Origin of the sequence: Streptomyces sp. NPDC001634 (assembly GCF_040298185.1) — a bacterium.
GTDB lineage: Bacteria > Actinomycetota > Actinomycetes > Streptomycetales > Streptomycetaceae > Streptomyces.
This window is the reverse complement of sequence record NZ_JBEOZU010000039.1, coordinates 1-84,519: the sequence shown is the minus strand read 5'-3', so window position 1 is coordinate 84,519 and position 84,519 is coordinate 1. Positions and strand designations below refer to the sequence as shown.

At 71.3% G+C, this 84,519-nt stretch carries 80 protein-coding genes, 1 tRNA gene, 2 pseudogenes and 1 riboswitch; of the genes and pseudogenes, 36 read left to right on the top strand and 47 right to left on the bottom strand.

Annotation, left to right across the window (positions count from 1 at the left end):
* Positions 1-2,208, top strand: a 2,208-nt coding sequence (locus tag ABT186_RS25535; RefSeq protein WP_351926975.1) for a colicin E3/pyocin S6 family cytotoxin, incomplete at its 5' end; no start/stop codon positions are given.
* The gene (locus ABT186_RS25530) at positions 2,205-2,435 is read left to right on the top strand and encodes a DUF7683 domain-containing protein (RefSeq protein ID WP_351222509.1); all 231 of its coding nucleotides are present in this window, start codon (positions 2,205-2,207) and stop codon (positions 2,433-2,435) included. The genes ABT186_RS25535 and ABT186_RS25530, both read left to right, overlap by 4 nt.
* Before the next feature lie 139 nt (positions 2,436-2,574).
* Here ABT186_RS25530 and ABT186_RS25525 read toward each other — a convergent pair whose 3' ends face one another.
* From ABT186_RS25525 to ABT186_RS25515, 3 genes are all read right to left on the bottom strand, one after another.
* The gene (locus tag ABT186_RS25525; protein WP_351222507.1) at positions 2,575-2,730 is read right to left on the bottom strand and encodes a hypothetical protein; all 156 of its coding nucleotides are present in this window, start codon (positions 2,728-2,730) and stop codon (positions 2,575-2,577) included.
* 68 nt (positions 2,731-2,798) lie between these two features.
* On the bottom strand, positions 2,799-5,924 hold the full coding sequence (locus ABT186_RS25520) for a sacsin N-terminal ATP-binding-like domain-containing protein (protein WP_351926973.1): 3,126 nt from the start codon (positions 5,922-5,924) through the stop codon (positions 2,799-2,801).
* A gap of 170 nt (positions 5,925-6,094) precedes the next feature.
* Positions 6,095-7,021 carry a DUF3027 domain-containing protein gene (locus ABT186_RS25515; RefSeq protein ID WP_351222504.1) on the bottom strand — a complete coding sequence of 309 codons (927 nt, stop codon included), beginning with the start codon at positions 7,019-7,021 and terminating at the stop codon, positions 6,095-6,097.
* Between the two features lie 351 nt (positions 7,022-7,372).
* On the opposite strand from ABT186_RS25515, the gene ABT186_RS25510 reads away from it, so the two are divergent.
* From ABT186_RS25510 to ABT186_RS25495, 4 genes are all read left to right on the top strand, one after another.
* A complete protein-coding gene (locus ABT186_RS25510; RefSeq protein WP_351222502.1) occupies positions 7,373-8,800 on the top strand; it encodes an MFS transporter in 1,428 nt (475 codons plus the stop codon).
* Positions 8,801-9,108: 308 nt separating this feature from the next.
* Complete coding sequence (locus ABT186_RS25505; protein WP_351222500.1) at positions 9,109-9,570, top strand: DUF2771 domain-containing protein; 462 nt, start codon at positions 9,109-9,111, stop codon at positions 9,568-9,570.
* Positions 9,540-10,289, top strand: coding sequence for a futalosine hydrolase (locus tag ABT186_RS25500; protein ID WP_351926971.1), 750 nt, complete (start codon positions 9,540-9,542; stop codon positions 10,287-10,289). Before ABT186_RS25505 ends, ABT186_RS25500 begins: the two co-directional genes overlap by 31 nt.
* Entirely contained in the window at positions 10,273-11,136 is an 864-nt protein-coding gene (locus tag ABT186_RS25495; RefSeq protein WP_351222496.1) for a 1,4-dihydroxy-6-naphtoate synthase, read from the top strand. Before ABT186_RS25500 ends, ABT186_RS25495 begins: the two co-directional genes overlap by 17 nt.
* 10 nt (positions 11,137-11,146) lie before the next feature.
* Here ABT186_RS25495 and ABT186_RS25490 read toward each other — a convergent pair whose 3' ends face one another.
* A complete protein-coding gene (locus ABT186_RS25490) occupies positions 11,147-11,530 on the bottom strand; it encodes a cold-shock protein (protein WP_055490491.1) in 384 nt (127 codons plus the stop codon).
* A gap of 175 nt (positions 11,531-11,705) precedes the next feature.
* Here ABT186_RS25490 and ABT186_RS25485 point away from each other — a divergent pair, with 175 nt between their 5' ends.
* Positions 11,706-11,957 carry a hypothetical protein gene (locus ABT186_RS25485; RefSeq protein ID WP_351222493.1) on the top strand — a complete coding sequence of 84 codons (252 nt, stop codon included), beginning with the start codon at positions 11,706-11,708 and terminating at the stop codon, positions 11,955-11,957.
* A gap of 44 nt (positions 11,958-12,001) precedes the next feature.
* Here the strand turns inward: ABT186_RS25485 and ABT186_RS25480 are convergent, their stop codons facing one another.
* Both ABT186_RS25480 and ABT186_RS25475 read right to left on the bottom strand, forming a co-directional pair.
* Positions 12,002-12,628 carry an HAD family hydrolase gene (locus tag ABT186_RS25480; RefSeq protein ID WP_351222491.1) on the bottom strand — a complete coding sequence of 209 codons (627 nt, stop codon included), beginning with the start codon at positions 12,626-12,628 and terminating at the stop codon, positions 12,002-12,004.
* Between the two features lie 18 nt (positions 12,629-12,646).
* Positions 12,647-13,651, bottom strand: coding sequence for an HAAS signaling domain-containing protein (locus ABT186_RS25475; protein ID WP_351926969.1), 1,005 nt, complete (start codon positions 13,649-13,651; stop codon positions 12,647-12,649).
* 299 nt (positions 13,652-13,950) lie between these two features.
* Here ABT186_RS25475 and ABT186_RS25470 point away from each other — a divergent pair, with 299 nt between their 5' ends.
* Complete coding sequence (locus ABT186_RS25470) at positions 13,951-16,533, top strand: helicase-associated domain-containing protein (protein WP_351222487.1); 2,583 nt, start codon at positions 13,951-13,953, stop codon at positions 16,531-16,533.
* A 64-nt stretch (positions 16,534-16,597) separates the two neighbouring features.
* Positions 16,598-18,244 (top strand): DNA repair helicase XPB, encoded by a 1,647-nt coding sequence (locus ABT186_RS25465; protein WP_351222485.1) that lies wholly within the window; start codon positions 16,598-16,600, stop codon positions 18,242-18,244.
* A 59-nt stretch (positions 18,245-18,303) separates the two neighbouring features.
* Here the strand turns inward: ABT186_RS25465 and ABT186_RS25460 are convergent, their stop codons facing one another.
* Positions 18,304-18,492 (bottom strand): hypothetical protein, encoded by a 189-nt coding sequence (locus tag ABT186_RS25460; RefSeq protein WP_351222483.1) that lies wholly within the window; start codon positions 18,490-18,492, stop codon positions 18,304-18,306.
* 334 nt (positions 18,493-18,826) lie between these two features.
* Between ABT186_RS25460 and ABT186_RS25455 the strand changes: the two genes are divergently transcribed.
* Positions 18,827-20,869, top strand: a complete 2,043-nt coding sequence (locus tag ABT186_RS25455; RefSeq protein ID WP_502973320.1) for a HelD family protein — start codon at positions 18,827-18,829, stop codon at positions 20,867-20,869.
* 248 nt (positions 20,870-21,117) lie between these two features.
* A complete protein-coding gene (locus ABT186_RS25450) occupies positions 21,118-21,876 on the top strand; it encodes a class I SAM-dependent methyltransferase (protein ID WP_351222481.1) in 759 nt (252 codons plus the stop codon).
* Here ABT186_RS25450 and ABT186_RS25445 read toward each other — a convergent pair.
* Positions 21,857-22,186 carry an ArsR/SmtB family transcription factor gene (locus ABT186_RS25445; RefSeq protein WP_351222479.1) on the bottom strand — a complete coding sequence of 110 codons (330 nt, stop codon included), beginning with the start codon at positions 22,184-22,186 and terminating at the stop codon, positions 21,857-21,859. The genes ABT186_RS25450 and ABT186_RS25445 overlap by 20 nt on opposite strands.
* Before the next feature lie 77 nt (positions 22,187-22,263).
* Here ABT186_RS25445 and ABT186_RS25440 point away from each other — a divergent pair, with 77 nt between their 5' ends.
* Complete coding sequence (locus ABT186_RS25440) at positions 22,264-23,484, top strand: MFS transporter (RefSeq protein ID WP_351926967.1); 1,221 nt, start codon at positions 22,264-22,266, stop codon at positions 23,482-23,484.
* A 12-nt stretch (positions 23,485-23,496) separates the two neighbouring features.
* Here the strand turns inward: ABT186_RS25440 and ABT186_RS25435 are convergent, their stop codons facing one another.
* The 3 genes from ABT186_RS25435 to ABT186_RS25425 all read right to left on the bottom strand — a co-directional run bounded on the left by ABT186_RS25435 (position 23,497) and on the right by ABT186_RS25425 (position 26,278).
* Complete coding sequence (locus ABT186_RS25435; RefSeq protein ID WP_351926965.1) at positions 23,497-24,732, bottom strand: trypsin-like serine peptidase; 1,236 nt, start codon at positions 24,730-24,732, stop codon at positions 23,497-23,499.
* Between the two features lie 172 nt (positions 24,733-24,904).
* On the bottom strand, positions 24,905-25,597 hold the full coding sequence (locus ABT186_RS25430) for a copper homeostasis protein CutC (RefSeq protein ID WP_351926963.1): 693 nt from the start codon (positions 25,595-25,597) through the stop codon (positions 24,905-24,907).
* 111 nt (positions 25,598-25,708) lie between these two features.
* On the bottom strand, positions 25,709-26,278 hold the full coding sequence (locus tag ABT186_RS25425) for a maleylpyruvate isomerase mycothiol-dependent enzyme family protein (protein ID WP_351926979.1): 570 nt from the start codon (positions 26,276-26,278) through the stop codon (positions 25,709-25,711).
* Positions 26,279-26,357: 79 nt separating this feature from the next.
* Between ABT186_RS25425 and ABT186_RS25420 the strand changes: the two genes are divergently transcribed.
* On the top strand, positions 26,358-26,999 hold the full coding sequence (locus tag ABT186_RS25420) for an HD domain-containing protein (RefSeq protein WP_351226508.1): 642 nt from the start codon (positions 26,358-26,360) through the stop codon (positions 26,997-26,999).
* Positions 27,000-27,027: 28 nt separating this feature from the next.
* A complete protein-coding gene (locus tag ABT186_RS25415) occupies positions 27,028-28,095 on the top strand; it encodes a GNAT family N-acetyltransferase (RefSeq protein WP_351226506.1) in 1,068 nt (355 codons plus the stop codon).
* Here ABT186_RS25415 and ABT186_RS25410 read toward each other — a convergent pair.
* Both ABT186_RS25410 and ABT186_RS25405 read right to left on the bottom strand, forming a co-directional pair.
* The gene (locus ABT186_RS25410) at positions 28,084-28,371 is read right to left on the bottom strand and encodes a DUF4031 domain-containing protein (RefSeq protein ID WP_351226504.1); all 288 of its coding nucleotides are present in this window, start codon (positions 28,369-28,371) and stop codon (positions 28,084-28,086) included. The genes ABT186_RS25415 and ABT186_RS25410 overlap by 12 nt on opposite strands.
* Positions 28,368-28,751 carry a DUF8819 family protein gene (locus ABT186_RS25405; RefSeq protein WP_351926961.1) on the bottom strand — a complete coding sequence of 128 codons (384 nt, stop codon included), beginning with the start codon at positions 28,749-28,751 and terminating at the stop codon, positions 28,368-28,370. Before ABT186_RS25405 ends, ABT186_RS25410 begins: the two co-directional genes overlap by 4 nt.
* Before the next feature lie 57 nt (positions 28,752-28,808).
* Between ABT186_RS25405 and ABT186_RS25400 the strand changes: the two genes are divergently transcribed.
* From ABT186_RS25400 to ABT186_RS25390, 3 genes are all read left to right on the top strand, one after another.
* Entirely contained in the window at positions 28,809-29,744 is a 936-nt protein-coding gene (locus ABT186_RS25400) for a MurR/RpiR family transcriptional regulator (protein ID WP_351226500.1), read from the top strand.
* A gap of 53 nt (positions 29,745-29,797) precedes the next feature.
* Positions 29,798-30,733: an N-acetylmuramic acid 6-phosphate etherase gene (gene murQ, locus ABT186_RS25395; RefSeq protein WP_351226498.1), complete on the top strand. Its 936-nt coding sequence runs from the start codon at positions 29,798-29,800 to the stop codon at positions 30,731-30,733.
* A gap of 87 nt (positions 30,734-30,820) precedes the next feature.
* The gene (locus ABT186_RS25390) at positions 30,821-32,230 is read left to right on the top strand and encodes a PTS transporter subunit EIIC (protein WP_351226496.1); all 1,410 of its coding nucleotides are present in this window, start codon (positions 30,821-30,823) and stop codon (positions 32,228-32,230) included.
* Between the two features lie 18 nt (positions 32,231-32,248).
* On the opposite strand, the gene ABT186_RS25385 is transcribed toward ABT186_RS25390, so the two are convergent.
* The 4 genes from ABT186_RS25385 to ABT186_RS25370 all read right to left on the bottom strand — a co-directional run bounded on the left by ABT186_RS25385 (position 32,249) and on the right by ABT186_RS25370 (position 34,658).
* Positions 32,249-32,674: a hypothetical protein gene (locus ABT186_RS25385; protein ID WP_351926959.1), complete on the bottom strand. Its 426-nt coding sequence runs from the start codon at positions 32,672-32,674 to the stop codon at positions 32,249-32,251.
* Positions 32,671-33,099 (bottom strand): ATP-binding protein, encoded by a 429-nt coding sequence (locus tag ABT186_RS25380; protein ID WP_351226492.1) that lies wholly within the window; start codon positions 33,097-33,099, stop codon positions 32,671-32,673. The genes ABT186_RS25385 and ABT186_RS25380 overlap by 4 nt, the downstream gene beginning before the upstream one ends.
* Before the next feature lie 142 nt (positions 33,100-33,241).
* Positions 33,242-34,030, bottom strand: coding sequence for an anti-sigma factor family protein (locus ABT186_RS25375; protein WP_351226490.1), 789 nt, complete (start codon positions 34,028-34,030; stop codon positions 33,242-33,244).
* Between the two features lie 25 nt (positions 34,031-34,055).
* Positions 34,056-34,658 (bottom strand): sigma-70 family RNA polymerase sigma factor, encoded by a 603-nt coding sequence (locus ABT186_RS25370; protein WP_351926957.1) that lies wholly within the window; start codon positions 34,656-34,658, stop codon positions 34,056-34,058.
* Between the two features lie 427 nt (positions 34,659-35,085).
* Between ABT186_RS25370 and ABT186_RS25365 the strand changes: the two genes are divergently transcribed.
* The 3 genes from ABT186_RS25365 to ABT186_RS25355 are packed head-to-tail and all read left to right on the top strand — an operon-like array spanning position 35,086 to position 36,718.
* A complete protein-coding gene (locus tag ABT186_RS25365; protein ID WP_351226486.1) occupies positions 35,086-35,382 on the top strand; it encodes a cupredoxin domain-containing protein in 297 nt (98 codons plus the stop codon).
* Positions 35,379-36,320, top strand: coding sequence for a metallophosphoesterase family protein (locus ABT186_RS25360; RefSeq protein ID WP_351926955.1), 942 nt, complete (start codon positions 35,379-35,381; stop codon positions 36,318-36,320). Before ABT186_RS25365 ends, ABT186_RS25360 begins: the two co-directional genes overlap by 4 nt.
* A complete protein-coding gene (locus ABT186_RS25355) occupies positions 36,317-36,718 on the top strand; it encodes a hypothetical protein (RefSeq protein ID WP_351226482.1) in 402 nt (133 codons plus the stop codon). The genes ABT186_RS25360 and ABT186_RS25355 overlap by 4 nt, the downstream gene beginning before the upstream one ends.
* Positions 36,719-36,743: 25 nt before the next feature.
* Here ABT186_RS25355 and ABT186_RS25350 read toward each other — a convergent pair whose 3' ends face one another.
* The 6 genes from ABT186_RS25350 to thrC form a co-directional block, all read right to left on the bottom strand.
* A complete protein-coding gene (locus tag ABT186_RS25350) occupies positions 36,744-36,989 on the bottom strand; it encodes a hypothetical protein (protein ID WP_351226480.1) in 246 nt (81 codons plus the stop codon).
* 291 nt (positions 36,990-37,280) lie between these two features.
* Positions 37,281-38,411 (bottom strand): NADH:flavin oxidoreductase, encoded by a 1,131-nt coding sequence (locus ABT186_RS25345; RefSeq protein WP_351226478.1) that lies wholly within the window; start codon positions 38,409-38,411, stop codon positions 37,281-37,283.
* Between the two features lie 211 nt (positions 38,412-38,622).
* The gene (gene groL / locus ABT186_RS25340) at positions 38,623-40,245 is read right to left on the bottom strand and encodes a chaperonin GroEL (RefSeq protein WP_351226476.1); all 1,623 of its coding nucleotides are present in this window, start codon (positions 40,243-40,245) and stop codon (positions 38,623-38,625) included.
* 417 nt (positions 40,246-40,662) lie between these two features.
* Entirely contained in the window at positions 40,663-40,866 is a 204-nt protein-coding gene (locus ABT186_RS25335) for a cold-shock protein (RefSeq protein WP_009339379.1), read from the bottom strand.
* A 449-nt stretch (positions 40,867-41,315) separates the two neighbouring features.
* Positions 41,316-41,591 (bottom strand): MoaD/ThiS family protein, encoded by a 276-nt coding sequence (locus ABT186_RS25330; protein WP_351226474.1) that lies wholly within the window; start codon positions 41,589-41,591, stop codon positions 41,316-41,318.
* A gap of 132 nt (positions 41,592-41,723) precedes the next feature.
* On the bottom strand, positions 41,724-43,004 hold the full coding sequence (gene thrC / locus ABT186_RS25325; RefSeq protein ID WP_351226472.1) for a threonine synthase: 1,281 nt from the start codon (positions 43,002-43,004) through the stop codon (positions 41,724-41,726).
* A gap of 18 nt (positions 43,005-43,022) precedes the next feature.
* Positions 43,023-43,179, bottom strand: a riboswitch (SAM riboswitch).
* 147 nt (positions 43,180-43,326) lie between these two features.
* On the opposite strand from thrC, the gene ABT186_RS25320 reads away from it, so the two are divergent.
* Positions 43,327-44,271 (top strand): glucosyl-3-phosphoglycerate synthase, encoded by a 945-nt coding sequence (locus ABT186_RS25320; protein WP_351226470.1) that lies wholly within the window; start codon positions 43,327-43,329, stop codon positions 44,269-44,271.
* A 104-nt stretch (positions 44,272-44,375) separates the two neighbouring features.
* Positions 44,376-45,818, top strand: coding sequence for an alpha,alpha-trehalose-phosphate synthase (UDP-forming) (locus ABT186_RS25315; RefSeq protein ID WP_351226468.1), 1,443 nt, complete (start codon positions 44,376-44,378; stop codon positions 45,816-45,818).
* Between the two features lie 132 nt (positions 45,819-45,950).
* On the opposite strand, the gene otsB is transcribed toward ABT186_RS25315, so the two are convergent.
* The 3 genes from otsB to ABT186_RS25300 all read right to left on the bottom strand — a co-directional run bounded on the left by otsB (position 45,951) and on the right by ABT186_RS25300 (position 48,755).
* Positions 45,951-46,796 (bottom strand): trehalose-phosphatase, encoded by an 846-nt coding sequence (gene otsB / locus ABT186_RS25310; RefSeq protein WP_351226466.1) that lies wholly within the window; start codon positions 46,794-46,796, stop codon positions 45,951-45,953.
* A 452-nt stretch (positions 46,797-47,248) separates the two neighbouring features.
* The gene (locus ABT186_RS25305) at positions 47,249-47,476 is read right to left on the bottom strand and encodes a DUF3263 domain-containing protein (protein ID WP_351226464.1); all 228 of its coding nucleotides are present in this window, start codon (positions 47,474-47,476) and stop codon (positions 47,249-47,251) included.
* 58 nt (positions 47,477-47,534) lie between these two features.
* On the bottom strand, positions 47,535-48,755 hold the full coding sequence (locus ABT186_RS25300) for an extracellular solute-binding protein (protein WP_351226462.1): 1,221 nt from the start codon (positions 48,753-48,755) through the stop codon (positions 47,535-47,537).
* 185 nt (positions 48,756-48,940) lie between these two features.
* On the opposite strand from ABT186_RS25300, the gene ABT186_RS25295 reads away from it, so the two are divergent.
* The 3 genes from ABT186_RS25295 (at position 48,941) to ABT186_RS25285 (ending at position 52,152) form a co-directional block, all read left to right on the top strand.
* Entirely contained in the window at positions 48,941-49,885 is a 945-nt protein-coding gene (locus ABT186_RS25295; protein ID WP_351226460.1) for an ROK family protein, read from the top strand.
* A complete protein-coding gene (gene nagA / locus ABT186_RS25290; RefSeq protein WP_351226458.1) occupies positions 49,885-51,066 on the top strand; it encodes an N-acetylglucosamine-6-phosphate deacetylase in 1,182 nt (393 codons plus the stop codon). Before ABT186_RS25295 ends, nagA begins: the two co-directional genes overlap by 1 nt.
* A 156-nt stretch (positions 51,067-51,222) precedes the next feature.
* Complete coding sequence (locus tag ABT186_RS25285) at positions 51,223-52,152, top strand: 1-phosphofructokinase family hexose kinase (protein WP_351926953.1); 930 nt, start codon at positions 51,223-51,225, stop codon at positions 52,150-52,152.
* A 16-nt stretch (positions 52,153-52,168) separates the two neighbouring features.
* Here ABT186_RS25285 and ABT186_RS25280 read toward each other — a convergent pair whose 3' ends face one another.
* The gene (locus ABT186_RS25280; protein WP_351226454.1) at positions 52,169-53,128 is read right to left on the bottom strand and encodes a CBM35 domain-containing protein; all 960 of its coding nucleotides are present in this window, start codon (positions 53,126-53,128) and stop codon (positions 52,169-52,171) included.
* Between the two features lie 118 nt (positions 53,129-53,246).
* The gene (cdgB, locus tag ABT186_RS25275) at positions 53,247-54,923 is read right to left on the bottom strand and encodes a diguanylate cyclase CdgB (protein ID WP_351226452.1); all 1,677 of its coding nucleotides are present in this window, start codon (positions 54,921-54,923) and stop codon (positions 53,247-53,249) included.
* 377 nt (positions 54,924-55,300) lie between these two features.
* Between cdgB and ABT186_RS25270 the strand changes: the two genes are divergently transcribed.
* Positions 55,301-55,876: a flavin reductase family protein gene (locus tag ABT186_RS25270; protein ID WP_351226450.1), complete on the top strand. Its 576-nt coding sequence runs from the start codon at positions 55,301-55,303 to the stop codon at positions 55,874-55,876.
* 257 nt (positions 55,877-56,133) lie between these two features.
* On the opposite strand, the gene arfB is transcribed toward ABT186_RS25270, so the two are convergent.
* Entirely contained in the window at positions 56,134-56,562 is a 429-nt protein-coding gene (gene arfB, locus ABT186_RS25265) for an alternative ribosome rescue aminoacyl-tRNA hydrolase ArfB (protein WP_351226448.1), read from the bottom strand.
* A 207-nt stretch (positions 56,563-56,769) separates the two neighbouring features.
* Between arfB and ABT186_RS25260 the strand changes: the two genes are divergently transcribed.
* Both ABT186_RS25260 and ABT186_RS25255 read left to right on the top strand, forming a co-directional pair.
* Complete coding sequence (locus tag ABT186_RS25260; RefSeq protein ID WP_351226446.1) at positions 56,770-57,345, top strand: TerD family protein; 576 nt, start codon at positions 56,770-56,772, stop codon at positions 57,343-57,345.
* A 103-nt stretch (positions 57,346-57,448) separates the two neighbouring features.
* Positions 57,449-57,964 carry a GNAT family N-acetyltransferase gene (locus ABT186_RS25255; RefSeq protein ID WP_351226444.1) on the top strand — a complete coding sequence of 172 codons (516 nt, stop codon included), beginning with the start codon at positions 57,449-57,451 and terminating at the stop codon, positions 57,962-57,964.
* Between the two features lie 17 nt (positions 57,965-57,981).
* On the opposite strand, the gene ABT186_RS25250 is transcribed toward ABT186_RS25255, so the two are convergent.
* Entirely contained in the window at positions 57,982-59,400 is a 1,419-nt protein-coding gene (locus tag ABT186_RS25250; protein WP_351926951.1) for a M1 family metallopeptidase, read from the bottom strand.
* Positions 59,401-59,453: 53 nt separating this feature from the next.
* Here ABT186_RS25250 and ABT186_RS25245 point away from each other — a divergent pair, with 53 nt between their 5' ends.
* Together ABT186_RS25245 and ABT186_RS25240 are read left to right on the top strand one after the other, a co-directional pair.
* A complete protein-coding gene (locus tag ABT186_RS25245; protein ID WP_351226440.1) occupies positions 59,454-59,954 on the top strand; it encodes a hypothetical protein in 501 nt (166 codons plus the stop codon).
* A gap of 35 nt (positions 59,955-59,989) precedes the next feature.
* Entirely contained in the window at positions 59,990-60,490 is a 501-nt protein-coding gene (locus ABT186_RS25240; RefSeq protein WP_351926949.1) for a hypothetical protein, read from the top strand.
* On the opposite strand, the gene ABT186_RS25235 is transcribed toward ABT186_RS25240, so the two are convergent.
* On the bottom strand, positions 60,487-61,992 hold the full coding sequence (locus ABT186_RS25235; protein WP_351926947.1) for an MFS transporter: 1,506 nt from the start codon (positions 61,990-61,992) through the stop codon (positions 60,487-60,489). The two genes, ABT186_RS25240 and ABT186_RS25235, sit on opposite strands and share 4 nt — an antisense overlap.
* 417 nt (positions 61,993-62,409) lie before the next feature.
* The gene (locus ABT186_RS25230; RefSeq protein WP_351926945.1) at positions 62,410-63,384 is read right to left on the bottom strand and encodes a zinc-binding dehydrogenase; all 975 of its coding nucleotides are present in this window, start codon (positions 63,382-63,384) and stop codon (positions 62,410-62,412) included.
* Between the two features lie 125 nt (positions 63,385-63,509).
* Between ABT186_RS25230 and ABT186_RS25225 the strand changes: the two genes are divergently transcribed.
* Positions 63,510-64,184 carry a pentapeptide repeat-containing protein gene (locus tag ABT186_RS25225; RefSeq protein ID WP_351226434.1) on the top strand — a complete coding sequence of 225 codons (675 nt, stop codon included), beginning with the start codon at positions 63,510-63,512 and terminating at the stop codon, positions 64,182-64,184.
* A gap of 101 nt (positions 64,185-64,285) precedes the next feature.
* On the opposite strand, the gene ABT186_RS25220 is transcribed toward ABT186_RS25225, so the two are convergent.
* The 5 genes from ABT186_RS25220 to ABT186_RS25200 form a co-directional block, all read right to left on the bottom strand.
* Positions 64,286-66,424 (bottom strand): SAM-dependent methyltransferase, encoded by a 2,139-nt coding sequence (locus tag ABT186_RS25220; protein WP_351926943.1) that lies wholly within the window; start codon positions 66,422-66,424, stop codon positions 64,286-64,288.
* A gap of 178 nt (positions 66,425-66,602) precedes the next feature.
* Positions 66,603-67,079 carry a GNAT family N-acetyltransferase gene (locus ABT186_RS25215; protein ID WP_351226431.1) on the bottom strand — a complete coding sequence of 159 codons (477 nt, stop codon included), beginning with the start codon at positions 67,077-67,079 and terminating at the stop codon, positions 66,603-66,605.
* Positions 67,080-67,147: 68 nt separating this feature from the next.
* On the bottom strand, positions 67,148-69,784 hold the full coding sequence (locus ABT186_RS25210; RefSeq protein WP_351926941.1) for a beta propeller repeat protein: 2,637 nt from the start codon (positions 69,782-69,784) through the stop codon (positions 67,148-67,150).
* Positions 69,785-69,897: 113 nt separating this feature from the next.
* On the bottom strand, positions 69,898-71,304 hold the full coding sequence (locus ABT186_RS25205) for an NAD(P)/FAD-dependent oxidoreductase (RefSeq protein ID WP_351226429.1): 1,407 nt from the start codon (positions 71,302-71,304) through the stop codon (positions 69,898-69,900).
* A gap of 10 nt (positions 71,305-71,314) precedes the next feature.
* The gene (locus tag ABT186_RS25200) at positions 71,315-71,968 is read right to left on the bottom strand and encodes a rhomboid-like protein (RefSeq protein WP_351926977.1); all 654 of its coding nucleotides are present in this window, start codon (positions 71,966-71,968) and stop codon (positions 71,315-71,317) included.
* A 171-nt stretch (positions 71,969-72,139) separates the two neighbouring features.
* On the opposite strand from ABT186_RS25200, the gene ABT186_RS25195 reads away from it, so the two are divergent.
* Both ABT186_RS25195 and ABT186_RS25190 read left to right on the top strand, forming a co-directional pair.
* Positions 72,140-73,201: a right-handed parallel beta-helix repeat-containing protein gene (locus ABT186_RS25195; RefSeq protein WP_351926939.1), complete on the top strand. Its 1,062-nt coding sequence runs from the start codon at positions 72,140-72,142 to the stop codon at positions 73,199-73,201.
* A 41-nt stretch (positions 73,202-73,242) separates the two neighbouring features.
* Positions 73,243-74,271: a methyltransferase gene (locus tag ABT186_RS25190; protein ID WP_351226425.1), complete on the top strand. Its 1,029-nt coding sequence runs from the start codon at positions 73,243-73,245 to the stop codon at positions 74,269-74,271.
* Positions 74,272-74,369: 98 nt separating this feature from the next.
* Here the strand turns inward: ABT186_RS25190 and ABT186_RS25185 are convergent, their stop codons facing one another.
* The 7 genes from ABT186_RS25185 to ABT186_RS25155 form a co-directional block, all read right to left on the bottom strand.
* Positions 74,370-74,702, bottom strand: coding sequence for a TcmI family type II polyketide cyclase (locus tag ABT186_RS25185; RefSeq protein WP_351223511.1), 333 nt, complete (start codon positions 74,700-74,702; stop codon positions 74,370-74,372).
* Positions 74,703-74,722: 20 nt separating this feature from the next.
* Positions 74,723-75,202 carry an SRPBCC family protein gene (locus tag ABT186_RS25180; RefSeq protein WP_351223513.1) on the bottom strand — a complete coding sequence of 160 codons (480 nt, stop codon included), beginning with the start codon at positions 75,200-75,202 and terminating at the stop codon, positions 74,723-74,725.
* A 1-nt stretch (position 75,203) separates the two neighbouring features.
* Positions 75,204-75,461 carry an acyl carrier protein gene (locus ABT186_RS25175; RefSeq protein ID WP_351223515.1) on the bottom strand — a complete coding sequence of 86 codons (258 nt, stop codon included), beginning with the start codon at positions 75,459-75,461 and terminating at the stop codon, positions 75,204-75,206.
* A 102-nt stretch (positions 75,462-75,563) separates the two neighbouring features.
* On the bottom strand, positions 75,564-76,808 hold the full coding sequence (locus ABT186_RS25170) for a ketosynthase chain-length factor (RefSeq protein WP_351223517.1): 1,245 nt from the start codon (positions 76,806-76,808) through the stop codon (positions 75,564-75,566).
* On the bottom strand, positions 76,805-78,073 hold the full coding sequence (locus ABT186_RS25165; protein ID WP_351223519.1) for a beta-ketoacyl-[acyl-carrier-protein] synthase family protein: 1,269 nt from the start codon (positions 78,071-78,073) through the stop codon (positions 76,805-76,807). Before ABT186_RS25165 ends, ABT186_RS25170 begins: the two co-directional genes overlap by 4 nt.
* A complete protein-coding gene (locus ABT186_RS25160) occupies positions 78,070-78,531 on the bottom strand; it encodes a cupin domain-containing protein (protein WP_351223521.1) in 462 nt (153 codons plus the stop codon). Before ABT186_RS25160 ends, ABT186_RS25165 begins: the two co-directional genes overlap by 4 nt.
* Positions 78,532-78,592: 61 nt before the next feature.
* Positions 78,593-79,756: a SchA/CurD-like domain-containing protein gene (locus tag ABT186_RS25155; RefSeq protein ID WP_351223523.1), complete on the bottom strand. Its 1,164-nt coding sequence runs from the start codon at positions 79,754-79,756 to the stop codon at positions 78,593-78,595.
* A gap of 199 nt (positions 79,757-79,955) precedes the next feature.
* Between ABT186_RS25155 and ABT186_RS25150 the strand changes: the two genes are divergently transcribed.
* On the top strand, positions 79,956-81,620 hold the full coding sequence (locus tag ABT186_RS25150) for an FAD-dependent oxidoreductase (RefSeq protein WP_351926937.1): 1,665 nt from the start codon (positions 79,956-79,958) through the stop codon (positions 81,618-81,620).
* Positions 81,621-81,721: 101 nt separating this feature from the next.
* Here ABT186_RS25150 and ABT186_RS25145 read toward each other — a convergent pair.
* From ABT186_RS25145 to ABT186_RS25135, 3 genes and pseudogenes are all read right to left on the bottom strand, one after another.
* Positions 81,722-81,949: pseudogene (locus ABT186_RS25145) on the bottom strand (enolase C-terminal domain-like protein); the annotation flags it as partial.
* Between the two features lies 1 nt (position 81,950).
* Positions 81,951-82,220: pseudogene (locus ABT186_RS25140) on the bottom strand (hypothetical protein); the annotation flags it as partial.
* Between the two features lie 122 nt (positions 82,221-82,342).
* Positions 82,343-82,416 (bottom strand) — tRNA-Thr (locus ABT186_RS25135).
* Between the two features lie 228 nt (positions 82,417-82,644).
* Between ABT186_RS25135 and ABT186_RS25130 the strand changes: the two genes are divergently transcribed.
* Both ABT186_RS25130 and ABT186_RS25125 read left to right on the top strand, forming a co-directional pair.
* Positions 82,645-83,781, top strand: coding sequence for an ABC transporter ATP-binding protein (locus ABT186_RS25130; protein WP_351223527.1), 1,137 nt, complete (start codon positions 82,645-82,647; stop codon positions 83,779-83,781).
* Positions 83,782-84,003: 222 nt separating this feature from the next.
* Complete coding sequence (locus ABT186_RS25125; protein ID WP_351926935.1) at positions 84,004-84,459, top strand: hypothetical protein; 456 nt, start codon at positions 84,004-84,006, stop codon at positions 84,457-84,459.
* Positions 84,460-84,519: the final 60 nt, after the last annotated feature.

Genomic DNA, 84,519 nt, shown 5'->3' with positions numbered 1-84,519 from the left:
GAAGCTGACGCGGCCGCCGCGGCGGCACGTGCCCAGGCCGCGGAGGCCACGCGGGCCGCCAATGCAGCGGAAGGCCTGGCCCGCAAGGCGGCGACGGCTGCCCGCGAGGCGCGCGACGCGGCCAACTCGGCAGCCACACACGCGGACAACGCGGCGAAGGCGGCCGACGAGGCAGCGGACCACGCCGGGGAGGCCGCCAAGGCGGCGGCCCAGTCCACCGCACACGCGAAGGCCGCCAAGGATGCGGCAGACGCCGCGAGCGCGGCCGTGGCCAAGGCCAAGTCCGTCCACGACCTCGCCCGTCAGATCGAGGCGGAGGAGCTGACCGCCCGCACGAACGAGGGCGTCGAAAGGGCCAAGGAGCTCAAGGCTCAGGAAGACCGGCGCGCAGCGGAACGGGCCCGGGTCGACCAGGCGTCCAAGGATCTCGAGAACGACGCCCGGCAACTGGCCTCGGCGGCCGCCCGCCCCGGCGCCGACACCAGGAGCGTGGCCGCCGAGGGCCGTGACATCGCGCTGCGCACCATGAAGACGCGGGGCCCCTGGAGCCGTGCGGCGGCCGAGGACGCCCTCGGCGGCACGGACACCGACGTGAGCGACTACGCACGCTCCGGCCGCGAGGAGGCCGCCCAGCAGGACGACCGCTCCCGGGTGGAGTCGCTGGCCCTGGAATCACCGTCGCCCGGCATCCGGAGCAAGGCCGAGGAGGCCCTGAACGGTGATGCGGCAGCGATCGGCACATTCCTGCAGGACGGCCAGTACCAGGCGGTCGCTGAGGACTTCCGCGTCTACATCACGCAGGTGATCTCCCGCGGTGGGCCCAACGTCCAGGACTCCGGACGTGCGGCGCTGAACTCCGGGTCCGTCGCCAGGTACCGCGCGTTCATCACCTCGGGGCAGTACGACGCCCGCAGCGAGGACGAGCGGGTACGCGCGGCCCAGCTCATCGACAGCGGCGGCCCCGAGGTCAAGGCGGCGGCCCGTATCGCGCTGGAGGGCCCGGCGGCGCTGCTGCACGCCTTCATCCAGCGGGGTCAGTACCAGGCGCAGCGCAAGGACCAGCTGGCCGCGAGCCATGTCGCCTTGGTGCAGCAGATGATCTCCGAGGCCGCCTCCGTCGCGGCCACGGCGCAGAAGAACGCCGCCGAGGCGGGCAAGGTCGCCGCCACGGCACGCAAGGCCGCGGCCGAGGCCACCGAGTACGCCAAGCAGGCGCAGGCATCGGCGACGGCCGCCAAGGGATACGCCGACGACGCCGCGAAGTCCGCGAAACAGGCCGAGACGTCCGCCGCGAACGCCGCTGCTTCGGCCAGGACGGCCCGCGCCGCGGAGGCGGACGCCCATGCGGCGGCGGCCCGCGCGGTCGATTCGGCCACTCAGGCGCAGAGTTCGGCCAACTGGGCCCGGGGGTCGGCCGACGAGGCATGGAGCGCCGCCAGGGACGCCCGCGCATCGGCCGTCGCCGCGGGGAAGGACTCGGCGGCCGCCGGCAAGGCGGCGCAGGACGCCTTTCACACGGCCGTCGTCAAGCAGGAACAGGAAGAGGCCGAGTACCGCAGGACGGAGGAGGCCTGGCGGAAGGCGCAGAGCGAGGAAGCCCCGGACGACTCCGGCGACGACTGGATTCCGGACTGGCTGTCGGACACGGCGGACACGGTCGTCACCTACGGCGAAGCGATCCTGACCAACAAGGACGTCTGGGTGGGGCTCGCCGAAACGGGCACCGGCGTCGTGATGATGGGCGTGGGCGGGTCCGGCGACATCGCGGGCGGCGCCCTGTGCATCACCGGCATCGGCTGCCTGGCGGGCGCACCGGCCATCGCGGCCAGCACGACCCTCGCGGTCTCCGGTGCCTTCACCAGCGCCGACGGACTGGGCCGGTTCAACGACGGCCTGGGCCAGGCGCTGCGCGAGGCGCAGAGCAAGAGCAACGTCACCAAGGTCGTACAGCCCGGCCCGAAGCCGGCGCCGAGCAACCTCCCGGCGTTCCCCAAGGCGGCCAGGGCCAAGCCCAAGACGCCGGTGCAGGGAGGCGGCGGCCTGCGCAAGCGCTGGAAGGATCCCGGCACCGGAGACATCTACGAGTGGGACTCCCAGCACGGAACGGTCGAGAAGTACAACAAGCGGGGTAAGCACCTCGGGGAGTTCGACCCGAATACTGGAGACCAGACCAAGCCCGCGGACGGATCCCGGAGAGTGACGCCATGAGATTCCTTGTCGCCCGCTATGCGAAGGACGAGGACTCGCCCGACTCGGTCACGGACGTCTCGTCCGCCGGTGTCGACGCCTTCTCGGCCCTCCTTGGCATCCCGCCGTCCGGACTCACCGATGTGTATCCGCTGGGGCAGGAGCACGCGGAGGCGTTCCGCCGTCTCACCGGCATGGGACTCGATCTGGACCACTACGAGTACTTCCTCGAAGTGGAAGCGGACTGAGAAGCCGTAGCCGGCCGGGCGCATGAAGCACTCCGGGGCTGCCCCACGGGGCAGCCCCGGATCGCTCGGTGAGGCGAAGAGGGTTACTTCACGTCCTTGTCGGTCTCCCAGTTGGCGCGGGACAGCTTGCCGGTGACCGTCAGGGTCCTTTCGGCCGGGAGAAGCTGACGTTCAGCGTGTACGGCGTGCCGGCCGTCGCGGTGAGCGCCGCCTTGCCTCCGGCGGGACCGCCGGCCTGCGCGGCCGGCACGGCAAGGGCGGTCAGGGCCAGGGCGCCGGAGACGGCGGCGCGCATTCGTTCCCCAACGGGACAATGGGGCCCACGGGCCGGCTACACGTGGGGCCCGAGTGCAAGCCCGGGGCTCAGTCGAACCACCGGTCCCGCGCCAGCTCCTCCGTACGGGACGGGTCCTCCAGCAGGGCGGCCACCTCGAAGCGGCGCGGCCACTGGCCCGCAGCCCAGGCGAGTCCCGCGGCGACACCCTCCAGGGTGGCGGCGTGCAGCACTCCGTCCGATGTGAGACGCCAGTCGATCTCCACGCCGTCGACGACGAGTTCCTCGTGCTCGACGTACGACACCGGGGTGGCCGGTCCGAGCAGGACCCGTACGGACTCCGGTACGTCGTGCTCGGCTCCCTCGGAGGTCACCAGGCCCGTCACCGACTCGCTCAGCCGCCGCACCTGGAACAGCTCGGCGAGGTCCGCGGCCCGGGCCGGGCGGACGGGCAGCAGCGGGACGCCCTCCGTGAAGGGCAGCAGGTCGGGCGAGTCGACGACCACGGCGTCGGCGGCGTCCACGACGGTCACCCGGCCGTCGACGACCGCGCGCAGCTCGTCCGGCAGGGTCACCTGCTCCGGGTCCAGTTCGGCCAGCGCGCCGTACAGGGCGTGGAGCTGGGCGGCGGAGACGGGGCGGTCCGGGTCGGCGAGCCGGTCGAGGAGCTCGGCGGCACCGCCGGGCTCGTCCAGCAGCGCGGTCACGGAGGTGCGCACGCCCAGCGCCCGCAACACCTGCTCGTCCTCGAAGCCGGTCGCGTCGGCCTCCTCGTACAGGCCGTGCAGCAGCGGGTCGCCACCGGCGGCGCGCAGGCCGGCGGGGCGGCGGCCGTCGAGGACGGGGTGGCCACGGAGCCACCAGGCCGAGTACGGGCGTACGACCTCGTGGGTGCCGTCCGGCAGCAGGATCCGAACGGGCTGGGTGAGCGCGTCCCGCAGCGGGGGCTGCGAGAGGAGGGCGAGGGCCTGCGACCAGCGGTCGTCGTCGACGAGGTCGAGGTCGCGTACGGCGACGATCTCGGTCGCCACCGGCGGTACGGGTGTGTCGGGCAGCCGGTCGAGAATGTCCTCGCACCACACGTCGACGGCGTCGAGGAGCCCGGCATCGTCCGGTTCGGCGAAGTCGGAGTCGCGGGGCTCCAGTTCGTCAGGGTCGAGGACGACGTCGGTGGCGCGGACGAGGGCGAAATTCGCGAGCACGCCGCAGGCGGCCAGCGGCTGTTCACCCCAGCGCTCGGCCAGCTCGGCGTCCACGAGGGCCAGTTCGCCCTCCCGCATGACGCGCGCGAAGGGGCTGCCGGGGAGGACGAGTTCCCCGGCGGGCGCGAGTTCGCCGTCCTCGTCGGGCAGGGCGAGGGCACCGAGCCAGGGCTCGTCACCGGGTTCGAGCCCCGCCTCGCGCACCAGGGCGAGCACGTTGTCGGCCAACTCCTCGGCGTCCAGGCCCTCCTGGTCCCAGGCCGGCCCCTCGTCCTCCAGGGAGGCGGCGACGGCCGCCCGCACCTGCGGGGTGGTGAGGACGGCGCGCGGGGTGGCCGGGAGGGCGCCCAGCTTCTCCAGGAGAGGGTGGGCGGCATCCCGGTGGGCGACCTTCAGACCCAGCCGGGCGAGGGTCTCGGCCGTCACCGGCGGCCCGTCGACGGTCGGCAGCAGAACCTGCCGGGGTCCAATGGTCGTACGGCCGTCGGCGAGCGGCACCGGCAGCCCGGACAGCCGGTCCGGGTCGACCCCGGCCAGACTGTCGTACAGCCGCCACCACCAGCCCGGCTCCTTCTCCAGACCCGCGAGCCGGTCGATCGCCTCGGACAGCGGCACCCGGGAGACACCCAGCGTGCGCAGCTCCACGCGGCGTTCCAGCCCCGCGGGCAGCAGGCTGGGCAGCACCTCGGCAAGGACACGTACGGTCTCGGCACCGGCGCCCTCGATGATCTCGGCGTCGCGGGGACGCAGCACCTGCGGGAGCTCGGAGTCGTCGCCGGGGTCGTTCGCGGGCGGCAGGAAGGCCGTGCGCGGCAGCCGGTCAAGGACGGCCTGGCGCAGGGCGCCGTCCAGCTCGCCCTTGCCGAGCGGGCCAGGGACCAGGTCGATGATGCCGGGGGTCACCGGGCGCCAGGCGGCGAGGAGTTCGGCGTATGCGTCGGCGGCGCGCTCGACCAGGAAGTCGGTGAGCGGGCCGGGCGCGGCGTGACGGCGGGTCGTGTCCAGCGGGAACGAGGCGATGAGCAGCGCGGGCACCCCGAGCGCCTCGTCGCTGGGGGTGGGCGCGTGCACGACCGGTGCGGTACGGGGGCGGGCCGGGGTGCCGTCGGTGTCGACGGGCACGGCCCAGGTGACGGACCAGTGGGGACGCAGCCGCTCCTCGACGGGGCGGTCGGCGAGAAGGTCCGGGGTGAGGGGGCCGTGCTGGGAGACGGTACGCCAGCGGGTGGTGCCGATGGGGGTCCGGGAGTCCTCGACGATCGTGTCGGTGCCCTCGGTGCGTCGGCGGAGGGTGCGGATCTCCTGATCACCGATCTCGACGACGGCTTCCTCCAGCCCGGGCAGGGCGAGGAGGAGGGCGTCGTCGACGGAGTGCAGAAGCCGCTCGGCGAGGTCGGCGGCGGCCGCGTCGCGCAGCGGGAGGATGACGACGGTGTCGTACGGGTCCGGGGCGGTGCCCTCGGCGGCGAACGGCAGCCGCAGCAGCGGGACGTGCCCGTCGCGGCGGCGGATCTCGTCGCCGAGGCCGGGGCTGTGCCGGGCGGTCTCGGTGGCCAGCTCGCGGGCCTCGGCCAGCGACCAGCGGACACCGCCGTGCCGGCCGACGACCGCGGGTTCGTCGCTGACGGCGAGGACGGCCGCGAAGCCGACGCCGAAGCGGCCGACGGCGCTTTCGTGGGTGTCGCGCTTCGCGGAGGCCCGGAGGGTGGACAGCGACTCGACGCCGGCCGCGTCGAGCGGGGCACCGGTGTTGGCGGCGACGAGCACACCGTCGCGGAGGGTGAGCCGGAGCCGGCCGCGGACATTGGCCCGGGCCGCCGCGTCGGCGGCGTTCTGCGCGAGCTCGACGACCAGCCGGTCGCGGTATCCGCCGAGGACGAGGTCCTCCTCGGCGTTGGCGTCCTCGCGGAACCGGGCCGGACTGGTGGCCCAGGCGTCCAGCACCCCGCGCCGCAGTCGGGCCGTGCCGAAGGGATCCGCGCCCTCGGCTGCCGGCTGCACGAATTTGCTCACGCTTCATCCTCCAGGTTCAGCTTGGCTGGATGAAGGTACCGTGCGCCGAGGTGACCGTCCTGGGGGCTCCCGCCCCAGACCCCCGTATCGGCCTTGACGGCCCCGTCCTCAAACTCCCCCGAGCTCTTCGAGCAGGGGTGCTCCCGGACGGGCTTTTCGGTACTCCCCGGTTACGAATGACCAAGTTCCGCCGACGACTCGTCCGCCACCGGCGGAACCGACCCCGAGTCCGGGGACGGCCGCAGCGGGAACGGTTCCACCTTCGTCTCGTCGACCACCGGCGGGGCCGGCCGCGGTGGCTTCGGCATGACCGCCGCCTCCGAGTGGCCGCCGCAGCCGTACGTCAGGGAGACCACGCGGCCGTCCGCCGGGGAGAACTCGTTGGCACACACGCCGAAGGCCTGCCCCAGCGAGCCACCGATCGGGACCAGGAAGGCGCAGCTGACACAGGTCGCGGGCGCCGCCTGTGCCATCGGCGTCTTCGCGCCGAACGCCTCTTCCCAGCGGTCCGCCGCGATATGCAGGCCGTAGCGGGACAGAACCCGGGCGCGGCGCAGGCCCAGTTCCTCCGCCACCGCCGCGATCGAGCCGCGCGACGGCGCGATCGGCAGGTTCGCCGGGGCTCCGGCGGTCACCTCCGCGTCCTCCGCCTCGACCAGCTCCGCCATCTCCCCGGAGACAGCCGCGCTCGGCAGCGGCTCGTCCTCACCCGAGAAACCGGGCTCCAGACGCAGGTCCTCGGCGTCCGTCGGCAGCAGGTCGCCGGGGCCCAGATCACCGGGGCGCAGGCGCTCGCTCCACGGCACCCACTGCGGCGCGAGCAGCGCGTCGGGGCCGGGCAGCAGCACCGTCTCGTCCAGCGTGACCACCTTCGCGCGCGACGCGCGCGCGACCGTCACCGCCCAGCGCCAGCCGCGGTAGCCCAGCTCCTTGCACTCAAAAAAGTGCGTGACAACACGGTCACCCTCGGACACCATCCCGACGTGCTCGCCGACGACGCCGGGCGCGGCGGCCTCCTCGGCGGCGGCGCGGGCGAGGTCGACGGCCTCGGCGCACAGGCGGTCGGGGGTGCGGCTTCGCGTTGTCGCTGCGCTCACAGGTATCGCTTCTCTCCTACGCCGTCTCACGGGTGCGCCCTTCCTCGGCTTGAGGAGCGGACGGAGCGGACCGGAGGGCCGCGTCGACGTCCGCGCCCGATCGCGCTCGGGCGCACCTACACCATCCATTCTGCGGGATGAATGAGAGGCGCGCGGCCGAGAACAATCGCCACGGCGCGCTACGCACGCTACCCTCTCCCGGCTCCGGGGCCCACACCGAGTCCATGAGGGTTTGCCGGAGCCCGGTCCTCGACGCCCCGGGCCCCGCCGCGCGCTTCCCGTTCGACATCACTCGATCCAATACGCGCGGCAACAGCACTACCCCCGCCCTTCTCGGGGCACTATGGCGGGGTGGCAGCCGCGAGGTCGTCCCAGGGCGCCGCCGGGGTCGGCGGGGTCAAGGGGAGCACCCGGAGTGGCGGTTCGGGCCGGTTCGGCGGTTCCGTCCGCTCGCTCGGCCGTGCCCTGCACTTCCCCTTCACCGGTGCCGCCCGCGGCATCCGCAAGGCCACGCACGCGCACGGCGCCGGGGAGTCCGGCCTCGGAAAGCTGATCGAACTGCACGCCGTGAACGGTGCCGGCGACGTCATGATCACCGTCGCCCTCGCCTCCACCGTCTTCTTCTCCGTGCCGACCGACGAGGCCCGCGGGCGCGTCGCGCTGTATCTCGCCATCACCATGGCGCCGTTCACGGTCCTCGCGCCCGTGATCGGCCCGCTCCTCGACCGCCTCCCGCACGGCCGCCGGGCCGCGATGGCGGGCGCGATGCTCGCCCGCGCCCTGCTCGCGCTGATCATCTCGGGGGCGGTCGCCGGCGGAGGCCTGGAGCTGTATCCGGCCGCGCTGGGGGTCCTGGTGGCGTCCAAGGCCTACGGCGTCGTCCGCAGCGCCGTGGTGCCACGGCTCCTGCCGCCCCGCTTCTCCCTGGTGAAGGCCAACTCCCGGGTCACCCTCAGCGGCCTCCTCGCGACCGGCGTGGCCGCGCCCATCGGCGCCGGACTGCACGCCATCGGCCCGAGCTGGCCGTTGTACGGCGCCTTCGTGATCTTCATCGCGGGTACGTTCCTGTCGTTCTCGCTGCCACCGAAGGTCGACTCCGCCAAGGGCGAGGACGTCGCGCTGCTCGCCGCGGACGCCGAGCATCTGCACGGACCCCACCGCAAGACGACCCTGCGCCGCCCCGGACTGCGCACGGTGGGCCCCGCCGTCACCCACGCCCTGGGCGCCAACGCCGCCCTGCGCTGCCTGTCCGGCTTCCTGATCTTCTTCCTCGCCTTCCTGCTGCGCGAGCACCCGCTCACCGGCGAGAGCGCGGCGGTGTCGCTGGGCATCGTGGGCGTCTCGGCGGGCGCGGGCAACGCGCTCGGCACGGCCGTCGGCGCCTGGCTGAAATCACGCGCACCGGAAGTGATCATCGTGACGGTCGTGGCGATCGTGCTGGGCGCCGCGATCGCTGCGGCGGTCTTCTTCGGCGCACCCCTGGTGGCATGCCTGGCGGCGATCGCCGGGTTCGCGCAGGCGCTCGCCAAGCTGTCCTTGGACGCGCTGATCCAGCGGGACGTGCCGGAGCTGGTCCGTACGTCCGCGTTCGCGCGCTCCGAGACACTGCTGCAGATGGCGTGGGTGCTGGGCGGCGCGATCGGCATCGTGCTGCCGTTGAACGGGGTGCTGGGGCTCGCGGTGGGCGCCGCGATCGTCGCGGCGGGCTGGCTGACGACGGCACGGGGGCTGCTGGCCTCGGCCCGCCACGGGGGCGCTACCCGGCCACGGGTGGCATGACGGCGACGGAGCTGCGGGCAGTCGTGCCGCTGGGGCGGCACGGGTGGGCGATGGGGGTCCCCCTGCTCGAGCGAAGCCGAGAGCTTGGGGGAGGCACCCTGCCGGCGCCGGGCAGCGAAACCCACCCCCGGCCGACCTCACCACCGGTGCCTCGCAAACCGTGGGGCTCGCCCCAGGCCCACGAAGCCGCACCGATCATGTACCGGTTGCTTCGCCGGCGAGGCGCTCGGCACCTGATCGCACGAGCGCGCGGCACGTCGTACACCCCACGTGGGGAGCGCGCCGGACGTGCCCGATAGCCTTCGGCCATGACCGCACTGCGTTCCCGACGCGCCGTAGCCGCCTTCGGCGCCGTTTCCGCCGGGCTTCTCCTGTTGTCCGCCTGTAACAAGCCGACGCCGCTGGCGACCATCACGGTCGGCACGAACACGGTGAGCTCCCAGACCGACTGCTACAACGACGGCAAGACGGTGTCGGCCGCGGATCTGGCGAAGTGCCTGAAGTCGAAGGACATCAAGTCGATCACGGTCGACCCCGATGCGACGGTCCGCTTCGGCGTGGACCCGAGCATCGCGGACAAGGGCTGGACGATCCTGATGAACGGCCAGCCGCTGACCGACTCCAGCAAGAAGACCTACCGCACGATCCCGGGCAGCGTGTTCTTCAACGCCCAGTACGGGGCGAGCGGCAACTCCACGCTCGTCTCCGTCAAGGAGGGCGAGAACACGGTGACGGGCCTGTGGACCTTCAAGCTCAAGAAGGCTTCCTGACCACGTCCGTACGTGTCCTGGTGGCCACCGCGGTCCCTGTGGAACGGGACGCGGTGGCCAGGGCGTTCGCGGGGCCGGGTGACCAGGTGGCGCTGCCCGGGGCCACCCTGCACCGGATCGGCGCCCTCGATCTCGTCGCCGTCGGCGTGGGCCCCGCTCTCGCTGCCGCCACCACCGCCTCCGTACTCACCGCCGCCGCTCTGCGGGGCACCCCCTACGACCTCGTCGTCTCCGCCGGCATCGCGGGCGGGTTCGCGCCGCACGCGCCCGTCGGCTCGCTCGTCGTCGCCGACGACATCGTGGCCGCCGATCTCGGGGCCGAGACCCCGGACGGTTTCGTGCCCGTCACCGAACTCGGCTTCGGGACCGTCAACCACCGACCGCCGCAATCACTCGTACAAGACCTCGCCGCCGCCATCGGTGCGCCCACCGGGGCGGTACTCACCGTCTCCACGGTGACCGGGAGCGCCGCACGCGCCGCCGAGCTGCGCGCCCGGCATCCACACGCGCTCGCCGAGGCGATGGAGGGGTTCGGCGTCGCCGAGGCTGCCGCCGCGCACGGCACCCCCGTCGTGGAGATCCGGGCCGTCTCCAACCCCGTCGGCCCGCGCGACCGCGCCGCCTGGCGCATCGGCGACGCCCTCTCGGCCCTCACCGCGGGCTTCGGGAAGCTCGCGCCCGTACTGGAGAGTTGGAAAAGGCATGACCGCACTCAGTGAGCACCGGCAGCCCCTGCAGATCGCGTACTCGCCCTGCCCGAACGACACCTTCGTCTTCGAGGCCCTCGCGCACGGCCGCGTCCCGGGTGCGCCCGCCCTCGACGTCACCTTCGCCGACATCGACATCACCAACGGCATGGCCGAGCGCGGCGAGTTCGACGTACTGAAGGTGTCGTACGCCGTCCTGCCGTACGTCCTCGACGAGTACGCCCTGCTGCCGTGCGGCGGCGCACTGGGCCGGGGCTGCGGGCCACTCGTGCTCACCCGGGAACCGGGGATCGACCTGACCGGCAGGACGGTCGCCGTGCCGAGCGAGAAGTCGACGGCCTATCTGCTCTTCCGCCTCTGGGCCGCCGACACCGTGCCCGGCGGGGTCGGTGAGATCGTCGTCATGCCCTTCCACGAGATCATGCCCGCCGTGCGGGACGGGAAGGTCGACGCGGGGCTCGTCATCCACGAGGCGCGGTTCACGTACCAGAACTACGGGCTGCACAAGCTCGCCGACATGGGCGAGCACTGGGAGGACACCACCGGTCTGCCGATTCCACTGGGCGCGATCATCGCCAAGCGGTCGCTGGGCGCGGACACGCTGAAGCTGCTCGCCGAGTCCATCCGTACGTCCGTACGGGCGGCCTGGGACGACCCGGAGGTGTCCCGCCCGTACGTCATGGAACACGCACAGGAGATGGACCCGGCGGTGGCGGACCAGCACATCGGGCTGTACGTCAACGAGTTCACGGCCGACCTGGGCGAGGACGGCTACGCCGCGATCCGGGGCCTGCTCACGCGCGCGGCGGCCGAGGGGCTCGTACCGCCCCTCGGCCCGAACGCGCTCCTCTTCCCGTGAGCCGTGAGGTCTAGACGTCCAGCTGGTCGGCGACCGCGCGCAGCAGGCCCGCGATCTTCTTGCCGGAGGCCTTGTCGGGGTAGCGGCCCTTCTCCAGCATCGGCGTGATGTTCTCCAGGAGGGTCGTCAGATCCTGGACGATGGACGCCAGTTCGTCCGGCTTCTTGCGCTGCGCAGCGGCGACCGACGGGGTGGGGTCCAGAAGCGTGACGGACAGCGCCTGGTCGCCGCGCTGGCCCGCGACGACTCCGAACTCCACGCGCTGTCCCGGCTTCAGGGAATCGACTCCGGCGGGGAGAACCGAGGAATGGACGAAGACGTCGCCGCCGTCGTCGCGGGAGAGAAAGCCGAAGCCCTTCTCGCTGTTGAACCACTTGACCTTGCCGGTAGGCACGTCTGTCCTCGTCCTCGTACTCGTCGGAAACTGCGTCTGCAAAGTGTTTCGGGAAACCGCTCTGGATAGCACTGCAGCGGGCCGCGCGGACCCGCCGGTACCAAGGCTAATGGTCCGGGGGCTGGTGACAAGACGTCGCCGAGTGGTTCCTCGCGGTGGGAACTACCCTGGTCCGGTGCGTGACAAAACCCAAGCGAATTCCGCCGCGGCCGGCGACCGGCTGATCCGTGCCGGTGCCATCGTGTTCTTCGTCGGAGCAGTTGCCACTTTGGTCACGGTGGCCCCACTACTGCTCGGGACGAAGCCTTTCCCGACCTACATGTACGGGCTGAGCATGCTCATGGGCCTGGGCTTCCTGATGGCCGGGGCAGGAGTGCTCCAGTCGGTCGCGGAGGGCCGCAGGCGGGCGCGTCAGGCGCGGTCGTAGGGCTCGTCTCCCGGGACCGCCGGCCGGGCCTCGCCCACGGACCGCTACCGGGGTTCGTAGTCGGCCAGCCAGGCGGGGAACTCGGTGAGGTCGGTGAGGACGACGTCCGCACCCGCGGCCCGCAGCTCGTCGGCGGCACAGGGGCCGGTCGCGACGGCGACGGAGTACGCGTCGGCGGTACGGGCACCCCGGACGTCACCCGTGTGGTCGCCGACGTAGACGGCCGCACCGTGTTCGAGCAGCGCCTCCGCCTTGCGCTCGGCCCACAGGTCGCCGATGACGGCGTCGGGCTGGATGCCGAGGTGCTCCAGGTGCAGTTTGGCGTTGGGCTCGTACTTGGCGGTGACGACGATCGCGCGCCCGCCGGCCGCCTGCACGGTCTCGATCGCCTCGCGGGCGCCGGGCAGAGCGGGCGTCGCGGCGATCGCGATTGTGGGGTACATCTCACGGTAGAGATCGGCCATGGCCTCGATCCGCTCCGCCGGGAACCAGTTGACCAGCTCGTCGGCGAGCGGCGGCCCGAGCCGGGTGATGGCCAGATCGGCGTCGATGTAGGTCCCCGTCCGGGCGGAAAGCGCCTGGTAGCAGGCGTGGATACCGGGCCGGGAGTCGATCAGCGTCATGTCGAGGTCAAAGCCGACGGTAAGGGCGCCAGAGGTCATGGGGGCCATTGTCCCTTGGGGCGAACGTCACTTCTGGCGCTGTGAGCGCCACACCAGGTACAGGGCGGAGGCGACGGCCGCTCCCCGTACGACCCAGGGCCAGGTCTGGGCGATCGCGTCGTTCATGTGGCCCTCCGCGATGGGGGCGCCCCAGCGGCCGTCGGTGCGGCCCCAGAGCCAGACGATGCCGGCGGCCGCGACCAGGCCGGGCATGCCCATGACCGCCCACTTGGACTCGGCGGGGCTCAGCCGTCGGGACGCCCAGGCGATGAGCCAGCCGAGACCCAGGGCGAACCAGTTGCCGAGCACGGCACCCGCGACGAGGAGCAGGGCGGCGAGCAGCAGCAGCGGGTTGCTGCGGCCGGTGAGGCGGGGCAGGCGGCGGCGCCGGGCGGCCGGCTCCTCGGCGGGGGCGGCTTCCACGGCCGGTTCCGGGTCGGGGTCCTTGCGACCGGCCGCCGGCTTCGGCGTGTCCCCCGGCGGAGGCTTCAGCAGGTCGGGAATCTCCACACCGCCCACGAATCCGGGAACGCTGTCACCGAGCCCGAACGCTCCGTCCGGCCCGCCCTCGACACGCCACCAGTCGGGCTGCATGGCGCTGCCCCCGAGTTCGTCCGCACCGGCCAGATGCGGCGGGGAAGGGGCGTTGCGGGAGGTGTCGCCGGTGCCGGGATCGGCAGGACGGGAATCGGCGGGGCGCGGGCGCGGTACGACGCGGCGCAGGCCCTTGGGGCGGTCGTCGGCGTCGTTCGCGCGCTGGACGGGGACGGCGGCGGGACGGCTCCGGGCGGCGCCGCCCGGGGATTCGGAGGAGGCGGCGGCGACGACCTCGTCGGGGGTGCCCAGGCGGGCGAGGATACGGCGGACGGCGGCCGGGCTGTCGGCCGGGGACTGCGACCGTCGTCGGTCGATCTCGTTGCGCAGCTCCGACACGAGCCGCATACGGGCGGCCGACGGCAGCTGGCGCTGCTGGGCCAGGTCTCCGACCCGGCTCAGATAGTCGAAGACGAGCTGATCACTCTCGATCCCCACGAAGCCCCTCCGGGGTGGGCCGCTTTGACACGTACCGTACCCGGGCGTGCCCTTCCTGGGGCTGCCGCCCCCAGACCCCCGTATCGGCCTGAACGGCCTCGTCCTCAAACTCCCCCACTCCCGGCTGCGCTCGAGCGGGGGACCCCCATGACGGGCTGATGGTGCCTGGACCGGGCTGAAATGGACTGCCTTCTGCCCCATACGTGCTGCCCTCCGCCCGGCACGTGCGCCCTCCGCCCGGAAACATCACCCTGCCGACCCTGGTCACCACCCCCACCCCACCCGCTAACGTTGACCGGATGACCCCCGAGGAGCGTTCACGCAAGGAACCCCCGGCCACGGGTTCCGGTGCCGCCGGGCCGCGCTCGCTGGCCGAGGATCTGCGCGCGCGGGACGATGCCTCCCTGTCCGTCCTCCTCCGCGCCCGCCCGGACCTCATCACCCCCGTCCCCACCGACCTCACCCAGCTCGCCACCCGCGCCGCCACCCGTGCGAGTGTCGTCCGTGCACTGGAGCGCCTCGACCGGTTCGCCCTGCAGACCGCCGAGGCCCTGGCCGTGGCCCCGGACCCGGCGTCGTACGACGAACTCCTCGGTCTGATGGCCGGCGACGGCGGCGCGGAGGCCGACCCCGTGGTCGCCGAGGCCCTCCCCCGCGCCGTCGCCACCCTCCGCGAGCAGGCCCTCGCCTGGGGCACCGACGAGCGCCTCCGCCTCGTCCGCACGGCCCGGGAGCTGCTCGCCCCGTCTCCGCAGCACCCCTCCCCCACCGGCCTCGGCCCCACGGTCGCCGAGGCCACCGCCGGAATGTCGCCCGGCCGGATCCAGGAGATCCTGACCACCGCCGGGCTGCCGACCACCCATGACGCCGTGTCCGCCGTGGCCTCCCTCGCCGGCCTGTTCACCGACCGCGCCCGGATGGGCGCGCTGCTCGGCACGGCCCCCGCGGAGTCCCTGGAGGTGCTGACCCGGCTGGTGTGGGGCCCGCCGTACGGTCAGGTCACCCCGGACCCCGCCCCGCGTCTGCGCTGGCTCCTCGACCGGGGCCTGCTGCTGCCCACCGCCCCGGGCACGGTGGTCCTGCCCCGCGAGGTGGCGCTGCATCTGCGCTCCGGCCGAGCGCACCGCCACACCGAACCCCTCCCGCCCGCCGTCGAGGCCGCCGCCGCACACCGTCCACAGGTTGTGGACGCGACGGCGGCCGGTCAGGCGTACACCGCGCTCGCGACCGTCGAGGAGCTGCTGAAGGACTGGGACGAGGGCGGGCCGTCGGTGCTGCGCGCGGGCGGTCTGAGCGTGCGGGACCTGAAGCGGACGGCCGTGGCGCTCGACGTGCCCGAGCCGGTGGCCGCCTTCTGGGTCGAACTCGCCTACGCGGCGGGCCTGCTGGCCTCGGACGGCGAGGCCGACGAGCGGTACGCGGCGACCCCGGCGTACGACGAGTGGCTCGAGCTGCCCACCGCCGAGCGGTGGACCCGGCTGGTCACGGCCTGGCTGGCCGCCACCCGCACGCCGGGTGTGGTCGGCGGCCGGGATGCCAAGGAGCGGACGCTCTCCGCCCTCGGCCCGGGCCTCGACCGCTCGTCCGCACCCGAGGTCCGCCATCGTGTGCTGAGCCTGCTGGCGGGGCTGCCGGAGGGCGTCTCGGCCGCCCCCGACTCGGTTCTGGCCCGCCTCCGCTGGGAGCGCGCCCTGCGCGGTGCCCAGCCGACGGCCGACGACCTGCGCACCCGCCTGGCCCAGTGGACGCTGTCCGAGGCGGAGTTGCTGGGGGTCACCGGCCGCGGCGCCCTGTCCGCGCACGGCCGCGCCCTGCTCGGCGAACACCCGGAGCAGGCGCCCGCCGCAGAGCCGTCCGGTCCCGGTGACAAGCTCCCCGTCCACCGGCAGCACCGTCCCGCGCAGCGCGATCCCCTCACCGCCGCCGAGCGGGCGGCGGCCGCCACCCGTGCCACGCGTCTGCTCGCCCCGCTGCTGCCCGAGCCGCTGGATCACGTCCTGCTCCAGGCGGACCTGACGGCGGTGGCGCCCGGCCCGCTGGAGCGGCCGCTGGCCGACATGCTCGGCGTGCTCGCGGACGTCGAGTCGAAGGGCGGCGCGACCGTCTACCGCTTCACGCCCGCCTCCGTACGCCGTGCGCTGGACGCGGGCCGTTCGGCGTCGGATCTGCACGCGTTCCTCACCGCGCACTCCCGCACCCCGGTCCCGCAGCCGCTGGCGTATCTGATCGACGACGTGGCCCGCAAGCACGGCCACCTGCGCGTCGGGGCGGCCTCGGCGTACGTGCGCTGCGACGACGACGCCCTGCTGAACGAGATCCTCGCCGACAGGCGCTCGGCCGCCCTGCGCCTGCGCCGTCTGGCCCCGACGGTCCTGGCGGCCCAGACCGACCCGGCGACGCTCCTGGACGGCCTGCGGGCGATGGGCCTCGCCCCGGCCGGGGAGTCCGCCGAGGGCGACGTCCTGATCGCCCGCGCCCATGCCCACCGCACCCCGCCCCGCACCCCGCCGGAGCCGGTCCCGGAGGGACCCCCGGCCCCCGACACCACGCTCCTCACGGCGGCCCTGCGCGCCATCCGCGCGGGCGACCTGGCATCCACGACCCCCCGCAAGCCGAGCGGTGCCCCCGCCGCTGCCGGCGGCGACCTGCCCCGCACCACCTCCGCCGAGACCCTCGCCACCATGCAGGCCGCCGTCCTCACCGGCGACTCCCTCTGGATCGGCTACGTCAACGCCGAGGGCAGCGCCAGCCAGCGTGTGATCGCTCCGATCCGCGTGGAGGGCGGATTCGTCACGGCGTACGACCACACCGCGGACGAAGTGCGTACATATCCTCTGCACAGGGTCACGGGGGTGGCCGAGCTCGCGGACGACCAGCTGTGATCGCCCCGGTATGAGGCACACTGGACGTTTGGCCGTGCTGAGCCATCAAGAAAGGCAGCCGCGCGTGAACGGTCCGCTCATCGTCCAGTCCGACAAGACCCTGCTCCTCGAGGTCGATCACGAGCAGGCCGACGACTGCCGTCGTGCCATCGCGCCGTTCGCCGAGCTGGAGCGGGCGCCCGAGCACATCCACACCTACCGGGTGACCCCACTGGGGCTGTGGAACGCGCGGGCCGCGGGGCACGACGCCGAGCAGGTCGTGGACGCGCTCGTGCAGTACAGCCGTTATCCGGTGCCGCACGCGCTGCTCGTCGACATCGCCGACACCATGGACCGGTACGGGCGGCTGACCCTCACCAAGCACCCGGCCCACGGGCTGGTCCTGACGACCACCGACCGGCCGGTCCTGGAGGAAGTGCTGCGGTCGAAGCGGATCGCTCCGCTCGTCGGTGTCCGGATCGACCCGGACTCGGTCGCCGTCCATCCCTCCGAGCGCGGGCAGATCAAGCAGGTGCTGCTCAAGCTGGGCTGGCCCGCCGAGGACCTCGCGGGTTACGTGGACGGCGAGGCGCACCCGATCGAGCTGCGCGAGGACGGCTGGGCGCTGCGGCCCTACCAGAAGCAGGCCGTGGAGAACTTCTGGCACGGCGGCAGCGGGGTCGTCGTGCTGCCCTGCGGGGCCGGCAAGACCCTCGTCGGCGCGGGGTCCATGGCACAGGCCAAGTCCACCACCCTCATCCTCGTCACCAACACGGTCTCCGCCCGGCAGTGGAAGCACGAGCTGGTGAAGCGGACCTCCCTGACGGAGGACGAGGTCGGGGAGTACTCCGGTACACGCAAGGAGATCCGGCCCGTCACCATCGCCACCTACCAGGTGCTGACCACCAAGCGGAAGGGTGTCTATCCGCATCTGGAGCTGTTCGACTCCCGTGACTGGGGGCTCATCGTCTACGACGAGGTGCATCTGCTGCCCGCGCCCGTCTTCAAGTTCACGGCGGACCTGCAGGCGCGCCGGCGGCTGGGGCTGACGGCGACCCTGGTGCGTGAGGACGGCCGCGAGTCGGACGTGTTCTCCCTCATCGGGCCCAAGCGGTTCGACGCGCCCTGGAAGGAGATCGAGGCCCAGGGGTACATCGCGCCCGCGGACTGCGTGGAGGTGCGGGTGAACCTCACCGACTCCGAGCGGCTCGCCTACGCCACCGCCGAGACCGAGGAGAAGTACCGGTTCTGTGCGACCACCGACACCAAGCGGAAGGTGACCGAGGCCCTGGTGCGGCGGTTCGCCGGTCAGCAGATCCTCGTCATCGGGCAGTACATCGACCAGCTGGACGAGCTGGGTGAGCATCTGGCTGCGCCCGTCATCAAGGGCGAGACCACCAACGCCCAGCGCGAGAAGCTCTTCGACGCCTTCCGGGAGGGCGAGATCAGCGTGCTCGTCGTCTCCAAGGTCGCGAACTTCTCCATCGACCTGCCGGAGGCGACCGTCGCCATCCAGGTGTCCGGGACGTTCGGGTCCCGGCAGGAGGAGGCGCAGCGGCTGGGACGGGTGCTGCGGCCCAAGGCCGACGGGCACCAGGCCCACTTCTACTCGGTCGTCGCCCGCGACACCATCGACCAGGACTTCGCCGCCCATAGGCAGCGCTTCCTGGCGGAGCAGGGGTATGCGTACCGGATCGTGGATGCGGACGAGTTGCTGGCGGAGGAGATCTGAGGCCGGGGACAAAGACCGGGACAAGGACGAGGACAAAGAGGGAACAAAGAGGGGCGCCGTTATCGCCCGCGGCGGATGCCCGCCTCTTCTCCGTACTCGCCGAAGAGGACCACGTCTATCGCGGCGCCGAGGAACACCTTGACGGCGCGCAGGGCGTCACCGAGGCGATGACGGTGATGGTCGCCGTCGAGGGCGGTCGCACCGGACGGCGGGCCTTTGTGGGCTGGTGTGAAGGTCGCTGCGCTCATGTATCCATGGTGGAACTCCTTGACCCGAATGGCGTCGGACCAAGGACGTAACCTGCGCGGCCCTCTCGTACCCCTGCGGGCCACCCCGTGTAGTACTCCGGTGGGAGTCCGTCCCCTAGGGCACGGGGGATCACGCCCCTGAGAGGGCCGGAAAACCGTTGGCCGCCGCATCCGCCCGTCACCTAGAATCTCCTCTCTTGCCCGCCTCCCTTCACGGAGAGCCGTCGTCCGGACGGAAACCGGACGGCAGTACCGCCACCCGTCACCGCGACAGCCGGCCGATGCATACCCACGCCCCGACCGGCTCAAAGCCACGCCCCGGAGGCACCTTTCCGTGTCCACCTCGCCAGCCCCCGACCCCCTCTCCCGCGAGCGCTCCCACCTGACCGCCTCCCGTGCCGCGCTGCGCGCGATGCGCGAGGACGTGGAGAACCTCGACATCCGCGACGTCACCGCGAACTGGGTCAACGCCGAGGTCCTCGCCCGCCAGATCGAAGAGCGCATCAAGGCCCTCGCCGATCTCAGCCACACCCCGCTGTTCTTCGGGCGCCTCGACTACCTGCACGCTCCCGGCGCCGATCAGGCGGAGGGCGCGGAGGGCGAGCGTTTCTACATCGGGCGCCGTCATGTGCACGACGCCGACGGCGACCCGATGGTGATCGACTGGCGTGCGCCCGTCTCGCAGCCGTTCTACCGGGCCTCGAAGAGGGACCCGATGGACATCGCGCTGCGCCGCCGTTTCGGCTACACCGGCGGTGACCTCACCGCCTACGAGGACGAGCACCTCTCGGACCCCGCCGAGGCGGCCACCACCAGCAAGCTGCTCCAGCAGGAGATCGAACGCCCGCGCGTGGGCCCGATGCGGGACATCGTGGCCACCATCCAGCCCGAGCAGGACGAGATCGTGCGGTCCGGGCTGTCGGGGACCGTCTGCGTGCAGGGTGGTCCGGGGACGGGGAAGACCGCCGTCGGCCTGCACCGGGTCGCCTATCTCCTCTACGCCCACCGCGAGCGGCTCGCCCGTACCGGCACCCTCGTCATCGGGCCCAACAAGTCCTTTCTGCACTACATCGAGCAGGTGCTGCCCGCCCTCGGTGAGCTGGAGGTCAAGCAGGCGACGGTCGACGACCTCGTCGCCCATGTCGAGGTGCGCGGGACGGACACCGCGGCCGCCGCCGTCATCAAGGGCGACGCGCGCATGGCGGAGGTGCTGCGCAGGGCCGTCCGCTCGCATGTGACGATGCCCGCCGAACCCGTCGTGGTGGTGCGCGGCTCCCGGCGCTGGCGGGTGCCCGCGTACGAACTTGAGGAGATCGTACGGGAGTTGCTCGACCGGGACATCCGGTACGGCGCCGCCCGCGAGGCCCTGCCGCAGCGGATCGCGCATGCCGTGCTCGTCCAGATGGAGCGGTCCGGGGAGGCGCCGGACGACCGTGTGCAGGACGCCGTGGCCCGCAACCCGGCCGTGAAGGCGGCGGTCAAGGCGATCTGGCCGCCCGTCGACCCCGCCAAGCTGGTCCTGCGGCTGCTCACCGACGCGGACTTCCTCGCCGAACACTCGGACGGGATCCTCGACGAGGACGAGCGGAAGGAGATCCTCTGGGCGAAGGCGGTGCGGTCCGTGAAGTCCGCGAGGTGGTCGCCCGCGGACGCCGTGCTGATCGACGAGACCACCGACCTCATCCAGCGGACGCACTCGCTCGGGCATGTGGTGCTCGACGAGGCGCAGGACCTGTCCCCGATGCAGTACCGGGCGGTGAGCCGGCGCTGTACGACCGGTTCGGCGACCGTGCTCGGCGACCTGGCGCAGGGCACCACGCCCTGGGCGACCCGGAGTTGGGAGGAGGCGCTCGCCCACCTGGGGAAGTCCGGCGCGGCGGTCGAGGAGCTGACGGCCGGTTTCCGTGTGCCGACGGACGTGATCGCATACGCCTCCCGGCTGCTGCCGCATATCGCGCCGGGTCTGACGCCGGTCGCGTCGGTGCGCGAGAACCCGGGGTTCTTCGAGGTGCGTACGATCTCCGACGCCTCCGAAGTGGTGACCGCCTGCGCCGAGTTGCTGCGCAACGAGGGTTCGACCGGCCTGATCGCCGCCGACGCCAGGATCCCCGCGCTCGCCGAGGCGCTCACGGCTGCGGGCATCGGCCATCTCGGCCCCGGCGAGGAGACGACGCAGGAGACCAGGCTGACCCTGGTCCCGGCGTCCCTGGCCAAGGGTCTGGAGTACGACTACGTGGTCCTCGACGAGCCGCAGGCCGTCGTCGACGGCGAACCGGACGAGCGGGCGGGCCTGCGCCGCCTGTATGTGACGCTGACCCGTGCGGTGTCGGGCCTGGTCGTCACGCATGCGGCACCCCTGCCGCCTCAACTGTCCTGAGGGAAGGGCGAGTCGGTGAAGCGGGCGGCGCTGGAACCCCGTGAGAATCCGGGGCCGGCGCGGCCGGGAACGCCCGTTTCCAGGCCTTGCGAGGGGGTGTGGGCGTCACCTTGTCCCCGGCGGCGCACGATCCCCTTCGCACCCTCCCGAAAGCCCGCGACACAGCCGCCGACGGCTTCGGCTCGCATGCGCTGACCTGGGCTTTCTCCGGCTCCGGGCCTACGATCGAGGCTCTGGAAGGGGGCCGGATGGACCGGAGCATCCGCACGCCGGAGGACGTACTCGAACTGCTGGACCGGCTGTTCGCGCCGGGGGCCGACCGGTGGACGGACGGCGCGGCGTCGTGGTGGGACGGTTTCTACGCGGACCGTTCGCGGCCGGTGCCGTTCTTCGTGGCCAAGCCGGACGAAAACCTGGTCTCGTACCTCGACCGGGGCCTGATCCCCGACCGGGGACGCGTGCTCGACGTGGGGTGCGGGCCGGGGCGCAACGCACTGTATCTCGCCTCGCTGGGCTTCGAGGTGGACGCGGTCGACCTCTCGCCGGGGGCGATCGCCTGGGCCCGGGAGCGGGCGCGGGAAGCGGGCGTCGAGGTCGCGCTCCACTGCGGGAACGTGTTCGCGCCGGCCGACGAACTCCGCGGGCAGTACGACCTGGTCTACGACTCGGGCTGTTTCCATCATCTGCCACCGCACCGCCGCATCAGCTACCTGGGCCTCCTGGACCGGGTCCTGGCACCGGGCGGGCATTTCGCACTCACCTGTTTCGCGGCCGGTGCGATGGGCTCCGAACTGGACGACGCCGACTTCTACCGTCACTCCCGGCTGCACGGCGGCCTCGCCTACGGCCCCGAGTCCCTGCGCGGCATCTTCGCCGGCCTGACGGAGGTCGAACTGCGCCGCATGCACGACGAGCCGCCCGGCTCCGCCCACTTCGGCGAACCCTTTCTGTGGACAGCCCTGTTCCGCCGCCCACCCGTCGAATCCCTCAGGAGGGCAGGGATGTGAGCAACGCGTCCAGGAGGCCGGGGAATCTCGCGTCGAGGTCGTCGCGGCGCAGCTGCACATAGCGGTTGCGGCCGGCTGCCCGGGTCGAGGTGAGCCCGGCCTCACGCATGATCTTCAGATGGTGCGAGACGGTCGACTTGTGCAGATGCGCGAGGCCGAGCGCGTCGGGCGCACAGCTGAACTGCCGGCCGGTCGAGTAGACCTTCAGCAGCCACAACCGCACCGGATCGCCGAGCGCGTGAAGCACCTTGACCAGCTCGATGTCGTCCGCATCGGGCTGGGGCAGCCACTCTCCCTCTTCCTCGGCCACGGATCCTCCCGAACTCAAACCGTTTGACAAGCATCCAACATTCTCTATTGTTTGACCAACGTCAAACCGTTTCGCCCATGCACCGCACGCACTCTGGGGGACCCGTGCGCCTACGTCTGCTCCTGCTCGCCCTCGGTACGTTTGCCGTCGGAACGGACGGCATGGTGATGGCCGGCATCCTGCCGCTCATCGCCCGTGATCTGGATATCTCCCTGACGGCCGCCGGACAGGTGGTGACCGTCTTCGCCCTGTCGTACGGGATCCTGGCCCCGGTGCTCGCCACCGTGACCGCCAAGTGGCCCAGGCGCCGTGCCCTGTTGACCGCGCTGGCCGTCTTCACTCTCGCCAACTCACTGACCGCGCTGGCCCCTTCGTACGGCGTCCTGCTCGGCACGCGCGTGCTCGCCGCCGTTGGCGCCGCCCTCTACACGCCCACCGCGAACGCCGTCGCAACCACGCTGGTGCCACCGGAGCGACGCGGCCGGGCGATCGCCGTGGTGATGGGAGGGCTGACCGTCGCGACCGCGCTCGGCGTGCCGCTGGGCACCTGGATCGGGCGCACGGACTGGAGGGAGACGATGTGGCTGGTGACCGGGCTCGGCGCCGCCGCTTTCACCGGGCTCGCCCTGCTGCTGCGCGAACTCCCTCAGCCCGTCTCGGGGTTGAGCCTGCGCGACCGGCTCTCCCCGCTCGCCGACCCGCGTGTCCTCGGCGCGGCCCTCACCACGTTTCTGGTCTTCCTCGCCTTCCAGACGACGTACATCTACTACACGCTGGCCACACGCCCGGCCACCGGCGGCGACCAGGACCGGCTGACACTGCTGCTCCTGGTGTCCGGGATCGCGGCGGTCGGCGGATCACAGCTGGGCGGGCGGCTGGTCGACCGGTGGGGGCCGCGCCCCGTGATCCTGTCGGCGTGCGTGGCCTATCTGGCGCTCGCGGCCGCCCAGCCCTGGACGCTGCGTACCATGCCGACGGCGCTGGCGGCCTCCGCGCTCACCCCGCTGGCCGGCTGGTCGATCGCGGTCGCACTGATCGCCCGCCTCGCCTCCCTCGAGCCGGCCAAAGCGCCGGTGCTGGTCTCCCTCAACAGCAGCGCCCTGTACCTGGGCATGGCGGCCGCGGGCGGCACCGGCAGCCTGGCGATCGCCCTGTTCGGCGACCGCTGGTTCGTGTGCGCGGGTGCGGGGCTGATGGCCCTGGCGACGGGTGTGGCGGCGCTGACGACGCGGCCCCCGGCGCCGAGCGCCGGGGGCCGCGTGGAGGTGGCCGACCACGAGGTCAGCCCCTCCGCCTGACGAGCGGGCCGCCTACTTGAACTTGTTGCTGGTCGCCAGGTACACCTGCTTGGCGTTGGCGCCCAGCCGCGGACCGGTGATGAAGGTCTTGCGGTCGCTCAGGGAGTTGTCGGAGACCAGGTACGTACGGCCGTTGCGGGTCATGAACCACGGACCGCCCGAGGCGCCGCCGTTCATCGAGCAGCCGATCATGTACTGCGCCGGGTACTGGCTCGGGTAGCTGTAGCCGAGCACCGCACGCTTGGTCGCACCACGGCAGTCGTACATCTTCGAGCCGTCGTACGGCGCCTCGGCGGGGTAGCCGCGCACCTCCATGTTCCTGATCGTGTTGGCCGCGGGGGCGTCGAACCACACCGGGAGCGCCGAACCGGCCATCTCCTGGAGGGACTTGTGCCCCTTCTCCGGCTTCACATGGATGACGGCGTAGTCGTACGCGGAGGCCACCGTGGCCTGGTGCGCGCCGCCCTTGATCCAGTCCTGGGACGTCGTGGCCCAGTCGGCCCACCAGATGCCGTACGGGGAGACCTCGCTGGAGCGGACGTTCTGCGACGCCTGCCGGATGTCGTACCGGCCGGTGTTGTCGAAGGACGGCACGAAGGCGATGTTGCGGTACCAGCCGCCGCCCTTGCCCGCGTGCACGCAGTGGCCGGCCGTCCACACCAGGTTGGACCTGCCCGGGTGCGCCGGGTCGGTGACCACCGTGCCGGAGCACACCATGTCGCCCTGCGGCGTGCTGAAGAACAGCTTGCCGACCGGCGGCGCGTAGTGGTGGTAGGTCGTCCCGACCCGCGTGGCCGCCTGCCGCTTCACCGGGCCGTCGGGCGTGTACATGTACGTGGTCCCGCCACCGCCGGTGCTGGTGCTGCTCGCCGCGGTGATCGTGGGGATGCTCGACTCGGCCTTCGCGACCCGCTCCGGGGACCAGAAGTCCTTGATGTACGGGTTGGCGAAATCCTCGGCCTTGGACTTCCAGTCGCTGAAGTCCTTCCAGCCGCCGTCCTTCCACTTCTGCAGCGCCTCGCCGGTGAGGTCGGTGGGGATGCCGGCCGGCAGCTTGTAGCCGCCGATCGACGTCCCGCCGTCCTGTCCGGTGTCGACGCCCTGATCCTTCTGGTCCGCCCGGCCCGACGACGAGGCGGACGCCTTGCCCTCGTCGTTCGTCTTGTTGTCGCAGGCCGTGGCGGTCACCATGACCGCGGCGATCACGGCGGCAGCGGCCGCGGCGCCGCGGCGGCGTATGAATGGCATGGAGCCCAGTCCCCCTGTGGCTGATTCTTGTCATGCCCCGGCTCGGCCGGAGCGTCCCCAACTATGCACGTGAGTGGGCGTGGAGTGATCATGGGGGGACAGTCAGCACACAACAACTACGTGGCGAATATCGATCTGTGACATGACGTCATGCCACGGTGACAGGGCCTAGCTAGAGGGCGTCGATGGCCGTGCGCCACTCCCGTACCGCCTCCGCCGAGACCGGAGTGGTCCAGCCGTCCGTGCGGGCCGCTCCCCCGATGTGGAAGGCGTCGATGCCGGCGGCGCGCAGCCGCGGAACGTGGTCGAGGCGCAGGCCGCCGCCGACGAGGAGCTGCTGGGTGTAGCCGGGCTCGCCGCGCCGGGCGGCCTCGGCGACGAGGGTGGCCAGGCCGTCGTCCACGCCGTCCGCCGAGCCCGCCGTGAGATAGGCGTCCAGGCCCGGCAGATCGGCGAGCTGCTTGCGCAGGGCGTCCCGGTCGGCGGCCCGGTCGATCGCCCGGTGGAAGGTCCAGCGGCAGCCGTCCAGCTCCGCGACCAGCCGCTCCACGGTGTCGAGGTCGGGCCCGCCGTCCTCGCCGAGGAACCCGAACACGAACTCCTCGGCGCCGGCCGCGCGCAGCTCCCGCGCGGCGCGCACGAGCGCCTCGGTGTCACCGGCCGCGAACCCGTCCCACAGACGGAGCATCACGCGCAGCGAGATGTCGACGGCGGCGCGGATTCCGGCAAAGGTCTCCACCGGCGGGGTCAGCCCGTCGGCGGCCATGTCGGTGACCAGCTCGAGGCGGTCCGCGCCTCCGGCCTGGGCGGCGACCGCGTCCTCGACCCCGAGGGCGATCACCTCCAGGACTGCACGCGTGCTCATAGGACCCCTTCCGGTTGGTGTTCCCCTGGAGCGACTATAGGTCTAGTCCAATCCAAGGGTACGACGACGGGGTGCCGAGAGGGGGAAGATCGCGGACCGCCGGGGGCACGCTCAGCCGAAGATGTTCAGCTCACCCGCCTCCGCCCCCGCCGGCTCGTAACCCGTCCCCGGCACCGGGCGCCCCGCGTACAGCCGTACCAGGGTGGCGGCCTCGCCGATGTACCGCGCGGGCGTCCGCGGCGCCGACGTGTCGCCGAGGCGCAGCGGCTCGTCCTCCCCGACTGCCTCAAGGGCGTGGGAGGTACCCCCATCGTCCAGGTCGGCGTGCAGCGGCAGGTGGCTCTTCTCGCGCGTCACCCGGACCAGCAGGGTCAGCGCGTCCGGCAGCCCCTGTCCCGCGTACGCCCCCGGCTCCCGGAAGGTCTCCCGTACGTCCCCGGCGTGCACCCACTCGCCCAGTGCGATCATGTCCAGCACCCCGCCCGCCCTGGCGATCACCGGCCCCGCCTCGGTCATCCCGCGTTCCAGCTCGTCGACGACCTGCGCGTTCGTCCAGCCGGCGCGCTCGGCGAACGGACTTCGCGCTGCCGACCGCCGCGTGTCCCGGGTGGACGCGTCGGGCCGGGCCCGCAGCAGCGGTATCAGGGCATCCCGCTCGACGCTCAGCAGCCGCCCGGGCAGTTCGGGGTCCGTACTTCGTGTACGTCAGTCATGGGCTCCAACCCAGGTGCCCCGGTGCGCGCCGCGGGAGAATGACGCCATGGCCGATCTCGACGCCCTGCGCACCCGCTGGACCCGCGCCCTGGAAGGAGCCCGGCCCGCCGGCGGCCCCGACCCGGTCCCGTACGCCGACGACCTCCTCGCCCGCTGGCAGGAGCCGCAGCGCCGCTACCACACGCTCACGCACCTCACCGCGGTCCTCGACCACATCGACGTGCTGGAGGAGTACGCCGACGACCCGGATGTCGTCCGCCTGGCCGCGTGGTTCCACGACGCCGTCTACGCCCCCGACCGCTCCGAGAACGAGGAGCGCTCGGCGCGCCTCGCCGAACGCGCGCTCCCCGAGGCCGGGGTCCCCGACGAGAAGACGGCCGAGGTGGCCCGCCTGGTCCGCCTCACCGTCGGCCATGACCCGGCCGACGACGACCGCAACGGCCGGGTCCTGTGCGACGCCGACCTGGCGATCCTCGCCTCGCCCCCGTCCGCGTACGCCGCGTACACCGCCGCCGTCCGCGAGGAGTACCACTTCATCCCGAACGAGGACTTCCGCGCGGGCCGTACCGCGATCCTGCGCCAACTCCTCGACCTGCCACGACTGTTCACAACCCCGTACGGGGCGGCGAAGTGGGAGGCGACGGCCCGCTACAACATCGGTTCCGAGCTGGAAATGCTGTCGACCTGAGAACTGCGGCCCGCCTACCCTGCACGACATGCGACCAATGGGCGGGGAACAGGTGACGGAGGCCGTCGCGGGGGCCGTGGCGGCACTGCGGGCGGGCGTGGACCAGGACTGGGGCAAGGTCGGGGCGGGGCGGCTGGAGTGGGACTGCCGCCGCACCGCCGAGCACATCGCGAGCGATCTGATCGCGTACGCCGGGCAGTTGGCGGGGCGGGCACAGAACGCCTACGTGCCCTTCGACATCGTGCTGGAGGACGACGCCGACAACGAGGGCATCCTGCATGTGATCGAGACGACGGGGGCGCTGCTCGCGGCCGCCGTCGCCACCACGCCCCGCGAGGTGCGGGCCTTCCACCCGTACCCCTTCCGCAGCGCGAACCGCGAGGGGTTCGCCGCAATGGGCATCGCCGAGGTCCTGCTGCACACGCACGACATGGCCGAGGGGCTGGGGATCGCATACGAGCCGTCCCCCGAACTGTGCGAGTCCATCCTGACCAGGCTCTTCCCGCACGTCCGCCCCGGCCCCGACCACTGGCGCACACTCCTGTGGGCCACCGGCCGCGGCGATCTGCCCGGACGGGCCCCGGTCACCGAGTGGCGCTGGAACAACAACCTGGTGATCCCCGCCGAGCGCCTCACCCTGCAGGGCATCACACCCGCGGCCGCCGCCGATCTGCGCGCGGGCGGCACCGGCGGCTTCGAATGGCTCGACGGCGGCCCCTTCGAGGGCACACGCGAGGCCGCCGGGCTGGTCGTCAAGGCGTACGAGACCGGGGTGCACCGGCCGGAGTGGGGCGTGTTCGTGCTCGTACGGTCCGCGGACGGCCGCGCGGTCGGCAGCATGGGCTTCCACGGCGCTCCGGACGAGGAGGGCCGCGCGGAGGTCGGCTACGACCTGGTGGAGGCGGCCCGCGGCAACGGCTATGCGACGGAGGCGCTCCGCGCGCTGGCGGCGTGGGCCCTGGCGCGGGAGGACGTGCGTGCCGTGTTCGCCGTCGTGGACAAGGACAACACCGCCTCGCAAGGGGTGGTGTCCCGCGCCGGGTTCCGGCGGGTGGCCGGGGACGGGGAGCAGGACGCGTACGAACTACGGGGCTGACCGGCGCACCGGGGGCACCCGGCCCTTGCGCCTGCGCAGTCCGGACGCGTGCAGCAGCCGCACCACCTCGCGGCTGCTGACCTCCACCGCGCCCGCCCGCACCGCGTCCTCGTACCGGTGGGAGGGGAGGTCATAGTGATCGTTTTCGAAGGCGCGGCGCGGGACGTCCAGCTTCTCGGCGAACGCGTGCAGTTCGTCGTACGAGACATCGCTGACCAGGTGCGACCACATACGGCCGTGTCCCGGCCAGTTCGGAGGGTCGATGTAGACGGTCACGAGGACGACATTCCGCCCGTCGCCGCCCCCAGCGAGCCCACCGCCGCCACCTTCACGCCCGCCTGGGAGCACACCCAGTGCGGGTCGGGGCCGAGTTCGGGCTCGACGTCCAGCGCATGCGGGTCGCCGGAGCCGCAGACCGGGCACAGCGGCCAGCGTCCGTACCGCTCCAGCAGGGCGTCCTGGACGTCCTGCGCCACCAGTCCCGCCACGTACTCCACGCCGTCCGGCCACTGTTCGACCCACCAGCGCCGCTGTACGACGGAGTCCTCGACGAGCGAGACCACGTCCGCCTCCGCGACCGCACCGGCCACCAAGTCGGCGAGCACCAGGGCACGGGCCGCATGCAGGGCCTGTTCAAGCGGGCTAATGGGCTCCATAACACCTATTGTGCGCACTCTTGACCGCATCTCCGAACAGAAAATATCTTTCATGGTGTGACCCGTGACGTGAAGGGAATTTTCGCATCGGTGGGGCCGGGCGCGCCGCCCGCCCCCGCCGCGCTCGCCGCCAAGGTACGGACCCTCGCGCCTTCCATGACCCGGTCCATGCAGCGCGTCGCCGAGGCCGTCGCCGGCGACCCGGCCGGATGCGCCGCGCTCACCGTCACCGGGCTCGCCGAGCTGACCGGGACCAGCGAGGCCACCGTCGTACGGACGGCCCGTCTTCTCGGCTACCCGGGCTACCGGGACCTTCGGCTGGCCCTAGCGGGCCTCGCCGCACAGCAGCAGTCGGGCCGCGCCCCGTCCGTCACCGCCGACATCGCGGTCGACGACCCCATCGCGGACGTCGTCGCGAAGCTCGCGTACGACGAGCAGCAGACCCTTGCCGACACCGCGGCCGGGCTCGACACCGTGCAGCTCGGCACCGCCGTCTCCGCGCTGGCCGCCGCCCGCCGTATCGATGTGTACGGCATCGGGGCGTCCGGGCTCGTCGCCCAGGACCTCGTCCAGAAGCTGCTGCGGATAGGGCTCATAGCCCATGCGCACAGTGATCCGCACCTCGCCGTCACCAACGCCGTGCAACTGCGCGCCAAGGACGTGGCGATCGCGATCACGCACTCCGGCTCCACCGGCGACGTCATCGAACCGCTGCGCGTCGCCTTCGAGCACGGCGCGACCACCGTGGCGATCACCGGCCGTCCGGACGGGCCCGTCACCCAGTACGCCGACCACATCCTGACCACGTCCACGGCGCGCGAGAGCGAGCTGCGGCCCGCCGCGATGTCGTCCCGCACCAGCCAGCTCCTCGTCGTGGACTGCCTGTTCATCGGCGTGGCACAGCGGACGTACGAGACGGCGGCGCCAGCGCTCTCGGCCTCGTACGAGGCCCTGGCGCACCGTCACCAACCGCGCGGTGGAACGAAGCGCTAGTCCCTGCCCGTCCTCTCTCCTGAGCAGTGCCGCACCGGAAACGAGCCACCCTCATGACCTCCACGTCCAACCACCGTGATGTCCGTGCCGAGTTGGAGACGCTGACCACCGAGGCGTTCCGTCCCGAGCTGGCAGAGATCGACCGGCTGCCGACGTCGGAGATCGCGAAGATCATGAACGGCGAGGACGCGACGGTACCGGCCGCGGTCCGCGCGCGGCTCCCGCAGATCGCCGCCGCGATCGACGCCATCGCGGAGCGGATGGCCCGGGGCGGCCGGCTCGTCTACGCGGGCGCGGGCACCGCAGGGCGGCTCGGTGTCCTCGACGCGTCCGAGTGCCCGCCGACCTTCGACACAGACCCTGCCCAGGTCGTGGGCCTGATCGCGGGCGGAGCGAGCGCGATGGTGACGTCCGTCGAGGGCGCGGAGGACTCCAGGGAGCTGGCGGCGAAGGACCTCGACGCGCTGGAACTGACACCGGACGACACGGTGGTCGGCGTCTCGGCCTCGGGCCGCACACCGTACGCCGTCGGCGCGGTGGAGCACGCCCGCGCGCGCGGCGCGCTCACGGTCGGCCTGTCCTGCAACGCGGACAGCCCCCTCGCGGCCGCCGCCGACCACGGCATCGAGATCGTGGTCGGCCCCGAACTGCTGACCGGCTCGACACGGCTGAAGGCGGGCACCGCGCAGAAGCTGGTCCTCAACATGCTCTCGACGATCACGATGATCCGTCTGGGCAAGACCTACGGGAACCTGATGGTCGACGTCCGCGCCTCCAACGACAAGCTGCGCGCCCGCTCCCGCCGCATCGTCGCACTGGCGACGGGCGCGACGGACGAGGAGATCGAACGCGCCCTCGCGGCCACGGACGGCGAGGTCAAGAACGCGATCCTGACGATCCTGAGCGGCGTGGACGGCCCGTCGGCAGCGCGGCTCCTCGCGGAGAGCGCAGGCCATCTGCGCGCGGCCCTGGAGAAGGCGCGCGGCTGACACCGGGGGCGTCCTTCCGGAGGAGAGCCGGGGCCGATTGCGCGCGGCGTCCGTGGGGGTGGTGTGCCCCGGCCGCACGCTCGGCTGGTGACCAGTACCTCATACGCCGCCACGGCCGCCGCTCTCCTTCCCCTGGTCGGCGGTCCCGCGAACGTCACCTCCGTCGCCCACTGCATGACCCGCCTCCGGCTGGGACTGACGGACCGCTCCCTCGTGGACGAGGACGCGCTGCGCGAGTTGCCCGCGGTACTGGGTGTCGTGGACGACCACACGTACCAGATCGTGCTCGGGCCGGGGACGGCCGCGAAGGTCGCCTCCGAGTTCGAGGCGCTCGTGGGCACGAGGGCGGATGAACCGGCGGCTCCCGGTGCCGGGTTGGCGGATGAACTGGCCGCTCGCGGTGCCGAGTTGAAGGAGCACCGGCAGCGGCGCAACGCCACGCCCGGCAAACTGCTCCTGCGGCGCGTGGCGAACGTCTTCGTTCCGCTGATCCCGGCCCTCATCGGCTGCGGCGTCATCGCGGGCGCGACCGGTCTGCTGCTGAACCTGCGGCTGTTGCCTTCCCTCACCCCCGCCCTCGCCGCCCTCTCCTCCGGTTTCCTGGCCCTGATCGCGGTCTTCGTGGGCCACAACACGGCGAAGGAGTTCGGCGGCACCCCGGTACTGGGCGGCGCGGTGGCGGCGGTCGTGGTGTACCCGGGGGTCGCGAAGGTCACCGCGTTCGGCACCGCGCTCGCTCCCGGGCAGGGCGGAGTCCTGGGCGCTCTGGCCGCCGCGTTCCTGGCGACGTACGTCGAGAAATGGTGCCGCACCTGGGTTCCGGACACCCTGGACGTGCTGGTGACCCCGACGCTCACGGTCCTCGTCCCCGGCCTGGTGACGCTGTACGTCCTGATGTACGCGGCCGGAGAGGTGTCGTCGGCGATCGGCGCGGCGGCGAACTGGCTCCTCGCCACGACCGGCGCCCTGGCGGGCCTGGTCCTCGGCGGTCTGTTCCTCCCGCTGGTCATGCTGGGCCTCCACCAGGCCCTGATCCCCATCCACACCACCCTCATCGCCCAGCAGGGGTACACCGTCCTGCTCCCCCTCCTGGCGATGGCGGGCGCGGGCCAGGTGGGCGCGGCCGCGGCGGTGTACGTACGCCTCCGCCACGACGCGTCCATCCGTACGACGATCAGGTCGGCGCTCCCGGCAGGGCTCCTCGGCGTGGGCGAACCACTGATCTACGGCGTCTCGCTCCCGCTGGGCCGCCCGTTCCTCACGGCCTGCGCGGGCGGCGCGGCGGGCGGGGCGTTCGTCGGCTTCTTCGCGATGCTCGGCGCCAGGGTGGGGGCGACGGCGATCGGGCCGTCGGGCTGGGCCCTGTTCCCGCTACTGGCGGGCAACAGGGGGCTGGGGACGACGGCTGCGATCTATGCGGGCGGGCTGCTGACGGGGTACGGGGTCGGTTTCCTGGCGACCTACGCCTTCGGCCTACCGCGCCCCGGCGCCCGGTGAACCCGCAGCCGGGTCGCTTCAGGTGCTGGGGCGCCCGGCAACCGTCCAGGCGGCGTATTCCTGGCGGACGTAGGGGCGGCAGCCGGGGCCGGACTCGATCGAGTCGGGACGGCGGGGGCCGGCCACCAACTCCGGGTGGCGAAGGTCGTACCGCACGAGCTGTTCGGCGGTGCGGACAGCGGCGCCGACCGCGCCGGAGCCGGGGTCCGCCAACGCCATCCGGTCCATGAGGGCGGCCCGACGGAGCAGATGGATTCGTTCGGCGGCCGCCGCGTCGGCCGGCGGAGGGACGGTGCCGATCCGGGCCTGGCGGCCGTCGCGTTCGGCCCCGAGCGCGAGCACCTGGTGGATCTCACGACGCAGGTCCGGGGCGTTCGCATACACCTCGCACGGGCGCGGGGCGTCGAATCCGCCGCCGGTGTCCAGGTCGACGTCCACGGTCATACCCGGCACCGGAGGCAGGCACGGACCTCGCGGCCGCCGCCCGTGTGGTGGACCTCGGTCGACTGCGCGAGGTACTCGACGATGCCAGTGCCGCGGCCGTGTTCGTCCGGGGCGACATCGTGGTGACCGCGCTCCACGGCGGATCCGGAGTCGCTGACCACGATGTCCAGCGTGCCGTGGTCGAGGACGAGCAGCACCGTCATGCACTCGCGGCCGTACTGGGCGGCGTTGGCGGCGAGTTCATCGACGATGAGTACGGCGGAGTCCCGCTCGCTCTCGGGAACGCTCCAGCACTCCAGCAGTTCCGCCACGAAGTGACGAGCGGCGGAGACATGCGCCTCCTGCGCGGGCAGCGTGAGAAGCGCCTGGTGGTGGCAGGACGGTGGGAGCAGTGAGCTCGTCGGGGCGAAATCGGTGACAGACATGGTCTTCTGGCTCTTCTGTGGATGCGGGCGGTCGGTGTGCCGGAACCTGCATGTGAGCGCTCATACAGTTCCACGGACGGCACATACTTGACGGTTCGATCCATTCGCGCCTTTTGCCGAATCTCGCCCGGGCTCCCTCGCCTCACGCCCGGATCGTGACCATCTTCTGACCGTTGCCGGCGACGATCTCGAAGTGGTCGATGGCCCCCGGAGACATGGGGACCGCCCCTGGGATCGTGGTGCCGGTGGGGTACTCGCCCGCCCGCCAGGTGGCACCGTCCGCCCTGGCCCCGCCGAGCCCGACCGCCTGCAACCGGCAGGTGATTCCGGCGGGCGCCCCCTTGGCGGAGACCTGCAGCACACTGCCCCAGGCGGAGGGCGAGACCTTCACCGAGGCGGAGACGCCAGTGGTGGGATCGCTTCCGGAGAAGGTGCGCAAAGGAGCCGGTGCGGTCGGTCCGGGCTGCTGCGCCTCGCCGCCCACGGACCCGATGGTCGCCAGCCATGTGCCGCCGGCCGCCGCCCCGATGAGCATCAGAGAGGCGACAGCGCCGGCCAGTTGCAGCCGCCAGGTCCTGCGGCGCCGGGCCGCAGCCTGCTGGAGCAGCCGGTCGAGCAGACCCGCCTCGGACGCCTGCGGCACCGCAGGCGTGACGGGCCGTGCGGGCGGCGCGCCCTGCCCGCTCTCGGCTGCCCGCGCCACCAGCCGATCGGCCAGGTCCCCGCCGGCCGCCGGCACCGCCTGGCCCGCGGCTTCGGCTGGGGTGACCATCGCGAGCAGCGCGGGCAATCCAGCCAGTTCGGCGTGTTCCGCTTGGCACTCGGCACATACCGCGAGGTGGGCGCGCACCTGTTCCATTTCCGTCGGAGACAGGGCGCCCAGGACGTATCCGCCCAGCGCCAGCCGGAGGGCGTCGTGGTCCGCGCTCATGGTCGGCACCTCCTCCATGCCACGGTCATGGCTCGATGCCCCGTTCCCGCAACGCCAGCCGGAGGGCATGCAGGGCGTAGTAGGTCCGCGACTTGACGGTGCCCAGCGGGATGCCCAGCACATCCGCGGCCTCCGCCATGGTCCGGCCCCGGTAGTACGTCTCCAGCAGTACGGCGCGGTGGTCCGGGGACAGCGTCCGGATGGCGTCGGCCACCGCCCAGCTCTGCAGTGCCTGCTCGATCTGGTCCTCGCCCGGCGTCTGCTCGGCGACCCGCTCCAGGGCCTCGCCGTCGACCTCGGGCGGCCTGGCCTTCCGGGCCCGGTGGGCATCGATGACCAGGTGCCGGGCGACCGTGCACAGCCATGCCCGGGCCGGACCCCGTGCGGGGTCGAACGCGGCGGGGTGCTGCCACGCCCGTATCAACGTCTCCTGCACGACATCCTCGGCCCATTGCCGGTCTCCTGAGGTCAGTCGCAGCACGTAGTGGAACAGGGGTCCTGCGTGCTCGGCATACAGAGTGCGGAGCAGTTCCTCGTCCGTGGTCGAAATGGTCCCTTCACCAGAGACACGGTGCGTGGAGCGATTCGGATCGGCCGTTGGACCACGCTTTCGGGAACTCCATGGCATAAGACGATCATCGCTCATATTCACCGTTTTGTCGTATTACACACAGTGAGGCACTGTGCGGCACCGGTGACGCGCGGAGAAATCTCGCAAAAGGTGTATATCAACCGAACCGCCGATGCGCACCGCCCGTGGAGCCAGACAAGAGCCTGATCAGTGAGGAACGAACATCATGTCCCTGGACTTTCATCGACCGCGCCGGCGATCACGCATTGCGGCCGGACTGGCCGTCGGCACCGTTGCCACCGTCGGCGCGCTGGGGCTGCTCAGTGCGTGCGGCCACTCGTCGCATTCCTCGTCCGACGCAGCTGGCGCCATCACACCTGGCCCGGGTCAGAGCCGGACGGCCGGGATGCCCGGTGCCGCCGGGCCGGGGAACACGGCGGGCTCCGCTCCCGGCACCTCGGCCATGCCGGGCATGAGCGGACCCATGAGCTCCCCGAGCACGGGCGCGCCCGCCGCGCCGGTGGCCGGAGACGCCGTGGCGATCAAGAACTTCGCCTTCTCCCCGGCCACGCTGAAGATCAAGGCGGGCACAAAGGTGACCTGGAGCAACCAGGACACCGACGCCCACACCGTCACCAGCGCCGGACCAGGCGGCCCGTTGCACTCGGCCGCCCTGAACACCCACGCCACCTACAGCTACACGTTCACCAAGCCCGGCACCTACTCCTACCTCTGCACCATCCATCCGTTCATGACCGCCACCGTGGAGGTGACCCGATGAGCGAGTACGACATGACCCGGCGACAACTCCTGCGGCACGCCGGGTGGTTCGGCGGAGCCGTGGTGCTGACCGTGGCCAGTGGAGAGGTGATCAGCCACATCGCCGACTCCCGGGACACCGCCGCCGGGACTGTCGGGGCCGCCGCGGCGGAAAGCGGTGCGCTGCGGTTCGTGCAGGTCTCCGACAGCCACATCGGCTTCCAGGGCCCGGCGAACACGGACGTGGCCGGCTCCTTCACCGAAGCGATCAACCAGGTCAACTCGCTCGGGTTCAGGCCCGACTTCGTCATGCACAGCGGCGACCTGACCCACCTTTCCACGGGGGCGCAGTTCGACCAGGTCAGGCAGATGATGACCGGTCTGCGGACGGATCGTGTCTTCACCGTCCCGGGCGAGCACGACTCCATCGGCGATGCGGGCCGCGCCTACCGGCAGACCTTCGGCAAGGGCACGCTCGGCGACGGCTGGTACAGCTTCGACACCCACGGCGTGCACTTCATCGCCCTGGTCAACACCCTGAGTCTGGAGAAGCTCGGCCACCTCGGCAACGAACAGATCGACTTCGTCCGCAAGGACGTGGCGGGGCTGCCGTCGGACACTCCCCTCGTGGTCTTCAGCCACATCCCGCTGTTCGCCATGTACCCGAAGTGGGGCTGGAGTACGGACGATGCGCTGAAGGTCCTCGCGCTTCTGCGCCGTTTCTCGTCGGTGACCTGTCTCAACGGGCACGTCCATCAACTGTTCACCAAGACAGAGGGCAACATCACCTTCCACTCGGCCACCACCACCGCCTACCCGCTGCCGAAGCCGGGCCGGGCCCCCGCCCCGACTCCGCAGGTCGTGCCCGCCCGACAGCTCAAGGACGCACTCGGCATCCGCACCGTGGGCTACCGGCAGGGCGACCGGGAGCTGGCGGTCAAGGACGAGAGGCTGGCATGAGCACCGGAAGACTCCTCGCCCCGGCCGTGCGTTCGGCGATCGCCGCCACGCTCGCCGCGAGCGGATACATCCACGCCCAGCTCTACCTCGACGAGTACCGTTTCCTGCCCATCGTCGGCCCCCTGTTCCTGCTCCAGGCGAGCGTCTCCTTCGCGGTCGCCGCGCTGGTACTGATCGGGATGCCCCTCCTGCTGAGGTTCGCCGCGGCCGGTGTGGCGCTCGGCGCCCTCGCCGGCTTCACCGCCTCGCGCACCGTAGGCGTCTTCGGATTCACCGAAAAGGGGCTGCTGCCCGCCCCAGAGGCCCTGCTCAGCCTCCTTGCCGAAACCGGCACGCTGCTGCTCCTCGCGTTCTGGCAGGCGATGGTGATCAGACAACGACGAACTCCCCGGCCTTGAAGCGCTCCCTTAGGGAGGGGAGCAGTCAAGGCAGCCGCCGCTCCCGGTTGAGCTGCCGCACCCGCGCCCGCAGCTCCTCGCCCACCGGCATCGAGCGCAGGACGTCCGTCAGCCGCTCGGCCGTCTGTACGTTGCAGCGCCCCAGCTCCACCAGAGCGAACGACTCGGCGCCCGCGCCGGTGACCGGGTCGACGCACAGGGACGGCAGGACGATGCCGACCCTTTCCAGAGCGACCCGCAACGCCTCGACGACCTCTTCGGTTGACCGCACCTTCCCTACCTCCACGCTGAGTCTCCGATACGCCACACAGCGTGTATGCCCCGCGCCTAACCTGGCCGGATACGGCGTCCCAACAAAGCCGTGTGTGAGACAGGAGGCGGCCCATTTCGTAGCGGGCGTGAAGGGCGCTGCCTGATCCGGGACTTGAGCTTCGGGCGCCGAGCTCCGAGCCCTCTTTTCAAGGAATGGGTGGAGGGTCTGAACCCTGCTGCGGGTTCGTTGTGGCCGGCCGCGCAGTTCCCCGCGCCCTCGGCGGGGGCGCGGGGAACTCCACAGAAAGGGTCAGCTCAGCGTCTTCAGTGCGGCCGCATCGTACGGCTTCAGCTCGTCCAAGCGGCCCTGGAGGACCTTCGTCGCCCACTCGGGGTCCTGGAGCAGCGCGCGGCCGACGGCGACCAGGTCGAACTCCTCCGACTCCAGGCGGTCCAGGAGGTTGTCGATGCCACTGACCGGCGCGCCCTCGCCACTGAACGCGCGCAGGAAGTCGCCGTCCAGGCCCACCGAGCCGACGGTGATGGCCGGCTTGCCCGTGAGCTTCTTCGTCCAGCCCGCCAGGTTGAGGTCCGAGCCGTCGAACTCCGGCAGCCAGTAACGGCGCGTGGAGGCATGGAAGGCGTCCACACCGGCCGCGGCGAGCGGGGTCAGGATCGCCTCCAGCTCCTCCGGGGTCTCGGCGAGCCGGGCGTCGTAGGCGTCCTGCTTCCACTGCGAGTAGCGGAAGATGACGGGGAACTCCGGCGAGACCGAATCCCGTACGGCCGCCGCGATCTCCGCCGCGAACTTCGTGCGGGCCACGGGGTCGCCGCCGTAGGCGTCGGTGCGGCGGTTGGTGCCCGCCCACAGGAACTGGTCGATCAGGTAGCCGTGTGCGCCGTGCAGTTCCACGCCGTCGAAGCCGATCCGCTCCGCCGCGGCGGCCGACTCGGCGAAGGCCGCGATCACGTCGTCGAGGTCCTGCTGCGTCATGGCCTTGCCCGTGCCCTCGGTGCCGTCGAGGCGCAGGCCCGACGGCCCGACGGCCGGTGCGTCCGCGTACGGGGGCTGGCCGGAGCTGCGCACCATGCCGATGTGCCACAGCTGCGGCACGATCGTGCCGCCCGCCGCGTGCACCGCCTCGGCGACCTTCGCCCAGCCCGCGAGCTGCTCCTCACCGTGGAACCGCGGGACGCGGTCGCTCTGACCGGCCGAGTCGTGGCCCACGTACGTGCCCTCGGTGACGATCAGGCCCACACCGGCGGCCGCGCGGCGGGAGTAGTACGACACCACGTCGTCGCCGGGGACGCCGCCCGGGGAGAACATCCGGGTCATCGGGGCCATGACGATCCGGTTGGGAACGGTCAGGCCGTTGAGTGCGATGGGGCGGGAGAGGATCTCGGCCGCGCGGGAGGCGGACTCGGAGGCGGTGACGGTCACGTGGGGAGCTCCTCGGCATGGATCGAACATGGACCAGTCGGTATGTGCGCGTGCATCGAACGGCGCGTAGGGGTCAACCGCCCGCCCGACCACGACATTCCGCGCCCGGGCACCCCGCCCTGTGATCCCGGACACGCCCGAGGGCGGCACCCCCTGTTTCCAGGGAGTGCCGCCCTCGGTGTGCGGACTGCGTCCGAGCCTTCGGTCAGGCTCAGAAGTCCATGTCACCGCCCGGCATGCCGCCACCGGCGGGCGCGGCGGCCTTCTCCGGCTTGTCGGCGATGACGGCCTCGGTGGTGAGGAACAGCGCGGCGATGGAGGCGGCGTTCTGCAGCGCGGAACGGGTCACCTTCGCCGGGTCGATGATGCCTTCCTTGACCAGGTCGACGTACTCGCCGGTCGCGGCGTTCAGGCCGTGGCCCGGGGTCAGGTTGCGCACCTTCTCCACCACGACACCGCCCTCGAGGCCGGCGTTGACGGCGATCTGCTTCAGCGGGGCCTCGAGCGCCAGCTTGACGGCGGCGGCACCGGTGGCCTCGTCGCCGTTCAGCTCCAGCTTCTCGAAGACCTGGGAGGCCTGGATCAGGGCCACGCCACCGCCGGCGACGATGCCCTCCTCGACGGCCGCCTTCGCGTTGCGGACGGCGTCCTCGATGCGGTGCTTGCGCTCCTTGAGCTCGACCTCGGTGGCGGCACCGGCCTTGATGACCGCGACACCGCCGGCGAGCTTCGCCAGGCGCTCCTGCAGCTTCTCGCGGTCGTAGTCGGAGTCGCTGTTCTCGATCTCGGCGCGGATCTGGTTCACACGGCCCGCGACCTGGTCGGCGGAGCCGGCGCCGTCGACGATGGTGGTCTCGTCCTTGGTGATGACGACCTTGCGGGCGCGGCCCAGGAGGTCCAGGGTCGCGTTCTCCAGCTTGAGGCCGACCTCCTCGGAGATGACCTCGCCGCCCGTGAGGATGGCGATGTCGCCGAGCATGGCCTTGCGGCGGTCACCGAAGCCCGGGGCCTTGACGGCGACGGACTTGAAGGTGCCGCGGATCTTGTTGACGACCAGGGTCGACAGGGCCTCGCCCTCGACGTCCTCGGCGATGATCAGCAGCGGCTTGCCCGACTGCATGACCTTCTCGAGGAGCGGGAGCAGGTCCTTGACGGAGCCGATCTTCGAGTTGGCGATCAGGATGTACGGGTCGTCGAGGGACGCCTCCATACGCTCCATGTCGGTGGCGAAGTACGCCGAGATGTAGCCCTTGTCGAAGCGCATGCCCTCGGTGAGCTCGAGCTCCAGACCGAAGGTCTGCGACTCCTCGACGGTGATGACGCCTTCCTTGCCGACCTTGTCCATGGCCTCGGCGATGAGCTCGCCGATCTGGGTGTCGGCGGCGGAGATGGAGGCCGTGGAGGCGATCTGCTCCTTGGTCTCGACGTCCTTCGCCTGCTCCAGCAGGGCGGCGGAGACGGCCTCGACGGCCTTCTCGATACCGCGCTTCAGAGCCATCGGGTTGGCACCGGCGGCCACGTTGCGCAGGCCCTCGCGGACCAGCGCCTGGGCGAGAACGGTAGCGGTGGTCGTACCGTCACCGGCGACGTCGTCCGTCTTCTTGGCGACTTCCTTGACCAGCTCGGCGCCGATCTTCTCGTACGGGTCCTCGAGCTCGATCTCCTTGGCGATGGAGACACCGTCGTTGGTGATCGTGGGGGCGCCCCACTTCTTCTCGAGGACGACGTTGCGGCCCTTGGGGCCGAGCGTCACCTTCACGGCGTCCGCGAGCTGGTTCATGCCGCGCTCGAGGCCGCGCCGCGCCTCCTCGTCGAACGCGATGATCTTGGCCATGTGAAGTGGTCCTCCCAGGACTGGGGGTGATTACTTCGGACCGCGCCCGCGCCCGCGACGGACGGCCCCGGCCGGTGGTTCCTTGCCCCACCCGGTCCGCGGCCTCACCGACCCGGTCCTTCTTTGTCACTCTCACCTTCAGAGTGCTAACGCCAATGATTAGCACTCGGCCCACCCGAGTGCAAGGCGCGCCCGCGAAGCGGGCTCGTTGAGGGGTGGCGGTCGGGTGGCGGGTGGGAGCAAGCGGCTCCCGGGGATCGGGCGGTGAACACGGGAGCATGATCCGCAGGTGGAGGCGCCACCGCGCGCCCGCCGCACCACCCGTCCCCGCTGGTCCCGGACAGACCGAGGGGCCCGCACCCCGAACGGGATACGAGCCCCTCGACACGTCGAACAGTTCAGTCGTCGGCGCGCACTTCAGCCGGCCAGGCGAACCATGTCCGCCTGCGGCCCCTTCTGACCCTGCGAGATCTCGAACTCGACCCGCTGGCCCTCTTCCAGGGTGCGGTAGCCGTCCATCTGGATCGCGCTGTAGTGGACGAAAACATCCGCACCACCGTCGACCGCGATGAAGCCGTACCCCTTCTCCGCGTTGAACCACTTGACGGTGCCCTGAGCCATGCCTAACTCCCCTATTACTGGCCCTTGCACAGATCCACACTTCGCGGATCCGGGTCAGACCTCACCCCCCAACGGTTGGGGGCGTGCGCCGGAACGCGTCGACCGCGGCTGAATGTATCTGTCCAACTGCCGTCTGCAACAGGTCAATCGGACGAGAAATCCGGGCGCCACCGGTCGGGAATGTACGAAGAATTCACCCGAATTCAGGGCAAGTCGGGCCCGGCAAAAGGAATGAATGGCTCAAAAGCCCTGCACACTTTGGCTACTTCTTGTCGGGCATGCGGCAGGAACTCAGGGCGCCCGGCGGGGAGACCGGGAGCAGGTTCCCCAACTCTACCGCGCTCAACCATGCAGAATTGCCCCCTCCGTTTCTCTCACGGAGAGGGCAATTCGGTGAACTCTCGGTGTTCGACATTACCGAGGGTAATGATCACGCGGGTGAAGGACCGTCAGCCGCCCGCGACCGCCGGGATGATGGAGACTCCCGCGCCGTCCGGCGTCGCCGTCTGGAGACCCTGCTCGAAACGGACGTCGTCGTCGTTCACGTAGACGTTGACGAAGCGGCGCAGCTGGCCCTGGTCGTCGAGGACGCGGGCCGCGATGCCGGTGTGGTTCTTCTCCAGGTCGGCGATGACCTCGCCGAGGGTCGCGCCCTGGGCGCTCACCTCGGCCCGGCCGCCGGTGTAGGTGCGCAGGATGGTGGGAATGCGGACGGTGACGCTCATGGGGTTGTGACCTCCGGTCGAGTACAGCGCCCCTGGAGGGGGCGCGGGACGTGACAGCATGCGGCTCCGCCGCGCGGGCGCGACCAGCCCCCACCGGCCCGCAGCTTCAGAACTGCCCTTGCAGCGGAATGCCTACGCAAGACCCGCATCGCGGAAGGAGTCGAGGTTCGGACGGATCGTGGCGGTCAGCCCCGTGCCTGCCACCGCGTCCAGCGTCTTGAGGCCGTCGCCCGTGTTGAGGACGACCGTCGTCTTCGACGGGTCGAGGACGCCGTTCTCGATCAGCTTGCGCGTGACGCCGACGGTCACACCGCCGGCCGTCTCCGCGAAGATGCCCTCGGTCCGCGCCAGCAGCTTGATGGCGTCGACGATCTGCTCGTCCGTCACATCCTCCACGGCGCCGCCCGTGCGGCGGGCGATGTCGAGGACGTACGGTCCGTCCGCCGGGTTGCCGATCGCAAGCGACTTGGCGATCGTGTCCGGCTTCTGCGGCCGTACGACGTCGTGGCCCGCCTTGAACGCGACCGACACCGGCGAGCAGCCCTCGGCCTGGGCACCGAAGATCTTGTACGGCTTGTCCTCGACGAGCCCGAGCTTGATCAGCTCCTGCAGACCCTTGTCGATCTTCGTCAGCTGGGAGCCGGAGGCGATCGGGACCACGATCTGGTCGGGCAGCTGCCAGCCGAGCTGCTCGGCGATCTCGTACGCCAGGGTCTTCGACCCCTCCGCGTAGTACGGCCGCAGGTTCACGTTGACGAAGCCCCAGCCCTCGCCGGCCGGGTCGCCGATCAGCTCGGAGCAGAAGCGGTTCACATCGTCGTAGTTGCCCTGGATGCCGACGAGGTCGCCGCCGTAGATCGCGGCCATGACGACCTTGCCCTGCTCCAGGTCGTGCGGAATGAAGACGCAGGAGCGGAAGCCGGCGCGGGCCGCCGCGGCGCCGACCGCGCCCGCGAGGTTGCCGGTGGAGGAGCAGGAGAGAGTGGTGAATCCGAAGGCACGAGCGGCCTCCAGCGCCTGGGCGACGACCCGGTCCTTGAAGGAGTGCGTCGGGTTACCGGAGTCGTCCTTCACATACAACCCGCCGGTCACGCCCAGCTCGCGCGCCAGGTTGTCGGCCTTGACGAGCTTGGTCCAGCCCGGGTTGAGATTCGGCTTGTCGGCCACGTCCGCGGGGACGGGCAGCAGCGGCGCGTACCGCCAGATGTTCGCGGGACCCGCCTCGATCCGCTTCCGCAGCTCCTCGGTGTCGTAGTCCGAGAAGTCGTACGCGATCTCCAGCGGGCCGAAACACTCCTCGCAGGCGAAGACCGGGCCGAGAGGCACCCGGTGGCCGCACTCTCGGCAGGACAGAGCCGCGGCGGGACCGAGGTTCACGGGGTTCGTGGTGCTTGCAACTGTCTGCACAGCCATGTCAGGCGAGGCCCTTTCTCCTCATCTTCCTCACGACGCATCTCGCCGTGAGACGGATTTGGCACCTTCCCTAGCCGGGAGCCTCGCGGAGACGATCAACACTGATCTACGAGAACCGACTGGAGGGTTGCCGGGGCTTCATCGGGCCGTTTCCCTCTGCCCCTCTGGATGAGCTGTATGAGGTTGTTTCACTGGTGTGAGGCGCGGCGACCCCCGACATGCGATGGTCACCGGCGTTGTTCAAGACTGTAACCGAAGGCCAGGACAGTTGAGATAGTCGTCCGAACCGCGAGATGGATCACACAGTGAGGAGCCGCAGACCGTGCTGGAAGAAGTCGAGCGCTGGCTGAGCACCCGGTCCTGGTCCGTCACCGATCGCCCGCTCCACCAGCTCATGGCCGCGAAACGCCTTTCGGGATCGTCGGTCAGCGTCGTGCTGCCCGCACTCAACGAGGAGGAGACGGTCGGCGAGATCGTCGCCGTCATCCGCCACGACCTCATGCAGCAGGTTCCGCTTGTCGACGAGATCGTCGTCGTGGACTCCGGCTCGACGGACCGCACGTCCGAGGTCGCGGCGGCAGCCGGCGCCCGGGTGGTGCACCGCGACACGATCCTGCCGCGCATCCCGGCCGTGCCCGGCAAGGGCGAGGTGCTGTGGCGCTCCCTGCTGGTCACCCGCGGTGACATCGTCTGCTTCATCGACGCGGACCTGAAGGAGTTCTCGTCGGACTTCGTCTCCGGGATCGTGGGCCCGCTGCTCACCGACCCGGGCGTGGACCTCGTGAAGGCGATGTACGACCGCCCACTCGGCGGAGCGGCGGGCCAGGGCGGCCGCGTCACCGAACTGATGGCCCGCCCGCTGCTGAACATGCACTGGCCTCAGCTGGCCGGTTTCGTACAGCCGCTGGGCGGCGAGTACGCGGCCCGCCGCTCCCTGCTGGAACAGCTCCCGTTCCCGGTCGGGTACGGGGTGGAGCTGGGCATGCTGGTCGACGCCCTGCACCTGGTGGGCCTGGACGCCCTCGCCCAGGTCGACGTGGGCGTGCGCAAGCACCGCCACCAGGACGGCCAGGCACTGGGACGCATGGCCGCCGCGATCTACCGCACCGCACAGCTCCGCCTGGCCCGCGGCCATCTGATCCGGCCGTCCCTCACCCAGTTCGAACGGGGCAAGGAGGGTTTCGAGCCACGGACGTACTCGGTGGACACGGAGGAGAGGCCCCCGATGGTGGAGATCGAGGAGTACGTGGAACAGAAGGCTGCCTGAGACTTTCCCCGGGCTCTCCTCCGCGAGCGTGATGGTTGTATACGGTTCCGCATACGGCCGAACCGCACGTTTGAGCGTTTTCGGCTCGGGCTAAGTTTCGTGGCATGGCTTCCACGCAAGTCGCTTCGCACAGGGCCCGGATTCTCGTCGCCTCCAACCGCGGCCCGGTCTCGTACACGCTGGACGAGACCGGGGCGCTCACCTCCAAGCGCGGCGGGGGCGGCCTCGTGTCGGGCCTGTCGGCGATCGGCCCGGACGCGGACGCGGTGTGGGTCTGCTCGGCCCTGAACGACGGTGACCGCGAGGCCGTACGCCGGACGGGGGGCGCCCTCGATCCGGCCGACACCGGCGGTCAGCGCGTACGGATGCTCCCCATCGACCCGCAGGTGTACGCGGACGCGTACAACGGCATCGCGAACTCGGTGCTCTGGTTCGTGCACCACATGCTGTACCAGACGCCGCTGGAGCCGGTCTTCGACAAGGAGTTCCGGCGGCAGTGGGCCTCGTACGAGGCGTACAACCGGGCGTTCGCCGAGGCGCTGGCCCAGGAGGCGGCCGAGGGCGCGGCGGTCCTGATCCAGGACTACCACCTCACCCTGACCCCCCGGATGCTTCGCAGCCTGCGGCCCGACCTCAGGATCGGCCACTTCTCGCACACGCCGTGGGCGCCGCCGGAGTACTTCCGTCTTCTCCCGGACGACATCGCCGCGCAGGTCCTCGGCGGAATCCTGGGCGCTGACCGGGCGGCGTTCCTCACCCAGCGGTGGGCGGACGCGTTCACGGACTGCTGTCACGCCGTCCTCGGCCCCGGCATCCCCTCGGGCACGCGCATCGGAGTCCACGGGCTGGGCGCGGACGCGGACTTCCTGCGCAGGCGGGCGCACCAGCCGGACGTGGACGAGCGGATGGCCGTACTGCGCGAGCAGATCGGCTCGGCGCCCGACGGCACACCCCGCAAGACGATCGTGCGCGTGGACCGCACGGAACTGTCCAAGAACATCGTGCGGGGCCTGCTGGCGTACGAGGAGCTGCTGGAGTCGCGTCCGGAGTGGCGCGAACGGGTCGTCCATGTCGCGTTCGCGTACCCGTCCCGCCAGGACCTGGCCGTTTACCGCGAGTACACGGCCGAGGTCCAGCGGGTGGCGGCGGAGATCAACTCCCGCTACGGCACGCCGGGGTGGACCCCGGTGGAGATGCATGTGAAGGACGATTTCGCGCGCTCGCTGGCCGCGTACCGGCTGGCGGACGTGGCCCTCGTGAACCCCATCCGGGACGGTATGAACCTGGTCGCCAAGGAGGTCCCGGTGCTCTCCGACGAGGGCTGCGCGCTGGTGCTGTCCCGGGAGGCCGGGGCGTACGAGGAGCTGGCCGAGGATGCCGTGACGGTGAACCCGTACGACATCGGGGGCACGGCTCGGGCGTTGCACGAGGCGCTGTCGATGCCGGCGGGGGAACGGGCCGCACGGGCGAAGGCGCTGGCCGCGCAGGCCACGGCGCTTCCTCCTGCTCAGTGGTTTTTGGATCAGTTGGCTGCGCTTGAGGATTGAGAGCGTTGTTTTTCGGCTGCGGGCCGGTGGGGGTTTTCGCTCCCCCCAAGTTCCCGGCTTCGCTCGAACAGGGGGACCCCCATCGCGGCGGAGCCGCACATCGACACGGCCCCGCCCCCTGACGGGGCGCGTTTACGCCAGCCGGTGGGCCAATGACCTCAGGAGGTGTACGACCCCTTTCGGGCCGTCGACCACCAGGTCCGCTCGTTCCGCCAGTTCGATGACCTCGTCGCTGCCGCTGCAGACGAGGAGGCCGGGGGTGCCGTCGGAGCGGAGTTTGTCGACGGCGGCGAAGGCGGGGAGGTCGCCGAGGTCGTCGCCGGCGTACATGACCGCTTCGGCACCGGTCTCGCGGACGTACTTCAGCAGGGCCACGCCCTTGTCCATGCCCGGCGGGCGCAGTTCCAGGACCAGACGGCCGGGTTCGACGATCAGGCCGTGGCGCTTGGCGAGGTCGGCGAGGGGTTCGCGCAGGCCCTCGAAGGCGGCCTGGGGGTCCTCGGCGCGGCGGGTGTGCACGGCCACGGCGCGCCCTTTCTCCTCGATCCATGTGCCGCGCCAGGCGCCGACCTCGTCGAGGAGGCCGGGGAGTTCGGCGCGGACGGCGGCGACGCCGGGGTGCGGGGAGGGGGCGGTGACGGTGCCGGTGCGGGCGTCCCAGCGTTCGGCGCCGTAATGGCCGAGGACGACGAGGTGGTCGAGCCCGGAGACGCCTGCGAAGCCGCCGTAGCGAACGGCGACGCCGGCGGGGCGGCCGGTGACGACCGCGATCGAGGCGACCTTCGGGGCGAGGGCCGCCAGGGCGGGGACCGCGTCGGGGTGGGCGCGGGCCTGGTCGGGGTCGGGGACGATCGGGGCGAGCGTTCCGTCGAAGTCGAACGCGAGGACGGCCCGGTCGGGCCGGGCGAGGATGGCGTCGAGACCGTCGCGCCCGGCCGGGGTCGCGGGCGTCGGCAAGGAGTCCGTGTGGCTGCCCATGGGTCGACCCTATCCGCGCGGGGGTGGGCGCACCCATGGCTCACGGGCGCGCGCCGAGCGCGTCCCGCCCGGCCCGGCACCCGGCTCACGAACGGTCCGCCCGGCATGCGGCTCCGCCATGCGCCCACCCACCGCGCCCCACCGACGGACCCCGGCCAACCACACCTTCCGCGGCGGGCCCCGCCCCACACGCCCCACGCCGCGCAGCCATCCACAGCCCCGGCCGACACACCCCACGCCGCGCAGCCGACGGGTCCCGCCCTGTACGAACCTTCCCCCCGCCGACCATCCTCGGGCCCCGCCCGACACACACCTCCCCCACGCAGCCATCCACGAGCCCCGCCCGACGCACACACCCGACCCATGGCCCGGGCGCTTCGTTCTTCGGAGCAGCCGCTCGCCGGGCGGTTTCCCGGCCGGTGGCGGCGGTCCCGCAGCGTGGCGTGGTGTGCTCAGCGTTCCGTGCGGCGGGAGTCGCGGATGCGGCGGAGGCGGTTGACGGTGACCGGGGCGTGGGCGAGGGCCCTCGGGTCGTCGAGGAGGGCGTTGAGCAGCTGGTAGTAGCGCACGGGGGCGAGGCCGAGCTGCTCCCGTATGGCACGCTCCTTGGCCCCCGGCCCGGAGAAACTGCGCCCCTCCAGGGCGAGGATGGCCTTTTCGCGGGGGTCGAGCTCTTCCATGGGGGAACGGTAACCGGAGGGGCCGACACTCCCGGCCCCTCCACCCGCACGTTCCCGGCTACCGGGCCGCGTTGTCCGCCGTCACCGCCGAGTGCTGCAGCCGGCCCAGGATCGCCGCGGGGCTGCCGTCCGCGCCGACGGCCTTGCCTATCTGCTGCTTGATGTCCGCGCTGACGCTCGCCCAGGACGTCTTGCCGACGGGGTACAGCTCCGAGGTCGGCAGCTGATTCAGGAAGGGTTCCAGGGCCGCGTCCCGGGGCGACGTCGACATCGTCTCCTGCGCCGAGTTCGTCACCGGAAGCAGGTCGTACTCGCGCGAGAACGCCAGGACGTTCTTCTCGTCGTACACGTAGTCGAGGAAATCGCGGATCTGGTCCTTGTGACCGTTCTGCCTGAAGGCCATCATCCAGTCCGCCACGCCCATCGTGGACTTCGGACGGCCGTTGATCCCGGGCATCGGCACCATGCCGAACTTCACGCCCTTCGCGCCGGCCATCTTCATCAGGGAGGGGTGGCCGTTCAGCATGCCGACCTCGCCGCGCGTGAAGGCGGCGAAGGCATCGGCGCGGTTCAGCTGCGCCGGTGCCACCGGGCCCGTCAGCCCCTTGCCCACCAGCTGGTCCTTCAGCCAGGTGAAGGTCGACACGTTCTGCGTGGAGTCGATGTCGTAGGCGCCGAAGCCGTCCAGATAGCCGTCACCGCCGCTGAGCAGCCACTGCATCGTCTCCGCCTGCGCCTCCTCCGGCCCCAGCGGCAGCGCGTACGGGTACTTCACCCCCTTGGACTTCAGCGCCTGTGCGTCCTGCGCCAGTTCGCTCCAACTCGTCGGCGGGGTGATTCCGGCCTGGGAGAACAGCGTCTTGTTGTAGAAGAGCAGCCGTGTGGACGCCGCGAACGGCATGCCGTACTGCGTCCGGTTCACCTTGCCCGCGTCGCTCAGCTCCGAGGCGAAGTCCGCCTGGACGGGGATCGAGAGCACCTCGTCGGCCCGGTACAGCTTGTCCGCCGCCGCGTAGTCCGCGTACGCCCCGATCTGCGCCATGTCGGGCGCGTCGCCCGCGGCCACCATCTCCTTGACCTTGCGGTCCACGTCGTTCCAGGAGTAGACGCTGACCTCGACCTTGATCCCGGAGTGCTCCGCCTCGAAGTCCTGGACCAGCTTGTCCCAGTATTTCTTGGAGCTGTTCGCCGAGGAGTCCCCGTAGTCCGCGGCCACCAGCCGCAGCGTCACGTCTCCGGAGCCTGCCGAGCCTCCGCAGCCCGCCACGGCCGCCGTCATGCCCAGCACGGACACCCCCGCGATCAGGCCCCTCCGGCCCTTCCTCCACGTCGTCCCACGCGTTCCGTGCCGCTGCACCGTTTCAGCCCCAACCCTGCTGTCTCGCTATTTGATACTGCAACCATAAGGTCTACACCACGTAGTGGACTAGACCTCTTCCCGGTCTGCGGGCCACACTGTCCTCCGTGAGACATGTCATCGCCCTCGACGTGGGCGGCACCGGGATGAAGGCCGCCCTGGTAGGGGCGGGGGGCGAGCTCTTGCACCAGGCGCGCCGGGCGACCGGGCGCGAGCGCGGGCCCGACGCCGTGGTGGAGTCGATCCTCGGTTTTGCCGCCGAGCTGCGCGCCCACGGCGAGCAGCATTTCGGCGTGTCCGCGGCCGCCGCCGGCGTCGCCGTGCCGGGCATCGTCGACGCCGAACGAGGTGTGGCGGCCTATTCGGCGAACCTCGGCTGGCGCGACGTGCCCCTGCGCGATCTGCTCAGCCGCCGCCTCGACGGCGTGCCCGTCGCGCTCGGGCACGACGTGCGCACCGGCGGGCTCGCCGAGGGCCGCATCGGCGCCGGCAAGGGAGCGGACCGCTTCCTGTTCGTGCCCCTCGGCACCGGCATCGCGGGCGCCATCGGCATCGGCGGCCGGGTGGAGGCCGGTGCCCATGGCTTCGCGGGTGAGATCGGCCATATCGTCGTACGCCCCGGCGGGACGCCCTGTCCGTGCGGTCAGTACGGCTGTCTGGAGCGGTACGCGTCCGCCGCCGCCGTCAGCGAGGCCTGGGCCGAGGCGTCCGGTGATCCGGGAGCGGACGCGGCGGACTGCGCAAAGGCCGTCGCGTCCGGGGAACCGAACGCCGTCCGGGTCTGGCAGGACGCCGTGGACGCACTCGCCGACGGCCTGGTCACCGCACTCACCCTGCTGGACCCGCGCACGCTCATCATCGGTGGCGGGCTCGCCGAGGCGGGGGAAACGTTGTTCACACCGCTGCGGGACGCCGTCAGGCGGCGCGTCACCTTCCAGAAGCTCCCCTCGATGGTCCCCGCGGCGCTGGGGGACACCGCAGGATGCCTGGGCGCGGGGCTCCTCGCCTGGGATCTCCTCGAAACCACTGACCGTTCGGAGGTAACCACCTGATGGCCACTAGCAAGGTTCTCGCCGGTGCCCGGGTGGTGCTTCCCACCGGGATCGTGACCGACGGCCGCGTCGTCGTGGAGGGCACGCGGATCGCCGATGGGGGTCCCCCCGGGCCGGAGCCTGTCGGAGGCCTGGGGGAGGCCCCCGTGAACGCGGAGATCATCGACGTACGGGATCACTGGCTGGTCCCCGGCTTCGTCGACATCCACAACCACGGCGGCGGCGGCGCGTCCTTCTCCGGCCCGGTCGACGACGTCCTGACGGCCATCCGCACCCACCGGCTGCACGGCACCACCACCCTCGTCGCCTCGACCGTCACCGACGACATGGACTTCCTCGTCCAGCAGGCCGGGCTGCTGTCCGAGCTGGCCGAGCAGGGCGATATCGCCGGCATCCACTTCGAGGGGCCGTTCATCTCACCGTGCCGCAAGGGCGCGCACTCCGAGGAGCTGCTGCGCGACCCGGATCCTGCGGAGGTCCGCAAGCTGATCGACGCGGCCCGCGGCCGGGCGAGGATGGTCACGCTCGCCACCGAACTGCCCGGCGGCATCGACTCCGTGCGGCTGCTCGCCGAGCACGGTGTGATCGCGGCGATCGGGCACACGGACGCCACGTACGAGCAGACGGTGGAGGCGATCGACGCGGGCGCCACGGTCGCGACGCATCTCTTCAACGCGATGCCGCAACTCGGCCACCGCACCCCCGGCCCCATCGCCGCGCTCCTGGAGGACGAGCGGATCACGGTCGAGCTGATCGACGACGGCACGCATCTGCACCCGGCCGCGCTGCAGCTGGCGTTCCATCACGCGGGCGCGGGACGGGTCGCGTTCATCACGGACGCGATGGACGCGGCCGGGTTCGGCGACGGGCGGTATGCGCTCGGCCCGCTGGAGGTCGAGGTCAGCGAGGGCGTGGCCCGTCTGGTGGAGGGCGGCTCGATCGCGGGCTCGACGCTCACCCTGGACCGCGCGTTCCGGCGCGCGGTCACGGTCGACCGGCTGCCGGTGGAGGACGTCGTCGCGGCCATTTCGGCCAACCCGGCGAAGCTGCTGGGCGTCTACGACCGGGTGGGCTCCCTGGAGCCCGGCAAGGACGCCGACCTGGTGCTGCTGGACGCGGAGTTCGGCCTCAAGGGCGTGATGCGCCGCGGGGAGTGGGTGGTCGATCCCCAACTGGGATGATTCATCCGCATGTTGGCATGAGGCGGTCGCCCGGGGGACTGGGCCGACCGCCGACTCATTTGGCATGATCGAGCCTCCGCAACCGCCGACGGCAAGCGCAGTCTGGAATCCCTGACTCATGGACGGCGCCGTCACGACATTCGAGGGAGGTCCCAGGTGATCCTGACGGTCACGCTGAACACCGCTCTCGACATCACCTATCGCGTACGGGCGGTGAGGCCGCACACCTCGCACCGGGTGACCGAGGTGACCGAACGGCCCGGCGGCAAGGGGGTGAACGTGGCCCGGGTGCTCGCCGCGCTCGGGCACGAGGTGACCGCCACAGGCTTCGTGGGCGGTGCGACGGGCAGCTCCCTCCAGGACCAGCTCGCGCGCACGCCCGGTGTCGTGGACGCGCTCGTCCCGGTCGGGGGCGCCACCCGGCGCACGATCGCCGTGGCCGACGAGACGACCGGCGACACCACTCAGCTCAACGAGCCGGGCCCGACGATCACGCCCGCGGAGTGGTCGGCCTTCCTGGGTGCGTACGCGAACCTCGTGCGCTCGGCCGCGGCGGTGGCCCTGTGCGGCAGCCTGCCGCCGGGGGTGCCGGTGGGGGCGTACGCCCTGCTGGTGCGTACCGCCCGTGCGGCGGGTGTGCCCGTGCTGCTCGACACCAGTGGCGAGCCGCTGCGCCGCGGGGTCGCCGCCCGCCCGGACATCGTCAAGCCGAACGCCGACGAACTGGCCGAACTCACCGGCTCCCACGAGCCGTTGCAGGCCACCCGGGACGCCCGGCGGCGCGGGGCGCACACGGTGGTCGCCTCGCTGGGCGCGGAGGGTCTGCTCGCCGTGAACGCGGAGGGCCGCTGGCGGGCTGTGCCGCCGCGTCGGATCCCCGGCAACCCGACGGGCGCGGGCGACTCGGCGGTCGCGGGCCTGCTGTCGGGCCTGGTGGAACACCTGCCGTGGCCACAGCGCCTGGCCCGGGCCGTGGCCCTGTCCGCGGCGACCGTACTGGCCCCGGCGGCAGGCGAGTTCGACCGCCGTACCTACGAGGAACTGCTGGGGCAGGTGGCGGTCACGGGCGAGGCCACGGCGGCGTGAGGCCGCCGGGCACCGGCTAGTTGGACCAGCCCTTCGTCAGCCACAGCTGGTCGAGGTAGGCGTTGCACTGGTTCCCCTGCTCGCAGGAGATCCTGATCGTGTTGGTGCCCTTGTTGAGCTGGATGTAGTTGTACGTCTTCGTCCAGCCCTTCTCCCAGTCGCCCTGCGGTGCCTGCGCCCAGTTCTTCAGCTTGAGCGGACTCGTCTGCGGGGTGCCGTTGATGCTGAGGGTGGCGGTGGCGTCGACGCCGGGGACGCCGTAGCCGGTGTGCAGCGTGTACTGGCCGGTCGCGGGGACGTTCACGCTCCAGGTCACGGCGGCGCCGACGGCGTTGAAGCCCGCCACGTAGACGCCGCCGTCGGCCTGGGCGCCCTTGACGTCGGACGCGGTGGTGGCGCCGCCCTCCAGGCGCAGCGCCTTCGCGTCGATCGTCGGCAGCTTGCCGTCGTCCGACGACTGCTGGCCGGCGGACTGGCTCGGCGACGCGCTGTGGCCGGCCGAGGGGCTGGAACCCGCCTGGTTGCCACCCTTGTTGTCACCCGAGTCGCCGCCGATCATGGCGACGCCGATGCCGATCACGACCGCGGCGACCACGGCGATCGCACCGATCAGCAGGCCCTTGGTGTTGGGACCCCTGCCGCGGCCGCCGCCGCCCGCGCCCACCGGCGTCTGCCGGGTCGTCGAGGCGCCGCCGGGCACCGTCTCCGGCGCGGCGTAGTGCGCGTTCGGCTGGCCGTAGGGGGCGGTCTGGCCGTACCCCTGTTGCTGCTGCGGCGGCACCTGGCCGTAGGCGGCCGTCTGGGCCTGCGGCTGGCCGTACTGGCGCTGGCCGACCGAGCGCACTCTGTTGACGGAGCCCGGGTAGCCGTAACCGCCGGTGGGCGGCTGTGCGCCGTTGGCCTGACCGTCGGCGTAGAGGTAGCCGAACGGGTCGTCGTCCTCGGGCGTGCTCGCGCCGTTGTTGCCGGGCGTCATCCCTAGGTACTCCTCAGCAGGTGCGGGTCCAGATGTGTATGTGGCTGAATGGCGAGCCTACCCGTTCCCGGGGCCTCAAACGGGTGTTCTTCCCATCACCCACACGTTGACCTGGGCTTTACCCCGCGCGTCGGTGCTGTTTGGGACGAGAACGTTTCTCCACGTACATCCGCTCGTCAGCGGATTTCAACACTTCGTCCGCCGTCATGCCGCAATGGGCCCAGCCGATACCGAAACTGGCGCCGACCCGCATGGCGCGGCCGTCGACCCGGATCGGCTGGATGATCTCGTTGCGCAGGCGTACCGCGAGGTCCTGGGCGTCGGCCTTGCCGAGCCCGTCGGCGAGGACGACGAACTCGTCGCCGCCGAGCCGGGCGACGGTGTCCCCGTCCCGCACACCACGGCTGAGCCGTCGGGCGACCTCGATGAGGACGGCGTCACCAGCGTTGTGCCCGAACCGGTCGTTGATCGACTTGAACCCGTCGAGGTCGCAGAAGAGCACCGCGAGCCCCTTGGTGCCGTCGTCGATGCCGCTGTCGGGGGCGACCGTGTGCACATGGTGGTCGAAGGCGTCGTACGGCCCCGGACCGGCGTGGAAGTCGAAGGCGTGCCCGGCCCCGTCGAGCGCCGCCGGGTGGTCGGCCCCGTACCCCCCGTAGGCCGTGTCCAGGGACTCGGCCGCCCCCGCCGGCAGGGACTGCGGGCGCTGGCACAGACGGGCGGAGAGCCGGGATCGCAGCTCGGCCGAGTTGGGCAGACCGGTCAGCGAGTCGTGCGAGGCCCGGTGGGCGAGCTGCAGCTCGCGGCGCTTGCGCTCCTCGATGTCCTCGACGTGGGTGAGCAGGAAACGGGGCCCGTCGGCGGCGTCGGCGACGACGGAGTTGCGCAGGGACACCCAGACGTACGTGCCGTCCCGGCGTCCGAGCCTCAGTTCGGCCCGGCCGCCCTCGGCGGAGGTCCGCAGGAGCGTGCCGATGTCCTCGGGGTGGACGAGGTCGGAGAACGAGTAGCGGCGCATGGCGGAGGCGGGCCGGCCCAGCAGGCGGCACAGTGCGTCGTTGGTGCGCAGGATCCGCCCGTGCTGGTCGCCGCCCATCTCGGCGATGGCCATGCCGGAGGGGGCGTACTCGAAGGCCTGCCGGAAGGACTCCTCGCTGGCGCGCAGGGCCTGCTGCTCCCGCTCCAGCCGGACGAGGGCCCGCTGCATGTTGGCCCTCAGACGGGCGTTGCTGATGGCGATGGCGGCCTGGAAGGCGTACATCTGGAGCGCCTCGCGTCCCCAGGCGCCGGGCCGCCGCCCGTTGCGCGGCCGGTCCACGGAGATGACCCCGATGAGTTCACCGCAGGCGCCGCCCTGGACGCCGGGCGTGTACATGGGTGCGAAGAGGCGGTCGGAGGGGTGCCACTCGTCGTCGAAGCGGGGCTCGGGGCCGTCGGTGTACCACTGCGGCACATCGTCCTCGTCGAGGATCCAGCCCTCGGTGTGCGATATGAACCGCAGGTCGCCCCAGGCCTCGCCCATGTTCAGCCTGCGCTCCCAGGAGGCGCGGGAGCCGACGCGGCCGGTGATCAGCGCCTCGGCGGCGGAATTGCCGGCGAGCGCGGCGACGACGAGGTCGCCGTCCGGGCGTACGAGGTTGACGGCCGCCAGCTCGTAGCCGAGGCCGTTGACGATGCCGTCGGCAACGGTCTGCAGCGTGTCCGCCAGGCTGCGGGCGGTGTTCATGTCCGCCATCACCTGGTGCAACTGCCGCAGGGTCGCAAGACGGACATACGGCTCCGACTCGGTCTCCATTCGCCCTCCCCTCGAGGTCTCGCAGCAACTCCAGGGTCGCGCCGGCGTACCACCGCGGTTCTCTTGGTTTTCCTCGGTGTGCTACTCGGCGTACTCCGGATGTAGCGTCGTGCAGCATCCCCGCCACTGAATCACAGCGCGCTGCCCACTAGGTACACAGGGTCAACAAAATGCGGCTCTTGTGACTCAAGTCACAGAAAAACCTGAACAATTGAGCAGAGGTTCGGTGTTTTCGCTGTGCTTTTACCGAGCGCATTCAGTGACCCCGTGCAGAATCTGTGACCGTACGCATCGCCCGGCATCCGCCCCTGGTCCTAGGTCGCGGTTCGGGCCGGGGGCCGATGTGGGGGCCGGGAGGCGGAGAATAGCGTGCTTGCGTGCTGAAGACTCCCGCTGTCCCGTCCGCGCCCGCCGTCCCGCCCGCCTCCGGGCATCCTGAGGGGGTGAGCAACGACGAGTTCCGCGCCGCCATGTCCCGGCTGGCCGCGGGTGTGGTCCTGGTGACCGCGCACGAGCCCGCGCTGGACCCCGAGGGGCCGGGCGGCGAGGACGTCGGCATGACGGCCACCGCCTTCATGTCGGTGTCCCTGGACCCGCCGCTGGTCCTGGTCAGCCTGCGTGAGGGCGCTCGCATGGACGACCTGCTCGCCGAGCAGCCGCTGTGGGCCGTCTCGGTGCTCTCGGAGAGCCAACGGCACATCGCGGGCCGGTTCGCGATGAAGGGCCGCATCAGCGACCGGCTCCTGTTCGAGGACATCCCCTACGTCCACGGCGAGGCCAGCGGAGCCCCTCTGGTCCGCGGCGCCCTGGCAACCCTGGAGTGCCGCACGGAACAACGCGTCCCCGCCGGAGACCACACCCTCGTCATCGGCCGTGTACTGACGGCCCACGTACCGAGCGCGGACGGGGGTCCGCTGCTGTACTTCCGGGGGCGGTACCGGCATTTGGGGTGAGGGGCCGGTAAACAGGCTTTGCAGGGGCGGTCATGGGCGCGGGGAATTGCGCCCTTTAAGCGCGCGGGAAAATCGGGCCCCTTCAGGGGCGCGGGGCTGCGGTCATTGTGCGGCTCCGCCGCTTGGGCGCGACCGGCCACACACGCCCCGCACGGACGCAACCGCACAAGGCCCTACGGCGGACGCTCCCCCGGCATTCGGGACGAAGCCCCGTGACGGCATTCAGGCCCCCGCTCACTCGCAACCCGGCGGCACCGCTAACCCCAGTCCCGCCCCGACCGGCCCCGCTTGGTCTCGGCGCGCTGCTTCTTCTCGCGCAGCCGGCGCTCGTTGATCCCCCGGGGGATGCGCGTCGGCTTCCGGGGCCTCGGCGGCGGTGCCGTGGCCTCGGCGAGCAGGGAGGCGAGGCGTACGGCGGCGGCCTCGCGGTTGCGCCACTGGGAACGGTGCTCGGAGGCGCGGACGGTCACGACCCCGTCGACCAGCCGCCCCGCCAGCCGCTCCAGGGCCCTCTGCTTCCACACCTCGGGCAGCGCCTCGGTCCTGGCGAGGTCGAAGCGCAGCTCCACCTGGGTGTCACTGGTGTTGACGTGCTGTCCGCCGGGCCCCGAGGAGCGTGAGAAACGCCAGTTGAGCTCGGCCTCGGGAAGCGAGACGGAGCCGCGGACGATGTAGGGACCGGACATGCCTCCATGGTCGCCCGGCCGTCCGGTCCGCGTCACGTGAATATCCAGGCCGCCGGCCTTCAGAAGATTCCGGGTAAAGAAAGTAAAGAGATGCGGAACCACGAAGACCCCCCTTGGCGTTATGAGGGGTAGCTGTAGCTTCGTGCCCGTACGAAGCCCATAGGTACCGCGCACCGCGTACGCGAACGAGGGAAGGGACTCCCAACAATGGCTGTAAGCCTGTCCAAGGGTGGCAACGTCTCGCTCACCAAGGAGGCTCCGGGCCTGACCGCCGTCACCGTGGGCCTCGGCTGGGACGTCCGCACCACCACCGGCACGGACTTCGACCTCGACGCCTCCGCGATCGCGGTCAACACCCAGGGCAAGGTCTACTCGGACGCCCACTTCGTCTTCTTCAACAACAAGCAGACTCCGGACAACTCGATCGTCCACACGGGCGACAACCGCACGGGCGAGGGCGAGGGCGACGACGAGGCGATCAACGTCAACCTGGCGGCGCTCCCGGCCGACATCGACAAGATCGTCTTCCCGGTCTCCATCTACGACGCGGAGACCCGCTCGCAGAACTTCGGCCAGGTCCGCAACGCGTACATCCGCATCGTCAACCAGGCCGGCGGCGCCGAGATCGCCCGCTACGACCTGTCGGAGGACGCGGCCACGGAGACGGCCATGGTCTTCGGCGAGCTGTACCGCAACGGCGCGGAGTGGAAGTTCCGCGCGGTCGGCCAGGGCTACGCCTCGGGTCTGGTCGGCATTGCCCAGGACTTCGGCGTCAACGTCTGAGCGACGCCCGCGCCCTGACACCTTGACCGGAGCCCCCGGCCGTGCGGCCGGGGGCTCGGTTTCGCCACGCGCCACCACGCAGGACACCCCGTAGATTGCGCACGTGATCCTCGAACCGCTGCCCCTCACCCCCGACCACGACATCCCGGCCCCGCTGCTCACCGAACTCACCGCTCTGTACGCCTCCAACCGCGAATTCAACGCCCTCAGCGGCGACTTCCCGGACCCGGACGGCATCACCCCGCAGCAGGTGGCGACCGAGCTGGCCGGGGAGCTGGTGAACCCGGACGTGGAGGTCCTGCTCGCCCGCAGCAGCGGACGCCTCGTGGGAGTCGCCATCACCCTGGCCCACCACCCCGACCCGGCCGACCCGGACCCGTGGATCGGCCTGCTGATGGTGGACGCGGACATGCACCGGCAGGGATACGGCCGACAGCTGGTGTCCCTCGTCGAGGACCGTTTCCGCGCCGCGGGCCGTACCGCCGTACGCCTCGCGGTGCTGGAGAACAACCCCAGGGCTTTCGCCTTCTGGACGGTCCTCGGCTACGAGACCATCACCCGCCGCCCGGACCGGCAGAAGGGCCGCCCCTGCGCCGTGCTGCGCAAGGAGCTGAACTGAACCCTGTCGCCGCGGGCCTACTCGTGCCCCGGCTTCCCGTCCCCGTACAGCCAGTCCCGCCAGATCGTGCGGAAGTCCTTGTGCGGCGCCTTCTTCTCGACGTACGCCGTGAAGTCGGCGGTGTCCGCGTTCCCATGGCGGTGAGTGGCCGCCCAGCCCTTGATGATGGCGAAGAAGGCGTCGTCGCCGACGGTCTGCCGGATCTTGTGGAGCACCATCGCGCCGCGCTCGTAGACGGGACTGTCCGAGATGTGCGCGGCGCTCGACGGCTTCGCGGGCGGGAACGCCCAGATCGCCTCGTCGTCGTCGGAGTCGTCGTAGTAGTCGCCCTTGTAGAGCGCGTCGAATATCTCCTGGGCCGTGTCGCCGCCGTGGTCCTCCTGCCACAGCCACTCCGCGTACGTCGCGAAGCCCTCGTTGAGCCACATGTCCCGCCAGCTCTTCGGGGTGACGGAGTCGCCGTACCACTGGTGGGCGAGTTCGTGGACGAGGGACTGGGTGTCGGGCGCGCCGGGGAAGACCGGGCGGCTCTGGGTCTCCAGGGCGTAGCCGGAGACGTGCGCGTGGTCGACGATCGCGCCCGTGGAGGAGAAGGGGTACGGGCCGAAGGTGTGCTCCTCCCACTCCATGATCTCCGGGATCTTCGCCAGCGTTGTGCGGCTCGCCTGCGCCTCGTCAGGGGTGACGGCGACATAGACCGGCAGGCCGTTCCTCATGGTGGAGCGGGTGATGTCGTAGTGGCCGATCGCGACGGTGGCGACGTAGCTCGCCATCGGTTCGGCGGTGTGCCACCTGAACGTCGTACGGCCCTTCGTGGTCCGCTCCCCGGTCAGTTCCCCGTTGGAGACGGCCTGCAGGCCCTTCGGCACGGTCACCGCCATGTCGTACGTCGCCTTGTCGGAGGGGTGGTGGTTGCCGGGGAACCACGCCATCGAACCCGTCGGCTCGCCGAGTGCCACCGCGCCGTCGGCGGTCGGCAGCCAGCCCTCCTTGGAGCCGTCCGGGTCGGTGATCGTCCCGGGCGTGCCCGAGTAGCGCACTGTCGTGCGGAACGTCTCCCCCTTGTCGATGTCGCCGGGCGGGCGCACTGTCAGTTCCTGGCCGGCACGGTTCCAGCGGACGCCGCGGCCCCAGAGTGTGACGCCTGCGACGTCCAGCCCGTTCAGGTCAAGGTCGAAGGCGGAGAGGTCCTTGGTCGCGCGTGCCGTTATCACCGCCGTGCCGGTGAGGTGGCGGCGGCCGGGGTCGTAGTCGAGGGTCAGGTCGTAGTGGGTGACGTCGTATCCGCCGTTGCCCGTTCTCGGGAAGTACGGGTCCCGCACACCGGACCCGCCGGGGGTGCCGTGGACGCCTCCGGTGCACGCGGTCAGAGCGAGGGCGAGCACCGCGGACACGGCCGGGACAAGGCGCACGGATCGGGACACGCCCGCGATCATATGAAATGAATGCCGTGGCGGCGGAGGCCTTGGCCACATGACACCATCGGCCCGTGCTCGACATCGGCTACGCCCTCTCCACCCGCTTCCCCGACCCCCCGCAGACCGACTACCGCCGCGCGGACGTCCACGCCCTGCGGCACGACCTGTTCTGCGGCGACGTCTACCTCGCCGACACCGAGAAGGACCTGGAGTTGTCCACAGCCTGGGGATGGGTGCCGGTGCTCGACTTCGCATGGGCTCTGTGCGACATCGTCGAGCTCCTCGACCGCGATCCGCTCGGCAGCCGCGCCGCCCGGCCTCAGCACGCGGAGCTGGACTTCACCGAGTCCACCGACCGCATGCTCTTCGAGCGCCGCTTCGGCTGGGTGGACATCGAGGCGGAGTGGCTGCCGCCGGCCGAGCCGCCGCTGACCTTCTCCCACACCGAACTGCGCCGCGAGGCCCGCGACTTCCTCCACGACCTGATCGCCGACCTCACGGACATGCACGAGGACCTCGCGGAGAATCCGGCGATCTGGACCCTCCAGGCCCGCTTCCCGCGCGTCGGCTGACCCGGCCGCCCCTCTTACCGGATTCGCGTACGATCATGCGCCGGCCACCGAACGCCACCCGAGGGGAACCCACCGCCGTGCCGGAGCAGATGTCCATCCAACAGCGGTCCGCGCTCAGCCAGTTGGCCGCCGGCGAGCAACTGCTGACCTTCGGCATCGTGGTGCCGGTCAAGAGCGCCAAGGGCATCAAGGTGAGCTTCCACGGGCACGGCAAGCTCGGCGGGCACGTCGGCGACTATCTGATGCACAACATCGGCGCCGCGTCCGGCGGCGCCGGCAGCATCGCGTCCGGGATGCCGCAGACCTCGGGCGCGCTGCTGCTGCGCGTCACGGACCAGCGCGTCGGCCTCGTGCGCCATCTGGACGGCACCCCCGTCTGGGAGGTCCCCCGCACCTGGGTCGCACGGGTCGAACGCCGCCCCCGCCTCCAGCTGATGGCCCGCTTCCGTCTCCACTACGCGGACGGCTCCTGGCTCGCCTTCCTCACGATGCGCCGCCGCACGATCGAGACGTTCAAGGGCGTCCTCGGCGGCTAGGCGGGCCGTACGTCCTGCCGTACCGGCGCCCGGGCCGGACCGTGTGCCGGAGGCTTCGTCCTGACCATCAGGCCCGCGACCAGGCCTGCCAGGAGCATGACGCCCGCCGCCCACCAGAGGGCGACGGTGTAGCCGTGGACCATGCCCTCGCGGACGATCAGCGCCTTCTGCGCGGGGTTGTGCAGGTGCGCGGCGAGGTACGCGGTGCTGCTGGTCGTCGCGATGGTGTTCAGCAGCGCCGTACCGATCGAACCGCCCACCTGCTGCGAGGTGTTCACGGTGGCCGATGTCACGCCCGCGTCGTGCGGTGCCACCCCGGCGGTCGCCGTCGCGAAGATCGGCATGAAGGTGAGGCCCATTCCGAGGCCCACCAGAATGAGCCCGGGCAGGATCTCGGTCGCGTACCTGGAGTGCACCGTCATCTGCGTGAGGATCATCAGGCCGCCCGACGCCAGCACCATGCCCGGCACCATCAGCATGCGCGGCTGCACACGGCGCAGCAGGCGGGCCGAGATCTGCGTCGAGCCCGTGATGATCGCGGCCGTCAGCGGCAGATAGCCCAGGCCCGTCCTCAGGGGTGAGTAGCCGAGGACGACCTGCAGGTAGTAGGTCATGAACAGGAACAGCCCGAACACACCGATGACGGCCAGGCACATCGTCAGGAAGCAGCCCGCCCGGTCCCGGTCCTTGACGATGTGCAACGGCAGCAGCGGCTGCGGCGCCCTCGTCTGCCACCATACGAACGCCGCGACCAGCGCCACTCCCACCGCGAACAGGCTGAGCACCAGCGGGTCCGTCCATCCCCGTGGCTCGGCCTCGCTGAACCCGTACACGAGCGCGACCAGCCCGCCGCAGCCCAGCAGCACACCGGGGACGTCGAGGTGGGCGCCCGCGTTGCCGGGGCCGGAGCGCAGGAGCGCGAGGGCGCCGAAGACGGCGACGACCGCGACGGGGACGTTGACGTACAGGCACCAGCGCCAGTTCAGGTACTCGGTCAGCAGTCCGCCCGCGATGAACCCGATCGCGGATCCGCTGCCTGCGAGCGCGCCGTAGATACCGAAGGCCTTTCCGCGCTCCCTCGGGTCGGTGAACGTGATCGTGAGCAGACTGAGCGCGGAGGGGGCCAGGACGGCGGCGAAGGCTCCCTGGAAAGCGCGGGCGCCGAAGAGCATGCCGGACGTGGTGGCCGCGCCGCCGAGCGCGGACGCACCGGCGAAGCCGATCAGGCCGATGACGAACGTCCGTTTTCGCCCCACCATGTCCGCGATCCGGCCACCGAGCAGGAGCAGCCCGCCGAAGGCGAGGGTGTACGCGGTGATGACCCACTGACGGTTGGCGTCGGAAATACCCAGGTCGCGCTGCGCGGACGGCAGCGCGATGTTCACGATCGTCGCGTCCAGGACCACCATCAGCTGAGCGAGCGCGATGATCACCAGCCCCCACCAGCGGCGGGGATCATCGTCATCGGGTGCCGTGGACCCACCCGTCCGGGTGCCACTCACCCCGCCAGAAGACCATGAATCGGCATGAATCGCATCTCCGGGATCGCCGGGGTCGCCGGGGTCTCCGGGCTGTCCGGCCTCTCCGGGCTCTCCGGCTTCTCCGGCCTCTCCCGGCTCGCCGGGCTCGCGGCCTCTCCGGGATCGCCGGGCTCTCCGGGCTCTCCGGCTTCTCCGGGCTCTCCGGCTTCTCCGGCCTCTCCGGGCTCTCCGGCTTCTCCGGCCTCTCCGGGCTCTCCGGCTTCTCCGGGCTCTCCGGCTTCTCCGGCCTCTCCGGGCTCGCGGCCTCTCCGGGATCGCCGGGCTCTCCAAGCTCTCCGGGGTCTCCGGGGTCTCCAGGCTCTCCGGGGTCTCCGGCTCTCCGGGATCGCCGGGATCGCCGGGCCCTCCGAGATGCCGTAGACCGCGCGGTCCTGGCACTCATGGTTCCAGCACCACCTTTCCGACCGTGCCCCGCGTCTCCAGGGCCCGATGGGCCTCCGTCGCCCGGGCGAGCGCGAAGCGCTGGACCGTCGGGGTGAGTCGGCCGGTCGCGGCCTCGGTGAGGGCGCGCAGCTCCAGGGTGCGCAGGGGGTCGGGGCCGCCCGCCTTTCTCAGCATCGCCGAGCCGAGCACCTGCTCGGAGACGCCCTCGACGAGATACGGCCGCCCGTCCCTGCCCCGCTCGGCGGACCACCCGAAAACGAGGTGCCGGCCGCCGGGCGCAAGCATCCCCACGGCGGTGCGCGCCACTTCGCCGCCCACGCCGTCGAAGACGACGGTCACCCGGCCCCGGTACCCGTCGAGGCGCGCCGCCCACTCCGGATCCGTGTAGTCGACGGCGAGGTCGGCGCCGTTCTCCCGCACCCGCGTGACCTTCTCCGCCCCGCCCGCGAGGCCGATCACCGTGGCGCCCGCATGCCGGGCGTACTGCACGAGGAGGGTGCCGATGCCGCCCGCGGCCGCGGGGATCAGGGCCACGGAGCCGGGGCCCAGGTCGACGAACTGCAGGATCCCCATCGCCGTACGGCCCGTACCGATCATGGCCACGGCCTGCGCCGCATCCAGATCGCCGGGGATCTCATGAAGGCGGTCGACATCCGTGACGGCGAGTTCGGCGTAACCGCCGGGCACGAAACCGAGGTGGGCGACAACCCGTGTGCCGAGCAGGCGGCCGTCGACGCCCTGGCCGAGGGACTCGAAGGTGCCGGCCACCTCGCGGCCGGGGATCGTGGGCAGCGGCGTCGGGCCGGGCGCCGGGCCCGTCGCGCCCTCCCTGAGCATCGCGTCCAAGAGGTGCACGCCGGCCGCGGCGACGGCGATGCGCACCTGGCCGGGACCCGGCTCCGGATCATCGACCTTCTCGTACGTGAGGTTCTCGGCCGGCCCGAAGGCGTGCAACCGGATCGCGTGCATGGGCGGGCTCCTCGTGTCTGCCGTCGGAAGGCCCACTCTTCGACCTCAAGCATGCTTGAGGTCAAGGGTGCGCCCAGAACGCGCGGGTCGGGGAGATTGTCAGTGGTGGGGTGCAGCATGGGGGCATGGTGCGCAGGACTCAGGTGGTGAAGGCGGCACGGCGGCCGGAGGTACGGCTCCCGGAGCTGGTGGCTTTTACGGACGGCGAGTTGGTGCCGGACGGGGACTACGACGGGCTGGAGTTCCGTGACGTGGACTTCGTCGGCCAGGACGGCGGAGGCGCCCGGTTCATGGACTGTGCGCTGACGGGCTGCGCGCTGGACGAGACCCACCTGCATCACGCCCGCGTGCTGGACTCCGTCCTCACGGGCATACGCGGCGTGGGCACGGACCTCGCCGAGGCGAGCCTGCGCGACGTGGAGCTGGTGGACGCCCGGCTCGGCGGGGTGCAGCTGCACGGCGCGGTGCTGGAGAGGGTGCTGGTGCGCGGCGGCAAGATCGACTACCTGAACCTGCGCAAGGCGCGGCTCAAGGACGTCGTCTTCGAGGGCTGTGTCCTGGTCGAGCCGGACTTCGGGGGCGCCCGGCTGGAGCGGGTCGAGTTCGTGGACTGTGTCCTGAAGGCCGCGGACCTCACGGCGGCGACCCTGGTGGACGTGGATCTGCGCCGCGCGGCGGAGCTGGACATCACCCGCGGCGTGGACCGTCTGTCCGGCACGGTGATCAGCCACTCCCAACTCCTGGACCTGGCACCGCTGCTGGCGGCGGAGATGGGGCTGCGGGTGGCGGAGGCCGACTGACAACGCGGATGGACTGGCGGTGCGGATGGACCGACAGCGCCGATGTTCGTGGTGCCGCCCCGGTCCGGCGGGCGAACCGGGGCGGGCGGCGCCGCGCCGCTCTACCGTGTACGGACGCCGCTGATCAGACCGATACGCCCCGTGCCCGGGATACCGGGGTCGAACGCGGGCGGCACAGGCCGGCCGCACTCCTTGGCGACGTCGGCCACCTCGTGACTGACGGCGGACCAGCCGTGCCCGGCCAGCCGGACGATGGGATCCGCCGTGCTCTCGTTGCGCCAGAGCGAGGCGAGCATGTGCATGGTGTCGTCCTCGGCGGTGTGGGCCAGGACGGCCTCCCCCTGTTCCGACCGGAACATCGCCAGGCTGCCGTACTCGACGGCGAGGCGGCTCGACGGCGCGCTGAGCTCGCCGATGCGGGCGAGCATGTCGTCGCCCTCCTGCTCGGTCAGGTAGACCATGATGCCCTCCAGCAGCCAGGCGGTCGGCAGGCCCGGATCGAAGCCGTGCGCTCGCAGTGCGCCCGGCCAGTCGTCGAGCAGGTCGCCGAGGACCGCAACCCGTTCGCAGCCGGGCGTCGGCACCCGACCCGTGATGATCTTGTCCTTGAAGGAGAAGACATCGGGCCGGTCGAGTTCGAACAGCCGCACAGGCGCGGGCCAGTCCAGACGGAAGGCCCTGGCGTCCAGCCCCGCCGCGAGCACGACCACCTGACGGCAGCCCGACTCGACCGCCTCCAGCAGACAGGTGTCGAAGTACCGGGTGCGGAGGGCGAAGTAGTCGCCCATGGCCAGCCGCAGCAGCTCCCCCCGGGAGCTCGACCACGCCGCCAGTTCCGCACCCGCGGCCGCGGCCACCTGGATGGCGATCTGGTCGTCGAACAGCCGGTCGGGACGGGTGCTCTCCAGAGCGCGCGCCGCGGCAACCGTCAGCGCGGTGGACCCCACGGCCGTCAGCGCCCCGCCCGCGGCGGTGCCGGCGCCGCTCCCTTCCGGCGTCCGCAGCCGGGTCGTCCGGAACTCCTCGCGGTCGAAGGGCACACCGCGGCGCCAGATCCGCCGGATGGCGCGGGTGGCGGTGATGTCCACGGTGGGGTCACCCTCGACGAGCAGCAGATCGGCCCGGAGCCCCGGGGCGATCCGGCCGCGGTCGTCGAGCCCGAAGTACCGCGCGGGCGTCGAGGTCGCGGCCTTGAGGGCCTCCACGGGGGTGAGTCCCGCCGCCACCAGCAGTTCGAGTTCACGGTGCAGCGCCGCACCGTGGACCACCGGACAGGCCCGCCCTGGGGCGTTGTTGGCGTCCGTGCCCGCCACCAGCGGCACTCCGGCCTCGTGCAGCCGACGCGCGCCGGCGAGCGCATGGGCGAAGTCCAGACCGGGGGACGGGACGGTCACGGCCAGCCCCACCGCTCCTTCCCTGATCGCGGCGACGGCGTCGGCGGGCAGGTACGCGGCGATGCGGTCATCGGCGGCCAGTTGGCGCCCCTCGGGTGCGCCGCAGGCCATCTCCATCATCGCCAGGGTGGGGATGAAGAACCGGCCGTCCGCCGCGGCCCGGGCCACCAGCTCATCGGGTATCGGCGCCTCCAGCGGGAGGTGCGTGAGCGCGTCCACCCCCGCCGCCAGCGCATCGCGCACCGTCTCGTTGTCCGCCACATGCGCGACGGTCAGCAGGCCGGCCGACCGGGCGGCCCCGGTCACCGCCGTCGCGGTGGCCCGGTCGAGCGTCGGCAGTTCGGCGCCGTGGTGCTTTCCGTCGTCGAACATCAACTTGATGTAGTGCGCGCCTTCCTTCTCGCGCGCCGCGACGTACTCGGCGGCGTCCTGCGGTGCGGCCAGCGACGGGAGGTAGGGCATCGACGCCGCCGGGTGGCCGCCGGCCGGACAGACCACGGTTCCGGAGCTGCGCAGGTCGGCGAGGTCGTCGGTCCGCGCCGCCACGTCACAGAGCCAGGCGGTCAGCTCGGCCGGGAAGCTGAACATGTCGAGCTCGGTGGTGACCCCGAACGCCAGGGCCAGCCGGAGGTTGTCCAGAGTGCCGGTGACATGCGTGTGCCCGTCGATCAGCCCGGGGAGCAGGGTGTGGCCGGTGCCGTCGATCACCTCCGCAAACCCATCGGCGTCGGCGGCCGGATCCGCCGTGGGTGCAACCGCGGCCACCACGCTGTCCTCGATGATCACCGAGACGCCGTGCAGCACGCGTTCACCGTCGAAGACGCGTGCGTTGTCGATGCGGATCATGAATGGGCCCTCCCTCGGTAACCATCGCCTGAGTGATCAGGCCGAGGCAGAGGCCGACGCTAGGGCACAGCCCGTGCAGCGTCTGCGGGTCGGGCCGAGGTCTGAAAGAACTACCAGCAGTCGAGCCGGGACGGACGGCGTACGGCGGGCGGCCGTCCGCAACCCGGCCCCAGAGTCCCTAGGCTCCCCCGCCCAGCTCCGCCAGCGCCCCGTCCGTCAGCCGGTACACCGTCCACTCGTCCTGCGGGCGGGCGCCCAGCGCTTCGTAGAAGTCGATCGCCGGGCGGTTCCAGTTCAGCACCGACCACTCCAGGCGCTCGTAGCCGCGTGCGACGCAGATGCGGGCCAGTTCGGTCAGGAGCGCCTTGCCGTGGCCTCCGCCGCGGGCCCCCGGGCGGACGTAGAGGTCCTCCAGGTAGATACCGTGCACACCGCGCCAGGTGGAGAAGTTCAGGAACCACAGCGCGAAGCCGACGACCTCGCCCCCGTCCCCCTCCGCGACGTGCGCGAACGCCGCCGGGCGGTCACCGAACAGCGCCTCGCTCAGCTGCTCCTGCGTCGCCCGGGCCTCGTCGGGCGCCTTCTCGTACTCGGCCAGCTCACGGATCAGGGCGTGTATGACGGGGACGTCGGCGGGGGTCGCGGTGCGGATCATGCGCGCAGTGAAACACAGATGGGGCGGGGCCCGGCAAGACCCCGCCCCACCCCGCCGTCATGCCACGCTCAGCACAGGCTGCGTACGTCGATCGCCCAGATCCCGCGCCCGTGCGTCGCCGCGTACAGCCGGCCGTCGGGGCCGGTGCGCAGCTGGAGGACCGCCGTGGTCGGCAGGTTCTCCCCCGCCACCTTCCAGGTCGACGACCCCGCCGGGCGGACCAGGACCCCGAGGTCCGTGCCGAGCGCCACGGTCCCGTTCTTCAGCAGGACCACCGAGTTGGCGGGCACGTCCGGCAGGTTCCCGGAGACGTCCTTCCAGGTCGCTCCGCCGTCCCGGGTCTCAAACAGATGCCCGACGCCCGCGCCCGGGCCCTCCGTCCACTTCCGCGAGAAGCCGTTGACGGCGAGGAGCACATGGTTGGAGTCGGCCGGGTCGATCGCCAGGCCGGAGAGGTACCGGTTGGGGACCGTACCGTCGGCCGGCAGGTTCAGCTGGTGCCAGCCGGTGCCGTCCGCGTTGCCGACCGCGATGCCCCGGGTGAAGCCCTGGTTGTTGCAGGGGCCGCACCAGGCCGCGTACACCTTGCCCCCGGAGGAGGCGACCGCGGTCGCGGTGTGGCCCGCGCCGAGGTCGTACGCCCCGGACCACTCGCTGCCGCTGCGGATCGCCCACCCCTTGGTGTTGATCCACACGTGCCGGCCGCCCGCGACCCAGGTGTTCGCGTCCTTGATGTCGGCGTTCAGCGGAGCGATGAACCGCGCCTCGTTGGTCGCGTTGTCGGGCGGAGCCACGGAGTAGGTGGTCGCCTTCGACGGGTCGGTGGTCCAGCTGCCGTCGTTCACCGCACAGTTCTGCGTGACCGACACGGCCAGGTACACATACTCGGCGGCGATGTTGCAGCCGTTCGCCGGGTCGACGATCGTGTCGCCGCCGTCACCGCCGAAGTTGGAGCCCATCACACGGTCGCCGGGACGCAGGATCGACTGCCCGTTGTCCTGCAGACCGCCGCTGACCGAGAGCCCGCGGGACGCCTGGTCGATGCCCACACCGACCGAGTAGTACTGGAGCGCGTCCATCGTGCCGTCGTTCAGGGACGTCCAGTCGGTGGCGTGGCCGGAGGCGTCGGCACTGCCGTTCAGCGGGCGGCGGAAGGCACCGCCGTCGTCACCGACGACGACGTACGGCTGCCCGCCATTGCTTCCGATCGCCACCGAGTGCTGGTCGGCGTGGACGGTCTGGTTGCAATCGCCGGTCTGCTTGGTGGGGTCGATGGACCAGCAAGGGAAGCCGAAGTTCCAGTACGGGCCGGGGACCGTCCAGTTCTTGCCGCCGTCCTTGGTCTCGAAGACCTCCTCGAGACCCGCGTACACATGGTCCGGATTCTTCGGGTCGACCGTGAGGAACTGGTCGTACCAGGACTGGATGCCCGGCTGGTATCCCGAACCGGTGAGCGCGGAGCCGGAGTCGCGCAGCTGCTTGTAGTCGGCGATCTTCGTCCACGGTCCGGTCGGCGAGCCGGACTTGGAGACGAAGATGCCGTCGAGGCCGCTGTCCGGGTTCGACGCCGTCTGCGCCGGCGACTGGTCGATCGCGTAGTAGCGAGAGCCGTCCGCACTGCGGGCGAAGGTGACGTTGCCGACGTCGTCGCTCTTGGTCGGCAGCTCACCGAGGCCGTTGAGGCGCTCCCAGCCGTTCTTGCCCTCGGCGTAGAAGCCGTTGTAGGTGTCGCCGCCGCGCCAGCCCGCCGCGAGCACGACCTTGCTCGGGTCCTTGGGGTCGATCGCGATGTCGCTGGTGATGTTCTTGTACGCGGCCGACGGGTCACTCGCCTTCGAACCGCCCGGCAGATAGTCGGGGTTGGGCGCGAACTCCAGCTTCCAGGCGCCCGTCAGCGTCCTGGTGCTGTGGCTCCACACGCCCCGCGTGGTCGCCGCCCACACCTTGTCGCCGCCGAACCGCAGCGCGTTGATCGAGGTCGACTCCAGCTCGTCGCCGCCGACCCGGTCGCGCTTGCTGAAGCTGCCGTACCGGGGGTTGTCGAGGACGTAGACGCCCGTGCCGAGGAAGGAGGTCGCGCTGGTGTTGGCCTCGCCGGTGGCGTACCAGAGGCGGCCCCTGCCGTCGAGCTGGAGGTCGCCCGTGGACAGGGCGGGCAGCCGGTCGGAGATGTTCGTCCAGTGGCCGCCGCCGGTGCTCGACCGGAAGACGCCGCCGTTGGCCGAACCGGCGTACACATAGCCGTGGTTGTCGGCGGCGAGTCCGGTCACCCGGCCCGTCACCTTCCCGGCGCCGCCGCTGGAGTTGGAGTTGACGTCCCGGTAGCGGGGGTCGTCGGAGTCGTAGGGCAGCTTGGTCAGCTCGCTCCAGCTGCCCGTCGTGTGCGGCAGAGTGCTCAGTGCGTCGTACGCCGCACCGTACGCGCCGGGCGCCACGATGCCCGGCGAGGTCCGTGCCTCGGCGTACTGGTCCGCCTGCTCGGCGATCTCCTCCCCTTCGTTGTCGCCCCCGTCCTTCCCCGTCTCCGCGAAAGCCGACAGGCCCTTCTGCTGATGCAGAAGGGCCTGTTCACGGAGTTCGCGTACTCCGAAAGGCTTGCTGCTGCCGCCGGACGCCGCCTGGGCCTGCGTAACCGTCAGGCCCAGCGCGGCGGTGGTGGCGAGCACCGCCCATATCCGTCTTCTCTGCCAGCCGTTGGCTGCCATGACCTGCCCTCCCCTAAGAGCTGTGGCGCACATGACACGAAGCTGGCACCAAGCTTTGAGGGGAGAACAGTTACGGGAGATACCTCAGACGGTAATCACACAGCAAAGTTTCGTCAGTGACGTCCGGCAACTCGGTCGGCAATCTGCGCCAAGCGGGACGACTGGGCACTGGGGTGAAGGCGTTCCCGCTTGTCCGCCGAGCGATAGGTGGCGTACATGCTCTGGACGCCGAGCCAGCGGAAGGGCTCCGGCTCCCACTTGCGAACCTTGTGGCCGACCCAGGGCAGCTCGGTGAGGTCGGTCTTCCCCGCCTGCCCGGAGTCCAGCCGGACGAGGTCGCGCAGCGTGCGCGCGGCGAGATTCGTGGTGGCGACGCCCGAGCCGACGTAGCCACCCGCCCAGCCCAGGCCGGTCGCGCGGTCCAGGGTGACCGTCGCGCACCAGTCGCGGGGCACCCCGAGCACACCCGACCAGGCGTGCTCGATCCGCACCCCGGCGAGGGACGGGAAGAAACGGACGAGAATCTCGCGGAGCGCGTCGATCGTCGCCTCCTGGGTGCGGCCGTCGTTGTCCGTGCGCGAGCCGAAGCGGTAGGGGACCCCTCGGCCGCCGAGCGCGATCCGGCCGTCGGCGGTGCGCTGCGCGTACATGTACGCGTGCGCCATGTCGCCCAGCGTCTCGCGCCCCTCCCAGCCGATCGCCGCCCACTGCTCGTCGGTCAGGGGCTCGGTCGCGATCATCGAGGAGTTCATGGGCAGCCAGGTGCGCTTCTGGCCCTTCAGCGAGGCCGTGAACCCTTCCGTGCAGCGCAGGATGTACGGCGCGCGGACCGTGCCGTACGGCGTCACCGCGTGCTTCGGGCGGATCTCCGTGACCGGCGTGTTCTCGTGGATCGTCACGCCGAGCGCCTCGACCGCCGCCGCGAGGCCCTTGACCAGCTTCACCGGGTGCAGCCGCGCCCCGTGCGGGGTCCAGGTCGAGCCGACCGCGTCCGCGACCCGGATCCGCTCGGCGGTCTCCCGGGCCCCGTACAGCTCGCGGTCCTTCTCGCCGTACGACAGCTCATGCTCGTGGAAGGCCTTGAGCCGGGCCAGCTGCGCGGGCGTGTACGCCACCTCCAGGACGCCGCCGACGTGCACGTCCGCGTCGATGCCCTCCTCCTCGGTGACCCGGACCACCTCGGCGACCGTCTCGTTCATCGCCTTCTGCAGGCGTACGGCGGCCTCGTGGCCGTGCAGCTTCGCGTAGCGGTCGCGGCCCGCAATGCCGTTGTAGAGCCAGCCGCCGTTGCGCCCGGAGGCGCCGTAGCCGCAGAACTTCTGCTCCAGCACGGTGATCCGCAGGAAGGGCGCCGCCTTCTTCAAGTAGTACGCGGTCCACAGACCGGTGTAGCCGCCGCCGACGATCACGACGTCGGCGGACGCGTCCCCGTCGAGGGGCTCCCGCCGGGCGGGGAGGCCGTCGTCCGCGTACCAGAAGGAGACGCCGCCGTTGACGGCGCTGCTCACTGCGCTGCTCATGCGCCGGACGTTAACCCCTGAGGGCGGCCAGTGTCTCCTTCGGATTCCATGGTTTTCCGCAGCCCAGGGTCAGCGGATAGCAGGCCAGACCGATCAGCACGGCGATGAAATGCCCCAAATCAGTGAAGGTGGGGGAGGCGAAGAGCGGGAGGGTGTACAGCAGCAGGACGACCGCCAGATACGCGTAACACCAGGGCGCCGCGATCCGGTACGTGAGCACGCCGATCACCCCGGCCATCGCGTAACTGACCCCGATGTCCAGGGTGTTGACCGCGGAGTGCGGGGCGGCCCCGTCGCGGATCGCCTGGAGCAGCGCCCCCTCGCCGGCCAGCGTGGCCACCACGTGTGCGGCGACGCACGCGGCCAGCCAGCGCACGGTGCCCAGCCAGCGCTCCGCCTGCGCGTGGAAGACCGTGTAGAGCACGGCGTACGGCAGCCAGCGCCCGCTTTCCATCCACATCGCGCTGGTGATGAACACACGCACGGGGTTGGACGACAGCTCGTGGATGTTGGTGGACCGCTGCCGCAGGAAGCGCTCCTCGAAGTGGGGCGACATATGGTGCAGGGCGATGGTGGTGACGAACAGGACCAGCAGCCAGACGTACGTACCCGGGGCGCTGCGGACATAGTCCGCCGCGGCCCCGAGCCCACGCCTGATGCGCATGACCTGGTTCACACACGCAAGTATGGTCGGCAGGGTGATCGCGGTGCCCGGCGAGCCGACCGCTTCACAGGAGAAAATCAACCGGGCCCGCGGTTGACCCGCGCTCCTCAGACACGCCGCCGGATGGCCGATCCGGCTTTCAACGGGCCATCCAGTCATAGCGTACAGAATATGAAAAAAAGCCATATCGCCTGCCTCGCATGCAGCACAGCGCTCGCGGGATCGGCGCTCGGGTGCGCCCCCGCGACCGCTGCGGGCCCGATGACCCGCCTGGTGCGTCCGGGGGGCTCGATCCAGAAGGCCGTGGACGCCGCGAAGCCGGGAGACACCGTTCTCCTCTCCGCCGGCACCTACCGTGAGAGCATCCGGGTGACCACGTCCGGGCTGACCCTGCGCGGCATGGGCCCGAACACCGTGATCGAACCGGCCGCCGGGCCGGCCTCGAACGCCTGTGCAAAGGCCGGCAACGGGATCTGCGTGGAGGGCAAGGCCGGCCATCCGGTCGACGACACCACCGTCACTGCCCTGACCCTGTCCGGCTTCGCCAAGAACGGTCTGTGGTCGTCGTGGACCGACCGGCTGACCGTCCGTCAGGTGACCGCCGAGAAGAACAAGCAGTGGGGCATCGCGCAGGAACGGTCCACCCGTGGCGTGTTCCTGGACAACACCGCCCGGGACAACGGCGACGCCGGCCTCTTCCTCGCCAACATGGTCAGCACCGAGGGCGGGGCCATCGACACCCGGGGGGCGGTGATCGCCCGGAACCGTCTGCAGGGCAACCGGGTCGGCGTCACCGTCCGGCGCCTCAGGGACCTCACGGTCACCGGCAACGACATCACCGGAAACTGTGCGGCCGTGTTCGTCGTCGGTGACGAGAACTCCCCGCGGGGCGGGGCACTCACCGTGAGCGACAACACCATTCACAAGAACAACAAGTTCTGCCCGAAGACCGCCCGGCTGCCCTTCCTCCAGGGCTCCGGAATCGTCCTGACCGGCGCCGAGAGCACGCTGGTGACCCGGAACACGATCACGGACAACGCGGGCACCTCCCCGCTGTCGGGCGGGGTCGTGCTCTTCAAGAGCATGGTCGGCGTCCCGAACGAACGGAACCAGATCAGCGGCAACACGCTGCTGCACAACACCCCGGCGGACCTCGTCAACGCGGACCCCGGAAAGGGCAACACCTTCCTGGCCAACTCCTGCCGGGCCTCCAAGCCCGCGGGGCTGTGCTGACCGGCCGCATCCCCGACTGACCCAGAGAGGAAAGGCGGCGCATGACGACCGTAAGCCCCGCTCCACCGCCGTCCATGCGGCTGAGGGAGCTCGTATTCGGGGCGGCGTGTGCCGCCGCCCTCCGCGCGGCCGCCCGGCTGGGCGTCGCCGACGCGCTCGGGGACCGGCCCATGAGCGTGGAGGACCTCGCGTCCGCGGTGAAGACCGAGCCCCAGCCGCTGCGGCGGCTGCTGCGGGCTCTGTCCTGCTACGACGTCTTCACCGAGCAGGAGGACGGGACCTTCGCGCACACCGAGATGTCCCGCCTGCTGCGCGACGACGATCCGGACAGCCTGCGCCATATCTCCCTGTGGTGCACCGAGCCCTGGACCTGGGACGCCTGGCCGCGGCTCGACGAGGCCGTGCGCACCGGCCGGAACGTCATCCAGGACCTGTACGGCAAGGAGTTCTTCACCTACCTGCACGAGGACGCCCCGGAGTCGGCCGACGTCTTCAACCGCGCCATGACGACCTCCAGCGAGCAGTCGGCGCGGGACGTGGCGAAGTTCCTCGATCTGTCGGGCCGTTCGTCGGTCGCGGACATCGGGGGCGGTCAGGGCCATGTGGTGGCGAGCCTGCTGGAGAAGTACCCGTCGATGCGGGGCACCCTGCTCGATCTGCCCGGTGTGGTGGACAACGCCGACCCACGGCTGCGCGATTCGGGTGCGCTCGCGGACCGGATGACCATCGTGCCCGGCGACTGCCGCGTGGCCATCCCGGTCCGGGCCGATGTGTACATCATCAAGAACATCCTGGAGTGGGACGACGACAGCACCGCCCGAACGCTGCACAACGTCATCGACGCGGGCGGGCCCGGAGCCAGGGTCGTGGTCATCGAGAACCTCGTCGACGACACCCCCTCGATGCGGTTCAGCACCGCCATGGACCTGCTGCTGCTCCTCAACGTCGGCGGGGCGAAACACACCACCGCCAGCATGGTCAACCGGCTGGCCGGCGCGGGCCTGGTCATCGACGAGATCCGCCCGGTCAACCCCTACCTGCACGCGTTCGACTGCACCGTCCCGGCATGAACCGCTGCTACCGGCCCGGCCTGACGAATCCCCCCGGACCACCGGTCGCCGGGTCCGCGTGCGACGCGGGCCCGGCGACCGGTGGCCGTGCGGACGGCTCAGGCTCTGACGTCACGCTCCCAGCGGTAGAAGCGGTGCGCCATCGCGTCCTTCGGGGAGCGCCAGGTCGCGGGGTCGTACGCGCTGACGTACGCCGCGAGCCGCTCGCTGATGTCCCTGAAGGCGGGGTGCTCGGCCACCTTGGCGATGGCGGGGCCGGGCTCCCGCTCGGCCTCGATGAGATGCAGGTACACATCACCGAACTGGAAAAGGCTGCGCCGGGTGACCCCGACGAGGTGCGGCAGTTCTCCCCGGTCGGATTCCTCGAACACCTTGGCGATGTCAGGGGCCGAGCCCGGGGCCATACGGGCGACGATCAGGGCTTGGTGCATCGGCCTGTCCTCCGTCCCGCTCAGTCCGACAGGGCCGGCGCGGGCCGGTGTTCGGTGGCTGCCTTCTCGATGCGGTCCCGGATGAGGGCCATCTGGACCTTGGAGTTGCGGTTGATGTTGTCGGTCATCCACGCGTCGTCGACCGGCGCGTCCGGCCTCATCTCGAAGTCCTGCGTCCACACCATCCGGGTGCCCTCGGACACCTCCTCGTACTGCCAGTGGATGTTCATGTACGCGAAGGGTCCGGGCTCCACGCGGTGGGCCTTGACGCTGAGGTTGTCGCGGTCCGTCTCCCGTTCCGAGACCCAGCTCCACACGGTGCCGTTCTGGTCGGGGTGCATGGTCAGCCGGAAGGTCGTCCGGTTCCCCTCGCGGGACAGGACGTCGACGGACGCGTACTCACTGAACAGCCTCGGCCAGTTCTCCAGATCGTTGGTCATGTCCCATACGAGGTCCACCGGCGCGGCGATGGTGATGGCGTTCTCGGTGTGTCCGGCCATGTCAGGCTCCTGCCATAAGGGTGGTGTTGACGAGATCGAGGAACTGCCGGGGGGTCTTGCAGCGCTCCGCGTCGACAGGCATCGGCATGCCGTGCCGGTTCTCCAGTTCGCCCACGATGCCGAGCAGACCGAGCGAGTCGATGCCGAGGGCGTCGAAGCCGGAGTCGCAGCGCTGCTCAAGGTCCCTGGGGGCGACGGTGACCCCGGCGGCCTTCTTCATCAGTTCGGCCAGTTCTTCCACGGTGATTCGGTCACTCATGCGGTTTCTCTCCTTTGTTCCGGGGCGGCCTCGCCACGAGGCGGGGGGTTTTCGGTCGTTCGCCTAGGGGGCGCCACAGCCGGTGCCGAGAGCTCGACCGGCTCACTCGGCAGCGCCGTTCCGCAGCACGAGCGCCGTGTTCGACCCCATGAGTCCCCGGCTCAGGACCAGCGCCGTGCGCACTTCTGCGGCACGGGCGCGGACGGTCACCAGGTCGAGGTCATGGCAGATGTCGAAGACGTTGGGGGTGGGCGGGATCAGGCCGTGCTCCATCGCGAGCACCGCCGCCACCGTGTCCAGCACGGGCGCCGCGCAGTAGCCGCGACCTATGCCTGTCTTGGGCGCCGTGACGGGCACGCGCCTGCCGTGCGCGCCCAGGGCGTCGGCGATCGCCAGCGCCTCGGCGCGGTCCGCCTCCGGTACGCCGAGGGCGTCGGCGAAGACGACATCGACCTCCTCCGGGGCGCAGCACGCCTCCTCGAGGGCGCCACGGATCGCATGGGCGAGTCCCTCCCGGGACAGTTCCCAGCAGGAGGCGCCGGTGAAGGTCGCCGCGTGTCCCGCGAGGGTGGCACGCACCCGCGCGCCCCGCTCCCGGGCCGCGCCGGCCTCCTCCACGACGAGCATGGCGCCGCCCTCGGCCGGTACGAACCCGCAGGCGCCGTCGGTGAACGGGCGGTAGGCCCGCGCCGGGTCGCCGGCGGTGCTGAGCTCTTCGTAGCCGAGCTGGCAGACCATCGAGTAGGGGGCCAGCGGCGCCTCGGTCGAGCCCGCCACTATGACGTCGGTGCCGCGTCCCACGGCCCGCGCGGCGTGCGCGAGGGCGTCCAGGCCGCCGGCCTCGTCGGCGGCGACCACCGAGCAGGGCCCCTTGAACCCGCGGCGGATCGAGATCTGCCCGGTGCTGGCCGCGTAGAACCAGGCGATGGACTGGTACGGGCCGACGAAGCGGCTGCCCTTCCCCCACAGCTGCTGCAGCTCCCGCTGCCCGAACTCGCCGCCGCCGGATCCGGCCGCGGTGACCACCCCCAGGGAGAACGGCGAGCGGCCGGCGTCGGCCTCGCCGATGCGGGCGTCCTCCAGCGCGCTGTCGGCCGCGGCCATCGCGAAGTGCGTGAACCGGTCGGTCTGCACGAGGTAGCGCTCCTCGACCGCGGCCGACGGCTCGAAGGCACGGACCTCACCGGCCACCCGCAGCGGCAGGTGCTCGCACCCCTCGCGGGTGACCCGGTCCAGGACGCTTATGCCTTCCCGGGTGGACTTCCAGAAGGTGTCGGTGCTCGTTCCGTTGGGCGCGACGACGCCGATTCCGGTGACGGCGGCGCGCCGGACGTGCGGTGCGGTCATGGTGTCCTCTCCCTCGGGCGGGTCAGGATCACCGCGGACTGGAAGCCGCCGAACCCACTGCCCACGGAGAGCACGCTGTTCAGTCTCCGGTCGCGGGCGACCCGTGGCACGTAGTCCAGGTCGCATTCGGGGTCGGGCGTCTCGTAGTTCGCGGTCGGCGGTACGACCTGATGAGCCAGGGCCAGCACACAGGCCACGACCTCGATCGCCCCGATCGCCCCGAGGGAGTGGCCCACCATGGACTTGATGGAGCTCATGGGCGTGTCGTAGGCGTGGTGGCCGAGGGCCCGTTTCACCGCGGCCGTCTCGTGCCGGTCGTTCTGCCGGGTACCGGAGCCATGCGCATTGACGTAGTCGATCGCCGAGCCGTCGAGGCGGGCGTGGTCGAGCGCCTCCTCGATCGCCCGGGCCATCTCCAGGCCCTCGCTGGTCAGGCCGGTCATGTGGTAGGCGTTGCCGAAGGTGGCATAGCCGCTGAGCTCGCAGTACACATGGGCACCGCGGGCCCGGGCGTGCTCCAGCTCCTCCAGGACGAGCACCGCCCCGCCCTCACCCATGACGAAGCCGTTGCGGTCGGCGTCGAAGGGACGGGAGGCGTGCGCGGGGTCGTCGTTGTTCGGGGACGTGGCCTTGATCGCATCGAAGCAGGCCATGGTGATCGGTGAGATCGGCGAGTCCGAGGCCCCGGCCACACAGATGTCGGCCCGGCCCTCCTCGACGGTGTGGAAGGCGTATCCGACCGCGTCGAGCCCCGAGGTGCAGCCCGTGGAGACTGTCTGCACCGGCCCGCGGGCCCCGAAGCGCTCCGCCACCATCGAGGCCAGCGTGCTGGGCGAGAAGGCGCGGTGCAGATGGGAACCCGCCTCGCGGTGGTCCACGTCCCAGCGCTGCCCACGGTGGCTGACCAGGACGTAGTCGTGCTCCAGCCGGGTGGTGCCGCCGACCGCGGTGCCCAGGGAGACCCCCACCCGCCAGGGGTTCTCCCGGGCGAGGTCGAGGCCGGCGTCCCGTACGGCTTCCTCGCCGGCGACGAGGGCGAACTGGATGTACCGGTCGGCACGTTCGATCTGCTCCGGATCCAGTCCGCAGGCCGCCGGGTCGAAGTCGCACTCGGCGGCGATCTGCGAGCGCAGGCCGGTCGGGTCGAAGAAGGTGATGCCCCGCGTCGCGGTACGGCCGTTGGCGAGCAGATCCCAGAACGCCGGTACGCCGATGCCGCCCGGTGCCACGACGCCTATGCCGGTGACCGCCACGCGCCGGGTCATGAAAGGACCTGACCTCGGTCGGCCGGCCGGGCACCGCCCGCCTCGGCTCCTTCCGCGGCGACCGCGACGGCGTCGGTCTCCTCCGTGTCCACATGGCCGAGCTGCGGGCGCGGGGCCAGCGGGCCGAGATGGAAGACGATACGGGCCTCCACGTCACCGACGTTGCGGAAACGGTGCCGCATATAGGCGGGGATCATGAGCCCCTGCTCGGGCCGCAGCGGATAGGAGTCGCCGTCGAGATCGACCTCCAGCTGCCCGCAGACGACGTACACGAACTCCTCGGAGTACGGGTGGTAGTGCTCGCCGATGCGGTCGCCGGGCTGCACGATGGCCACGCCCATGAAACCGCTGGTGGAGCCGACCGTGGCCGGGGTGAGCATGGCGCGCAGATCGCCTCCGCGCCTGCGGTTGGGGTCGATCTCGCTGAGATCCACGATTCTGGGACGGGGTTTGATCACGTCGTTTCCTCCGATGGTGTGCCGCGTCGGCACGGGCGGCCGCCGCGGCGGCGGGTGCCGCTCAGGCGTCGGGCGACGACCGGCGGTCGGTGATGAGTTCCATGCGGGCGAGCGTGAGGAAGTGCGCGAGGTCGTCGCTCTTCAGTGCGGAGCCGTCCGCACCGACGGCGGCGCCGTCGAGGAGGGTGGTCAGCTCGGCCGCCTGCTCCGGGTCGGGCAGACCGAGGGCCAGGACGGGGTCGGCGTCGAGACCGCCGCGTACGTCGATCAGACGCACCACGACGTCGTCGCGCTCGAAGATCGTGCTGCCGCAGACCGGGCTGCGCGGGTCGTCCGCCACCGCCTCGTCCTGCTCGGCGAGCAGCCGCGCCAGCCGCATCCCGCAGCCCTGGCGGGCCGGGTAGTACAGCGCGTGCCGGACCGCCTCCGGGCACTCCTGATCCGCCGTCACATGGTGGACGGCGGGGAGCGCCGCCAGCGTGAAGAAGACCCGGGCCGACTCGGGGTCGTTGAGGTCCCGCTGCCGCTCCAGATAGGGGTTGATGGCCTCCTCGACGGCCCGCACCTCGGGCTGGCGGGCCACGTGCCGCAGCGCCGCGAGCAGGTCGCCCTGCACCTCGATGGCCCGTACGACCCGGTTGCCGTGCATGAACAGCGAGGTGCGGCACAGCCGGGTGTTGGCGTCGACCCGCGCCTCGGGCGAGGCGTAGTTCGCGAGGATCTCCGCCACGGCCTGCTCGCTGCCCGGCTTGACCGTGAAGGTGAGGGCGTGACGGATCACTCCGTTGCCGATACGGGGAGAAACCTGGAGCCGGCGGTTCGCCGACACGGTGGAACCCGACGGCTCGCCGCCGGTCTCGCGCAGGATGTGGAAGCGCAGCGACCTGGTGTCCCGGACACAGCTGTGCAGCGGCTGCACCATCCGCACGTGCTCCTCGCTGTTCACCCAGGCGAGGAAGGGAGGAGCGCTCTCCCACTCGCTGGTGATGAGCCACTGGGAAGGGTTCTCGATCGACTGGCAGAGCTGGTCGCTGACGTGTCCGGGCACGGACGCGACCTGGTTGCACAGCTGCTCGTACGCTTCCAGGAACTGCTGCTGGGCTCCGTCGTAGACGTCCACCAGCAGGACGACACGGAGCCGCGAGCCGTCGAACACGGACTGGGAGACCCTTTTCGACATCTGTCGCGTCTGCGGTTCTGAAACATGTTCAGACGTTGTGGTCATCTGGCGCACATCTCCTTAGCGGGGGAGGTCAACGTCGGCAGCGGGTGACGCGACGTCAGCGTTCCTCGATCGTGTGCCGGTCCCAAGGAGTGCGCGACTCGTATGAACCACGCGGGTGATTGGCCACGCGGACCCGCTCCCAGAGGGCATGGAACTTCCAACGCGCCCCACACCCGCACCTCTGCCTCTGGAGACATCGATGCACGAAGAAGCCGACCACCGGGTTCCGGTCCTCATCGTCGGCGGCTCCCTGGTGGGCCTGTCCATGTCCCTGTTCCTGGGCCGTCACGGCGTACGGCACACCCTCGTCGAGCGACACGCGGGAACCTCCATCCACCCGCGCGGACGCGGCAACAACGTGCGGACGATGGAACTGTTCCGGGTGGCCGGCATCGAGCCGGGCATCAAGACGGCCGCCTCACTGCTGGCGGACAACCACGGCATCCTGCAGACCCCGACGCTCGTCGGCGACGCCGGCGAGTGGCTGTTCAAACACATCGATCCCGGGGGCGGGCTGGCGAAGTTCAGCCCCACCGCCTGGTGCCTGTGCAGCCAGAACGACCTCGAACCCGTACTGCTGGACGGTGCCCGGGAGCTCGGCGGCGACCTCAGGTACTCCCATGAGCTGGAGTCCTTCGAGCAGGACCCCGAAGGAGTGACCGCGGTCGTACGGGACCGGGCCACCGAGGCGCGGTACACCGTGCGCGCGGACTACCTCGTCGCGGCGGACGGCCCGCGCAGCCCCGCCCGCCGGCGGCTCGGCATCGGACAGACCGGGCCCGGCGACCTCTTCCACAACGTGAGCGTCACCTTCCGGTCCAAGCTGCTCGCCGACGTGGTCGGCGACCGGCGCTTCATCTGCTGCTACCTCACCGATCCCGAGGCCGACGGCGCCCTCCTGCCCGTCGACAACAAGGAGAACTGGGTCTTCCACGCCCCCTGGCACCCGGAACGGGGCGAGACCCTGGAGCACTTCACCGCCGAACGGTGCGAGCGGCACATCCGCCGGGCCACCGGTGTCCCGGACCTCGACGTGGAGATCACCGGCAAGGCGTCGTGGCACGCGGCGGAACGCGTCGCCGAGCGGTACGCCAAGGGCCGGGTGTTCCTCGCCGGGGACTCCGCCCACGAGATGTCCCCGACCGGGGCGTTCGGCTCCAACACCGGTATCCAGGACGCCCACAACCTGGCTTGGAAGCTCGCCGCCGTGCTGGGCGGCTGGGCCGGGCCCGCACTGCTGGAGACCTACGACACGGAGCGCCGGCCGGTGGCACTGGCGACCAGCGCCCGGGCCTCGGCGCGCTCCGTGGAACACAGCCACCCCGGCTTCTCCCCGGCCCCCGGTATGGGGGGAGGCGGCCGGCAGAGCGGCATCCTCAACATCGTCCTGGGCTACCGCTACCCCGACGGAGCGGTCGTGGGCACCGACCCGGCCGAACCGGTGGTGCCCGAGTCGGTGCGGCTGACCGGGCAGCCGGGCAGCCGAGGCCCTCATATGTGGCTGCGCCGCCCCGGCGAACGACCGGACCGGCTGTCGACCCTCGACCTGTACGAGCGCTCGATGGTGCTGCTCAGCGACGCACGGAGCACGGCGGGGTGGCACGACGCCGCCCGTCGCATCGCCGACCGCGACTCCGGACGGCTGGAGGCGTACCGGATCGGCACGGGTCCCGACGCCGAGCTGACGTACGACGCAGATCACGGTGCCGAGGCGGCCGACTGGGCGCAGGTCCATGGCACGACGGCCGACGGTGCGGTACTGGTACGGCCCGACGGGTTCGTGGCATGGCGCGCGGAGGGAGCCGTGGCGGACCCGGAGGCGACGCTGCGGGATGTCCTGACGACGGTGCTCCGCCGGGGCTGAACCCTCACACACAGGCGAGGCCACCCGCGCCGGCCGGTGCGGGTGGCCTCGCTGTCGGAGCCCGGAGCCCGGCACGGCGGGAAAACACTGCTTCCCCCCAGTCAGCCCACCCGGAAGGGTCCTGCACGCTCGGTGTCGAGGACCAGCCCGAGGCCGGGCGCTCCGTCACCGCCGGGGGTGATGCTGCCGCCGCGGGGGTCGAGGACGCCGTCGAAGAGGAGTCGTTCGACGCGGACGTGGTCGTGGAACCACTCCAGGTGCCGCAGACCGGGCACCGCGGCGGCGGCACGGGCGTGAGCGTGCGGGGCGCAGTGCCCGGAGACCTCGAGGGGTGCCCCCGCCCCGTGAGAGAACAGGGGCCCCGAAGAGGGCGCACACCTCCACGGCATGCGCCCCGGCTTCGACAGTGCGGGGCACGACGACGCCGAGCGGCACCTGCCGGTAGTTGGAGCCGTCCGTGGCGTAGGCACCCCGGCTCCCGGCGTCGAAGCGGACTTCGCCGTCGACCTCGGCGCGCAGGGTTGTGGCCAGACCGGCCACGTCCACAGCGGCCGTGCGTCGCGCAGGCGCGAAAGTCGTGGTCACCGGGTACCCCGTCATTGCAGAGGTAGCGGCCGTACGCAACAGCCATGGGTTACGCAAAACGGCCCCGGACCAGGAGTCCGAGGCCGAACAGAGCGTCTTCCCCGGGAGAAATCCCAGGTCGGAGCGGCTTAACCAAGAGCCCCCTGTCGGATTCGAACCGACGACCTTCGCTTTACAAGAGCGGCGCTCTGACCAGCTGAGCTAAGGAGGCGTGCGCATGCGCGCCCGTGCAGTGTACCCAGTCCGCGGCCCGGCCCTGTCGAAAATTTCCGCGAAGTTCACAGTCCCCCAGGTACTGACAGAGCAGGCAAACGCCAGGTACCGTCCTGACCCAGTTCACTCTTGTGGACTACACCACAACGGAACACTCCGTAGTGGCACACCACCTTTACAACGGATCGTCCGGCACGTTCCTGCCGGTGAAGGGGGCCCATTCGCCATGGCCACTGTCTCGTTCGACAAGGCGACCCGGATCTACCCGGGCACCGAGAAGCCCGCCGTAGACGCGCTCGACATCCACATCGAGGACGGGGAGTTCCTCGTTCTGGTCGGCCCGTCCGGCTGCGGCAAGTCCACCTCGCTCCGCATGCTGGCGGGGCTCGAGGACGTGAACGCCGGCGCCATCCGCATCGGTGACCGCGATGTCACGCACCTGCCGCCCAAGGACCGGGACATCGCCATGGTGTTCCAGAACTACGCGCTCTACCCGCACATGACGGTCGCCGACAACATGGGCTTCGCGCTCAAGATCGCCGGTGTGAACAAGGCGGAGATCCGGCAGAAGGTCGAGGAAGCCGCGAAGATCCTCGACCTCACCGACTACCTGGACCGCAAGCCGAAGGCGCTCTCCGGTGGTCAGCGCCAGCGTGTCGCCATGGGCCGCGCCATCGTGCGTGAGCCGCAGGTGTTCCTCATGGACGAGCCGCTGTCCAACCTCGACGCCAAGCTCCGCGTCTCCACCCGTACGCAGATCGCGTCGCTGCAGCGCCGTCTCGGCATCACCACCGTCTACGTCACCCACGACCAGGTCGAGGCCATGACGATGGGCGACCGCGTGGCGGTCCTCAAGGACGGTCTGCTCCAGCAGATCGACACCCCGCGCAACATGTACGACAAGCCCGCCAACCTCTTCGTGGCCGGCTTCATCGGCTCCCCGGCGATGAACCTCGTCGAGGTCCCGATCACCGACGGCGGTGTGAAGTTCGGCAACAGCGTCGTGCCGGTCAACCGTGACGCCCTCAAGGCCGCCGCCGACAAGGGCGACCGCACGGTCACCGTCGGTGTCCGCCCCGAGCACTTCGACGTGGTCGAGCTCAACGGCGGCGCCGCCGCGTCGCTGTCGAAGGACACCGAGGACGCCCCCGCCGGCCTCGCCGTCTCCGTGAACGTCGTCGAGGAGCTCGGCGCCGACGGCTACGTCTACGGCACCGCCGAGGTCGGCGGCGAGACCAAGGACCTGGTCGTCCGCGTCAACGGCCGCCAGGTGCCGGAGAAGGGCGCCCAGCTGCACGTCGTGCCGCGCCCGGGCGAGACCCACGTGTTCTCGACCTCGACGGGCGAGCGCCTCTCCGACTGAGACGGTTGCCGATCGGTCGCCTCGGCGGGTGAATTCACCCAGGTTGACGAGAAGGGCCCCGCAGCCTGCTGCGGGGCCCTTCTCGCTGTCGACAAATACCCCGGCGAAGGAGGCATTTCGATCGGCGTGCGTCAACCCCCTACCTCGAAATTCGGGGGTTTCCGTCCCTCGAACCGGTGACTAAATGTCGCCAAATCACTACCCCGCGCTACCCTCACTCGCGTGAAGCAATCCACTACTCCACGGACACGGCGCGGCCGCGGCCCCGCCCGCCGGGTCGGCCGCACCCTCGCCCTCGTTCTGCCCGTCGTCCTGGTGCTGTCCGGGACCCTTGCGGTCACCCGCGTCAACTGGTCGGGGAGCCCGTCGAGCTCGGTGCTCGCCGCCTCGGAGGCCATGGCGGCGGATGCCTCCACGCGCGCCTCCTCCCGCGCCCCGCAGGACGTGCTGCGCGACAGGCTCCTGTGGGAACTCCAGGAGAAGAACCCCGGCGTCGCGCTCACCGACCTCCAGCAGGCGGTCAACGGCCGCCCGTCGCTGGCGAAGCACTGCGTGGCCATCGCCCGCGCACTGGGCCGCGCCGCGGTCCGCATCTACGGCCCCTCGCGCGCCCAGTCCTACGCCCGCCCGGTCTGCGACACGTCCTTCGCCTCCGGCGTGGCGGCACAGCACGGCTGAGGCCGCGCCTTCCCGGGTCCGGGGGCCCGCCTTCCCGGGTCCGGGGGCCCGCCTTCCCGG

Coding starts and splice junctions, on each gene's coding strand:
- ABT186_RS25375 (WP_351226490.1), bottom strand. CDS start 34,030: ATGAGCGCGGACCACGACGCCCTCCGGCTGGCGCTGGGCGGATACGTC.
- ABT186_RS25330 (WP_351226474.1), bottom strand. CDS start 41,591: ATGAGCGTCACCGTCCGCATTCCCACCATCCTGCGCACCTACACCGGC.
- ABT186_RS25190 (WP_351226425.1), top strand. CDS start 73,243: ATGACGACCGTAAGCCCCGCTCCACCGCCGTCCATGCGGCTGAGGGAG.
- ABT186_RS25150 (WP_351926937.1), top strand. CDS start 79,956: ATGCACGAAGAAGCCGACCACCGGGTTCCGGTCCTCATCGTCGGCGGC.
- ABT186_RS25205 (WP_351226429.1), bottom strand. CDS start 71,304: ATGAGCAGCGCAGTGAGCAGCGCCGTCAACGGCGGCGTCTCCTTCTGG.
- ABT186_RS25280 (WP_351226454.1), bottom strand. CDS start 53,128: ATGACGCCCGGCAACAACGGCGCGAGCACGCCCGAGGACGACGACCCG.
- ABT186_RS25130 (WP_351223527.1), top strand. CDS start 82,645: ATGGCCACTGTCTCGTTCGACAAGGCGACCCGGATCTACCCGGGCACC.
- ABT186_RS25525 (WP_351222507.1), bottom strand. CDS start 2,730: ATGCGCGCCGCCGTCTCCGGCGCCCTGGCCCTGACCGCCCTTGCCGTG.
- ABT186_RS25370 (WP_351926957.1), bottom strand. CDS start 34,658: ATGCCATGGAGTTCCCGAAAGCGTGGTCCAACGGCCGATCCGAATCGC.
- ABT186_RS25495 (WP_351222496.1), top strand. CDS start 10,273: ATGACCGCACTCAGTGAGCACCGGCAGCCCCTGCAGATCGCGTACTCG.
- ABT186_RS25155 (WP_351223523.1), bottom strand. CDS start 79,756: ATGACCACAACGTCTGAACATGTTTCAGAACCGCAGACGCGACAGATG.
- thrC (WP_351226472.1), bottom strand. CDS start 43,004: ATGGCTGTGCAGACAGTTGCAAGCACCACGAACCCCGTGAACCTCGGT.
- nagA (WP_351226458.1), top strand. CDS start 49,885: ATGGCCACTAGCAAGGTTCTCGCCGGTGCCCGGGTGGTGCTTCCCACC.
- ABT186_RS25175 (WP_351223515.1), bottom strand. CDS start 75,461: ATGAGTGACCGAATCACCGTGGAAGAACTGGCCGAACTGATGAAGAAG.
- ABT186_RS25450 (WP_351222481.1), top strand. CDS start 21,118: ATGGACCGGAGCATCCGCACGCCGGAGGACGTACTCGAACTGCTGGAC.
- ABT186_RS25355 (WP_351226482.1), top strand. CDS start 36,317: ATGAGCACCGGAAGACTCCTCGCCCCGGCCGTGCGTTCGGCGATCGCC.
- ABT186_RS25360 (WP_351926955.1), top strand. CDS start 35,379: ATGAGCGAGTACGACATGACCCGGCGACAACTCCTGCGGCACGCCGGG.
- murQ (WP_351226498.1), top strand. CDS start 29,798: ATGACCTCCACGTCCAACCACCGTGATGTCCGTGCCGAGTTGGAGACG.
- ABT186_RS25210 (WP_351926941.1), bottom strand. CDS start 69,784: ATGGCAGCCAACGGCTGGCAGAGAAGACGGATATGGGCGGTGCTCGCC.
- ABT186_RS25305 (WP_351226464.1), bottom strand. CDS start 47,476: ATGGAAGAGCTCGACCCCCGCGAAAAGGCCATCCTCGCCCTGGAGGGG.
- ABT186_RS25380 (WP_351226492.1), bottom strand. CDS start 33,099: ATGTCTGTCACCGATTTCGCCCCGACGAGCTCACTGCTCCCACCGTCC.
- ABT186_RS25225 (WP_351226434.1), top strand. CDS start 63,510: ATGGTGCGCAGGACTCAGGTGGTGAAGGCGGCACGGCGGCCGGAGGTA.
- ABT186_RS25405 (WP_351926961.1), bottom strand. CDS start 28,751: ATGGAGCCCATTAGCCCGCTTGAACAGGCCCTGCATGCGGCCCGTGCC.
- ABT186_RS25335 (WP_009339379.1), bottom strand. CDS start 40,866: ATGGCTCAGGGCACCGTCAAGTGGTTCAACGCGGAGAAGGGGTACGGC.
- ABT186_RS25300 (WP_351226462.1), bottom strand. CDS start 48,755: ATGACGGCGGCCGTGGCGGGCTGCGGAGGCTCGGCAGGCTCCGGAGAC.
- ABT186_RS25185 (WP_351223511.1), bottom strand. CDS start 74,702: ATGCACCAAGCCCTGATCGTCGCCCGTATGGCCCCGGGCTCGGCCCCT.
- ABT186_RS25460 (WP_351222483.1), bottom strand. CDS start 18,492: ATGAGCGCAGCGACCTTCACACCAGCCCACAAAGGCCCGCCGTCCGGT.
- ABT186_RS25430 (WP_351926963.1), bottom strand. CDS start 25,597: ATGAGCACGCGTGCAGTCCTGGAGGTGATCGCCCTCGGGGTCGAGGAC.
- ABT186_RS25420 (WP_351226508.1), top strand. CDS start 26,358: ATGGCCGATCTCGACGCCCTGCGCACCCGCTGGACCCGCGCCCTGGAA.
- ABT186_RS25195 (WP_351926939.1), top strand. CDS start 72,140: ATGAAAAAAAGCCATATCGCCTGCCTCGCATGCAGCACAGCGCTCGCG.
- ABT186_RS25180 (WP_351223513.1), bottom strand. CDS start 75,202: ATGGCCGGACACACCGAGAACGCCATCACCATCGCCGCGCCGGTGGAC.
- arfB (WP_351226448.1), bottom strand. CDS start 56,562: ATGTCCGGTCCCTACATCGTCCGCGGCTCCGTCTCGCTTCCCGAGGCC.
- ABT186_RS25440 (WP_351926967.1), top strand. CDS start 22,264: ATGCACCGCACGCACTCTGGGGGACCCGTGCGCCTACGTCTGCTCCTG.
- ABT186_RS25505 (WP_351222500.1), top strand. CDS start 9,109: ATGACCGCACTGCGTTCCCGACGCGCCGTAGCCGCCTTCGGCGCCGTT.
- ABT186_RS25530 (WP_351222509.1), top strand. CDS start 2,205: ATGAGATTCCTTGTCGCCCGCTATGCGAAGGACGAGGACTCGCCCGAC.
- ABT186_RS25220 (WP_351926943.1), bottom strand. CDS start 66,424: ATGATCCGCATCGACAACGCACGCGTCTTCGACGGTGAACGCGTGCTG.
- cdgB (WP_351226452.1), bottom strand. CDS start 54,923: ATGGAGACCGAGTCGGAGCCGTATGTCCGTCTTGCGACCCTGCGGCAG.
- groL (WP_351226476.1), bottom strand. CDS start 40,245: ATGGCCAAGATCATCGCGTTCGACGAGGAGGCGCGGCGCGGCCTCGAG.
- ABT186_RS25365 (WP_351226486.1), top strand. CDS start 35,086: ATGAGCTCCCCGAGCACGGGCGCGCCCGCCGCGCCGGTGGCCGGAGAC.
- ABT186_RS25415 (WP_351226506.1), top strand. CDS start 27,028: ATGCGACCAATGGGCGGGGAACAGGTGACGGAGGCCGTCGCGGGGGCC.
- ABT186_RS25260 (WP_351226446.1), top strand. CDS start 56,770: ATGGCTGTAAGCCTGTCCAAGGGTGGCAACGTCTCGCTCACCAAGGAG.
- otsB (WP_351226466.1), bottom strand. CDS start 46,796: ATGGGCAGCCACACGGACTCCTTGCCGACGCCCGCGACCCCGGCCGGG.
- ABT186_RS25165 (WP_351223519.1), bottom strand. CDS start 78,073: ATGACCCGGCGCGTGGCGGTCACCGGCATAGGCGTCGTGGCACCGGGC.
- ABT186_RS25480 (WP_351222491.1), bottom strand. CDS start 12,628: ATGGCCCCCATGACCTCTGGCGCCCTTACCGTCGGCTTTGACCTCGAC.
- ABT186_RS25315 (WP_351226468.1), top strand. CDS start 44,376: ATGGCTTCCACGCAAGTCGCTTCGCACAGGGCCCGGATTCTCGTCGCC.
- ABT186_RS25240 (WP_351926949.1), top strand. CDS start 59,990: ATGCGCCGGCCACCGAACGCCACCCGAGGGGAACCCACCGCCGTGCCG.
- ABT186_RS25200 (WP_351926977.1), bottom strand. CDS start 71,968: ATGCGCATCAGGCGTGGGCTCGGGGCCGCGGCGGACTATGTCCGCAGC.
- ABT186_RS25170 (WP_351223517.1), bottom strand. CDS start 76,808: ATGACCGCACCGCACGTCCGGCGCGCCGCCGTCACCGGAATCGGCGTC.
- ABT186_RS25385 (WP_351926959.1), bottom strand. CDS start 32,674: ATGACCGTGGACGTCGACCTGGACACCGGCGGCGGATTCGACGCCCCG.
- ABT186_RS25250 (WP_351926951.1), bottom strand. CDS start 59,400: ATGATCGCGGGCGTGTCCCGATCCGTGCGCCTTGTCCCGGCCGTGTCC.
- ABT186_RS25470 (WP_351222487.1), top strand. CDS start 13,951: ATGACCCCCGAGGAGCGTTCACGCAAGGAACCCCCGGCCACGGGTTCC.
- ABT186_RS25435 (WP_351926965.1), bottom strand. CDS start 24,732: ATGCCATTCATACGCCGCCGCGGCGCCGCGGCCGCTGCCGCCGTGATC.
- ABT186_RS25230 (WP_351926945.1), bottom strand. CDS start 63,384: ATGCACGCGATCCGGTTGCACGCCTTCGGGCCGGCCGAGAACCTCACG.
- ABT186_RS25215 (WP_351226431.1), bottom strand. CDS start 67,079: ATGATCCGCACCGCGACCCCCGCCGACGTCCCCGTCATACACGCCCTG.